Source organism: Variovorax sp. 54, from assembly GCF_002754375.1.
In the GTDB taxonomy this organism is placed as follows: domain Bacteria; phylum Pseudomonadota; class Gammaproteobacteria; order Burkholderiales; family Burkholderiaceae_C; genus Variovorax.
Genome location: NZ_PEFF01000001.1, coordinates 1472865 through 1586615 on the forward strand (window position 1 = coordinate 1472865; position 113751 = coordinate 1586615).

General features: G+C 68.6%; 92 protein-coding genes, 6 tRNA genes and 1 pseudogene (1 of these 99 cut by a window edge). 43 read left to right on the top strand and 56 right to left on the bottom strand.

Features of this window, described 5'->3' with window-relative positions; translation table 11 throughout:
* Positions 1 to 176: 176 nt before the first annotated feature.
* Positions 177 to 1571 carry a 3-deoxy-D-manno-octulosonic acid transferase gene (locus CLU95_RS06580; RefSeq protein WP_099791551.1) on the bottom strand — a complete coding sequence of 465 codons (1395 nt, stop codon included), beginning with the start codon at positions 1569 to 1571 and terminating at the stop codon, positions 177 to 179.
* Between the two features lie 7 nt (positions 1572 to 1578).
* Complete coding sequence (locus tag CLU95_RS06585) at positions 1579 to 2961, bottom strand: phosphomannomutase/phosphoglucomutase (RefSeq protein WP_099791553.1); 1383 nt, start codon at positions 2959 to 2961, stop codon at positions 1579 to 1581.
* Positions 2962 to 3071: 110 nt separating this feature from the next.
* Here CLU95_RS06585 and CLU95_RS06590 point away from each other — a divergent pair, with 110 nt between their 5' ends.
* From CLU95_RS06590 to CLU95_RS06600, 3 genes are all read left to right on the top strand, one after another.
* Complete coding sequence (locus tag CLU95_RS06590) at positions 3072 to 4682, top strand: DNA-3-methyladenine glycosylase 2 family protein (protein ID WP_099791555.1); 1611 nt, start codon at positions 3072 to 3074, stop codon at positions 4680 to 4682.
* Entirely contained in the window at positions 4679 to 5176 is a 498-nt protein-coding gene (locus CLU95_RS06595) for a methylated-DNA--[protein]-cysteine S-methyltransferase (protein ID WP_099791557.1), read from the top strand. The genes CLU95_RS06590 and CLU95_RS06595 overlap by 4 nt, the downstream gene beginning before the upstream one ends.
* Positions 5177 to 5251: 75 nt before the next feature.
* Positions 5252 to 6214, top strand: a complete 963-nt coding sequence (locus CLU95_RS06600) for a DMT family transporter (RefSeq protein WP_099791559.1) — start codon at positions 5252 to 5254, stop codon at positions 6212 to 6214.
* Between the two features lie 7 nt (positions 6215 to 6221).
* Here the strand turns inward: CLU95_RS06600 and CLU95_RS06605 are convergent, their stop codons facing one another.
* Positions 6222 to 6875, bottom strand: coding sequence for a DUF1345 domain-containing protein (locus CLU95_RS06605; protein WP_099797143.1), 654 nt, complete (start codon positions 6873 to 6875; stop codon positions 6222 to 6224).
* A 142-nt stretch (positions 6876 to 7017) separates the two neighbouring features.
* Here CLU95_RS06605 and CLU95_RS06610 point away from each other — a divergent pair, with 142 nt between their 5' ends.
* The gene (locus CLU95_RS06610; RefSeq protein WP_099791561.1) at positions 7018 to 8625 is read left to right on the top strand and encodes a class I adenylate-forming enzyme family protein; all 1608 of its coding nucleotides are present in this window, start codon (positions 7018 to 7020) and stop codon (positions 8623 to 8625) included.
* Position 8626: 1 nt separating this feature from the next.
* Here CLU95_RS06610 and CLU95_RS06615 read toward each other — a convergent pair whose 3' ends face one another.
* Genes CLU95_RS06615 through CLU95_RS06625 form a run of 3 tightly spaced genes read right to left on the bottom strand, consistent with a single transcriptional unit; the run spans position 8627 to position 12140 of the window.
* A complete protein-coding gene (locus tag CLU95_RS06615) occupies positions 8627 to 10171 on the bottom strand; it encodes an acyl-CoA synthetase (RefSeq protein WP_099791563.1) in 1545 nt (514 codons plus the stop codon).
* Between the two features lie 5 nt (positions 10172 to 10176).
* Positions 10177 to 11313 carry a DUF5938 domain-containing protein gene (locus CLU95_RS06620; protein WP_099791565.1) on the bottom strand — a complete coding sequence of 379 codons (1137 nt, stop codon included), beginning with the start codon at positions 11311 to 11313 and terminating at the stop codon, positions 10177 to 10179.
* Between the two features lie 23 nt (positions 11314 to 11336).
* A complete protein-coding gene (locus CLU95_RS06625) occupies positions 11337 to 12140 on the bottom strand; it encodes an SDR family NAD(P)-dependent oxidoreductase (protein ID WP_099791567.1) in 804 nt (267 codons plus the stop codon).
* 202 nt (positions 12141 to 12342) lie between these two features.
* Between CLU95_RS06625 and CLU95_RS06630 the strand changes: the two genes are divergently transcribed.
* The 3 genes from CLU95_RS06630 to CLU95_RS06640 are packed head-to-tail and all read left to right on the top strand — an operon-like array spanning position 12343 to position 14749.
* Positions 12343 to 13020: a TetR/AcrR family transcriptional regulator gene (locus CLU95_RS06630; RefSeq protein WP_099791569.1), complete on the top strand. Its 678-nt coding sequence runs from the start codon at positions 12343 to 12345 to the stop codon at positions 13018 to 13020.
* Positions 13021 to 13027: 7 nt separating this feature from the next.
* Complete coding sequence (locus CLU95_RS06635; protein WP_099791571.1) at positions 13028 to 13990, top strand: TIGR03571 family LLM class oxidoreductase; 963 nt, start codon at positions 13028 to 13030, stop codon at positions 13988 to 13990.
* Positions 13991 to 14044: 54 nt separating this feature from the next.
* Entirely contained in the window at positions 14045 to 14749 is a 705-nt protein-coding gene (locus tag CLU95_RS06640) for a glutathione S-transferase N-terminal domain-containing protein (RefSeq protein WP_099791573.1), read from the top strand.
* Between the two features lie 28 nt (positions 14750 to 14777).
* Here CLU95_RS06640 and CLU95_RS06645 read toward each other — a convergent pair whose 3' ends face one another.
* The 3 genes from CLU95_RS06645 to CLU95_RS06655 form a co-directional block, all read right to left on the bottom strand.
* Complete coding sequence (locus CLU95_RS06645) at positions 14778 to 16031, bottom strand: glutamate carboxypeptidase (protein ID WP_099791575.1); 1254 nt, start codon at positions 16029 to 16031, stop codon at positions 14778 to 14780.
* Positions 16032 to 16107: 76 nt separating this feature from the next.
* Entirely contained in the window at positions 16108 to 17787 is a 1680-nt protein-coding gene (locus CLU95_RS06650; protein WP_099791577.1) for a cyclic peptide export ABC transporter, read from the bottom strand.
* A 94-nt stretch (positions 17788 to 17881) separates the two neighbouring features.
* Positions 17882 to 18115: a hypothetical protein gene (locus CLU95_RS06655; RefSeq protein ID WP_070062443.1), complete on the bottom strand. Its 234-nt coding sequence runs from the start codon at positions 18113 to 18115 to the stop codon at positions 17882 to 17884.
* Between the two features lie 168 nt (positions 18116 to 18283).
* On the opposite strand from CLU95_RS06655, the gene fhuF reads away from it, so the two are divergent.
* From fhuF to CLU95_RS06685, 6 genes are all read left to right on the top strand, one after another.
* The gene (gene fhuF / locus CLU95_RS06660; RefSeq protein ID WP_099791579.1) at positions 18284 to 19069 is read left to right on the top strand and encodes a siderophore-iron reductase FhuF; all 786 of its coding nucleotides are present in this window, start codon (positions 18284 to 18286) and stop codon (positions 19067 to 19069) included.
* A 64-nt stretch (positions 19070 to 19133) separates the two neighbouring features.
* Positions 19134 to 20240: a GNAT family N-acetyltransferase gene (locus CLU95_RS06665; protein ID WP_257214549.1), complete on the top strand. Its 1107-nt coding sequence runs from the start codon at positions 19134 to 19136 to the stop codon at positions 20238 to 20240.
* Positions 20227 to 21546 (top strand): lysine N(6)-hydroxylase/L-ornithine N(5)-oxygenase family protein, encoded by a 1320-nt coding sequence (locus CLU95_RS06670; protein ID WP_099791581.1) that lies wholly within the window; start codon positions 20227 to 20229, stop codon positions 21544 to 21546. The genes CLU95_RS06665 and CLU95_RS06670 overlap by 14 nt, the downstream gene beginning before the upstream one ends.
* A gap of 160 nt (positions 21547 to 21706) precedes the next feature.
* Positions 21707 to 22285 (top strand): RNA polymerase sigma factor, encoded by a 579-nt coding sequence (locus CLU95_RS06675; protein ID WP_099791583.1) that lies wholly within the window; start codon positions 21707 to 21709, stop codon positions 22283 to 22285.
* A complete protein-coding gene (locus CLU95_RS06680) occupies positions 22282 to 23307 on the top strand; it encodes a FecR family protein (protein WP_099791585.1) in 1026 nt (341 codons plus the stop codon). The genes CLU95_RS06675 and CLU95_RS06680 overlap by 4 nt, the downstream gene beginning before the upstream one ends.
* A gap of 206 nt (positions 23308 to 23513) precedes the next feature.
* A complete protein-coding gene (locus CLU95_RS06685; protein WP_099791587.1) occupies positions 23514 to 25964 on the top strand; it encodes a TonB-dependent siderophore receptor in 2451 nt (816 codons plus the stop codon).
* 93 nt (positions 25965 to 26057) lie between these two features.
* Here CLU95_RS06685 and CLU95_RS06690 read toward each other — a convergent pair whose 3' ends face one another.
* From CLU95_RS06690 to CLU95_RS06735, 10 genes are all read right to left on the bottom strand, one after another.
* Positions 26058 to 33452 carry a non-ribosomal peptide synthetase gene (locus CLU95_RS06690; protein ID WP_257214550.1) on the bottom strand — a complete coding sequence of 2465 codons (7395 nt, stop codon included), beginning with the start codon at positions 33450 to 33452 and terminating at the stop codon, positions 26058 to 26060.
* Positions 33453 to 41216, bottom strand: coding sequence for a non-ribosomal peptide synthetase (locus CLU95_RS06695; protein WP_099791589.1), 7764 nt, complete (start codon positions 41214 to 41216; stop codon positions 33453 to 33455). It lies immediately after the preceding gene.
* The gene (locus tag CLU95_RS06700) at positions 41213 to 44314 is read right to left on the bottom strand and encodes a non-ribosomal peptide synthetase (RefSeq protein ID WP_099791592.1); all 3102 of its coding nucleotides are present in this window, start codon (positions 44312 to 44314) and stop codon (positions 41213 to 41215) included. Before CLU95_RS06700 ends, CLU95_RS06695 begins: the two co-directional genes overlap by 4 nt.
* Positions 44315 to 44328: 14 nt before the next feature.
* Positions 44329 to 51381, bottom strand: coding sequence for a type I polyketide synthase (locus CLU95_RS31280; RefSeq protein WP_099791594.1), 7053 nt, complete (start codon positions 51379 to 51381; stop codon positions 44329 to 44331).
* Positions 51381 to 56651: a non-ribosomal peptide synthetase gene (locus CLU95_RS06710; RefSeq protein ID WP_099797146.1), complete on the bottom strand. Its 5271-nt coding sequence runs from the start codon at positions 56649 to 56651 to the stop codon at positions 51381 to 51383. Before CLU95_RS06710 ends, CLU95_RS31280 begins: the two co-directional genes overlap by 1 nt.
* 5 nt (positions 56652 to 56656) lie before the next feature.
* Positions 56657 to 57358 carry a 4'-phosphopantetheinyl transferase family protein gene (locus CLU95_RS06715; protein WP_099791596.1) on the bottom strand — a complete coding sequence of 234 codons (702 nt, stop codon included), beginning with the start codon at positions 57356 to 57358 and terminating at the stop codon, positions 56657 to 56659.
* Entirely contained in the window at positions 57336 to 58079 is a 744-nt protein-coding gene (locus tag CLU95_RS06720) for a thioesterase II family protein (protein ID WP_099791598.1), read from the bottom strand. The genes CLU95_RS06715 and CLU95_RS06720 overlap by 23 nt, the downstream gene beginning before the upstream one ends.
* Positions 58080 to 58084: 5 nt before the next feature.
* On the bottom strand, positions 58085 to 58333 hold the full coding sequence (locus CLU95_RS06725; RefSeq protein ID WP_099791600.1) for an MbtH family protein: 249 nt from the start codon (positions 58331 to 58333) through the stop codon (positions 58085 to 58087).
* Between the two features lie 159 nt (positions 58334 to 58492).
* Positions 58493 to 58741 carry a FecR/PupR family sigma factor regulator gene (locus CLU95_RS06730; protein WP_099791602.1) on the bottom strand — a complete coding sequence of 83 codons (249 nt, stop codon included), beginning with the start codon at positions 58739 to 58741 and terminating at the stop codon, positions 58493 to 58495.
* 39 nt (positions 58742 to 58780) lie between these two features.
* A complete protein-coding gene (locus tag CLU95_RS06735; protein WP_099791604.1) occupies positions 58781 to 59314 on the bottom strand; it encodes a sigma-70 family RNA polymerase sigma factor in 534 nt (177 codons plus the stop codon).
* 175 nt (positions 59315 to 59489) lie between these two features.
* Between CLU95_RS06735 and CLU95_RS06740 the strand changes: the two genes are divergently transcribed.
* The 5 genes from CLU95_RS06740 to CLU95_RS06760 all read left to right on the top strand — a co-directional run bounded on the left by CLU95_RS06740 (position 59490) and on the right by CLU95_RS06760 (position 62826).
* Positions 59490 to 60329 (top strand): plasmid replication/partition related protein, encoded by an 840-nt coding sequence (locus tag CLU95_RS06740; RefSeq protein WP_099791606.1) that lies wholly within the window; start codon positions 59490 to 59492, stop codon positions 60327 to 60329.
* Positions 60330 to 60676: 347 nt separating this feature from the next.
* Complete coding sequence (locus CLU95_RS06745) at positions 60677 to 61405, top strand: hypothetical protein (RefSeq protein ID WP_099791608.1); 729 nt, start codon at positions 60677 to 60679, stop codon at positions 61403 to 61405.
* Positions 61402 to 61926 (top strand): GTP-binding protein, encoded by a 525-nt coding sequence (locus CLU95_RS06750; protein ID WP_056578935.1) that lies wholly within the window; start codon positions 61402 to 61404, stop codon positions 61924 to 61926. Before CLU95_RS06745 ends, CLU95_RS06750 begins: the two co-directional genes overlap by 4 nt.
* A gap of 46 nt (positions 61927 to 61972) precedes the next feature.
* Entirely contained in the window at positions 61973 to 62356 is a 384-nt protein-coding gene (locus tag CLU95_RS06755) for a roadblock/LC7 domain-containing protein (protein ID WP_099791610.1), read from the top strand.
* 110 nt (positions 62357 to 62466) lie between these two features.
* Positions 62467 to 62826 carry a hypothetical protein gene (locus tag CLU95_RS06760; RefSeq protein ID WP_099791612.1) on the top strand — a complete coding sequence of 120 codons (360 nt, stop codon included), beginning with the start codon at positions 62467 to 62469 and terminating at the stop codon, positions 62824 to 62826.
* A gap of 34 nt (positions 62827 to 62860) precedes the next feature.
* On the opposite strand, the gene CLU95_RS06765 is transcribed toward CLU95_RS06760, so the two are convergent.
* From CLU95_RS06765 to CLU95_RS06780, 4 genes are read right to left on the bottom strand one after another with little or no spacing between them, the layout of a single operon-like run.
* On the bottom strand, positions 62861 to 65212 hold the full coding sequence (locus CLU95_RS06765) for a penicillin acylase family protein (protein ID WP_099791614.1): 2352 nt from the start codon (positions 65210 to 65212) through the stop codon (positions 62861 to 62863).
* On the bottom strand, positions 65209 to 65601 hold the full coding sequence (locus tag CLU95_RS06770; RefSeq protein ID WP_099791616.1) for a Rid family hydrolase: 393 nt from the start codon (positions 65599 to 65601) through the stop codon (positions 65209 to 65211). The genes CLU95_RS06765 and CLU95_RS06770 overlap by 4 nt, the downstream gene beginning before the upstream one ends.
* 40 nt (positions 65602 to 65641) lie before the next feature.
* Positions 65642 to 66343, bottom strand: coding sequence for an aspartate/glutamate racemase family protein (locus CLU95_RS06775; RefSeq protein WP_099791618.1), 702 nt, complete (start codon positions 66341 to 66343; stop codon positions 65642 to 65644).
* Positions 66344 to 66356: 13 nt separating this feature from the next.
* Positions 66357 to 67343, bottom strand: a complete 987-nt coding sequence (locus CLU95_RS06780; protein WP_099791620.1) for a Bug family tripartite tricarboxylate transporter substrate binding protein — start codon at positions 67341 to 67343, stop codon at positions 66357 to 66359.
* A gap of 59 nt (positions 67344 to 67402) precedes the next feature.
* Between CLU95_RS06780 and CLU95_RS06785 the strand changes: the two genes are divergently transcribed.
* Positions 67403 to 68479 carry a helix-turn-helix transcriptional regulator gene (locus CLU95_RS06785; RefSeq protein ID WP_099791622.1) on the top strand — a complete coding sequence of 359 codons (1077 nt, stop codon included), beginning with the start codon at positions 67403 to 67405 and terminating at the stop codon, positions 68477 to 68479.
* A 19-nt stretch (positions 68480 to 68498) separates the two neighbouring features.
* On the opposite strand, the gene CLU95_RS06790 is transcribed toward CLU95_RS06785, so the two are convergent.
* From CLU95_RS06790 to CLU95_RS06805, 5 genes and pseudogenes are all read right to left on the bottom strand, one after another.
* Positions 68499 to 69746, bottom strand: a complete 1248-nt coding sequence (locus CLU95_RS06790) for a dienelactone hydrolase family protein (RefSeq protein ID WP_099791624.1) — start codon at positions 69744 to 69746, stop codon at positions 68499 to 68501.
* Between the two features lie 51 nt (positions 69747 to 69797).
* On the bottom strand, positions 69798 to 70298 hold the full coding sequence (locus tag CLU95_RS31095; protein ID WP_228122069.1) for a flavin reductase family protein: 501 nt from the start codon (positions 70296 to 70298) through the stop codon (positions 69798 to 69800).
* A pseudogene (locus CLU95_RS31285) lies at positions 70299 to 71531 on the bottom strand (styrene monooxygenase/indole monooxygenase family protein); the annotation flags it as partial.
* Positions 71532 to 71544: 13 nt separating this feature from the next.
* Positions 71545 to 72792: a styrene monooxygenase/indole monooxygenase family protein gene (locus CLU95_RS06800; protein WP_099791628.1), complete on the bottom strand. Its 1248-nt coding sequence runs from the start codon at positions 72790 to 72792 to the stop codon at positions 71545 to 71547.
* A 52-nt stretch (positions 72793 to 72844) separates the two neighbouring features.
* Entirely contained in the window at positions 72845 to 73639 is a 795-nt protein-coding gene (locus CLU95_RS06805) for an SDR family oxidoreductase (RefSeq protein ID WP_099791630.1), read from the bottom strand.
* A 183-nt stretch (positions 73640 to 73822) separates the two neighbouring features.
* Between CLU95_RS06805 and CLU95_RS06810 the strand changes: the two genes are divergently transcribed.
* From CLU95_RS06810 to CLU95_RS06825, 4 genes are all read left to right on the top strand, one after another.
* Positions 73823 to 74854, top strand: a complete 1032-nt coding sequence (locus CLU95_RS06810; RefSeq protein ID WP_099791632.1) for an AraC family transcriptional regulator — start codon at positions 73823 to 73825, stop codon at positions 74852 to 74854.
* 294 nt (positions 74855 to 75148) lie between these two features.
* Positions 75149 to 76102 carry a universal stress protein gene (locus tag CLU95_RS06815; protein WP_099791634.1) on the top strand — a complete coding sequence of 318 codons (954 nt, stop codon included), beginning with the start codon at positions 75149 to 75151 and terminating at the stop codon, positions 76100 to 76102.
* Complete coding sequence (locus CLU95_RS06820; protein WP_099791636.1) at positions 76092 to 76607, top strand: hypothetical protein; 516 nt, start codon at positions 76092 to 76094, stop codon at positions 76605 to 76607. Before CLU95_RS06815 ends, CLU95_RS06820 begins: the two co-directional genes overlap by 11 nt.
* A 68-nt stretch (positions 76608 to 76675) precedes the next feature.
* Complete coding sequence (locus tag CLU95_RS06825) at positions 76676 to 76939, top strand: hypothetical protein (RefSeq protein ID WP_099791638.1); 264 nt, start codon at positions 76676 to 76678, stop codon at positions 76937 to 76939.
* A 149-nt stretch (positions 76940 to 77088) separates the two neighbouring features.
* Here the strand turns inward: CLU95_RS06825 and CLU95_RS06830 are convergent.
* The 9 genes from CLU95_RS06830 to folC form a co-directional block, all read right to left on the bottom strand.
* Positions 77089 to 77165: transfer RNA gene (locus CLU95_RS06830), tRNA-Asp, on the bottom strand.
* A gap of 70 nt (positions 77166 to 77235) precedes the next feature.
* Positions 77236 to 77311: transfer RNA gene (locus CLU95_RS06835), tRNA-Glu, on the bottom strand.
* 51 nt (positions 77312 to 77362) lie between these two features.
* Positions 77363 to 77438: transfer RNA gene (locus CLU95_RS06840), tRNA-Ala, on the bottom strand.
* A 36-nt stretch (positions 77439 to 77474) separates the two neighbouring features.
* Positions 77475 to 78863 carry a glutamate--tRNA ligase gene (gene gltX / locus CLU95_RS06845; protein ID WP_099791640.1) on the bottom strand — a complete coding sequence of 463 codons (1389 nt, stop codon included), beginning with the start codon at positions 78861 to 78863 and terminating at the stop codon, positions 77475 to 77477.
* Between the two features lie 11 nt (positions 78864 to 78874).
* Positions 78875 to 80098 (bottom strand): O-succinylhomoserine sulfhydrylase, encoded by a 1224-nt coding sequence (locus tag CLU95_RS06850; protein ID WP_099791642.1) that lies wholly within the window; start codon positions 80096 to 80098, stop codon positions 78875 to 78877.
* 21 nt (positions 80099 to 80119) lie between these two features.
* Positions 80120 to 81625 carry an amidophosphoribosyltransferase gene (purF, locus tag CLU95_RS06855; protein WP_099791644.1) on the bottom strand — a complete coding sequence of 502 codons (1506 nt, stop codon included), beginning with the start codon at positions 81623 to 81625 and terminating at the stop codon, positions 80120 to 80122.
* Positions 81626 to 81637: 12 nt separating this feature from the next.
* Positions 81638 to 82123 carry a CvpA family protein gene (locus tag CLU95_RS06860; RefSeq protein ID WP_070062414.1) on the bottom strand — a complete coding sequence of 162 codons (486 nt, stop codon included), beginning with the start codon at positions 82121 to 82123 and terminating at the stop codon, positions 81638 to 81640.
* Between the two features lie 35 nt (positions 82124 to 82158).
* Positions 82159 to 83025 (bottom strand): SPOR domain-containing protein, encoded by an 867-nt coding sequence (locus CLU95_RS06865; protein ID WP_099791645.1) that lies wholly within the window; start codon positions 83023 to 83025, stop codon positions 82159 to 82161.
* 72 nt (positions 83026 to 83097) lie between these two features.
* Positions 83098 to 84405 carry a bifunctional tetrahydrofolate synthase/dihydrofolate synthase gene (folC, locus tag CLU95_RS06870; RefSeq protein ID WP_099791647.1) on the bottom strand — a complete coding sequence of 436 codons (1308 nt, stop codon included), beginning with the start codon at positions 84403 to 84405 and terminating at the stop codon, positions 83098 to 83100.
* Positions 84406 to 84441: 36 nt separating this feature from the next.
* Here folC and CLU95_RS06875 point away from each other — a divergent pair, with 36 nt between their 5' ends.
* From CLU95_RS06875 to argG, 4 genes are all read left to right on the top strand, one after another.
* On the top strand, positions 84442 to 84795 hold the full coding sequence (locus tag CLU95_RS06875; RefSeq protein WP_180288557.1) for an ArsC family reductase: 354 nt from the start codon (positions 84442 to 84444) through the stop codon (positions 84793 to 84795).
* Positions 84796 to 84853: 58 nt separating this feature from the next.
* Entirely contained in the window at positions 84854 to 85483 is a 630-nt protein-coding gene (locus CLU95_RS06880; RefSeq protein WP_099791651.1) for a hypothetical protein, read from the top strand.
* 126 nt (positions 85484 to 85609) lie between these two features.
* A complete protein-coding gene (gene ppnP, locus CLU95_RS06885; protein ID WP_099791653.1) occupies positions 85610 to 85936 on the top strand; it encodes a pyrimidine/purine nucleoside phosphorylase in 327 nt (108 codons plus the stop codon).
* 15 nt (positions 85937 to 85951) lie between these two features.
* Positions 85952 to 87292 (top strand): argininosuccinate synthase, encoded by a 1341-nt coding sequence (argG, locus tag CLU95_RS06890; protein WP_099791655.1) that lies wholly within the window; start codon positions 85952 to 85954, stop codon positions 87290 to 87292.
* A 93-nt stretch (positions 87293 to 87385) separates the two neighbouring features.
* Here the strand turns inward: argG and CLU95_RS06895 are convergent, their stop codons facing one another.
* Positions 87386 to 88219 carry a glycine-rich domain-containing protein gene (locus tag CLU95_RS06895; protein ID WP_099791657.1) on the bottom strand — a complete coding sequence of 278 codons (834 nt, stop codon included), beginning with the start codon at positions 88217 to 88219 and terminating at the stop codon, positions 87386 to 87388.
* Between the two features lie 4 nt (positions 88220 to 88223).
* A complete protein-coding gene (gene murB, locus CLU95_RS06900; protein WP_099791659.1) occupies positions 88224 to 89276 on the bottom strand; it encodes a UDP-N-acetylmuramate dehydrogenase in 1053 nt (350 codons plus the stop codon).
* Between the two features lie 43 nt (positions 89277 to 89319).
* Between murB and CLU95_RS06905 the strand changes: the two genes are divergently transcribed.
* Both CLU95_RS06905 and CLU95_RS06910 read left to right on the top strand, forming a co-directional pair.
* On the top strand, positions 89320 to 89805 hold the full coding sequence (locus CLU95_RS06905; protein WP_099791661.1) for a YajQ family cyclic di-GMP-binding protein: 486 nt from the start codon (positions 89320 to 89322) through the stop codon (positions 89803 to 89805).
* A 7-nt stretch (positions 89806 to 89812) separates the two neighbouring features.
* On the top strand, positions 89813 to 90454 hold the full coding sequence (locus CLU95_RS06910) for a retropepsin-like aspartic protease family protein (RefSeq protein WP_099791663.1): 642 nt from the start codon (positions 89813 to 89815) through the stop codon (positions 90452 to 90454).
* 19 nt (positions 90455 to 90473) lie between these two features.
* On the opposite strand, the gene CLU95_RS06915 is transcribed toward CLU95_RS06910, so the two are convergent.
* From CLU95_RS06915 to CLU95_RS06925, 3 genes are all read right to left on the bottom strand, one after another.
* Complete coding sequence (locus tag CLU95_RS06915) at positions 90474 to 90827, bottom strand: RidA family protein (protein ID WP_070062404.1); 354 nt, start codon at positions 90825 to 90827, stop codon at positions 90474 to 90476.
* A gap of 8 nt (positions 90828 to 90835) precedes the next feature.
* Positions 90836 to 91471 (bottom strand): glycerol-3-phosphate 1-O-acyltransferase PlsY, encoded by a 636-nt coding sequence (gene plsY, locus CLU95_RS06920; protein ID WP_099791665.1) that lies wholly within the window; start codon positions 91469 to 91471, stop codon positions 90836 to 90838.
* Positions 91472 to 91544: 73 nt separating this feature from the next.
* Positions 91545 to 92039 carry an aminoacyl-tRNA deacylase gene (locus tag CLU95_RS06925; RefSeq protein WP_099791667.1) on the bottom strand — a complete coding sequence of 165 codons (495 nt, stop codon included), beginning with the start codon at positions 92037 to 92039 and terminating at the stop codon, positions 91545 to 91547.
* A gap of 88 nt (positions 92040 to 92127) precedes the next feature.
* On the opposite strand from CLU95_RS06925, the gene CLU95_RS06930 reads away from it, so the two are divergent.
* Positions 92128 to 92313, top strand: a complete 186-nt coding sequence (locus CLU95_RS06930; RefSeq protein WP_099791669.1) for a hypothetical protein — start codon at positions 92128 to 92130, stop codon at positions 92311 to 92313.
* Entirely contained in the window at positions 92277 to 92885 is a 609-nt protein-coding gene (locus tag CLU95_RS30590) for a hypothetical protein (RefSeq protein ID WP_143605969.1), read from the top strand. Before CLU95_RS06930 ends, CLU95_RS30590 begins: the two co-directional genes overlap by 37 nt.
* Positions 92886 to 92892: 7 nt before the next feature.
* Here CLU95_RS30590 and CLU95_RS06940 read toward each other — a convergent pair whose 3' ends face one another.
* Positions 92893 to 93954 carry an aldo/keto reductase gene (locus tag CLU95_RS06940; RefSeq protein WP_099791673.1) on the bottom strand — a complete coding sequence of 354 codons (1062 nt, stop codon included), beginning with the start codon at positions 93952 to 93954 and terminating at the stop codon, positions 92893 to 92895.
* A 118-nt stretch (positions 93955 to 94072) separates the two neighbouring features.
* Here CLU95_RS06940 and CLU95_RS06945 point away from each other — a divergent pair, with 118 nt between their 5' ends.
* The gene (locus CLU95_RS06945) at positions 94073 to 94999 is read left to right on the top strand and encodes an alpha/beta fold hydrolase (RefSeq protein WP_099791675.1); all 927 of its coding nucleotides are present in this window, start codon (positions 94073 to 94075) and stop codon (positions 94997 to 94999) included.
* Here CLU95_RS06945 and CLU95_RS06950 read toward each other — a convergent pair.
* Entirely contained in the window at positions 94996 to 95697 is a 702-nt protein-coding gene (locus tag CLU95_RS06950) for an aspartate/glutamate racemase family protein (protein WP_099791677.1), read from the bottom strand. The two genes, CLU95_RS06945 and CLU95_RS06950, sit on opposite strands and share 4 nt — an antisense overlap.
* Positions 95698 to 95852: 155 nt before the next feature.
* On the opposite strand from CLU95_RS06950, the gene CLU95_RS06955 reads away from it, so the two are divergent.
* Positions 95853 to 97199 carry an LLM class flavin-dependent oxidoreductase gene (locus CLU95_RS06955; protein WP_099791679.1) on the top strand — a complete coding sequence of 449 codons (1347 nt, stop codon included), beginning with the start codon at positions 95853 to 95855 and terminating at the stop codon, positions 97197 to 97199.
* A gap of 179 nt (positions 97200 to 97378) precedes the next feature.
* On the opposite strand, the gene CLU95_RS06960 is transcribed toward CLU95_RS06955, so the two are convergent.
* Genes CLU95_RS06960 through CLU95_RS06975 form a run of 4 tightly spaced genes read right to left on the bottom strand, consistent with a single transcriptional unit; the run spans position 97379 to position 100148 of the window.
* Positions 97379 to 97729: a hypothetical protein gene (locus CLU95_RS06960; RefSeq protein ID WP_099791681.1), complete on the bottom strand. Its 351-nt coding sequence runs from the start codon at positions 97727 to 97729 to the stop codon at positions 97379 to 97381.
* Positions 97730 to 97758: 29 nt separating this feature from the next.
* Positions 97759 to 98583, bottom strand: a complete 825-nt coding sequence (locus CLU95_RS06965; protein ID WP_099791683.1) for a MetQ/NlpA family ABC transporter substrate-binding protein — start codon at positions 98581 to 98583, stop codon at positions 97759 to 97761.
* 40 nt (positions 98584 to 98623) lie between these two features.
* Entirely contained in the window at positions 98624 to 99286 is a 663-nt protein-coding gene (locus tag CLU95_RS06970; protein ID WP_099791685.1) for a methionine ABC transporter permease, read from the bottom strand.
* Complete coding sequence (locus tag CLU95_RS06975; RefSeq protein ID WP_099791687.1) at positions 99279 to 100148, bottom strand: methionine ABC transporter ATP-binding protein; 870 nt, start codon at positions 100146 to 100148, stop codon at positions 99279 to 99281. The genes CLU95_RS06970 and CLU95_RS06975 overlap by 8 nt, the downstream gene beginning before the upstream one ends.
* A gap of 236 nt (positions 100149 to 100384) precedes the next feature.
* Between CLU95_RS06975 and CLU95_RS06980 the strand changes: the two genes are divergently transcribed.
* The 6 genes from CLU95_RS06980 to CLU95_RS07010 all read left to right on the top strand — a co-directional run bounded on the left by CLU95_RS06980 (position 100385) and on the right by CLU95_RS07010 (position 107365).
* Complete coding sequence (locus CLU95_RS06980; protein WP_099791689.1) at positions 100385 to 101200, top strand: MetQ/NlpA family ABC transporter substrate-binding protein; 816 nt, start codon at positions 100385 to 100387, stop codon at positions 101198 to 101200.
* 425 nt (positions 101201 to 101625) lie between these two features.
* Positions 101626 to 102730, top strand: a protein-coding gene (prfB, locus tag CLU95_RS06985; protein WP_099791691.1) for a peptide chain release factor 2 whose coding sequence is annotated in 2 segments (ribosomal slippage) — positions 101626 to 101706 and positions 101708 to 102730 — 1104 coding nt in all. Because the reading frame shifts where the segments join, the coding sequence is not laid out codon by codon here.
* Between the two features lie 3 nt (positions 102731 to 102733).
* The gene (locus CLU95_RS06990; RefSeq protein WP_099791693.1) at positions 102734 to 103423 is read left to right on the top strand and encodes an HAD family hydrolase; all 690 of its coding nucleotides are present in this window, start codon (positions 102734 to 102736) and stop codon (positions 103421 to 103423) included.
* Positions 103407 to 106118, top strand: a complete 2712-nt coding sequence (gene pepN, locus CLU95_RS06995) for an aminopeptidase N (RefSeq protein WP_099791695.1) — start codon at positions 103407 to 103409, stop codon at positions 106116 to 106118. The genes CLU95_RS06990 and pepN overlap by 17 nt, the downstream gene beginning before the upstream one ends.
* Positions 106119 to 106250: 132 nt before the next feature.
* The gene (locus CLU95_RS07005; protein WP_056571748.1) at positions 106251 to 107264 is read left to right on the top strand and encodes a class 1 fructose-bisphosphatase; all 1014 of its coding nucleotides are present in this window, start codon (positions 106251 to 106253) and stop codon (positions 107262 to 107264) included.
* A 25-nt stretch (positions 107265 to 107289) separates the two neighbouring features.
* A tRNA-Thr gene (locus tag CLU95_RS07010) sits at positions 107290 to 107365 on the top strand.
* A 132-nt stretch (positions 107366 to 107497) separates the two neighbouring features.
* On the opposite strand, the gene CLU95_RS07015 is transcribed toward CLU95_RS07010, so the two are convergent.
* Both CLU95_RS07015 and CLU95_RS07020 read right to left on the bottom strand, forming a co-directional pair.
* On the bottom strand, positions 107498 to 107725 hold the full coding sequence (locus CLU95_RS07015; protein WP_099791697.1) for a hypothetical protein: 228 nt from the start codon (positions 107723 to 107725) through the stop codon (positions 107498 to 107500).
* A 203-nt stretch (positions 107726 to 107928) separates the two neighbouring features.
* Positions 107929 to 108195, bottom strand: coding sequence for a hypothetical protein (locus tag CLU95_RS07020; RefSeq protein ID WP_143605970.1), 267 nt, complete (start codon positions 108193 to 108195; stop codon positions 107929 to 107931).
* Positions 108196 to 108347: 152 nt separating this feature from the next.
* Here CLU95_RS07020 and CLU95_RS30595 point away from each other — a divergent pair, with 152 nt between their 5' ends.
* Complete coding sequence (locus CLU95_RS30595; RefSeq protein ID WP_143605971.1) at positions 108348 to 109916, top strand: Eco57I restriction-modification methylase domain-containing protein; 1569 nt, start codon at positions 108348 to 108350, stop codon at positions 109914 to 109916.
* 226 nt (positions 109917 to 110142) lie between these two features.
* Positions 110143 to 110886: a XamI family restriction endonuclease gene (locus CLU95_RS07025; protein ID WP_180288558.1), complete on the top strand. Its 744-nt coding sequence runs from the start codon at positions 110143 to 110145 to the stop codon at positions 110884 to 110886.
* Positions 110887 to 110902: 16 nt separating this feature from the next.
* Here CLU95_RS07025 and CLU95_RS07030 read toward each other — a convergent pair whose 3' ends face one another.
* Positions 110903 to 111193 carry a hypothetical protein gene (locus CLU95_RS07030; RefSeq protein ID WP_180288559.1) on the bottom strand — a complete coding sequence of 97 codons (291 nt, stop codon included), beginning with the start codon at positions 111191 to 111193 and terminating at the stop codon, positions 110903 to 110905.
* Between the two features lie 259 nt (positions 111194 to 111452).
* Positions 111453 to 111866 (bottom strand): hypothetical protein, encoded by a 414-nt coding sequence (locus CLU95_RS30855; RefSeq protein WP_180288560.1) that lies wholly within the window; start codon positions 111864 to 111866, stop codon positions 111453 to 111455.
* Between the two features lie 109 nt (positions 111867 to 111975).
* Between CLU95_RS30855 and CLU95_RS30860 the strand changes: the two genes are divergently transcribed.
* A complete protein-coding gene (locus tag CLU95_RS30860) occupies positions 111976 to 112152 on the top strand; it encodes a hypothetical protein (protein WP_180288561.1) in 177 nt (58 codons plus the stop codon).
* 140 nt (positions 112153 to 112292) lie between these two features.
* Here the strand turns inward: CLU95_RS30860 and CLU95_RS07040 are convergent, their stop codons facing one another.
* The 4 genes from CLU95_RS07040 to CLU95_RS07055 form a co-directional block, all read right to left on the bottom strand.
* A complete protein-coding gene (locus tag CLU95_RS07040; protein ID WP_099791705.1) occupies positions 112293 to 112856 on the bottom strand; it encodes an HNH endonuclease in 564 nt (187 codons plus the stop codon).
* Positions 112857 to 112899: 43 nt separating this feature from the next.
* Positions 112900 to 112973 (bottom strand) — tRNA-His (locus CLU95_RS07045).
* Between the two features lie 43 nt (positions 112974 to 113016).
* Entirely contained in the window at positions 113017 to 113229 is a 213-nt protein-coding gene (locus CLU95_RS07050) for a short-chain dehydrogenase (protein WP_099791707.1), read from the bottom strand.
* A gap of 149 nt (positions 113230 to 113378) precedes the next feature.
* Positions 113379 to 113455 (bottom strand) — tRNA-Pro (locus tag CLU95_RS07055).
* A gap of 284 nt (positions 113456 to 113739) precedes the next feature.
* Here CLU95_RS07055 and CLU95_RS30600 point away from each other — a divergent pair.
* Positions 113740 to 113751: the 5' end (the start) of a hypothetical protein gene (locus tag CLU95_RS30600; RefSeq protein WP_143605972.1), read on the top strand. The gene runs 318 nt beyond the window's last position; 12 of the gene's 330 nt are visible here — the first part of the coding sequence; the start codon lies at positions 113740 to 113742; the stop codon falls past the right edge of the window.

Consider the following 113751-nt stretch of genomic DNA (forward strand, 5'->3'; position numbering starts at 1 on the left):
GTGACTCGAGAGCGGCACGGCATCGACGGCTTCCATGACAAGGAAATAGGTCGAGGCAGTTTGCTGGGGCTGCTCTGCTCACACTGCGAACAATCGTCACCCGAAACTCAGGCAGGCGGGCCTGGCATCTAGCTACCAGCCCGACCCGTGAAAAAGTCGATACCGCCGGGGAATACTCAGTCCAGCGTCGGCTCGGCCCGCACCGCTTCAGGCGGTGGCACGCTGTTGTCACCGGCCACCGACGTCGTCACCGGCTCCGCCGCCTGCGCAATCGCCAGCACCGCCGCCGCCGTGCGTTCGGCTGCCCCGCGGTTCGACGATGAGAAGGCCAGCGCGGCCTGCGCCATCACGGCGCGGCGCTCGGGGTTCTCGACCAGCTTGAGCGCGGCCGTCACGGCCTGCTCCATGCCCTCGACGCGCAATGACGCGCCCGCAGCTAGCGACAGCTGCGCCGCCTCGGCAAAGTTGAAGGTCGACGGGCCCATCACCACCGGGCAGCCGCAGGCCGCCGGCTCGATGAGGTTCTGTCCGCCCAGCGGCTCGAAGCTGCCGCCGAGCAAGGCCACGTCGGCCAGGCCGTAGTACAGCGCCATCTCGCCCAGCGAATCGCCGAGCCAGATCTCGGCCTCGGCCGGCTGGCCGGCCGCGCTGCGGCGTGCCACGGCAAAGCCCTCGGCCTCGATGAGCGCCGCCACTTCGTCGAAACGCTGCGGATGGCGCGGCACGATCATCCACTGCACATCGTGCACGCGCTTGGAGATCGAGCGGATCGCGCCCTGCTCGGGCGGCACCGGCGAGGTGGCGCCGAAGCGCTTGAGCACCTCGAGCAGCAGGCGTTCTTCGCCGTCGCGCGAGCTGGCCAGCACGACCATCGGGCGCGGCAGGTGCTCGCGCAGCGAGACGGCCGTGGCCAGTTGCCGCGCGTCGGGCGTGGCGTCGAACTTGAGGTTGCCGTAGATGCCAGCCACCTTGGCGCCGAGCGACACCAGCCGGTGCGCATCGGCCTCGGTCTGCGCCCAGACGGCAGTGAGCGCCGAGTACGCCGGCCGTGCCAGCCCGCTGAGCCGTTCGGCCGCGGCACGCGATTTCTCGTTGAGCCGCGCATTGGCCAGCACCAGCGGAATGCGGCGCTCGGCGCAGGCGGCGGCCATCTCGGGCCAGACCTCGGTTTCCATCAGCACGCCGATGCGCGGCTGGAAGCGGTCGAGAAAGCGGGCGACGGCGCCCGGCGTGTCCCACGGCTGCCAGACCTGCGTGTCGCCGGGTTCGAGCAGCTTGGCGCCCTCTTCGCGGCCCGTGGCCGTGCCGTGCGTGAGCAGGATCGGAATGCCCGGGTACTGGCGCCGCAGCTCGGCGATCAGGATGGCGGCGGCGCGCGTCTCGCCGAGCGAGACGGCGTGCACCCAGCACTGGGCAAAGCCGGTGGTGGCGTCGTCGTAGTGGCCGAAGCGCTCTTCGACAGCCACGGCATAGCCGGGCTCGGCGATGGCGCGGCGCCGCAGCTTGCGGCGGACCAGCGGTTGGACGGCGGTGGTGAAAACGCCGTAAAGGCGAAGCAGCAGGGAACGCACAGGTTCTTCAGTGAGCAGCAGCGGCCAGCGTGGCGTCGGGCTTGACCGTTCGCAGCACCGCAAGCATCTGGGTCTCGATGCGTTGGAGCGCCGCCTCGGTCTGGCCTTCGAAGCGCAGCACCAGCACGGGGGTGGTATTGGAAGCGCGGATCAGCCCGAATCCATCGGGCCAGTCCACGCGCAGGCCGTCGATGGTCGAGACCTGGGCGGGAGCGTCGAAGCGCGCATTCTTCACGAGTTGGGCGACCAGCACGTGCGGCTCGCCTTCGGCGCAGGCGACGTTCAGTTCAGGTGTCGAGAAGCCGGTGGGCAGCGCATTCAGCACGGCGTTCGCGTCCGGGTGCTTGCTCAGGATTTCGAGCAGGCGGCAGCCGGCGTAAGTGCCGTCGTCGAAGCCGTACCAGCGCTCCTTGAAGAAGATGTGGCCGCTCATCTCGCCGCCCAGCGGCGAATCGATTTCCTTCATCTTCGCCTTGATGAGCGAGTGGCCGGTCTTGTAGATCATCGGCGTGCCGCCCGCGGCCACGATGGCCGGCGCCAGGCGCTGCGAGCACTTCACGTCGTAGACGATGGTGCCGCCCGGCACGCGCGAGAGCACGTCCTGCGCAAAGAGCTGCATCTGGCGATCGGGAAAGATGTTCTGGCCGTCCTTGGTGACGATGCCCAGGCGGTCGCCGTCGCCGTCGAAGGCCAGGCCCAGTTCGGCGTCGCCGCGGGCCAGTTCGGCCATCAGGTCCTTGAGGTTCGCGGGCTGGCTCGGATCGGGGTGGTGATTCGGAAAGTTGCCGTCGACTTCGCTGAACAGCTCGACCACTTCGCAGCCGATGGCGCGGAAGATGGCCGGTGCGGTCGCGCCCGCGATGCCGTTGCCCGAATCGACCACGATCTTCATGGGCCGTGCGAGCTTGATGTCGCCGACGATGCGCTGCACATAGGCCTCGGTCACATCGACCTTGCGCACGCTGCCGCCCGGTGCGAGCTTTGCAGTGCCCTCTTCCATGGTCTTGCGCAGGCCCTGGATCTCGTCGCCGTAGATCGCGCGGCCGGCCAGCACCATCTTGAAGCCGTTGTAGTCCTTCGGGTTGTGGCTGCCCGTGACCTGGATGCCGCTCGTGCACAGCGTGTGGGCCGCGAAGTACAGCATCGGGGTCGTGACCGCGCCCACGTCGATCACCTCGACGCCGGTGGCGACCAGGCCGTCGATCAGTGCGTCCACCAGCGCCGGACCCGACAGGCGGCCGTCGCGGCCCACGGCCACCGAGGTCTCGCCGGCCGCGCGTGCTGCGCTGCCAAAGGCACGACCCAACGCCTCGGCCACTTCGACATCGAGACTGAGGGGCACGACGCCGCGGATGTCATAGGCCTTGAAGATCGATGCGCTGAGCTGCATGAAGGGCGGGGTCACTGTTGGTTCGGAGTCGGGCATTGTAGGCAACGCGTTGTAGACATCGATGTCCGAAAACGGCCAGTTGAAACGAGTCGAAACCGTATCATTTCCCCATGTCTACCGCCCACGCCCCCTCCGAAGTGCTCGAGAGCGACGCCTGCTACCTGGCAATGAAGACGCACGACGCGCGCTTCGACGGCTCGTTCTTCACGGCCGTGACCTCCACCGGCATCTACTGCCGGCCGGTCTGCCGCGTCAAGCTGCCGCGGCGCGAGAACTGCCGCTTCTTTCGCCACGCGGCCCAGGCCGAGGCAGCTGGCTTTCGGCCCTGCCTGCGCTGCCGGCCCGAGCTGGCACCGCGCGCGGCCAGCTGGTCAACAGAAGATGCCTCGCGCATCCTCGCGCTGCAGGCCGCGCGGCTCATCGACGAGCCCGACGCCTGGTCCGAAGAAGGCCCCGGCGCGGCGCAGATCGCGGCCCGCCTGGGCGTGAGCGACCGCCACCTGCGGCGCATCTTCGAGGCGCAGTTCGGCGTGTCGCCGCTGCAGTACCTGCAGACGCGCCGCCTGCTGGCCGCCAAGCAGCTCATCGCCGACACGCGCCTGCCGATGACGCAGGTGGCACTGGCCAGTGGCTTCGCGAGCGTGCGGCGCTTCAACGCGGCCTTCGTGGAGCACTACGGGCTCAACCCAAGCGCGCTACGCCGCGCGGGCGGCACCGAGGGCGGCGAAGGCAAGGCCATCGAAGTGCGGCTGGGCTTTCGCCCACCCTACGACGCGAACGCCATGCTCGGCTTCTTCGCTCGGCGCGCGTTGCGCGGCGTCGAGACCGTGCACACCGCCGACGGCAAGGAACCCGCCAAGGGCAGCACGCCGACCTATGTGCGGCTGGCGCGCACGCTGCGCGTGCAGCAACAAGGCGGGCAGACACACGCCGGCTGGCTGCAGCTGCGCTTCGACCTCGAACGCGAGCAGGTGCTGCTGGCCGTGAGCGATTCGCTGGCCGCGGTGCTGCCGATCGTCATCAGCCGCGCACGCGCGCTGTTCGACCTCGACGCCGAACCGATGGCGATCAACGCCGCGCTGCATGCCGCCTTTCCGCATGGCGACGGGCTGCGCGTGCCGGGCACGGTCGATGGTTTCGAGCTCGCGGTGCGGGCGGTGCTGGGCCAGCAGATCACCGTGGCCGCGGCGCGCACGCTGGGCTCGCGGCTGGTCGAGGCTTTCGGCGACGCCATCGACACGCCCATCGACGGCCTGACCCGCCTGTTCCCCACGCCCGCCGCGCTGGCGGCAGCCAGCGGCGATGCGCTCGGACAACTGGGCATCGTGCGCCAGCGGCAGGCCGCGCTGCAGGCCATTGCGCGCGAAGTGGCCTCAGGCCGGCTGGCGCTGCATGCGGGCGCCGAAGTGCCCTCGACCCTCGCGGCGCTGCAGGAACTGCCCGGCATCGGCGCCTGGACCGCGCAGTACATCGCGATGCGCGCCCTGCGCTGGCCCGACGCCTTTCCCGCCGGCGACGTGGCCCTGCAGAAGGCGCTGGGCGTGACCACCGCGCGCGCCGCGGGCGAGGCCTCGCAAGCCTGGCGGCCCTGGCGCAGCTATGCGGTGCTGCGCGCGTGGCACACGCCACCCGCACCTTCCGAACCGGCATCGGCTGCCGCGACGCCGATCGCTTCTTCTTCCGACCTCGCAACGGCAGGCCCCGTGCCTGAAAAATCATGAAGTTCAAACGCACAGTCATTTACACCTCGCACATCGACACGCCGCTGGGCGGCGTCACGATGGCCGCCACCGACCAGGGCCTGGCCGGCGTCTGGTTCGACCAGCAGCGCCACTGGCCCGACACCACGGGCTGGCAGACGAAGGACGACCACCCCGCACTGGTCGAAGCCGCCGCGCAACTGCACGACTACTTCGCGGGCCGCCGCAGCCACTTCGACATGCAGCTCGACCTGTCGCACGGCACCACCTTCCAGCAAGGCGTGTGGCAGGCGCTGCTCGCCATTCCGGCCGGCGAGACCACGACCTACGGCGCACTGAGTCAGCGCGTGGGCAATCCGGCTGCGGTGCGCGCGGTCGGCGCGGCGGTCGGGCGCAACCCGATCAGCGTGATCGTGCCCTGCCACCGCGTGCTGGGTGCAGACGGCTCGCTGACCGGTTACGCTGGCGGGCTCGATCGCAAGACGGCCTTGCTCGAACTCGAGACCGGCAAGTAAGACAGAAGAAAACACCGCCCATGGCGCGGCGCCACATCCCTCGATGTGGCGCCGCGCCATTCCCCAAAGAGACGCATGACCACAACGAACAACAACACCACCGTCGCTTCCTCGCCTGCCCCCGCTGCCGCCGCGCTCGCGCCCAAAGCGTGGCTCATCGATCTCGTGCTGCTGGGCGCGCTGTGGGGCGCCTCTTTCCTGTTCATGCGCATCGGCGCGGCGGAGTTCGGCGCGCTGCCGACCGCCGCCGTGCGCGTGGCCATCGCGGCGGCGTTCCTGCTGCCGATCGCGCTGCTGCGCGGCCAGGGGCCGTCGATCGCGAAGCACTGGAAGGCCAGCCTCACGGTCGGCATCTTCAACTCGGGCATGCCCTTCGCGCTGTTCTGCTTTGCGCTGCTGACCATCAACACCGGCCTGGCGGCGGTGCTCAACGCCACCACGCCGATGTTCGGCGCGCTGGTGGCCTGGGCCTGGTTCCGCGAACGGCCCAACGGCTCGCGTCTCGTCGGCCTGGTGATCGGCTTCGCGGGCGTCGCGATGCTTGCGAGCCGCAGCGCCGGCCTGCATGCCGGTGCCAGCAACCACGCCGCGCTGTGGGCCGTGCTGGCCTGCCTTGCGGCCTGCCTCTGCTACGGCATCTCGGCCAGCGCCACGCGCCGCCACCTGGCCGGCGTGCCTGCGCTGACCACGGCCACGGGCAGCCAGATCGGTGCCAGCCTGTTCCTCGTGCTGCCCGCCATCTGGCTCTGGCCCGCGCAGATGCCCAGCCTGCGAGCGTGGCTGGCGCTGCTGGCGCTGGGCATCGCCTGCACGGGCGTGGCCTACATCCTGTTCTTCCGGCTCATCGAACGCGCCGGCCCGGCGCGTGCGCTCACCGTGACCTTCCTCGTGCCAGTGTTCGCGCTGTTCTACGGCGCCGTGTTCCTCGGCGAGCAGATCACGCAGTGGATGCTGATCTGCGCCTTCGTGATCGTGTGCGGCGTGGCGCTGTCGACCGGCATCGTCAAGCTGCCGTCGCTGCGCAAGGCCGCGAGCTGAGCTTTCTTCAGACCACGCCTGCGACCACGTTCACCGACAGCGCCAGCACGAGCATGTTGAAGGCGAAGGCGAGCACGCTGTGGACCAGCGTGATGCGCCGCATCTCGTGCGAGGTGGCCTGCACGTCCGACACCTGCGAGGTCATGCCGATCACGTAGGCGTAGTACATGAAGTCGAAGTAGTCGGGCTCTTCCTTGCCCGGAAAGTCGAGCCCGCCGTCGGAGGCGTGGTCCTTGCGATCGATGTAGTAGCGGTGCGCGTAGTGAAAGGCGTAGATCGTGTGCATCATGAGCCACGACCCCGCCAGCGCCACCAGCCCGAGCGCCACGTGGGCGCCGCGCGCCCAGCCGCTAAGCTGGCGCACCTGCTGCAGCAGCATCGCGATGGCGACCACGCTCACGCCCACCGCCACCAGCATCGACACCAGGATCACGACATTGGGCTGGTCCAGCTGCTGCGCGCGCTCGCGCGTGCGTTGGGCGTCGAAGGTCTCGGCCAGCCACCAGCTGAGCACCTGGTACACCGCCACGCCCGCGCACCAGCCGGCCAGCGCGCGCGCCGTGAAGCCCATCGGCCATGGCAGCAGCGCCACCGCGACAGCCGCGGCCGCTCCATAGAGAAGGCGTTGGGGACCGGTGGTGGTGGCAAGGTGTTGGCGCATGGGCGCACTGTAGCGCTGCTCGCCCTCGCGGCCGCACGGGCAGGGCAGCACCCGGCATAGCCACTCCCCGCAAGACCGGCAGGCGGTGCCGGTCTTAGTCTGCGCTCCGATCGACACCCCCAACGACCGGAGACACGACGCCATGCCCGCCGCCCGCCCTGAGCCCTCCCCTTCCTCCTTCCAGCGCATCGCCCGCATTGCGCTGGGCGACGTGATCCACCGCAGCGCGCGGCGCTTCGGCGCACGCACCGCGCTGATCGAGGGCGAGCACCGCATGAGCTACACCGAGCTCGATGCCGCATCGAACCGTTTCGCGCACCACCTGCTGGACCTCGGCCTCGCAAGCGGCGCGCGCGTGGGCATGCTGTGCAACAACTCGATCGAGATGGTGGTCGCGCTGCTCGGCATCCAGAAGGCGGGCCTCGTGTGGGTGCCGATCAACACGGCGCTCGCGGTCGATGCCATCGGCTACATCCTCGAACACGCCGAGGTGCGGCACCTTGTGATCGACACCGCGCTGCACGCCAAACCCGAGCTGCGCCAGCTGCTCGACTCAGCGGCCGTCTCGCCACTGCTGTGCGTGCTCGACGGCGACACGCCGCCGCCCGGCGTGCCCACCGTGGCGCAGGCCATCGCGCAGGGCCCGGCCACGCTGCCCGACGTGGCCATCGGCAGTGACCAGCTCGCGCTCATCATGTACACCAGCGGCACCACCGGCCGCCAGAAGGGCGTGATGCATTCGCACGCCTCGGTGCATTCGGTGCTGATGAGCAACATGCTCGAATGGGGTGGCAGCCCCACGCACCACGATGTGTGGAGCAACGTGCTGCCGCTCTTTCACTGCGGGCAGCACACGGTGCTGATGTCGGCGCTCGCGGTGGGCGGCACGAACGTCATCCTGCGCGGCTTCGACCCCGGCGCGATGCTCGCGGCCATCGAGCGCCACCAGATCACGGTGACGGTCGGGCTGCCGATGATGTACGGCGCGCTGCTGGCGCACCCGCAGCGCGCATCGCGCGACCTGTCGAGCCTGCGGCTGTGCGTGTATGCGATGGCGCCGATGTCGCGCACGCTGCTGCTGCGCCTGCTCGACAGCTTCTGCCCCAACTTCGCACTGGCCTCGGGGCAGACCGAGATGTACCCCGGCGCCACCATCTTCGAGACCCACCGGCAGCGCGAGCGCTTCGGCTCGTACTGGGGCGTGGGCACGATGGTGAACGAGGTCGCGGTGATGGGCGACGAGGGCGAGCTGCTCGCACCGAACCAGGTCGGCGAGATCGTCTTTCGCGGACCGAACGTGATGCTCGGCTACTACAAAGACCCGCAGGCCACGGCCAATGCGCAGCGCTTCGGCTGGCACCACTCGGGCGACCTGGGCAAGCTGGACGACGACGGGCAGCTGATCTTTCTCGACCGGCTCAAGGACATGGTCAAGTCGGGCGGCGAGAACGTGCCCTCGCTGAAGGTCGAAGAGGTGCTGCTGCGCCACCCCGCGGTGCTCAATGCGGCGGTGGTCGGCCTGCCGCACGAGCGCTGGGGCGAGGCCATCACGGCCTTCGTCACGCGCCGGCCCGATGCGCCGGCGGAGTTCTCGGAGGCCGCGCTCACAGCGCACTGCAAGGAGCACCTCGGCGGCTTCGAGGTGCCGAAGGACATCGTCTTCCTGCCCGCGCTGCCAATGACCTCGACGGGCAAGATCCAGAAGTTCGAGCTGCGCCAGGCCCACCAGGGGCACTACCAGCGCGACTGAATCAGGGCGACTGCAGTTTCTGCAGCAGCGACGCCCGCACTTCCTTCTTCAGCACCTTGCCGACCTTGGAGCGCGGCAGGTCGGCCCACACCTCGACCTGCTTGGGCGCCTTCACGCTGCCGATGCGCGACTTGACGAAGGTCTTGATCGCCTCGGCATCGACGCTGCGGCCCGCATGCAGCTGCAGCACGGCCACCACGCGCTCGCCCCACTTCTCGTCGGGCAGGCCGACCACCGCGCTGTCCTGCACGTCGGGGTGTTGCATGAGCACCTGCTCTACTTCGGCGGAGTAGACGTTGAAGCCGCCCGAAATGATCATGTCCTTCGCGCGGTCGACGATGTACAGGAAGCCCTCGGCATCGAGGTAGCCGATGTCGCCCGTGTGGTGCCAGCCGTGGCGCGAGGCCTCCTGCGTGGCCTTCGGGTCCTTGTAGTAGCCGCGCATCACGAGCGAGCCGCGCACCACGATCTCGCCGCTCTCGCCCGTGGGCAGTAGCGCGCCCTCGCCGTTCATGATGCCGACCTGCACCAGCGGCCCGGGCCGCCCCGCCGAGGCCAGGCGCTGGCGGGCCACCGAACCGTCGGCATTGAAGTGGTCGCGCGGCGGCATCATCGAGACCATCATCGGCGCCTCGGTCTGGCCGAAGAGCTGCGCCATGACGGGGCCGATCTTGTCGAGTGCTTCTTCGAGCCGCGCGGCCGACATGGGCGCGGCGCCGTACCAGAAGCATTGCAGCGAATCGCGCTTCGTCTGCGCCAGCTCCGGGTGCTGCAGCAGCATGTAGATCAGCGTCGGCGGCAGGAAGGTGTGGGTGACGCGCCGGCGCTCGATGAGCGCAAGGAACTCGCTCAGGTCGGGCTTGGGCATGATGACCACGCGCCCGCCCAGCGCCATCACGGGCAGGCACAGCACGCCGGCCGCGTGCGTGAGCGGCGCGAGCGCCAGGTACACGGGCCGGCCCTCGAACGGGTAGCCCATGAGCGTCAGCGCCGACATCGCTTCGAGGTTGCCGCCCGAGAGCATCACGCCCTTGGGCTGGCCGGTGGTGCCGCCGGTGCCGGCGATCATGGCCACGTCGTCGGGCGGTGCGATGTCGATCGGTGTGTCGTCCAGCCCGTCGAGCCATTCGTCCATCGAAGGCGCAAAGGCCTGTGGCTGGTCGAGGCACACCAGCGCCTTCAGTTGCGGCAGTTGGGCACGCATCTGCTCGACCATCGGCGCGTAGTTGCTGTGGAACACGAGGCACGCGCAATCGAAGGCGTCGAGCACGAAGGCGTTCTCGCTGGCTTCGTTGCGCGGGTTGACCGGGCACCACACGCAACCGGCGCGCGAGATGCCGAACACCGTGGCGAAGGCCATGGCGTCGTTGCTCGAGAGCACCGCCACCTTGCTTCCCGCCGCGATGCCGGCGCGCTGCAGGCCGCGCGCCACGCGCCAGCTGACGCGCTGCACCTGCGCATAGCTCAGGTCGGCGTCGCCCATGGTGAGGCACGGCGAATCGGCGCCCTGCTGGGCGCCTTTGTCGAGGTAGTCGACGAGGCGCATGAGGGTCAGCCCATCCGCGTGAGCACGGGTTCCTGCACCAGCCCGAAGCTGCGCAGCGCCCCCAGCAACTCGCGGTGCCCGAAGGCCTGGCAGCCCGACGCAAAGCCGGCGCGCCGCGGCGCCTGCTGCAGCAGCGAGGCCGCGGCGTAGGCCTGCAGCAGGCCAGTCTGCTTGTAGTTGCAGTTGCCGAAGATCACGCAGTGCGCGCGGCCCAGCGGACCCGAAGCGTGCACCGAATCGACAGACTTGTTGATGCGCGGGTTCTCGCGCGGCGGCATGGTGTTCATCACGCCCGCCGCCGTCTGGGCCAGCGCGGCATAGCGGTCTTCGTCGTTCATGCCTTCGGTGGCCTTGAGCGCGGCAGCCACGATCTGTGGCACGCCGAGCATCAGCGGCTTGTTGAAGACGCCGCCGAGCACCTTCACGTTGGCCACGCGCGGATCGCGCTTGAACCACACCGGGTGCGAGGTGCCGCCCCAGGGTAATGCCAAAGCGGCTTCGTGCTGGCCCGGAATCGACAGGTGGTACAGACCCGCGTCGGGTTGCCATTCGACGTACTGGTTCTGCTCCAGGAAGAAGGCCTTCGACGTGGCCGCGTTCACCAGGATGGTCTGCGTCGATGCGATGGTCGGGCTGCCGCCCCAGAACACGGCGATGTCGAGCGTGTCCAGGCCCGGTGTTTCCAGGCACAGCTGCGCGGCGATTTCGCCGGTGGTGTACATCTGCGCCAGGCCCGGCGAGAGCAGCAGGCCCGCGGCGGCGAACTTGGCGCCGTATTTTTGGTCGAGGGTGATGAGCCAGTCCTGCTCGCCGGTGGTGTCGGTGTAGTGGCAGCCCGCGGCCAGGCAGGCATCGACCACCTCAGGGCCGAACTTGGCGAACGGCCCCACCGTGTTGAGCACCACCGAGGCGCCGGTGAAGAGCTCGGTGAGCGCCTCGACCGTGTGCGCGACCTCGACCACTTCGTAGTCGGCCGTCTCGATGCCGGGCACGTTCGACTTCATCGCGGCTTCGAGCTTCTCTGCGCTGCGGCCCGCGGCAATGAAGGGGATGTGGTACTCGCGCAGGTACTCGCAGACCAGGCGCCCGGTGTAGCCGGAGGCGCCGTAGACGACGACGGGTTTCTTCTTGCTGCTGCTCATGTTCTTTGCTCCTTGTTGATCGCTCACATGCCCATGCCGCCATCCACCGCGAGGCCCGCGCCGGTGATGAACCGGGCGGCGTCGGAGCAGAGGAAGACCACCACGTCGGCCATGTCGCCGATCTCACCGAGGCGGCCCAGCGGCGTCTGGCCGATGACGTCGCCGACGGCGGCTTCGACGCTGGGCGCAAGCCCGGCGGCCACGATGTCGTTGGCGAGCTTCATGCCCATGTCGGTGGGCACCAGGCCGGGGTAGATGCAGTTGACGCGCACGCCGTAGCCCAGCTTGCCGGACTCCATGGCCGCCACGCGCGTGGCGCGGTCGACCGCCGACTTGGTGGCCGAGTAGCCTGCAATGGCGGGAAAGGCGATGGTGGCCGCGACCGACGCGATGTTGACCACCGCACCGCCGCCGCCCGCGCTGCCGCCGGGGCGCATGGCGCGAAAGGCGTGCTTCATGCCGAGCAATGTGCCGGCCACGTTCACGTCGAGCATGCGGCGCAGGTCGTCGCCCTCGACGTCGATCACCAGCGAGGTGATCTCGATGCCGGCGTTGTTGACCAGGATGTCGAAGCCGCCGAGCGCCTTCACCGTGGCTTCGGTGGCCGCGGCCCAATCGCCGTCCTTCGTGACGTCGAGCGGGACGAAGCCCACCTTCGCCCCTTCGGCCGAGAGCCGCTGCGCGGTTTCCCTCCCCAGATCGGCGAGCACGTCGCCGATCATCACCGACGCACCCGCTTTCGCCAGTGCTTCTGCAATGCCCGCGCCGATGCCGCGCGCACCACCCGTCACCAGGGCCTTGCGCCCCGTCAAGTCGAACTTGGCCATCACTTGTCTCCTGTGAATATGTTTATGAGATGGAGCGGCCATGCTAGGAATCGACTTGACGAGTGTCAAGATTTTTTTTGACAACTGCCCAAATTTCATAAAATGCCTCTGGAATGCACGTACGAGGGATTTCCCGCGCCGCGTGCTATGGTTTGCAATCACCAGGAAACACAGCGGCCGGCACTCTGCGGCCTGGCTAGAAATGACCACTCATTCACGGGTAAAGAAGCACACCGGGCGGGTGCAAAAGGCGCCGGCCGACAAGTTCGCGGAGCGCCGCGCCGAACTCGGCGAGGCCGCCCTCACCACGCTGGCCACGCTCGGCTACGCGCGCACCAGCCTGCGCGAGATTGCGCAGAACTCCGAGTTCTCGCATGGCGTGCTGCACTACTACTTCAGCGACAAGGTCGACCTCATCGTCTGCAGCGTCAAGCAGTACAAGGCGCGCTGCGTCACGCGCTACGACCACGCGGTCGACACCGCCACCACCTACGACGAGCTCATGGAAGGCTTCCTGCAGAGCCTGGGCGACACGCTGCAGGGCGAAGGCCACGTGCACCGGCTCTGGTACGACCTGCGTTCGCAGGCGCTGTTCGAAGCCGCGTTCCACGACGACGTGGTGCAGATCGACAAGAGCCTCGAAGACATGATCTGGCGCATCATGAGCCGCTTCGCCGAACTCTCGGGACAAGACCCCGGCCTGCCGCCCTCGGCCTGCTACGCGCTCTTCGACGGGCTGTTCCTGCAGGCGCTGCTCAAGCACCTCTCGGGCGACACGAAGGCCATTGCCGACATGCAGGCCGATGTGCGGCAGTCGATCGAACGGCTGTTTGCCGCGCCCGCCAAGGCGACGCCCGCCCCCCGCAAGCGCCGCGCCTGACGCCGCCATGGCGCCGTTCAACACCGCCTACCGGCAGACGCTGCTCGCCGGGCGCCTCACCCTGGGGCTGATGACGCCGCTGGCGCGCCCGCACGGCGCGATGGCCGACCCCGCGATCGAACTGCAGCTGGCCCGCCTGGCCGACACCCTCGGCTTTGCCGCGCTGTGGACGCGCGACGTGCCGGTGATGCTGCCGCAGGGCGAAGCCACCGCGGTGCTCGACGAGCCCTTTGTCTGGCTCACCGCGCTGGCGGCCGCCACACAGCGCATCGCGCTCGGCACCGCCGCCGCCGTGCTGCCGCTGCGCCATCCGCTGCACGTGGCCAAGGCGGCGCTCTCGCTCAATCGCCTCTCGAACGACCGCTTCATCCTCGGCCTGGGCTCGGGCGACCGCGAGGCCGAGTTCGCCATCTTCCAGCAGGACATCGCGCTGCGCGGCGACGTCTTTCGCGAACGCTGGAACCTCGTGCGCTCGGCGCTCTCGCCCGATGCAAGCGACCGCGCCGCACTGCACGAAGCCACCGGCGGCCACGACCTCATGGCGCCACCCGCCGCGCGCATCGGCATGCTGGTGGTGGGCTCGGCACGCCAGTCGTTGCAATGGACCGCCGCCCACGCCGACGGCTGGGCCACCTACCACCGCGACGAAGCGCGCCAGCAGGGCCGCATCGGCCTGTGGCAGACCGCGCTGCGCGAACGCGCGGGCGGCGAAGCCAAGCCCTTCGTTCAATCGTTGCAGCTCGACCTGCTGGACGATGCCGACGCGCCCGCCGAAGCCATCGAACTCGGCCTGCGCACAGGACGCCACGCGCTCGTCGACTACCTCGACCGCATGGAAGACGCCGGCGTCGCCCATGTGCTGCTGAACCTCGCGCGCAGCAGCCCGCGGCCCGCGCTGGACATCGTCGACGAGCTCGGCCGCGAGGTGCTGCCGCGCCTGCAAGGCCATGCGCGCACACCGCCAGCCTGAGCCGGGCAGAATCCGGCGCTCGCTGTTGTTGTTCCCCTCTCAAGGACCCGCCCCATGACCAATCTCTCGCACTTCCCCATCACGAAGAAATGGCCCGCACAGCACCCTGAGCGCCTGCAGCTGTATTCGCTGCCCACGCCCAACGGCGTGAAGGTGTCGATCCTGCTGGAAGAAACCGGCCTGCCCTACGAGCCGCACCTCGTGAGCTTCGAGACCAACGACCAGATGTCGCCGGAGTTCCTGTCGCTCAATCCGAACAACAAGATCCCCGCCATCCTCGACCCCAACGGCCCGGGCGGCCAGCCGCTGGCGCTGTTCGAATCGGGCGCGATCCTGCTGTATATCGCCGAGAAGACCGGCCAGTTCATCCCCAAGGACGCAGCGGCCCGCTACGAAACCCTCCAGTGGGTGATGTTCCAGATGGGCGGCATCGGCCCGATGTTCGGCCAGCTCGGCTTCTTCAACAAGTTCGCCGGCAAGGCCTACGAAGACAAGCGCCCGCGCGACCGCTACGTGACCGAATCGAAGCGCCTGCTCGGCGTGCTCGACAAGCACCTGGCCGACCGCGCATGGATCATGGGCGACAGCTACACCATCGCCGACATCGCGACCTTCCCGTGGATACGCAACCTGATCGGCTTCTACGAGGCCGGCGACCTCGTGGGCTTCAGCGATTTCAAGAACGTCGCGCGCGCGCTCGAAGCCTTCGTGGCGCGGCCTGCGGTGGTGAAGGGGTTGGGGATTCCGGCGCGGGGCTGAGGCCCCGACATCACGCCGGGCAGCGCGATCAATTCGCGCTCAGGTCCATGAGCATCCGCGACAGTAAATAAAGCCGCGGCACCACGCTCTCGACCTCGGCGTACTCCTCCGGCGTGTGGATGCCGCCGCCCACGATGCCGAAGCCGTCGAGCACCGGCACGCCGACACCGGCCACGAGGCTGGCGTCGGCGGCGCCGCCGCTGCTCTCGATGGTGAGCTTCTTGCCGATCTCGCCGTAGATGCCCTCGGCCATGCGCACGAGCTTGTCCGATGCGGGCGAGCGCGGCATCGGCGGCAGGCCGCGCACGAGGCGCACGCGCACCTCGGTCTCGGGGATGAGCTTGTTCTGCGCGATGCGCGTCAGGTCTTTCTCGACACGGTCGAGCTCTTCGGGCGTGGCGGCGCGCACGTCGCCCTTGGCACTGGCCGAGGCGGGAATCACGTTGGTCGGGCCGTTGGCAGTGAGCACCGTGAAGTTGACCGTGGTCTTCTTCGCCGCGTCGGCCACCTTCGACAGTTGCAGCACCTGGTGCGCCACTTCCATCGCCGCATTGCGGCCCGCTTCGGGTGCGACGCCCGCGTGCGACGCGAGCCCCTTCACCTCGATGAGCGCGGTGGCCGAGCCCTTGCGCTCGACCACGAGGCCGTCGGCCGGACGCCCCGGCTCGAGGTTCAGCGCCACGTCGTGCTGCTTGGCCACGCGCTCGATGAGCGCGCTGGTGCCGACCGAGCCCGTTTCTTCGTTGGTGTCGATCAGGAAGGTGATCTGGCCGTAGTCCTTGAAGCCGATCTTCTGCAGGATCTTCAGCGCCTGCAGGCCGGCCACGACGCCGCCCTTGTTGTCCATCACGCCAGGACCGTAGGCGCGGCCATCCTTGATGTAGAAGGGCTTGCCCGCGGCCGTGCCGTCCTTGAACACGGTGTCGATGTGGGCCAGGATGAGGATCTTCTTCTTGCCCTGGCCGGTCAGCGTCGCGACCAGGTTGGTGCCCGGATGCGGCTCGGCAGGAAAGCTCTCGATGCGCGCGTCGAGCTTGCGCAGTTCGTCGGCGACCATTTCGCGCACCTTGGCCAGCCCCTCGATGTTGGTCGAGCCGGAGTCGATGTTGACCATGCGCTCCAGCAGCTGCAGCGCTTCGTCCTTCTGCTGCGTGGCGGCGTCCAGCACGCCCTGGTGCGGCTTCTGGGCCGTGGCGTTGCCAACGACGAGCAAGGCACCGGCGAGTACAGCGCTTTGGCAGGCGGCGCGCGTCCATGAACGCGGGGTGGAGCGAATGTGCATGAGGAAGCCTGTTCTTTCTGTTGTAGAGGGGTTCGTTCGAAGCGGGCGGCAGGCTATCACCGGCTTCGCGAACGGGTCAAGCCGCGAGGCTCGGCGCCGGCGCCTCCGTGGCCTGCGCAATGCGCCCGGCCTTCATGTGGACGATGCGGTCGGCCACATGGAAATAACGGTCGTCGTGCGAGATGACCACCAGCGAGTGCCCCTTGGCGCGCAGCTCGGGCAGCAGCTCGGTGTAGAACAAGTGGCGAAAGGCCGGGTCCTGGTCGGCGGCCCATTCGTCGAACACCAGCACCGGCCGGCCTTCGAGGTAGGCATGCACCAGCGCCAGCCGCTTGCGCTGGCCGGTCGACAGGTCGGTGGTGCTGAAGGCGCCGTCTTTCACCGACACCTTGTGCGCGATCTCCAGGCGCTGCAGGTAGGGCAACGCCGTCTCGGGCAGTGCCTGGTGGCCGCCTTCTTCGCCGGCCACGAGGTCTTCGAACAGGTAGAAGTCCGAGAACACGGTGGTGAACAGCTGGCGGTAGTCGTCGCGCGTCTGCGGCGTCACGGCCTTGCCGTCGAGCAGCAGCTCGCCCGCTACCGGCGCATACAGGCCGAGCAGCAGCTTGATGAGCGTGGTCTTGCCCGAGCCGTTGTCGCCGACGATGAAGACGATCTCGCGACGGCCGATGCGCAAATCGACCGGACCGAGCACGAAGGGCTCCGCGCCCTCGACGGCCGGGAACGCATAGCGCGCACCGCGCAGCTCGATGGCGTCGTGCAGCACCGGCGTGGCGGGCGGCGCGTGCAGGTCGAGGTGCGGCTCCGGCGTAGCGAAGCGGGCCGACAGGTCGCCGATGCGCTCGAACGCGACCTTGGCACGCCCCAGGTGCGGCAGCGCGCCCACCACCTGGTCGAGCGGCCCCTTCAGAAACAGCAGCACCAGCACGAAGCCGCTGAGCACGACCGGCGCGGTGTCGCGGAATGCGGCCCAGCCGAGGATCAGCGCAATCAAGAGGAAGAACAGCGCCGAGCCGAAGGACGAGGCGAGCACGAAGATGTTGATGGCGCGGCGGTTGATGTCGTGGATGCGCTCGACCGTGTGCGCCACCTGCTGTTCGTACACCTTGGCGCGGCGCGCGCGGTGCATGCGCAGCTCCTTCGCGCCTTCGCTGATGCCGCGGTACGCCTTGTGCAGCGCCTCTTCCTGCTCGCGCGCCTTGAAGAAGCCCGAGATGCCGCGCGCATGCGCCAGGCTCTGCACGGTGATGCCCACGAGCAGCGCCGCCAGCAGCAAACCGAACAGCGGCGGCGAGAGCCACGCCAGGTAGCCCAGGCAACCGAAGGAAACCGCCAGCGCGATCATGGTCGAGGCCAGCATGAAGGCCACGTCGCTGATCATGTCGACGTCCTGCGTGAGCACGGGCATCAGGCGGTGCATGCGGTAGCGCTCGAGCGCATCGATGGGCGCCGCAAGAATCTTCAGTGCCAGGTTCTTGCGCACCTGCGCCACCAGCCGCTGGCCGACCACGTTGTTCGACATGTCGGAGGTGGCACGCCCGACCAGCGCCACCACGCACAGGCCGATGAAGGTCAGCAGCAGCCCGCCAGCCAGGCCGCCGGGCCGGTGCAGCACCTGGTTGATGGTCGCCAGCAGCGCGACGGTCGCCACGCCTGCGCCGATGCCGGTCACGGTCGACAGCGCGATCCACGAGAAGTAGGGCCGCAACAGCCGGACGAGTTCGGACGCGGGGGCGCTGGTGGGTGTGGTGTTCATGCGGCGGACAGTTCGTTGCAAAGGGAGACGGGCTCCTTGCAATGACGTTCGACGCGGCCGCTTGTTTAGGAAACCGAGACCGACGGACGGCCGCCTATTGCAGCAGCGGCTGCGCCCCCGCCTCGCGCGCGGCCTCCACCACCGAGGCGCCGGCCAGCGCCCACAGCGTGAGGGCCTCGTCGAGCGCGCGCACGTGGCTCGGGTCCTGGCCGAGCCAGGCCACGAGCTGCTCGGCGCGCTCGGGCGACGGCGCATCGTGCAGCTCGCGAAAAAGCCGCCAGGCCATGCTGAAGGCCGGATCGGAGGGACGGTGTCTCGGGAAGCTCATGGGGATTCGCACGCCTGCACTGCTGTCGATGAGTGAGTAGACGCTCCGTGGCGCACGCTGTTTAGGTGCGGCACCACGGCGGACTAAATTTCCGGGCCGCCGGCGCGTCTTCTGCTGCATGCCTTCGTGCCTTCTTGACGCTTCTCACGCCGCCTGCGGCCCCGCCCCGTGATCCCTTTGCTCGCGCCGATCTTCCAGGGCGAGTGGGGGCCCTACGGCGAAACGCTGGCCTGCGCCGCGCACCCGCCGCCGGACGCCGTGCGCGTGGCCGACCTGCTGGCCGACCCGCCGCGCCTGCTGGCGCTGCTGCGCCTCAAGGCGCGCACGCTGAACATGCCGGAGCGCGATCTGCGCGCGGTCGCGTCCGCCTGGAGCATGAACTACCTGCACGCGCTGCTGCCGCCCGTGGCCGCTGCGGCAAGCCTGCTCCAGCACGGCTTTCCGGTCACGCCCGAGCAGGTGTGGGTCAGCCTCGACGACGAAGACGGCGACCCGGAGTGCTTCCACATCACCGACCTGGGCACGCCGCGCCCCGGCACCGACACGGCGGCGCGCTACGACGTGCTCCTGTGGGCACACCTCGCGCCGCTGTTCGCGCTGCTGACGCGGCTCACGCGGCTGGCGCCCAAGATCCTCTGGGGCAACGCGGCGCGCTACCTCGAGCCGGTGCTCGAAGAAGGCCTGCGCATGAGCGGCCAGTCGCCCGCCGTGGCCGCCGACCTCGACCATCTGCTGCACCGCCCGACCTGGCCGCAGCCGTGCGGCACGCTGCGCGACAACCCGATGTTCACGCCGCCACGCCGCGGCGTGCGCGTGGCCGACCGCAGCGCGCCGCCCGTCACGCTGTATCGGCAGTGCTGCCTCTACTACCTCGTGCCGCGGCTGGGCTACTGCGGCGCGTGTCCGCTCTCGCCGGCGTTCGAGCGGGAGCGCTGTGCCAGCACCGCCGACTAAACATCCGGCCGCAGCCCGCGTCTTCCTTCTACATCCCACATCGATCACAGCACGGAGGTTTTCCTTGGCCGCCCACGACACTGCATGGCGCTTTCACGCGCATCCCGAAGGCCGGGTGCTGGACGTCCGGCTGGAAGGCACCGCGCTCAAGGTGACGCCGCACGACGGCGACCGCCACAGCAGCACCTGGGGCCTGCGCGAGCAGCCCGGCAAGCCGCGCCTCGAATGGCTGGGCGCGTGCGCGGGCGAGCCTGACGAAGCGCACCTGCTGGCGGCGATCGAAGCGGCCTTCCAGCGCCACCCGACCGCGCGGCACCTGGCGCTGCAATCGCCACTGCCGAGCGGCACGCGACTGGTGGACGCGGGCATCGTCACGCCGGCCGAGGGCGCGCTGCCCACGGTCGCGCGCGAGGCCTTCTGGCAGTGGCCGCGCGCCTGGCTGCCGCAGCCGCGCGAGCCCTTCGCGCAGCGCTTCGTCGTCACGCAGGGCAAGCGCCATCCGCTGCGCCCCGCCAAGCCGCAAGGCACGGTGTACCGCCGCCACATCCCGTGGCTGAACCAGACGCTCACGCTCGACACGGTCGACATCGAGCGCGACCTGTCCGCTTTCAACCGCTGGATGAACGACCCCGTGGTCGCGCATTTCTGGGAAGAGGAAGGCGACCTCGCGCGCCATCGCCAGTACCTCGAAGGCATTGCGGCCGACCCGCGCGTGACCGGCCTCGTCGGCCGCTTCGACGGCGAGCCCTTCGGCTACTTCGAGGCCTACTGGGCCAAGGAAGACCGCATCGCGCCGTTCTGCGACGCCGCCGATCACGACCGCGGCTGGCACGCGCTGGTGGGCGAGGCGCGCTTTCGCGGCAAGCCTTTTCTCACGGCCTGGATGCCGTCGGTGTCGCACTACCTCTTCCTGGACGACCCGCGCACGCAGCGCCTGGTGATCGAGCCGCGCGCCGACAACGAAAAAATGATCCGGAGCCTGGGCCGCTGCGGCTACGCCCACGTGAAGGAGTTCGACTTTCCGCACAAGCGCGCCCTGCTGGGCGTGCTGTGGCGCGAGCGTTTCTTCGGCGAGGCGCTGTGGATTCCGCGCGCCGAACCCACCGCCGCTTCGCCGGCCCCGGCTCGTCGACACGAGCCATCCCTGGAGGACATCCATGCAAATCCATGACCTGATCGGCGTCGGCTTCGGCCCGTCCAACATCGCACTGGCCATCGCGCTCGACGAGAAGCGCCAGAAGGGCCACTTCGTCGATGCGCTGTTCATCGAGAAGCAGCCCGGCTTCGTCTGGCACCGCAACATGCTGCTGGACAACGCGCACATGCAGATCTCGTTCCTGAAGGATCTGGCCACGCTGCGCAACCCGTCGAGCCGCTTCACCTTCCTGAACTACCTGCATGAGAAGGAGCGCCTGCAGGACTTCATCAACCTCAAGAGCTTCTTCCCGAGCCGCCACGAGTTCAACGACTACCTGGGCTGGGCCGCGGCGCAGTTCGAAGACCGCTGCGCCTACGGCGAGGCCGTGTTCGAGGTGGTGCCCGAGATGAAGGGCGACGAGGTCTCACTGCTGCGCGTGCGCTCGCGCGACGCCAACGGCGCGGTGCGCGAGCGCCTGGCGCGCAACCTGGTGGTGAGCGTGGGCGGCGTGGCCAACATTCCGGCGCGCTTCCAGCCGCTCAAGGACGACGGCCGGGTGTTCCATTCGAGCACCTACCTGGAGGCCATTGCCCGCCATCCCGGCGCCGACCGCATCGCCATCGTGGGCGCCGGCCAGAGCGCGGCCGAGATCTTCATGGACCTGCAGTCGCACCCCGCGAAGCCGCAGGTCGACCTGATCATGCGTGCCCGCTCCATCAAGCCCTCGGACGACAGCCCGTTCGTGAACGAGATCTTCAACACCGACTTCACCGACTTCGTGTTCAACCGCTCGGTGAACGAGCGCGCCGAACTGCTCGAGGAGTTCTGGCACACCAACTACGCCGCGCCCGACCTGGAGCTGATCCAGCAGATCTTCAACGTGTTCTATCGCCAGCGCGTGGCCGGCTCGACGCGCCACAGCTTCCTGCGCCGGCACGAGGTGTCGGCCGTGCGCGCCGCGCAGGACGGCATCCACCTGTCGCTGCACGACCTGAACACCGGCGCGCGCCTCGACAAAGCCTACGACGCCGTCGTGCTCGCCACCGGCTACGCGCGCGACGCGCACCGCACGCTGCTGGCACCGCTGGCGCCCTACCTGGGCGATTTTTCGGTCGACCGCGACTACCGCGTGCAGGGCACGCCGGCGCTACGTCCGGGCATCTTCCTGCAGGGCGCCTGCGAAACCAGCCACGGCCTGAGCGACACGCTGCTGTCGGTCACCGCCATCCGCTCCGACGAGATCGGGCAGGCGCTGCTGAACGCCACGCCGCGGCACACGGCGCAGGCGCCACAGGTGCCGGCCGCAGAGCGCCCCGCCCACGCCGCGCCCGTGGTTTAGCCCCCTGGATGCAATGCTTCGGTGATACACTCAATAAGAATAGTTCTTATTCACCCCATCCCCGGGGTCACCGAAGCCAGCGCCCTCGCCTCCTCTTCACCGGCGCGCTCCAGCCATCGGCCCAGGGGTCTTTTGTCGATGCTTGCGAGAAGGCGACCGGATGCGCGACCTCGTCCAGGAACTTGTGTCTCACTGCGCGGACTTGCGCCGGCAGCTCACGCGCGACCTGCGCGACCCGCACCATGCGGCCGACATTGCGCAGTCGAGCTTCGAGCGCGTGTACACGCACACCCTCGGCCTGCGTGACGGCGCCGCCATCGAGTCGCCGCGCGCCCTGCTGTTTCGCGTGGCGCGCAACCTGTGCATCGACGAAGCGCGCCATCGCAAGGTGGCGCAGGAGTGGGCCGTCTCGCATGCCGTCGTGGGCACGCACCTCACGGCCCCGTCGTCCGAATACGTCGTGGCCCAGCACCGCGTGCTGCGCCGCGTGGTCGAAACCATGGAACAGCTGCCGCCGCGCCGGCGCGAGGTGTTCCTGCTGTTCCGCGCCTACGGCCACTCGCGCGCCGAAATTGCGCAGCGCCTGAACATCACCGAGATGGCGGTCGCCAAGCACCTGCTGCGCGCCACCATCGACTGCTCGCGCGTGTTCGCCGAGCTGCGCCAGGAACTGATCGAGCCGCAGGCGGTGAACAGCCACGCGGGTTTCGACACGGCACTGGCTGAAGACTTTTCATGACCGCTGTGGCCCCTGCGGTCGTTCCGCGTGAACGGCTGATCGAACGCGCGCTCGCGCTCATCGTCGAGGACGAGATCGCACCGCCGAGCCCGGCCGCCAACAACGCCCGGCTCGCGCTCGACCAGTGGCGCACCCGCTCGCCCGAACACGCCGCCGCCGTGCGCGAGGCGCGCGAGCGCTGGAACGCCCTGGGCGGCATGGCCGACGACCTGCGCGCGCACTTCGACGAGCCCACGCCCGCCTCCGTGCCGCGCAACCCCTCGCGCCGCAAGCTGCTGCTGTCCGTCGCCGGGCTGCTCGGCGCCGGCGTGGTCGCCGGACGCGGCGTGCAGTGGTACTGGCAGCAGCCCGTGTTCCAGGCTGCGTATCGCACGCCCAACGCGCGGATGCTGAAGGTCACGCTGGCCGATGCGGCCGAGGGCGTCGGCAGCCGCCTCGACCTCGCCCCGCTCAGCGCCGTCGACGTCACGCTCTACCGCCGTCGCCGCAGGGTCGACATGGCACGCGGCGAGGTCCGCTTCGACGTGGCGCCCGACGCCGACCGGCCCTTCGTGGTGCGCACGCGCGAGGCCCTCATCGAAGTCGTCGGCACCGCCTTCACCGTGCGCGACCGCGGCGGCCCGATCACCGTGGGTGTCGAGCACGGCCATGTGCGCGTGCAGGTGCTGCGCCATGCCGGCACCGAGCGCAGCGGCGAGGTGGTCGACCTGCGCGCCGGCGACATGCTCGAGGTGCGCGACGGCCACGCCGACCCGGTGCGCCAGGCCGACACCGCCGCCCTCTCGGCCTGGCGCGACGGCTGGCTGGTGTTCGACAACACGCCGCTGGGCGATGCGCTGGCCGCAGTCAACAGCTACCGCAGCGCGCCCATCACAGGCGCCGACGCCCGCATCGACGCGATGCGGCTCTCGGGGCGCTTTCGCACCAACGACTCGGCCGGCCTGCTCGACGCACTGCCCGCGATCCTGCCGCTGGTGACGGTCGCCCGGCCCGACGGCAGCGTGAGCCTGCAGCCACGCTGACCCGGGCGTGCCCACGGGCGCGCTGCTCCTTTTTTCGCCCGTTTTTTCGACCCGCATCGACGCGGCGGCCGATGGCTTGTCACGGGCCTGTCTCTCTTTTTCGAGTTCAAACGTCTTACATCCAGAAGCACCCCGCATCCGATCGACGGATGCAGCGCGCCCCGGTTTTCATGCCGCACCGATTTATTTGTCTGGAGCCTTCACCCATGCGTTTCTCGCCTCGCCACCGACTCCTGAGCGCCGCGCTTGCCGCCGCCTTCGGAACCGCCTTTGCCAGCTGGAGCGGCCTTGCCGCCGCCCAGGGCGCCGACCAGGCCGCCGCCCAAGCGCGCGACATCCACGTGCCCGCCCAGCCGCTGGGCGCCGCACTCAACGAGCTGTCGCGCCAGACCGGCGTGCAGGTGCTCGCCGCGGGTGACGTGGTCTCGGGCCTGGCCGCACCGGCCGTGTCGGGCCGCCTGAGCTTCCAGCAGGCGCTCGACCGCCTGCTGGCCGGCAGCGGCCTCGTGGCGGTGCGCAACGGCCCCACGCGCGTCACCATCCAGCGCCAGAGCGCCGCCGCCAGTGCCTCGACGCTGCCCGCCGTGACCGTGGCTGCCCAAGCCTCCACCGACGGCACCACCGAAGGCACGGGCTCGTACACCACGCGCGCGGCCGCCGGTGCCACGCGCATGGACCTGTCGCTGCGCGAGACGCCGCAGTCGATCAGCGTCATCGGCCGCCAGCAGATCGAGGACCAGAACCTCGTCACGCTCGAAGACGTGCTGCGCCAGACGCCCGGCATCGTGGCCGACCGCAACGACGAGCGCGTGACCTTCTCGTCGCGCGGCTTCGCGCTGAGCACCATGATCGACGGCGTGCCCACGCTGGGCTTCAACAGCGTGGCCGGCGAGTCGAGCATGGTCAGCACCACCTTCTACGACCGCGTCGAAGTGATCCGTGGCGCGGCCGGCCTGCTCAACGGCGTGGGCTCGCCCGGCGGTGCCATCAACCTCGTGCGCAAGCGCCCGACCTCCGAGTTCGCGGGCCACATCTCGGGCGGCATCGGCAGCTGGAGCCGCTACAACGCCGAGATCGACGTGGGCGGGCCGCTCAACGCCGATGGCACCGTGCGCGGCCGCTTCATGGCTTCGCGCACCGACGGCAAGAGCTTCGTCGAGAACAAGGCACGCAGCGAAGACGCGCTGTACGGCATTCTCGAAGTCGACCTCGCGGCGGGCTCCCGCCTCTCGGTGGGCTTCGAGCACCAGAAGACCGCCATCGACGGCGCCAACTTCGGCCAAAGCCCGCTGTTCTACAGCAACGGCCATCGCACCAACCTGCCGCGCTCGTTCAACTCCAGCACGCCGTGGAGCTACTGGGACATGTACACCGACAAGCTGTTCGCCAACCTCGACCAGCGCCTGGGCGGCGGCTGGCAGCTGAAGGTCGATGCCAGCTACCTCAAGAGCAAGCGCGAGCGCGCCTCGGGCGACCTGAGCATCTACCGCGCCATCAACGAGCGCACCGGCGCCTCCACCATCGACATGCGAGAGAACCCCGCCGAAGGCGCCAACAAGGCCCTCGACGTGCACCTGAAGGGCCCGTTCGAAGCCTTCGGCCAGACGCACGAAGCCGTGGTCGGCATGAGCTACAACACCTACGACGCCACGGTCTACACGCGCGGCGCCGTGCCGCGCGTGGTCGACCGCCGCCCGCTGAACTTCTACCAGCTGCAGAGCTTCCCCGAGCCGACCTCGTTCTCGTACCCGCTGTACACGGCGCCGTCGAGCACCACCGAAAAGGCCATCTACGCCTCGACCCGCCTGCGGCTGGCCGACCCGCTGTCGGTGATCATCGGCGCGCGCGGCACCTGGTACAAATCCGATGCGTCCACGCTCGACTGGACCACCTGGCGCCGCACCGGCGTGAGCGCCATGCGCGAGAACGGCGTGGTCACGCCCTACCTGGGCGTGGTGTTCGACGTGAGCAAGGAACTCTCTCTGTACGGCAGCTACACCGACATCTTCCAGCCGAACACCCAGCGCGATCGCAACAACTCGCTCATCGCACCGCAGCGCGGCAAGAACATCGAACTGGGCCTGAAGGGCGAGCACTTCGGCGGCAAGCTCAACACCAGCGCCGCGATCTTCAAGACGCGCGAGACCAACCTCGCCGTGATTGACCGCGACGCCGGCTCGCTGCTGCCCGACGGCGGCATTCCGTACCGCGCGGTGCAGGGTGCGAAGAGCAAGGGCTTCGAGCTCACCGCCGCCGGCGAGGTGCTGCCGGGCCTGCAGATGCTCGCGGGCTACACGTACCATGCCAAGCGCGACGCCGACGGCGTGCTGTTGAACCCGCAGTACCCGCGCCGCCTGCTGCGCGTGAGCACCAGCTACCGCCTGCCGGGCGAGTGGAGCAAGCTCACCGTCGGCGGCAGCGTGAGCTACCAGAGCGACATCTACTACGACGAGTTCAACGAACTCGGCCGCGCCCGCCAAGGCGGCCTGACGCTGTTCGGCCTGATGGCGCGCTACGACATCAACAACCGCCTGAGCGCCTCGCTGCACATCGAGAACCTGAGCGACAAGCGCTACTACAACGGCCTGGGTGCGTACAACGGCTACACACAGGGCAACCCGCGCAACGCCTGGCTGAAGCTCAGCTACAAGCTCTGAGACCCAACGAATTGAAATAGGGCGGCACCGGCAGAAGGGTGCCCTTGACGCACGACCCGGCTTTCGGGTCGTGCGTTTTTTTATGGCCGGGCCTCAAGCCGCCATGGCCTCGGCCTCGCCCAGTCGCTCGCCCAACTGCGCCAACAACACCGCGCTGCGCAGGATCGCATGGTGGTCCTCGTCGAGCGCCGTGGCACCCGCAATGTCCGGCCGCCCCAGCTGCAGCGCGAGCGCGGCCCGGTCCGCTGCCGGACGCCGCGCGATCCACCAGCATTCGGCGCGGCAACGCAGCGGCACGAGCGCTTCGGTCTCGATCGCCTTCAGCTGCTGGCTCGTGAGGAAGATGCGGGCCAGCTCGTCGTCGGGCAGGTTCGCGTGCGACGGCATGTCGAGCGCGTCGCCGCGGGCCTGTGCCTTCGCACGCGCCTGTGCGATCAGCGCAGCCACCGTCGCTTCGTCGCTGACGAAGTCGTCGATGTCCAGCAGCCCGTCCAGGCGTGCCGCCGGCCAGGCCGAGGCGACGAAATCGGCGAAGTCGCGGCGGCCGTCGTCGTCCACCGTCTGCATCGCTGCGTCGGGCTCGGGCACATAGGGGTCGACCAGCCCGAGAAAGGCCACGGCCTGCCCTTCGGCTTCGAGCCGCGCCGCCACGGCCGCCGCGAGCGCGCCGCCGAGCGACCAGCCCAGCAGGTGGTACGGCCCCTGCGGCTGCACTTTGCGGACCATGCGGGCGTAGTCGTCGGCCATGCGCGCCAGCGACACGTCGCGGTGTGTGGGGTCGGCGAGCATGCGGCACGGCAGGCCGTACACGGTGCGCACGCCCTGCAGGCGGCGCGCCAGCAGCGCATAGTCGTACACCGTGCCCAGCGCCGCGTGCATGCAGAACAGCGGCGACGCATCGGGCACGACGGCATTCAGGGCCACCAGCGACGGCGCATCGACACGCCCGCCCAGCAGCCCCGCGATGGTCGGCGTGCGCAGGAAGTCGTGCAGCTTCAGGTCGAGCGCCGGCAGGCCCAGGCGCCGTGCCTGCGCCATCACCTTCAGGCTCAGCAGCGAGTCGCCGCCGAGTTCGAAGAAGTTGTCGTCGCGGCCCACGCGTTCCACGCCCAGCACTTCGGACCAGATGCGCGCGAGCGCCTGCTCGGTGGTGCCGCGTGGCGCATCGTAGCCGTCGCCACCAGCGAACACCGGCGCGGGCAGCGCATGGCGATCGACCTTGCCGCTCAGGTTGAGCGGCAGCGTGTCGAGCACCACCATCGCGGCCGGCACCATGTGCTCGGGCAGCAGCGCCGCAAGACTCACACGCACCCGCGAAGGTTCGATGCGCTCACCCGCCAGCGGCGAGACATACGCCACCAGCCGCGCGCCGCCCGCGCCCTGGCTGGCGACGACCACGGCTTCGCGCACCTGCGGCAGCGCCAGCAGCTGCGCCTCGATCTCGCCGAGCTCGATGCGAAAGCCGCGGATCTTCACCTGGTGGTCGATGCGCCCGAGGTACGCCATCTGCCCGTCGGCCTCCCAGCGCACGAGGTCGCCCGTGCGGTAGAGCCGGCCACCCGGCGCGCCGAAGGGGTCGGCCACGAAGCGTTCCGCGCTCAGGCCTGCACGTTGCAGATAGCCGCGCGCCAGGCCGTCGCCACCGAGGTAGAGCTCGCCGGCCACGCCGGGCGGCACCTGGTTCATGGCGCCGTCGAGCACATAGGCCGTGCGGTCGCCGACCAGGCGGCCGATGGGCATGTAGGCCGCGTCGAAACCCTCGCCCGGCGCGGCCTTGGCGATCATCGGTGTGATCACCGTCTCGGTCGGGCCGTAGCCGTTGACGACGCGCGGCGGCTTCAGCACCGACTGCACCAGCGCGAAGCTGGTGCGCGGCATCGCCTCGCCGCCCACGGTGTAGGAGCGAATCGGCAGCCGGCTCGCGGCCTCGCCCATCAGCTCGGCCATCTGGTGCAGGTAGCCGGGTGTGAAGCAGGCAATCGTGATGCCGTGGCGGGCAATCTCGGCGCAGGTGCGCTCCACCGGCCAGACCTCTTCGTCGCGCGGCATCAGCGCCGCGCCGAAAGCCAGCGGCACCCAGGTGCGCTCGTGCGCACCGTCGAAGTTGATCGACGCGAACTGCAGCTCGCGGTCGTCGGGCGTCATGCCGTAGGCCTCGCCGATGGACTGCACGTGCATGGCCAGCGGACCGTGCGCCACGGCCACGCCCTTGGGCTTTCCGGTCGAGCCCGAGGTGTAGATCACGTAAGCCAGGTGGTCGCGGTGCACTGCCACGCCGGGGTCGTGCGAGGGACCGCTCGACAGGTCGAGCGTGTCGAGCGTCAGCGCCTTCACAGCCGGCATGCCGATGCGGCCGAGCACCACGGCATCGTCGGCCAGCAGCAGCGCGACGCCGCTGTCTTCCACCATGTAAGCGAGCCGCTGCGGCGGATAGGCCGGGTCGAGCGGCACGTAGGCGCCACCCGTTTTCAGGATCGCGAGCAGCGCCACGACCATGTCGGCCGAGCGCCGCACCGCGAGGCCCACGCGCACTTCGGGGCGCACGCCCGCGCGCACGAGGTGATGCGCCAGCCGGTTGGCGCGCGCCTCCAGCGCGGCGTAGCTCAACGTGTGGTCGCCGAAGATCAGCGCCGTGGCCTCGGGCCGCAGCGCGGCCTGGCGTGCGACCAGCACATGCACCGGCGCGGTGTGCTGGTACGCGGGCGTGTTCACGCCCCAGGCCTGCAGGCGCTGTGCCTCGTCGGCGGTGTACAGGTCGAAGGCCGCGACCGGGTGCGTGGCCGCCTGCGCGAGATCGTCGGCCACGCGGCGCACCGCGTCGTGCATGTACTGGCACACGCGCGCGGCACCGACCGATGCATCGACCTGCGCGGTCAGCGCAAAGCCGTCGGCGCGTTCGTTCACCGACAGCGCGAAGGCGTAGTTCGAACGCTCCTGCGCGCCGAGCGTCTCGATGCCCTCCCAGCCGCCGGCATCGGCACCCGCATCGGGCGCCTGCGCCACATAGCGGTAGTTCAGCAGCGTCGAGAACAGCGGCGTGCCCTTGGGCACCGCGCTGCAGCGCTGCGCGAGCGACAGGCTCGCGTGCTCGTGGTGCAGCAGGCCGGCCAGCGCGGCGTGGGTCTGGCGCACGCAGGCCAGCGCATGGCTGCGACCCAGCGTCACGCGCAGCGGCAGCGTGTTGATCATCATGCCGAGCGCGCGCCCTGCGCCCTCGCCGCCTGCGAGCCGGCCGAACAGCACGGTGCCGAACACCACGTCGTCCTTGCCCGTGGTCTTGGCCAGCACCAACGCCCATGCCAGGTGGAACAGCGTGGCCGTGCTCACGCCGCTGCGCTGCGCCTGCGTGCGCACGGCCTGCGCCAGCGCCGCGTCGAGTTCGAGGTGCGCTTCTTCCACGGCCGTGCCGTCGCCGCGCGCATCGAACAGGTCGAAGGGGGCGGTCGGCTCGCGCACGTCGCCGAGCATGCGGCGAAAGAAGGTCTCCTGCTCGGCCACGTCGGCACCGAGCCGCGCCTGCGCGACAAAACTGCGGAACGGCACGGGCGCGGGCAGCGCATCGGCGCGGCCCTGCAGCAGCAGCGTGATCTCCTCGACCAGCAGGTCGCGCGAGACATGGTCGAGCGCCAAATGGTGGCTCGGCAGCTGCAACAGCCAGCCGCCGCCCGCCGCGTCGTGCGCGGCGATGGCGCGCAGCATGGGCGCGCGGCGCACGTCCAAACGGTAGTGCCCGGGGCGCACATGCGCTTCGAGCTGCGCGGCAACATCGCCCGCGGCGGCGTCGATCGGCAGCCATTCGATCTCGGCGGGTGCATGGCGGTGCACCACCTGCACCGGCTCCGCCAGCCCTTCCCACAGCACCGCGGTGCGCAGCATGTCGTGGCGCACGATGACGCGGTTCAGGCAGTCCATGAACGCATGCAGCCGCGTCTGGCTGTCGAAGCGCATCTGCAGCGACTGCACGTAGACGTCGCCCTCGGCCTGCATCAGGTGATGGAACAGCAGGCCTTCCTGCAGCGGCGCGAGCGGGTAGATGTCCTGGATGTTGGCCGCGCCGCGGGGCACGGCGGCTTCGATGCGGCGCAGCTGCACGTCGTCGAGCGTCACCAACGGCAGCATCTGCGGCGTGAGCCGTGTGCAGCCGTCGGGGATCGCGTTGTCGGGCACCACCGGCGCCGGGCGCGACGAGGCACCGGCTTCGAGCGTGGCGCGCGCGAAGTCGGAAAAACGCGGGTTCTGGAACAGCGTGCGCACCTGCGCACCGAAGCCCTGCCGGCGCAGCCGTTCGAGCAGCTGCATGGCCAGCAGCGAGTGGCCGCCGAGTTCGAAGAAGTTGTCGTTGCGGCCCACGCGCGGCGCGCCGAGCACCTCGGCCCACACGGCCGCCATCGCCTCCTCGGCCGCGCCCTGCGGTGCTTCCCAGGTGTCGGCCGCAGCAGCGAACACGGGCTCGGGCAGCGCGGCGCGGTCGACCTTGCCGTTGGCGTTCAGCGGCAGCGCCGCGAGCACGGTGATCGCCGACGGCACCATGTACTCGGGCAGCACCTGTGCCAGCCCGTCGCGCAGCGTGAAGGCCTCGACGGGCCGCTGCGCATCGAGGCTCGACACGTAGGCCAGCAGCAGCGCGCCGCCCGCACGCTGGCGCGCGACCACCACGGCCTCGCGCACGCCGGGCTGCGCGCGCAGCCGCGCCTCGACCTCGCCGAGTTCGATGCGGAAGCCGCGCACCTTCACCTGGTGATCGAGCCGCCCCAGGTATTCGAGCTGCCCGTCGGCACGCCAGCGCACGAGGTCGCCGGTGCGGTACAGGCGACCGCCCGCCGTGTCGAAGGGGTCGGCCACGAAGCGCTCGGCGCTCAGGCCGGCGCGGTTCAGGTAGCCGCGCGCCAGGCCCGAGCCTCCCAGGTACAGCTCGCCGGCCATGCCGGGCGGCACCAGGTTCATGTCGGTGTCGAGCACCACGGCGCGGCGGTCGCCCACGGGCGCGCCGATGGGAAGGTAGGCGGCGTCGAAGGCGGTGCCCGCGTAAGCCTTGGCGATGGTCGGCGTGATCACCGTCTCGGTCGGTCCGTAGCCGTTGATGAGGCGCGGCGGCTGCAGCGTCTGCATCACGCGCTCGCAGGCCACGCGGCCCATGGCCTCGCCGCCGACGGTGTACGAGCGCAGCGTGGGCACGCGCCCTTCCTCGCCGAGTTCATCGGCCATCTGCTGCAGGTAGCCCGGCGTGAAGCAGGCGACGGTGATGCCGTGGCGCCGCATTTCCTCGCGGCTGCGGTGCACGGTCCACAGCTCCTGGCTTCGCGGCATCAGCGTGGCGCCGAAGGCCAGCGGCGTCCAGATGCGCTCGTGCGCGCCGTCGAAGTTGATCGACGCGAACTGCAGCTCGCGGTCTTCGGGCGTCATGCCGTAGGCGCGGCCGATGGTCTGGATGTGCATGCTCAGCGGGCCATGCGCCACGGCCACACCCTTGGGCTGCCCGGTGGAGCCCGAGGTGTAGATCACATAGGCCAGATGCTCGGGATGCACCGCGACATCGGGTGCGCTGTCGGGGCCGCTGTCGAGCACGCCGCCGTCGAGCAGCAGCGCGGGCAGCGCCTGTATCGAGGCGCCCAGCCGCTCGCGCACCCGCGCCTGCGTGAGCAGCAGCCGCACGCCGCTGTCGGCCGCCATGAAATCGAGCCGGTCGGGCGGGTAGTCGGGGTCGAGCGGCACGTAGGCCGCGCCCGCTTTCAGCACGCCGAGCAGCGCCACCACCATCTCGGGCGAACGCTCCACCGCGAGGCCGATGCGGTCCTCGGGCTTCACGCCCTGCGCGATGAGGGCATGGGCGAGCCGGTTGGCGCGCACGTCGAAGTCGCGGAAGCGCATCGGCACGCCGTCGACGATCAGCGCCGTGGCCTCGGGCCGCAGCGCGGCCTGGCGCTCGACGAGCCGGTGCACGGGCACCTCGTCCCAGGCGGTGTCCCGGCCCTCGCCCCATTCGCGCAGCTGGGCGTGCTCCTGCGGACCGAGCAGCGCCACCTCGCGCAAGGTGCGCGTGGGGTCGTCGGCCAGCTGGCGCAGCACTGCGACGTAGTGCGCGGCCATGCGCTCGATGGTGGCGGGCTCGAAGATCGCGTGGGCATACGTGAAGCTCAGGCCGAGCGTGCCGTCGGCCTGCTCCAGCGTGTCGAGCGCGAGTTCGAAGGGCGCCGCCTGTTCGTCGAGTTCGCAGGGTTCGATGCGCAGGCCTTCGAGCCGGTCGAGCGCGCCCAGGTCCTGCTGCCGGTGGTTGAAGATCACCTGGAACAGCGGCGGGTGGCTCAGGCTGCGCTCGGGCTGCAGCGCCTCGACCAGCTGTTCGAACGGCAGGTCCTGGTGCGCCTGCGCGCCCAGTGCCGCGTCGCGCGCCTGCGCCAGCGCCTGGGCCAGCGTGGTGTGGCCAGCCAGCTCGGCGCGCAGCACCTGCGTGTTGACGAACAGGCCGAGGATGCCGGCCGTCTCGGGCCGGTCGCGGTTGGCCACAGGCACGCCGAGCCGGATGTCGCCCTGGCCCGTGTAGCGGTGCAGCAGCGCCTGAAAGCCGGCCAGCAGCACCATGAAGAGCGTCGCGCCCTCGGCGCTCGCGCGGCGGCGCAGTGCGTGTGCCAGCGCGCCCGGCAGGTCGAGCCGGTGGCGCGCGGCCAGGTACGGCCCCTGCGGCGGACGCGCGCGGTCGGCAGGCAATTGCAGCAGCGGCTGCTCGCCACCGAGCCGCTCGGTCCAGTAGGCGAGCTGGCGTTCGCCCTCTCCCGCTTCGAGCCAGTTGCGCTGCCAGGCCGCGTAGTCGGCGTATTGCAACGCCGGCGCAGCGAGCACGGCGGCATCGTTCCCTTGACGGTGTGCCTGGTACAGCGCGCCGAAGTCATCGACCAGCAACTGCATCGACCAGCCATCGGACACGATGTGGTGCATCACCAGCACCAGCAGGTGCGCGGTCTCGCCGGTGCGCAGCAGGCCCACGCGCAACAGCGCGCCGCGCGACAGATCGAAGGGCGTGCGCACGAGGCGTGCGGCCTCGTCGCGCACCTGCGCGGGGTGGGCGCGCAGATCAGCTTCACGCAGGTCGAGCACGGCCTCGGGCGACACGATCTGCTGCGGCACGCCGTCGTCGCTCACGCCGAAGCGCGTGCGCAGCGACGGATGCCGCACCACCAGCGCCTGCAGGCTCGCACGCAGCGCCGCAAGGTCGAGCGCGCCGTGCAGCGTGAGCGCGGCCGTGATGTGCTGCGCCGTGCTCCCGGGGTCCATCTGCCAGAGAAACCACTGGCGCGCCTGCGCGTACGACGCAGGCCGCGGCGCGCCGGGCACGGCGGCCGGGTCGGGCACGATCGGCAGGCGGCCGAAATCGATGCCCTGCGCACGAAGCGCGGCGATGAATTCCTTCTGCCGCGCCGGTGGCAAACCTGCCAGCCGTTGGGCGATGGCCCTGCCGCGTTCGCTGCTGCTGTTACTCGTTCTACTGCTCACTCAACCCCCCAGACTTTCCAACAATGCATCCATGCGATCGAGGTCGCTCTCGGCCTGCGCGGCCTGCTGCGCCTGCGCCGGCCCCTGCGCATCGAGCGCCTGCGCGCACGCCGCCAGGTCGGGCAGCTCGAAGTAGCGCTGCAGCGGCAGGTCGATGCCCATCTGCGCCTTGACCTGCTGCCGCAGCTTGAGCACCGCGAGCGAGTGCCCGCCGAGCTCGAAGAAGTTGTCGCCGCGCCCCACGCGCGACAGCCCCAGCACCTGCGCCCACAGACCCGCCAGCGCGGTTTCGGTGGCGCCCTGCGGCGGCACGTGGGCACGCTCTTCCGCGGCCTCGGGCGGCGGCAGCGCCTGCCGATCGACCTTGCCGTTGGCGTTCAGCGGCAGCCCCTGCGGCATCGCGACGATGACGCTCGGCACCATGTAGTCGGGCAGCGCCGTCGCCAGCCCCGCACGCAACGCCGCGGGGCGCAGCGGCTGGCCTTCGGCGCCGGCCGCATAGGCCACCAGCCGCGCACCGCCCGGCCCTTCCTGCGCCAGCACCAGCGCCTGGCGCACGCCGGGCTGCGCGAGCAGCTGCGACTCGACCTCGCCGAGTTCGATGCGAAAGCCCCGCACCTTCACCTGGTGGTCGAGCCGGCCGAGGTACTCGAGCTGGCCGTCATCGCGCCAGCGCACGAGGTCGCCGGTGCGGTAGAGCCGCCCGCCGTGCCCATCGAACGGATCGGCAACGAAGCGCTGCGCCGTCAGGCCGGCGCGATGCAGGTAGCCGCGCGCCAGCACCTCGGCGCCCACGCACAGCTCGCCGGCCACGCCCACGGGCACGGGTTGAAGATTGGCGTCGAGCACGCGCAAGCGCGCGCTCGACGCGGGCGTGCCGATGGGCGGCAGGTCTTCTCGGCCTGCACCGTCGAGCACGAACTCGCTCACCACGTGCGTTTCGGTCGGCCCGTACTGGTTGATGAGCCGGCACTGCGATTCGCGCGCCAGCCATTCGGTCAGCGCGGGCGTGCGCTTGAGTTGCTCGCCCGCAGTGACGATCTGCCGCAGCGCCGGCAGCCGACGGCCCGAGGCCAGCGACTGTTCGGCGAAATGCTGCAGCACCGAGAAAGTCAGGAACATGCGCTCGACGCCTTCGCGGTGCACCAGGTCTTCCAGCGCATCGAGGTCGAGCCGCTGCGCGTCGGCGGTCTGCACGAGGCAGCCGCCGCCGGCCAGCCCGCTGACCATTTCCTGGAACGCCACGTCGAAGCACGGCGACGCGAACAGCAGCGTGCGGCTCGCACCCGGCAGGCGTTGCAGCTGCCACGCGATGAGACGCGCCACCGCGTCGTGGCGCATCGCCACGCCCTTGGGGCGGCCGGTCGAGCCCGAGGTGTAGAGCACGTAGGCCAGCTGCTCGCCATGCACTGGCACCGCCGGGTCGTGGTCGGGCCATTCAGCCATGCCGTCGTCGGTGGCGTCGAGGTCGAAGGCCAACCGTTGCACGCTCGCTGCGTCGGGCAAACGCGGCATCAACGCGCGGCGCGTGAGCAGCAGCGAGGCGCCGCTGTCCTCGACCATGTAGGCCAGCCGCTCGGTCGGGAACGCCGGGTCGAGCGGCACATACGCACCTCCGGCCTTGAGCACGGCGAGCAGGCCGACGACGGTTTCGGCCGAGCGATCGACCGCGATCGCGACCGGCATGTCGGGCCGCACGCCTTGTGCGATCAGCCGGTGCGCCCAGCGGTTCGCGAGGCGGTTGAGCGCGGCGTAGGTGAGGCGATGCCCAGCCGTGACCAGCGCCAGTGCGTCGGGGTTCGCCTTCGCCTGTTGTTCGATGAGGTGGTGAACGGGCACGACCGTTTCCGGCGTGAACGCACCGCGCGACCACGACGACAACCGCTCGCGCTCGGCCGCATCGGCCAGCGTCAGCTGGCCTGTTGCCTGCGCCGCATCGCCAGCAAGCGCCAGCAACGCCGCACGCAGCTGGCCCACGAGCGCCGCCGCCTGCGCGTCGTCGCACACGTCGAGCGCATGCACGAGGTCGATGTGCAGTGCCGCATCGTCATGCACCATCAGCGTCAGCGGGTACGAGGTTTCTTCCTGCGTGCGCACCGCGCCGAAGCGAAGGCCCGCCGCTGCGTCGTCGCGCAAGGCCGCATCGACCGGGTAGTTCTCGAACACCACCAGGGTGTCGAACAGCCCCTGCCCGCCCAGCCCGGCCCAGGCCTGGATCTCGTGCAGCGGCGTGTGCTCGTGTTCGCGCGACGCGACCTGCGCTGCCTGCAGTTCGCGCAGCCAGTCGCCCACGGGCTGGCCGGGCTGCAGGCGCGCGACCACGGGCAGCGTGTTGATGAACAGGCCCAGCATGCGCTCGGCGCCCGGCATCTCAGCGCTGCGGCCGGCGACGGTGGCGCCGAACACGACAGTGCCGGTGCGCGTGCGCTGGCTCAGCAGCAGCGCCCAGGCGGCCTGAACGAAGGTGTTCAGCGTGACGTGCGCGGCGCGCGCGGCATCGCGCAGGCCGCGCGTGGTTTCGGTGTCGAAGGCCAGCCGCTGGCGGGCCTTGCCCGGGCGTGGCGCGACCAGAGGCACCAGCGCCGTCGCAAGACGCGTCGGTTCTTCCACACCGGCCAGCACGCTGCGCCAGTGCGCCTCGCCGGCCTGCGCGTCGCGTGTTGCGAGCCACGCGATGTGGTCGCGGAAGCGCCCGGGTGCGGCCTCGCCGGCCTGCCCCGCGTAGCTGCGCAGCACCTCGGCCAGCAGCTGCGCCACGCTCCAGCCGTCGAGCAGCAGGTGGTGGTAGGTCCAGACGAGGTGATGGCGCTGCGCCTGTGTGCGCGCCAGCGCGATGCGCATGAGCGGCGGGCGCGCGAGGTCGAAGCCGCTCGCGCGCTGCGACGCGGCCAGCCGCGCCAGCGCACCGGGCACGTCGGCGCTCTCGCGCAGGTCTTGCACGGCCCACGGCATCTCGGCGCTGCGCGCCACCCATTGCAGCGGCGTGACGCCGTCGGCCAGGAAGCCGCTGCGCAGGATCTCGTGGCGCGCCAGCACGCGCTGCCATGCCGCGCGGAAGCGCTCGGCATCGAGGCCGTCGATGTCCATGCACAGCTGGTTGATGTAAGCCTCGCCCTGCGCATCGACCAGGCTGTGGAACAGCATGCCGGACTGCATCGGCGACAGCGGATAGAGGTCTTCGAGTTGCGTGACGGGCAGCGGCAGCGCGTCGAGCTGCGCGGCGTCGAGCCCGGCCAGCGGGAAGTCCGACGGCGTGACACCGGAGGCGCCCGAGGTGCAGTGCGCGATCAGCGCCTCGAGTTCGTCGCCGAAGCGGTTCACCCAGCCCTGCACGTCGTCGGCGGCATAGCGTGCCGCGCTGAAGTCCACCGTCAGTTGCAGCGCGCCATCGCGCACCTGTGCGTTGACGCTGAATTCGTGCAGCAGCGGCGCGCTCGCCGCGACGGGTTCGCCCGCGTCTTCGGCCGCCAGCGACCACGCGGCCTCAACCACACCGTCGACCTGCCCGAGGTAGTTGAAGACCAGCTGCGGACGCGGCAGCGCGCGCAGCGCCTGCCGCTGTGCGTCCGTGCCCAGGTGCATCAGCACGCCATGGCCGAGCCCGCGTTGCGGCACGCGGCGCAGGTCTTCCTTCACGCGCTTGATCGCATCGCCCCACGCCCCCATCGGATCGAGCCGCACGGGGAACAGGCTCGTGAACCAGCCCGTGGTGCGCGACAGGTCGAGTGTTTTCTCCGCCGGCAGGATGTCTTCACGGCCGTGGCCTTCGAGCAGGATCGCCAGCTGCGCATGCCCGCTCCAGCCGCACAGCGCGCGGCCGAGTGCGGTGAGCAGCAGGTCGTTGACCTGCGTGCGGTAGGCGGCAGGAGCAACCTTGAGCAGCGCCTGCGTGCGCTCGCGGTCGAGCTGCCACGCGATGCTGGCACGGCGCGCCACGGTGTTCACGCCGTCGGGTCGCGCGCAGGGCAGCGCGACCGGCACGTCGACGAAGGCCAGCCAGTGCGGGAGTTCACCCTCCATCGTGGCAGCCTGCGCCTGCAGCGCGTGCGCCCAGGCTTGCAGGCTGGCGCTCTTCGGCGGCAGCGCGACCGACTGGCCATCGCGGCACTGCATGTACGCAGCAGCCAGGTCGTCGAGCAGGATGCGCCACGACACGCCATCGACCACGAGGTGGTGCGCGGCCAGCAACAGGCGCCAGTCGCCGCCCGGCAGGCGGATGACCAGCGGGCGCAGCAGCGGCCCGTGCGCGAGGTCGAGGCTGCGTTGCGCCTCATCGCACAGCGCGGCGATCTGCGCGGGGTTCGCCGCATCGCGCACCCAGAGCCATTCCTCGCGCCAACGCGCCGGCAGTGGCTCGTAGGCCTGTTGCCAGCGGCCATCGCTTGCCTGATGGAAGCGCAGGCGGAACGCGTCGTGGTGCTGCACCACGGCCGCCAGTGCGGCTTCGAGCGCGGGCAGCACCAGCGGCTCGCGGCTTTGCAGCAGCAGCGACTGGTTCCAGTGATGGCGCTCGGGCATGTCGGCTTCGAAGAATGCAGCCTGGAAAGGCAGCAGCGGCACCTCGCCTTCGGCCGCCGCCTGCTCGGCGTGCACCGCAGCGCCCACGGGTTCGGCCACCGCCGCCTGCCCTGCGACGGTCTGCCGCTCGAACATCTGGCGCGGCGTGAGCTTCCAGCCCGCCGTGCGAAGCCGCGACACGATCTGCAGGCTCAGGATCGAATCGCCGCCGAGTTCGAAGAAGTTGTCCTGCCGGCCCACGCGCGGCAGGCCGAGCACCTCGGCCCAGACGGTGGCGAGCGCCTGCTCGACCACACCCTCGGGCGCTTCGTAGGCCTGCACCCCGCTGCGCTCGGGTTTGGGCAGCGACTTGCGGTCGATCTTGCCGTTGGCGTTGAGCGGGAGGGCCGGCAGCACGCACAGCAGCGCCGGCACCATGTACTCGGGCAGCACCTCGGCCAGCCGCGCCTTGAGCACGGCCGCATCCACCGCCGCATCGGGCTGCGGCGACACGTAACCGACCAGCCGCGTGCCGCCCGGACCTTCGTCGGCCACCACGACGGCCTCGCGCACCTGCGGCTGCGCCAGCAGCTGCGCCTCGATCTCGCCGAGTTCGATGCGGAAGCCCCGCACCTTCACCTGGTGGTCGATGCGGCCCAGGTAGGCCAGCTGGCCGTCGTCGCGCCAGCGCACGAGGTCGCCCGTGCGGTACAGGCGCTCGCCGGTGTCGCTGAACGGGTCGGCGACAAAGCGCTCGGCCGTGAGGCCCAGCCGATGCAGGTAGCCGCGCGCCAGGCCGATGCCGCCCAGGTACAGCTCGCCGCCCACGCCCAGCGGCACCGGGTTCAGGCCCGCGTCGAGCACGTAGGTCTTGCAACCCGCGATGGGACGACCGATGGCGACATGGTTCAGGCCGTCGGCGCGGCAGGTCCAGTGCGTCACGTCGATGGCCGCCTCGGTCGGGCCGTAGAGGTTGTAGAGCCCCGCACCCGGCAGGCGCTCGAACACCTTCGCCTGCGCCTCGGCGGGCAGCGCCTCGCCGCTGCAGACGATGCGCCGCACGCTGGTGCAGGCCTCGATGCCGTCGTGCGCCAGGAAGGCCTGCAGCATCGAGGGCACGAAATGCAGCGTGGTCACGTCGTGTGCGCGGATCAGCTCGACCAGGCGTGCCGGCTCGCGGTGATCACCGGGCGCAGCGACGACAAGGCGCGCGCCCTGCATCAGCGGCCAGAAGAATTCCCACACCGACACGTCGAAGCCGAACGGCGTCTTCTGCAGCACGGTGTCGGCGTCGCCCAGCGCGTAGGCGTCCTGCATCCAGGCCAGGCGGTTGTAGAGGGCGTTGTGGCGGTTGGCCGCGCCCTTGGGGCGGCCCGTGGAGCCCGAGGTGAAGATCACGTAGGCGAGGTTCTCGCCATGCAGCGCGACCTGCGGGCAGGCGGTGGATTCGGCCGACAGGTCGAGCGCATCGAGCGCCAGCAACTGCACATGCGCCGCCACCGGCAGCGCCTCGCGCAGATGCGACTGCGTGAGCAGCAAGGTCACGCCGCTGTCTTCGAGCATGTAGGCGATGCGTTCGCGCGGCAACTCGGGGTCGATGGGCACATACGCGCCGCCGGCCTTCAGGATCGCCAGCAGCCCCACGACCATCTCGAGGCTGCGCTCGGCGGCGATGCCCACGGGCATGTCGGGCCGCACGCCCAGCCCGATCAGGTGATGGGCCAGCGCGTTGGCGCGCGCATCGAGTTCGCCATAGCGCAGCACCGTGTCGCCGAACACCAGCGCCACCGCCTCGGGCCGCTCGCGCGCCTGCACCTCGATGCGCTGGTGCACGGGCTGCGTGTACGGGCGGTGCGGCAGGTTCTCGCTCCAGCCGCGCAGCCGCGCTTCGTCGTCCGCATCGGTGAGCACGAGGTTCGCAAGCACGCGGTCGGGGTCGTCCGACATCGCCTGCAGCACGCGCTGGTAGGCGCGAACCAGGCGCTGCGCGGTCGTGGCGTCGAACAGGTCGGTGTTGTATTCGAGCCGCCCGCGCACGCCGCGCGGGTCGATGTAGAAGTCCAGCGACAGGTCGAACTTGGCGCCCGCGTCGTCGAACTCTTCGAGCTCGGCACGCACGCCCGCGAAATCGAGCGCGACGGCCTCACCGGCCATCTGCACACCGAACATGGCCTGGAACAGCGGGCTGCGCGCGGGGTCGCGGCGGTCCTTGCGGCTGGCCAGCAGCACTTCGAACGGCAGGTCGGCGTGGTCGAGCGCGGCCAGTGCGTCGGTGCGCACCTGCCGGCACACCTCGCGCAGCGTGCGCCGGGGCGCGAGCCGCGCGCGGAACACCTGCGTCGTGATGAAGAAGCCCAGCAGATCCTGTACCTCTTCGCGGTGGCGCCCGGCGTTGGGCACGCCGATGGCGAAATCGTCCTGCCCGCTGCAGCGCGACAGCAGCACCTGCCAGGCCGCGAGCAGCACGACAAAGGGCGTGCAGCGTTCGGCGCGGCAGAACTTCTGCAGCGCCACCGCCAGCGCCGGCGGCAGCTCGAAACCGAGCGCGGTGCCGGCGAAGGTCTGCTGCGCGGGGCGCGCGCGGTCGGTCGGCAAATCGAGCGACGGCACCTCGTCGCCGAGGTGGCGGTTCCAGTGCGCGAGCTGCGGTGCGAGCGCCCCGCCCTGCACGCGGGCGCGCTGCCACACGGCGAAGTCGGCGTACTGCACGGGCAGCGGCGGCAGCTGCACCGGGCCGTCGCTGCGCAGCGCCAGCGCGTAGGCCGCGCCGAGGTCGCGCGCCAGGATCGGGTTCGACCAGGCGTCGGACACGATGTGGTGCAGGCAGACGGTCAGCACGTGCCGGTCGTCGGCCAACTTCGCGAGTCGTGCGATCAATGCGGGCGCGCGGCCCAGGTCGAACACATGCGTCGCGGTGCGGCGCACGAGCGCGTCGACAGCGGCTTTCTGTGCGTCTGCGCCCTGGTCCGAGAGGTCGATGCGCTCCAGCGTGAACGGCACTTCGGCCTGCACCACCTGCATCGGCACGCCGTCGTGTTCGACGAAGTGCGTGCGCAGGATGGCGTGGCACGCAATGACCGCCTGGAACGCACGTGCCAGCGCCTCGGCGTCGAGCGCGCCGGTCAGCCGGAACACGCGCGGCAGGTTGTAGGCCGTGAGCCCGGGCTCGAGCTTCTGCAGGAAGCACAGCTGCTCCTGCGCGTACGACAGCGGCACCGCCTGGCCGTCGTGCACGGTGCGGGTGATCTCGTCCATGGCGATGCTCATGCGGCCTCGCCCACGGATTCGTCGGCCAGGTCGCGCTGCCGGTGCGTCTGCGCCATCTGTTCGAGCGCGACGGCGTCGGCACTGGCCTCGCGCAACACGGCGGCGAGCGCCGCGGGCGTCGGGTGGTCGAACACCACGCCGGCCGCCACCTCGACCTGCAGCAGCTTGCGGATGCGCGCCACCAGCTTGATGACCTGCAGCGAGTGGCCGCCGAGTTCGAAGAAGTCGTCTTCCACGCCGACCGGGCCGCTGCCCAGCAGCGTGGCCATGCCGTCGGCGAGCAGCGCTTCGAGCGCGTCGCGCGGCGCGGCGATGGTGCGCTGTGGCCCTTCGGCCGGGGCCGATGCCGACGCCGCCAGCGCGCGCCGGTCGATCTTGCCGTTCGGCAGGCGCGCAAACGCGCTCACCGCCGTGCAGCTCGCGGGCACCATGTGCGCGGGCAGCAGCGCGGCGAGTTCTTCGCGCAGCGCGCGGCCGTCGGCCGCCTCGCTGTCGGCGACGAAGAAGGCGGCGAGCGTGGCCGCACCGGCCGCATCGGGCACGGCCAGCACGACCGCCTGTCGCACGCCGGGCCGCGCCAGCAACGCCGCCTCGACCTCGGCCGGCTCGACGCGGTAGCCGTGGACCTTCACCTGGTGGTCGGCGCGCCCCGCGAGGCGCAGCCCGCCTTCGGGCAGCACCCACGCGAGGTCACCTGTGCGGTAGAGCCGCTCACCCGCGTGGAACGGATCGGCGACGAACGCGTCGGCGTTCGTGCGGTTCAGGTAGCCGCGGCACAGCTGCGCACCGCCGATGTAGACCTCGCCCAGCCCACCGGCCGGCACGAGGCCGCGCGACGCATCGAGCACGCGCACGCGGTTGTTCGCGAGCACGCGCGTCAGCGGCAGTTGCTCGGGCACGGGCGCGCCGGGTTCGACGGCATGCACCATGACGCCGACCGTGGCCTCGGTCGGCCCGTAGTGGTTGTAGACGGCACACTGCGGCGCCAGCCGCGCGATGCGCTCGACCAGCGCGCGCGGCGCGGCCTCGCCGCCCAGCACCAGCGTGCGCGGCAGGCAGGGCGCGGCGCTTTCGAGCAGCGCTTCGAGGTGCGAGGGCACGATCTTCAGCGCGTCGATGGCGTGTGCGCGCATGAAGCGCGCGAAGGCCTCGGCGTCTTTCGCCTCGTGCGGCGCCGCCACGACGAGGCAGGCGCCGTTGTAGAACGCGCCGACCAACGCGGTGTTGCCCAGGTCGGCCGCCACCGAGCTGGTGAGCGCCCAGCGGCGGCAGGTGTCGAGCTGCATCGCCGCCGAAGCGGCGGCCACGTAGTTCTGCAGCTGGCCCTGCTCGACGGCCACGCCCTTGGGTGTGCCGGTGGAGCCGGAGGTGTAGAGCACGTAGGCGAGGTCGCTCGGTGCGGCGATCTGCGATGCGCCTTGCGCTTCGGGCAACGTGACCGCATCGGGCAATGCCGCGTCGATGGTGAACACCGGCTGCGCATCGGCCAGCACCGCCGCGCGGCGCGCCTCGGGCCAGTCGGGGTCGAGCGGCAGGTAGGCGGCGCCCGCGCGCCAGACGGCGAGGATCGCCACCGGCAGGTCGAGCGCGCGCGGCAGGTTCACCGCGACGATGGCGCCGGGTGTCACGCCCTGCCCTTGCAGCCAGTGGGCGACGCGGCCGATGCGCTGGTCGAGTTCGCGGTAGTTCAGGCGCTGGTCGCCTGCTTCGAGTGCGGGCGCTTCGGGCGTCTCGATCGCCCAGTGGGCGATACGTTGCGTGACGGTCTGCGAGCCGACATCGGCCACGGCTTCCTGCGATTGCAGCAACAGCTCGCGCTCGCGCGCGCCGACCAGCGGCAGCGCGCCGAGCGCGGTGTCGGGGCGTTCGACGACGGCGTCCAGCAGGCAGAGGTACTGCATCAGCAGGCGCTGCGCCGCCCCCTCGCTGTGGCGCGTCGCATCGGCATGCACCGACAGCGCAGCACCATCGATGTCCCATGCAACCTGCAAGGCGAGTTCGAAAGCCGACAGCGGTCCGGGCAGCGCAGCCAGTTGCCATTGCAGATCGACGCCGTGGCGGCGCGGCCGTTCGTGGCAAGCGAAGCCAACCGCGAGATGCGCGGCGATAGGCGGTGCGTCGACGGTCCAGTACTCCTGCGCCTCGACATGCGCGGCCAGCGTGCCGTCGATGTTGTCGAACCAGTCGGCAAAGCGCGTCTCGGGCGCGGTCTCGACGATGAGCGGCAGCACCTTGTCGAACACGCCGACCGCGCCCTGCATCGGCGGGTAGTCGCGGCGGCAGTCGTGCTGCCAACCGGCGGCGAAGCGGCCGGTGCCGTCCAGGCGCGCGAGCAGCAGCCACCAGACGGCCTGCAGCAGCGTGTCGGGCTGCGCGCCCAGCGTGTCGGCGCAGGCGGCGATGCGACCTGCAAAACCGGCGTCGATGGATTCTTCGGCCTGCACCCGCGCAGCCTGTTGCGCGACAGCAGCTTGCCGCCCCACGAGGCGTGGCGGCGTGAGCGTGGTGGCCTGCGCGAGGTAGCGCTGCCAGTAGGCACGCCCCTCGGCGGCGTCTTCGCCATCGAGCAGGTCCTGGCGCCAGGTCACGAAGCGTGCGTAGGGGAACACCTCGGCGGCATCGAAGCTGTTCGCGTCCGCGAAGGCCGTGGCGATCTGGTCGAACAGGTGCTGCAGGCTGCCGCGGTCGCCGACCCAGGCATGGACGGACAGCGCCAAGGTGTGGCGCGTTTCGCCGGTGCGTGCGAGCCCGGCATGAACCATCTCGCCGCGTGCAATGTCCAGCGGCACGGCTTGCAGGTTCTCCAGCCATTCGGTCAACGCAAACCCGGGCGCATCACGCAGATCGGCGCTCGCCCAGGCCAGCGGCGCCATGCCGTCGGTGTACTGCTGGCGCAGGCCGCGGTAGCCCGGCACCGCGCGGATGGCGCTGCACAGGGCGCCGTGCGCACCCAGCACAAGCGCCACCACGTCGCGCAGACGCGCGAGGTCGGTTGCGCCCTCGATGTCGGCGCGCAGCAGCAGGCGCGGCGCATCGGCCGGCACCGCGCGTTGTTCGGGGCTCAGCGGAAAGGTCGTGTCGTCGAAGGGGTCGGTCATGGTCGTCATTTCGTTCAGGCGCCTTGTTCGTCGGCCAGGCGGGACTCGGTGCCGCGTGCGCCGTCGTCGAGCGCGGCGCGGTCGAACATCGCGCCCATCGCCACCACGATCTTTCGCGTGCCCTCGAAGGGGTCGCGCGCATGGGCGGCGAGCATGTTGTCGAGCATCACGACGTCGCCCTGGCGCCAGTCGAAGCGCACGGCGCAGGCCTCGTAGGCTTCGCCGACGATGGCCATGGTCTCGTCCGCGATGGGCGAGCCGTCGCCGTAGGTCACATGGCGCGGCAGGCGCTCGACGCCGCTCATGGCCAGCAGGTCTTCGCGCACCTGCGCTTCGAGGCAGGCGACGTGGTGCAGCTGCACCTGGTTGAAGAACACGCGCTCACCGGTCAGCGGATGGCGGATCACGGCGGGGCAGCGGGTGCGCGTCTGCAGCGTGTCGCCGTCGAACCAGCGCCATTCGATACCGGCGGCGGCCAGGCGCGCCTCGACGTCTTCGCGGCGCCCGGTCTTGTAGAAGTCCTGCCAGCTCACGTCCAGGCCGGGCGTGAAGGTGCGCACGTACTGCAGCCCCTTGCGCTCGAAGCCGGCCACCACGTCGGCCGGCAGGCGGCGCAGCATCTCGCGGCAGTCGACGATGGGCGTGGCGCCGCCCACGGGCGACGGCAGCTCGCAGAAGAACCACTGCTTGCGCGGCCAGCGGTCCAGGTGCGCGCTCTCGTTGTGGAACAGGATCATCTGGCGCTCGGGGTACGGCGTGGAGCGGTAGGTCTTCTTGCCGCCCTCCTTCTTCGGCAGGTCGCCGTAGCTGCCATACAGCTCGGGCTCGATGGCCTCGGCAAAGGCCTCGAAGTCCTGCGGGGTCTTCAGGCCGAAGTCGCGGAACAGGATGCCGCCGTGCTTGGCTACCAGCATCTCGATGTAGTCGGCCTGGCCCTTGGCCCAGGCGACGGTGTCGAGCTCGGGGCTGGTGGCCTGCAGCACGATGGGAAATTCGGCCCCGGGCTTCAGGAACGAAGTCTGCACGGCGGGCCGCGCGGCGGCGCGCACGGGGGCGCGGCCGGCGCCCAGGGCATCGAGCTTTCCAAGTTTGCCGAGCTTGTCCAGTTTCGAGGCCGGGCGGACGTTGGGAGCGTTTGTCATGGCGATGGATTCCTGCGAGGGCATGGGGGCCAGCGCGTCGACGGGCTGGCCGGGTGTGGCGACGATCCGCTCCAGCAGCGCGTGCCACGAAGCGGTGAAGGTTTCGACGGTCTCCCGCCGGTAGAGGTCGGTGGCGAACACCCACTCGGCGGTGAGCGCGCCGCCCTGTTCGCTGGCGAACACCGCCAGGTCGAACTTGGATTCGTTCATCTGCTGGGGCAGCACCTCGACCTCGGCGCCTTCGATGGCGAACCGGATCTCGGGTGTGTTCTGGAGCACGAAGAGCACCTGCACCAGCGGGTTGCGGTCGCGTGCGCGCGGCACGCCCGACAGCTCGACGATGCGGTCGAAGGGCACGTCCTGGTGGTCCATCGCGGCCAGGGTGTCGGCCTTGGTGGCAGCCAGCCAGTGCGGGAAATTGCTCCCGCCCTTCGCGCGGCGCGAGCGCAGCGGCACCACGTTGACGAAGAAGCCGAGCAGCCCTTCGAGGTCCGGATGACCGCGGCCCGCGACGTCGGTGCCGATGACGATGTCGTCCGCGCCCGAAGCCTGGTGGAAGAACAGGAAGAACGACGACAGCAACAGCGTGAACAGCGAGGTGTCCGACGCGCGCGCGAGCGCGGCCAGCGACTGCGACAGCGCGGGCGACAGCGTGAGCCGCACCGAATCGCCGGCGTGCGTGGGCACAGCCGGGCGCTGGTGGTCGGGCTGGATGCCCGAGGTCTGCGGTGCGCCCGCCAGCCGCTCGCGCCAGAACGCGGCCTTCGGCGCGAAGCCATCGGAGGCCAGCGCGCGCGCATACCAGGCGGCGTAGTCGGCGTACTGCACGGGCAGCGGTGCCAGTTCCAGCGGCTGGCTGCGCAGCGCGCGTTCGTAGAACGCAGCCAGCTCGCGTGCGAACACGGCGATCGACCAGCCGTCGAACACGATGTGGTGCACCACGAGCACCAGCACATGCTCGCGCGCGGCCATGCGCACGACGGTGGCCTTGATGAGCGGGCCCTCTGCCAGCGCGAGCGGTGCGCGCACCAGCTCGTCGAACAGGGGGCCGTAGCGCGCGCCGTCGTCGAGTGCGATCAAGGGAATGTCGAGCGGCGCACCGAGGCGCACGACGGCCATGGGCTCGCCGTCGTCGTCTTCGGTGAACACGGTGCGCAGCACCTCATGGCGCGCCACGATGGCGTCGATGGCGGCGCGCAGCGCGCCGATGTCGAGTTCACCGTGCAGCGCGAGGCCGGCTGACATGTTGTAGGCCGCACGGCCGCTGCGGTTGGCAGCGTCGGTGAGGCGGTCGACCAGCCAGAGGCGGCGCTGCATCGGCGACAGCGACAGCGCACCGCCGCGCGCGACGGGCGTGATCTCCATCGCGCTGCGCTGCGGCGCGGTGATGGTGGTCGAGCCAATGCCGAGCCGCGCGGCCAGGCCGGCGATCGTCGGCGCCTTGAAGAACTCGCTGGGGTGCAGCTCGGTCGCGTAGAGCTTGCGCACGCGCGACAGCAGCTGGATGGCCACGAGCGAATCGCCGCCGAGCTCGAACAGGTTGTCGTCCACACCGATGGGCGCGATGCCCAGGCGCTCGGTCCACAGCGCGGCGAGTGCGGTCTCGACTTCGCCTTGCGGCGCGACGAACGGGGTCTGCAGCGCGGGCCGGGGATGGGTCGAGCCTGCGGCGGCGGCCGGCGCCTCGTCGCCGAGCAGGTCGAGCATGCCGTTGTCGAGCGGGCCCAGGCGCGTGGCCAGGTCGGTGGTCGAGATGACGGTCTGCGCCCGCACCGGGCCGTTGACGATGCGCTCGAAGACGCGCGCGCCTTCGGGGCCGTCCATGCCGATGTCGTCGGGCACGTCCATGTGCGCGGCCATGCCCAGGCCGCGCCAGGCGTCCCAGTTGACCGAGAACACCGGGAACGCGCCGAGCCGTTCGTGCGCGACAGCCACGGCGTCGAGGTAGGCGTTGGCGGCGGCGTAGTCGCTCATGCCCAGGCCACCGGCCACGCTGGAGATGGACGAGCACAGCAGCACGAAGTCCAGCGGCTGACCGCGCAGCGCATCGAACAGCACGCGGGTGCCGCGCACCTTGGTCGCGAACACGGTGTCGACCTGCGCGCGGGTGCGCCCGGCCATCATGCCGCCGCCTGCATCGCCGGCCGCATGCACGACGCCGTGCAGCGGGCCGAACCGGGCATGGGCCTGTGCGAGGGCGGCGCGCATCTCGTCGCCGTCGGACACGTCGGCCGACACGGTGAGCACCTGCGCGCCGAGCGCTTCGAGTTCGAGCAGTTGCTGCAGCCGCAGCTTCAGAGCGGCGGGTGTGCTGTTCGTCGCCATCAGCACGGACCACTCGGTGCGCGCGGGCAGCGCCGTGCGGCCCAGCAGCACCAGCCGCGCCTGCCACTGCACGGCGAGGTGCTTCGCCAGCGCAAGGCCGACACCGCCGAGGCCGCCGGTGACTAGGTAGACGCCCTCGCGGCGCAGGCGCGGTTGCGCGGCGGCGGTCAGCGTCGCGGGCGCGTAGGTCTTGATCCAGCGGTGCGCGCCACGGCAGGCCACCAGCGGTTCGCCGGGCTCGGCCCGCAGCGCCGCGGCCTCGGCCACGATCTGCGCGACCAGCCGGCCCTCGGCATCGCTTTCGGGCGCCGGCAGCACCACGTCGATCACGCGGCAATGCACGCGCGGGTATTCCTGGCCGATCACCTTGCCGATGCCGCGCAGTGTGGCCTTCTCGGGGCACAGCGGTTCGGTGCCGGTGACGTCTTCGAGCTGGTTGGCGACGACGGCCAGCGGCAGCATGCGGTCGCCGGCTGCTAGCGATTGCACCAGCGCGAGCACGCTGAAGAAGCTGCGTTCGAGCAGCTCGGCCTGCGGCTGCTGTGCGGGCAGCGCCTCGTCGAGGCTCCAGAGGTGGTAGATGCCGGCGATGGCGCCGAAGTCGGCGGCGATCTCCGTCTGCAGGCGGGCGTGGTCGTCGCATGCGCCGGGGCGCAGCGTCCAGTGGCCGTGGCCGGTGCGTGCGAAGGCGCTGCCACGCTCGGCCAGCACCACCGTGCGGCCCTGCGCGCGCAGCTGCCGCACGAGGTGGCCCGTGAGGCTGCGGCTGTCGCCGAGCACGAGCAGGCAACCTTCTGTCGATGCCTGCGGCGTGAGCGCCAGCGGCTCCGTGCGCTGCCACGAGGGCACATAGAACGCGTCGCCGGCCGGACGTTGTGCCGCCTTCGCGACGCTGGACGCTTCGACCCAGTAGCGGCGGCGCTGAAACGGATACGCCGGCAACGGCACGCGCCGACGCGCGGCGCCCGCGCGGCAGGCGGTCCAGTCGATGTCCACGCCCGCGACCCACAGCTGGGCCAGCGTCTGCGCGATCTGCTGCGCATTGCGCGCCTGCTGCTGCGGGTGCGCCTGGCTGGCAAACACGCCGGCGGCGGTGTCGGCCAGCGGATGCTGGCGCGCCAGGCCCGCCAGCGTTTCGCCGGGGCCGACTTCGAGCAGCACGCGGCCCGGCACCTGCAGCAAGGTGCGCACGCCGTCGACGAACTGGACGGTGCCGCGCAGGTGCCGCGCCCAGTAGGCGGGGCTCATGGCCTCCTCGGCGGTGATGAGCTGGCCCGTGACGTTGGAAACGAAAGGAATCGTCGGCGGGCGGCGCGGCACCGACGCGATGAGCGCTTCGAGCGGCGCGAGCAGCGGCTCGGTCATCGCCGAGTGCGAGGCGATCGACACATGCAGCCGGCGGGGCAGGTGGCCCGCCGCGCGCAACCGCGCCTCGGCGGCCTCGATTGCTTCGCGCGGGCCCGAGATCACGCACAGCTGCTCCGCATTGGCGGCGGCCAGGTCGCAGCCCGGCGCCAGGAACGGTGCGAGCGCGGCCTGCGACAGCGGCACGGCGGTCATCGCGCCAGGCGGCATCGACTGCAGCAGGCGCCCGCGCAGGGCCGCGACGCGCAGCGCGTCTTCGAGGCGGAACACGCCCGCCAGGCAGGCCGCGACGTACTCGCCGAGGCTGTGGCCCATCATCACCGCGGGCCGCACACCGCGGCGCATCCACCACTGCGCCATCGCGTATTCGACGGCGAACAGCGCGGGTTGCGCGAGCGCGATATCGAACAGCTTCGCATCGGCTTCGGCCTCGCCGCCCAGTGCGGGGAACAGCACGGTGCGCAGGTCGAAGCCCAGCTCGGGCTCCAGCAGCGCGCAGCAGCGGTCGATGTCGTCGCGGAAGGCGGCATCGTCCTCGTAGAGCGCGCGGCCCATCTGGGCGTGTTGCGTGCCGCCGCCGGGAAAGAGGAAGACCACCTCGGGCGCCTGCGCGGGTGCGGCGCGCTGGGCCAGGCCTTCGCCCGCCGAGAGCATCTGCACGGCGCCTTCGACGTGATCGGCCACGACCGCGCTGCGGTGTTCGAAGGCGCGGCGGCCAGCCTGCAAGGTGTGGGCAATGTCGGCGAGCGGCAGCGCGGGGTGCGCGCGCAGATGCTCGGCCAGTTGCTGCGCGGCATGCCGCGTTGCAGATGCGCTGCGGGTCGACAGCGGCAGCACCTGCCAGCCGGCCGCTTCGGTTGCGATGACCACGGTCGGTGCCTCTTCGAGCACGACATGCACGTTGGTGCCGCCGATGCCGAAGGAGCTGACGCCCGCACGGCGTGGCGTATCCCCCTCTGGCCACGGCAATGCTTCGGTGTTGACACGGAACGGGCTGCTCGCGAAATCGATCTGCGGGTTCGGTTGCTCGAAGTGCAGGCTCGGCGGCAGCGTGCGGTGGCGCAGCGCCAGCGTCGCCTTGATGAGCCCGGCCACGCCGGCCGCCGCATCGAGGTGGCCGATGTTGGTCTTGACCGAGCCGATGGCGCAGTAGCCGCAGCGCCCGCCATCGCCGCCATCGGCACGAAACGCCTGCGTGAGCGCGGCCAGCTCGATCGGGTCGCCCAGCGTGGTGCCCGTGCCGTGCGCCTCGACATAGCTGACCGTGTGCGCGGGCACGTCGGCCATCAGCTGCGCCGCGCGGATCGCGCCGGCCTGGCCCTGCACGCTCGGTGCGGTGAAGCCGATCTTGTCGGCGCCGTCGTTGTTGGCGGCCGTGCCCTTGATGACGGCGTGGATGGTGTCGCCGTCGCGCAGCGCATCGGCCAGCCGGCGCAGCACGACGATGCCCGCGCCGCTGCCGATGACCGTGCCCGCAGCCTTGGCGTCGAAGGCGCGGCAGTGGCCGTCGGGCGAGAGGATGGCGCCGTTCTGGTAGCGGTAGCCGCCCTCCTGCAGCAGGTTGAGCCACACGCCGCCGGCCAGCGCCATGTCGCAGTCGTGGCTCAGCAGGCCCTGGCAGGCCATGTGCACGGCCACGAGCGAGGTCGAGCATTCGGTCTGCACGCTGACGGCCGGGCCGCGCAGGTCGAGCTTGTAGGCGACGCGCGTGCACAGCGAGCCGGCGGAGTTGCCGCTCATGAGGCCCAGCATGTCGGCGATGCCGGTGCTTGCGTCGATGCCGAAGGCGGGCAGCAGGTGCTTCATGAGGTAGAGGTTGGGCCCGTCTCCCGCGTAGACGCCGACCGGCGCCCCGCCCTTCTTCCCAGTCGGCCAGCCCGCGTGGTCCATCGCCTCCCAGGCGCATTCGAGAAAGATGCGCTGTTGCGGATCGAGGTGCTCGGCCTCGCGCGGCGAGTAGCCGAAGAAGCCGGCATCGAAGCGGTCGTAGCCGTCGAACAGCACGCCGGCCTTCACGTAGTCGGGGTCGGCCAGTGCGCGCTCGGGCACGCCGCGCGCGCGCAACTCGTCGTCGCTGAAGGCCGTGACCGACTCGACGCCGTCGCGGATGTTGCGCCAGAAGGCGTCCACGTCGGGCGCGCCGGGAAAGCGGCCGGCCATGCCGACGATGGCGATCTCGAGGCCCGTGGGGCCCGCGGTCTCGGGAAAAAGCGGGGTGTCGTCTTGCGCGTGCATCAGAGGGTTCTTTCCGTGGGTCGGCGGCGTTGCAGCAGGGCCGCGCGCTGTTGCAGCGCGCGCTGCTTCGCCTGTGCGGCGTCGTCGGTGGCAGCCGCGGGGCCACGCCCCAACTGCTCGATGTGCCGGGCCAGCGCGCCGACGGTCGGGTACTTGAAGAGGTCGACCACCGCGAGGCCCGGCTGCAGGCGGTCTTCCACCAGGCGGTGCATGCGGATCACGAGCAGCGAGTTGCCGCCGAGGTCGAAGAAGTTGTCGTGCAGGCCGACCTGTTCGACCTTGAGCAGCTCGGCCCAGATCGCGGCCAGCGTCTGCGCGACGTCGCCACGAGGCGCTTCGTAGCCTTGCGTGCCGGCAGCGGCCGGTGCGGGCAGTGCGCGGCGATCGACCTTGCCGTTGGCACCGAGCGGGAAGCTGTCGAGCACCATCAATGCAGACGGCACCATGTAGTCGGGCAACGCCTGCGCCAGCTGCGTCTTGAGCGTGGTCGCGTCGAGCGATACGCCCGCAGCGGGTGCGACGTAGGCCACGAGCAACGGGCCGGCCGCGCCCTCATGCAGGCACACCAGCGCCTCGCGCACGCCGGGTTGCTCGCGCAAACGCGCCTCAACCTCGCCAAGCTCGATGCGGAAGCCCCGCACTTTCACCTGGTGGTCGAGGCGTTCGAGGTAGTCGAGCTGGCCGTCGGCACGCCAGCGCACGAGGTCGCCGGTGCGGTACAGGCGACCGCCTGCGGCAAGAAGGGGGTGGGCGACGAAACGCTCGGCCGTCAGGGCCGCGCGCCCGAGGTAGCCACGCGCCAGGCCTTCGCCCCCGAGGTACAGCTCGCCGGGCACGCCCTGCGGCACGGGCTGCAGGTCGGCATCGAGCACATGGGCGGTGCGGCGGCCGACCGGGCGGCCGATGGGGGCGTAGCCCTGCACGGACGTCTCGGCATCGGCAGACCACAAGGTCGGCGTGATCACGGCCTCGGTCGGGCCGTAGGCATTCACAACCTTTGCGGGGCGCAGCACGCGGCGGATCAGCGCGAGGTCTTCGCCGGTCCAGGCTTCGCCACCGAAGAGCGCGAGGCGCACGGCGTGCTGGAACGGCGGCTGGTCTTGCAGCAGCTGGCGCGCGTAGGCCGGCGGCAGGTCGACCACGCTGACGCGGTGGCGCTGCAGCAAGGCGTCGAGTTCGCTGGCGAGCGAGCACCACTGCGGCTGCAGCACCAGCGCGGCGCCGGTGGTCAGCGGCAGCAGGCACTGTTCGATGGCCGCATCGACATGCGGCAATGCGAACTGCAGCGAGCGGTCGTCTGCCGTGAGGCCGCAGGTGTCGGCCATGGCCTGGAGGTGCATCGACAGCGCGCCGTGCGCCACCGCCACGCCCTTGGGGCGGCCGGTGGTTCCCGAGGTGTGGATCACGTAGGCCAGGTGGTGGTCATGCAGCGCGACCTGCGGCGCTTCGTCCGGCTCGTCGTCGAGCGATGCGTCATCGACTGCGAAGCGGGCGACCGTGCCGCCCTCGCCCACTGAACTTTGGCTGCCCGTCAGCAGCAGCACTGCGCCGCTGTCGGCCAGCAGTTCCGACAGCCGTTGCGGCGGGTGTGACGGGTCCATCGGCAGGTAGGCGCCGCCGGTCTTCAGCACGGCCAGCAGGCTGACGACGCGATCGATCGGTGCATCGACGGCCACGGCGACCAGCGTGTCGGGCCGCACACCGTGGCGCAGCAGGCGGTGCGCGAGGCGGTTGGCGCGGCGGTCGAGTGCGGCGTAGGACAGTTCGGTGTCGCCGGCGATCAGCGCGATGGCATCGGGTGCGCGGCGAACGTGCGCTTCGAAGAGGCGATGCGCGGGTGTCGCGGTGGATGCGAGCGACGTGCCCGTGCCCCAGGCGTGCAGTTGCGCCTGCTCTTCAGCAGCGAGCCACAGCGCATCGCCCACGGCGCGGGCCGGATCTGTTGTCAGCGTTTCGAGCAGCGCGCGGTAGTGCGCGGCCATGCGCGCGACGGTCGCGGCATCGAACAGCTCGGCGGCCGTGGTGAAGACCGCACGCACCTGGCCGTCGGTGCGCTCGCGGATGTCGAGCGCGAGTTCGCATTGCGCGGCGCTGTCGTCCATGCGGTACTCGTCGACCGCCAGGCCCGGCAGACCGCGCAGCACGGCCGTGTCTTCGCGCAGCAGGTTGAACATCACCTGGAACAGCGGGTTGTGGCTCAGGCTGCGCTGCGGCTGCAGGGCGTCCACGAGCTGTTCGAACGGCAGGTCCTGGTGGGCCTGCGCGCCGAGCGCGGCCTCGCGGGTCTGGGCGAGAAGTTGCGCGAACGGGGTGCGGCCGTGCAAGGTGGCGCGCAGCACCTGCGTGTTGACGAAGAAGCCGATGAGGCCCGTGGTCTCGGGGCGGTGGCGGTTGGCGACCGGCACGCCCACGCGCACGTCGGGCTGGCCCGTGTAGCGGTGCAGCAGTGCCTGGAAGCCCACGAGCAGCACCATGAACAGCGTGGCGCCGTGCGCCTGCGCGGTGGCGTGCAGGCGGGCGACGAGGGCCGCGTCGAGCTCGAAGGCATGCGAGGCCGCGCGGTAGTTCGCGACCGCGTGGCGGGGGCGGTCCGTGGGCAGGGCCAGCACGGGGTGCGCGTCGCCGAGCTGGGCGCGCCAGTATGTCAGTTGCCGCTCGGCCTCGCCCGCGGCGAGCCAGTCGCGCTGCCACGCGGCGTAATCGGCGTACTGGATCAGCGGCGCAGCGAGCGACGGCGTTTCGCCCTGTGCGTGCGCGCCATAGGCGGCACCGAACTCGTCGAGCAGCACCTGCAGCGACGCACCGTCTGACACGATGTGGTGCGTGACGATGGCAAGGATGTGGCGCTCGTCACCAAGCTGGAGCCACGCGGCGCGCAGCACGGGGCCGGCAGCGAGATCGAAAGGCTCGGCCTGGAGCTTGCGCGCCTGCGCTGCGGCGGCACCTTCACGGTCGCCCTCCGGCAACGCGCGCAGGTCGATGTGGGCGAGCGCCAGCGGTGCCGTCGGCAACACCAACTGCCCGACCGTGCCGTCCGCCGCCGTGCGGAACACGGTGCGCAGGCTCTCGTGGCGTGCGAGCAGGCCTTCGAGCGCTGCGGTCATTGCATCGGCATTCAACGCGCCCGACAGGCGCAGCGCCACGCCCACGTGGTACGCGCTGTTCTTCGGATCGAGCTGCCACAGGAACCACTGGCGCGCCTGCGCATGCGACAGCGTGAGCAGCCCCGTGCGGCGTTCGACCGGCAGGGCCGGAATCGGCTGATGCGCGCGACGCTGGCCGATTGCCAGCACGCGCCGCAGTTCGCGCGCGAGGTCGCCCAGGCGCGGCTGTTCGAACAGCGCGCGCAGCGGAAAGTCGATGTCCCAGCGCTCGCCGACGCGCGCGGCCACCTGCGTGGCGGCGAGCGAGTTGCCGCCCTGGGTGAAGAAATGCGCGTCGCGCGCCAGCGGCCTTTCGGCGGGGCGGCGCAGCACTTCGTGCCAGATCGCGGCGAGGGCCTGCTCGACGTCGTCGAGTGCGGCTTCGGACGTGTCGACTGCAGCCGGTGCGCTGCCGCCCAGCACAAACGCGCCGTGGGCGTAGATGGCATAGGCATCCGCCGTGCGATCGATCCAACTCTGGCGACAGGCACCGCGCTGCAGCTTGCCGCTCGTGGTCTTGGGCATGCCGCCGGGGTTGAGCAGCATCACGACCGACAGCGGCTCGCCGCACTGTTCGCTCACGGCCGCGCTCAGCGCCTCGACCAGCACCTCGGGGCGTACGAGCTTCTGGATGCTGCGCGACACCTCGGCCGCGAGGCCGATGCCCTCGCCTTCGGGCCCGTCGACCGCGAAGGCTGCGACGCGGCCCTTGCGCACGGCCTCGACCTCGCGCTCCACTTCGCGCTCGATGTCCTGCGGGTAGAGGTTGTGGCCGCGCACGATGACGAGGTCCTTGATGCGGCCGGCCACGTAGAGCTGGCCGCCGTGCACGAAGCCCAGGTCGCCCGTGCGCAGCCAGCGCGTGCCGTCCTGCACGACGAAGGTCTTCTGCGACACCTCGGGCTTGTTCCAGTAGCCGCTGCCCAGGCTCGGGCCCGAGGCCCAGATTTCGCCGACGCCGTCGTCCGCGCACACGGCGAGCGTGGCCGGATCGACGATGCGCACCGCATGGTGCGCAACGGATCGACCGCAGCCGACGAGCACGGTGCCCTCGTCATCGCGCACCACGGCGCCTTGTGCCAGCCGTGCCTTGTCGAAGGCATGCGCGACCATGCCGCTGCCGCGGTGCCCGCCCGTGACGAAGAGCGTCGATTCCGCGAGGCCGTAGCAGGGGTAGACCGCTTCGGACGGGAAGCCCGCAGGTGCGAAGCGTTGCTGGAACGACCGCAGCGTGTCGGCGCGCACCGGCTCGGCGCCGGAGAACGCGAGGCGCCACGACGACAGGTCGAGCCTGGCCAGCTGCGCGTCGGACACGCGGTCCAGGCACAGGCGGTAGGCGAAGTCGGGCCCGCCACTCACCGTGGCGCGCAGCCGCGACACGGCTTCGATCCAGCGCACGGGCCGCTCGAGAAAGTAACGCGGCGACATCAGCGCCACGACCGTGCCGCGGTGCATCGGCTGCAGCAGGCCGCCAATGAGGCCCATGTCGTGGTTCAGCGGCAGCCAGGTGACGAAGGTGTCGCTCGCGCGGACCGAGAGACCTTCCTCGATCGCGCGCATGTTGGCCATCAGGTTGGCATGCGTGACCATGACGCCCTTGGGCGCCGAGGTGGAGCCGGAGGTGTATTGCAGGAACGCGATGTCGGTGGCGGCCGGCGTGTGCGGGCGCCAGGTGTCGGCGCCGGTGGCGTCGATTTCGTCGACGGCGATGAGCACTGCCTGCGCAAAGGCAGCGTCCACGCCGGCCATCGCGTCGCGGATGGTGGCGTGGGTCAGCACGCAGCAGGCGCCCGCATCGGCGGCGATGCCTTCGAGCTTGCCCAGGTGGCGCTTGCGCGTGGACTCGGGCGGGAACACCGGCACGGCGACGAGGCCCGCGTAGAGGCAGGCGAAGAAGCTCACGACGTAGTCGTCGCTGTTGTCCAGCATGATCAGTGCGCGGCCGCCGGGCGCGAAGGCCTGCTGCAGATGCGCCGCCAGGCCGCGCACGCGCGCATCGAGCGTGCGGTAGCTGATGGGCGTGTCGAGTGCGCTGCCGTCACCGTCGGTGATGGCGATCAAGGCGATGTCGTCGGGTCGCTGCGCGGCGAGGCTGCGCAGATGGGTCACGAAGTCCACGGGATGCATCGGGTTCACAGGGGTTGTTCCTTGGTGTGCCAGGCCAGCGCGGCGGCGTAGCCCGGCGGCGCGGACAGCGCCATCGCTTCGATGCCGGCCCACGCGGGCACGGCGCAGTCGACGGCAAGTGCGCCGTGGGCGTCGGGGTGGATGCCGACGCTTTGCAGGTGTTCGGCCAAGCCGACACCGGCGGCTTTCAACACAGCTTCCTTGCCGACCCAGCGTCGGTAGAAGGCGCGCGGCAGGTCGGCGTCGCTGCGGATTTCGCGCTGCTCGCGTGCGGTGAAGGCCATGGCGAGCAATGCATCGGCGTCGGCCATGAGGTCGCGCGCGCAGGCTTCGATGTCGACGCCCACGCAGCGCACGCGCGCCGGATCGGCCAGCGCGATGAGTGCGTGATCGCCGGCGTGGGAGATGTTGAAGAGCAGCGCTGCTTTGTCGCCGCCAGCCTCGACGAAGGGCTTGCCGTGCGCGTCGGCGCGCAGCGGCACGTCCGCCGGACGGCAGGCGAGGCGCTGCGCGATCAGGCGGCGCACGGCGGCGCGGGTGTGGGCGAAGCGCACGCGATCGGCGCGGCGGGCGAAGCGGTGGGCGCGTGCATGTTCGTCGGGCGTGAGGTCGGCCCAGGCATCGCCGTCCTCCGCCGCCAGGTCGAGGTCCAGGCGGTGCAACGCGATGCCCGGCGGCAACGGGTCATGCCAGGGCACGAGCCGCATCGACGCCTCCCGCCACCACCGCCGGCGCGAGGTGCCGCGCCAGCGCGGCCAGCACGAGGGTCTCGTGCTGGCGGATGAAGAAATGGCCGCCCTCGAACCAATCGAGCGTGAAGCGCGCATGCGCGGTCTCGGCGGCCCAGGCCTGCATGCGCCACGGGGCGATGTCGTCCTGGCGGCCGGCCAGCACATGCAACGGCACAGGCAGCGGTGCAGGGTCGGTGTGCACGAAGCTGCGGCACAGGCGGTAGTCGGCGCCGAGGGTATCGAGCGTCATGCGCAGCAGCTCGGGGCTGTCGAACAGCTCGTCGGGCGTGCCGCCCTGCTTGCGCAGGTCGGCGATGAGGGCCGCGTCGTCGGTGATGTCGAGAAACCGGTCGGGGTCGCGTTGCGACGGTGCCGCGCTGCCCGAGACGATCAGCGCATCCGGCAGCGGCCTGTGCTGTTGCCGCTGGTGCTGCGCCATGCCCCAGGCGAGCAAGGCGCCCATGCTGTGGCCGAAGAGCGCGTAGCGGCCGCGCAGCACGCCTTCATGCTCGGCGCACAGCTGCGCGACCATGCGATCGAAGTCGTCGACGAAGTTTTCATCCAGGCGGCCGCCGCGGCCCGGCAGCTCGACCGGCACGACCTCGATCCAGCGCGGCAGCACGCGCCGCCAGCGCAGGTACATGGTGGCGCTGGCGCCTGCGCAAGGCAGGCACAGCAGGGGCAGCGATGCCTGCATGGGCGTCAGGCGGAGGCAGAAGCGTTGTCGGTCTGCTGCTGCGCGGCCATCCAGTCGCGCAACGACTTGGGGCGCATGTCGGTCCACTGGGCTTCGACGTAGTCGAGCACGGTCTTCTTGTCGCCCTTGACGCCGTCGACGGCGCTCCAGCCGCCGGGCACGGCCTTCCAGTGCGGCCAGATGGAATATTGCGCTTCGTGGTTGACGAGCACGATGAAGGTCTCGTCCTCGCGGTCGAAACAGCTGGTAGACATGGGCGGTCCTCTTGGTAAGTGCAATGACGGGCAGGGTTTGCCCTTGCGATACAAGACGCGCCGCGAGGCTGGGTGTTTAGTCCCGCCTGCATGAAAACCGCGCACGGCTGCGCGGCGGCGGGCCGCTGTGGGTACTGCGAAAAAAAGAAAGAGTGCTGGCTAGCGGGCCGCGTCTTCGACGTCCGGCGAAGGGACGTCGTGCGCGGGCGGCACCTGGCCGACGAGCAGCCAGAGGCGGGCCGCCTCGGCGTAGGTCTGGCGATGGGCGGGATCGACGGTGAGCCATTGCGCAAGCTCGGCGCTCGCGGCGGCGTCGAGGGCGCCCTCACCGGCGTGCTGGCGGCGAACCCACGCCCAGGCGGTCTGCCAGGTGGGGTCGCTTGGCGTGTCGTTGGGGCTGCTGCTCATCGGCGGCCATCGTAGCGCCGATGCGGTGGGTCGGAAAACTCAGGCGGCCTGCACGAGGTAGCGGCAGCTTTCGAGCGCGGCGTCGGCGTCCTTGATCATGAAGTTCACGAGGGTGGCGGAGCAGCCCAGGCGCGTGGCGATCTCGCGCTGGGTCAGGCCACTGAGGCGGTTGAGTTCGAACGCGAGGCGGGTGCGCGGCGCCAGTGCTTCGAGCACGCGGTCGATGGCGACCAATGCTTGACGGCCACCGAGCACGCGGTCGGGCGCGTCGTTGCTGCTGGGTGGGCTCACGAGTTCGACGTCGTCGCAGTAGGTGCGGTAGCTGGCTTCGACGGAATGGTGGCGGTGGTAGTCGACCGCCACGTTGCGCACCACCTGGCAGCAATAGCCGAGCGGCTTGCGGACATCGCGCACCGAAGCGCCGTCGGCGAGCTTCAGGTAGGCGTCCTGCAGGACTTCATCGGCCAGGTCGGCGGTCCGGACGATCTTTTGCGCGACGCGCTGGAGCTGGGCACGGTTCGCGATGAAGACCTCCCCCAGCGTGGGCGCGGACGGGGAAAGCGACAGATCCATGGGTACTCCTGAAGTGTTCAAGGGCGAAGATGCAAATAAGAACTATTACCATTTGATGACGGAAGAGGGCCTGATTTTTCACAGGTGCACCTTTCTGTCTCTCTCCCTGCCTAGACGTTCGAGCGGCCGAAACCGAGACACCTAAAATTCCGCCCCTTACATTGCTCCCGTACCCATGAACATCGTCGTCAACGAAGAACTCAAAGCCTATATCGATCCCTTGACGCCGGAGGAGTACGAAGCCCTCGAACGCAGCATCCTCACCGAAGGCTGCCGCGACGCGCTGGTGCTGTGGGGCGACGTGCTGGTGGACGGCCACAATCGCTACGGCATCTGCCAGAAGCACGGCCTGCCCTTCCAGACGGTGCAGAACACGCGCTTCAAGACGCTGCAGGACGTGCACCTGTGGATGATCGACCAGCACCTGGGCCGCCGCAGCATCTCGGACTACCTGCGCGGCGTGCTCGCCCTGCGCAAGAAAGACATCGTCGACGAGCGCCGCGCCCGCAGCACCGCCACCACCCCGACCACGGCGGACGATCCGCCGTTCGACGTCGACGATGCGCCTGCCTCCACCTCTTCTCCCGCGTCCGAAGAAGCCCTGCCGCCCCCCGTGCCGATGAACAGCCGCGAGGCCATCGCCCGCGCCGCGCGCCTGAGCAGCAGCCAGGTCACGATGATCGAGAAGATCCAGAAGCAGGCCGCGCCCGAGCTGGTGGCGGCCGTGAAGTCGGGCGTGATCTCGATCAACACGGCCGCGGCCGTCGCTTCCCTGCCCGCCGAAGAACAGGTGACGGCCGCCAACGCCGGCAAGGACGAGCTCAAGCAGGCCGCCAAGCGCGTGCGCGAAGCCAAGCGCAAGCCGCGCGAGGCCGCGCCCGAAACCGAAGACGGCGCCGAACCGGCGTCGCTCGACGCTGTCCAGCAACTGGAACAGCGCGTGGCCGAGCTCACGGCCGAGAACGCGGACCTGCGCCGGCAAGTGGCCGACCTGCAGGCGCAACTGGCGCACTGACGCCCCGGCGGGCGCCGTTCTGCGCGCCCGCCTCTTTCACCCTCGCTGAAGCCTCGCGCGCCGCCCTGCGGCACGCGAGGCTTTGTCGCGTCCGCGACCCACTGAAAACAGTTGTTCGTAATCTTGTGTTTTTATTTGCAACAAGTGTTATATTTTTGACGCCACATACAAACAAACACTTTAGTTCTCCAAGCCAGCGTTGCGAACGGCGTCACCGTCCAACTTCCTACAGTGAGTGCTCAAGTTGCAAAAAGAACGGCGATGCCGCCCCCAATCGGTGTTTTCGATGCGGTTGAACGCAATGCCCCGCAGCGGTCGGCTGACGGGCTTCGCTTTGCGGAGGCTGCATGACGGCCGTTAACACCGTTCCCAAAAGTCAACGCGCCCTGCTGAGCTACAGCGTCGAGGGGCTGCCGCATCGCGAAGAAGTGCTGCTCAAGTCGCTGATCCGACTGCTCGACCACCGGACGCACCAGAACTGGTCGTGGAAGGCCGAACAGGCCGACCTGCGGGTCGTTGGCGAGCAGGTCGCCATCGCGGCCGCCTCGCCCCAGCCGGCCGTGCCCACGCTGACCGTCGCCCATGCCGACCCGCAGCGCGGCCCTTTCCTGGCCCTGCCGCTGCACACCGATGCACTGGAAGTGGCGCTCAACCGCCTCGGCGCGATGGTGGTCCACGCCCGCGGCCTCGGCCTGGCGGTGACCGAGGTGCCGATCGGCGAGCACGAAGAATTCCGCATGCTGCGCTGGCCGCCCGCAGCCGTGCTCGAAGCGCCGATCCGCCTGCGGCTGGCCACGCTGATGTCCAACCGGCCGGCGTCGGTGCTGTCGCTCCAGCAGCGCTCGCCCGCCACGCGCCAGGAGTGCGCCGATTTCCTGGCCGACCTGCGGCGCGCGGGCTTGCTCGAACGCCCCGGTGGCGCGCCGGCCAGCCCGGGCGCCCTGGTGGCCGCCTCGGCCCCCGACAGCGTCTTTCCCGACAGCCGCTTCCCGGCACCCACCCGCGACACCGTGCAGCCCGGCCTGCTCGCACGCATCAGGCACCGACTCGGCTTGCAGCCGCCAGGCCCTCAATGACCGTAGAACACAAGATCCTCTTCACCGGCACCATGGGCGCCGGCAAAACCACGGCCATCGCCGGCGTGAGCGAGATCCCGCCCGTGAGCACCGACGTGCGCAACAGCGATACCTCGGTCGCCAAGGCCACCACCACGGTCGGGCTGGACTACGGCGAACTCACGCTCGACAACGGCGAAAAACTGCGCCTGTACGGCACGCCCGGGCAGATGCGCTTCGATTTCATGTGGCGCATCCTGGGACGCGGCGCGCTCGGCGTGGTGATCCTCGTGGACAACAGCCGCCCCGATCCGCTGGCCGACCTCGACATCTACCTCGATGGCTTTGCCGAGCTGATCGCGCAGACCGCCTGCGTGGTCGCCGTCGGCCGCATGGAAAACCACCCGAGCCCCGGCCTCGATGCCTACGCCCGGCGCATGGAGGCCAAGGGCGTCGTGTGCCCGGTGCTGCCGGCCAACGTGACCGATCCGCAGCAGGTCGTGCAGCTGCTGGAGCTGCTCCTGCTCCAGCTCGAGGTCTGACACGACGACGCGTTCCCCTTCTTCTCTTTCTTCCATTCAAGCAGCAATGAACATCACTCCAAGAATCAGGCTTGCAGCGGAATCGGCCATCGACACCCTGATGCGGGAAATCAAGGGCGTGAAGGCCGTGGTGATCTCCACCGAAGACGGCCTCGAGCTGGCCGCGCGCGTCGAGAACACCGCGCAGGTCGCGCGCCTGTCGGCCATTGCCAGTTCGCTGGCCGCACTGGGCGCCGTGGCCGGCGAAGAAAGCCAGCTGGGCCACTGCGACAACGTCACGATCGAAGCCACCCATGGCCACATCCTGATGCTGCAGGCGCGGCACCCCGAGATGACGCTGATCGTGAGCGTGGTCACGGGCCGCGAAGCCATCATCGGCCAGGTCCTCTACTTCGCGAAACAGGCGACGCAGCTGCTGCAGCACGCCTGACGCCGCACGCCGGAAATCGGCGCAGCACACCCATTCGACACCGGTGGCCGCCCATCCCCTTCGCCCGGGTGGCCGCCGACTTTCAGGGGCGAGGACTAGGAAAGATTTCGATGGCAAATATCAAGCAATCCATGGACGACCTGATGACCTGCGACGGCGCCCTGTGCGCGGCGCTGGTCGACTCGAGCAGCGGCATGATCCTCGGCCAGATCGGCTCGGGCGTCGACCTCGAAGTGGCCGCTGCGGGCAACACCGAAGTGGTCCGCGCCAAGCTGCGCACGATGCGCGACCTGGGCCTGAACGACGTGATCGAAGACATGCTGATCACGCTCGGCAAGCAGTACCACATCATCCGCCCGATGCTGAAGAAGGAAGGCCTGTTCGTCTACCTGGTGCTGGACAAGGCCAAGTCGAACCTGGCGATGGCGCGCCGCAAGACGCTAGACGTTGAACAGAACATGACGGTGTGAGCGGCGTTGCCAGGCCCGGCGCCTGGCAACATTTCTACTCCCGCAATGTGCGCCGCTCCAGTTTCGGGTCGGCTGCAATCTCTTCCTCGGTGAACGGCGGCGTCACCAGCTGCTTGCGCGAAAAAAGTTCGAGCTGATCGTCGTGGTGCAGCGACGCCGGATCGCTCGACTGCCCGCCCGCCATCATCACGCGCGCCACGGGCTTGCCCTGCGCCCACGTGACCACATGCACGTACGAGGTGCCGGCCATGACGTCGCCGTAGCCCTCTTTCGTGAGCGGCGCGCCCTCCAGCGCATTGAGCACGCCCTGCCCGCCCGGGCCGCCATGCAGCGGCACGCGGCCGCGCGGCGTGGGCCGCGCCAGCATGTCGCCCCATCGCTCGTCGCCACGCAGCCCCAGCGCCGCGAGCGCATCCGCCGTGTCGCGCACGGCCGCGACGATGCCCGCCGTCACGCCCGGCGCTGACGACACCGGCCGCACGCGGAACGGGTGCGCCGGGTCGTAGGGTTGCGCATACAGACCCGGCACGTTGTCGAGTCGCGAACCTAATTCGACAAACAGCAAGGTGCCGCGGCTGTCGACGTTGTGGCGCCGGTCCCACGTGGCCAGGATGCCGCAGGCGCGCTGCACCGTGGCATCGCCTTTTGCGCTGGTGCAGGCAGCCAGCACGGCATCGAGCGTGGTCTCGGCCAGGTAGTTGCGATTGCCGAACACCATGTCGGTGGCTTCGGCCACGTCGATGCGACCGTCGGCCAGGCTGTCTTCGATCTGCCGTTGCGACATCAGCGTGCGCGCACCGGGCGCAGCCTTCGGACTGCCGAGCAGCAATGAATAGCCGTCGAGCTGGCGGCCCACCAGCGAGAGGCTGTAGCTGTCGTTGGCGTTCTGCACGATGCCGCGTGTGGCGAGCGCCGGCAGGCGGCTCGCCGGTGCCAGGCGCGGCCGGCCGTCGGCATCGCGCACGGCGCAGGCGCTGCGGCGGCCATCGAGTGCGCCCGGCACGGTGGCGTCGTCGGGCGGCGGCACGACGGCGCAGTCGCGCAACGCGGCATCGCCGATGTCGAGCAGCGGCCCCGACTCGATGTACATCGCCTGCCCCTGGCTGTCGCCCGCGATCAGGTGGGCGGTGATGCCGCGGTTGCGCGCCACCGCCTGCTCGAAGCCGCCGATGTCGCGCGCTTTTGCCACCGCGAGGATCTGGTCGAGCGCGCGTGCATTCGCCACGTTGGGATCGGTCACGGCATGCCAGCCGGCCGGGCGACCCGCTGCCGCAGGCAACCGGTACAGCGGCCCGAGGTGCGAGTACGGCAGGTCGTGGCTTTGCATGCGCACGCTGCCATCGGGCTGCTTCACGCGCAGCGCGACGGTCTTCATCGTCAGCTCGCGTGGTGCGCCATCGACCGTGTACGAAGGCGTCGCACCGGGCTTCACGTCCAGCGCCACCAGCAGCGGATAGGTCACGGTCGAAGGCGCCTCGATGCTCCAGGCCAGGTGCCGCGTGAAGCCCGACAGCGGCAGCGGCAAGCCCAGGAAGTCGGCGCCCATCACGTCGATCTCCCCGGGGATGGTGAGGTGCATCTGGTGCATCAGCAGCCAGTGGTCCTGCCACAGCGTGTGCGGGTTGGCGACCATGATCGAGGTGTTCGTGCCCGTGGCCTCGGCGCCGTAGGCCCAGGCGTTGCTGGCCATGCGCTGCGTCGGCGGGCGGTCGCCCTTGGCTTTTGCCACGGGCGGCGCACCCAGCTGGTCCCAGGTCGATGCCGAGGCGTACGCGGCAACGCTCAGCGCTTTCCACAGCGAGCCCACCTGCATCGTCGCGCGCACCACGTCGCTGGCTGTCATCTGCGGCAGCGCGAGGCCCTTGCACGCGGCGGGGCGCGCCTCGGGCGGCAAGTCGCGCACCCAGCGGTTGAAGCCGGCGGCGTAGCCTTCGGCGAGCTGGCGCGCGTCGGTGGACAGGCCCTTCCAGGCGGTCTCGACCTCGTCGTCCGACAGCTGCACGCGGTAGAACAGGTCGCTGTCCAGGTTGGGAATCTGCAGAAACGCCACGGTCGCCAGGCCGTCGGGGCCGAAGCGTTCCGAGCGCTCGCCGCGCAGCGTGAGCACGCGGTCGGCGAGCAGGCACAGGTGGTCGCGCGCGACGGCATAGCCATGGCCGTAGCCCAGGCCCGCGTAGTTGCTGGCCTTGATGTGCGGCAGGCCGTATTGCGTCCAGCGCACCTCGGCGCTGTAGGTGTCGCTCGACGCGGGCGGTGTGGGGGGTGGCGTCACGACCGGCCCACCGAAGAAGCCGCCCCCGCCTCCGTTGTCGCCACCGCAGCCGGCGACGACACAGGCCAGCGCACAGAAGCCCGCGCGCAGCAACCCGCTGGCACGCGGTGTCATGACCTGGCCTCGCCCACCGGCTGGCTCTTGCGCGCAATTACCTGCATCTCCACCCAGGCCTTCGGCACGGCGATGCCGGCCAGCATGGCGGTGCCGGTCGGTTTGCAGGGCAGCACCTCGGACAGCGTCTGCACCACCGCGCCCAGGTGCTCGGCGCCGGCCACGATCAGCGTGTAGTTGATGACCTGCTCGAGCCGCCCGCCGCAGGCCGCCAGGTACTTCTCGATGTTGCGCACCATCAGCCGGGTCTGGTCTTCGGCGCTGACGGCGAGCGTCTGCGTGTCGTAGTCCATGCCGATGGTGCCGGAGACGAAGATCCATTCGTCGTCGAACATCGCGCGGCTGTAGGGCGCATTGACGAAGGGCAAGGGGAAGTCGGCGGTCTGCATGCGAAGGTCTCTCTTTCGTTCTCTGTGTGTGGAAATGGATTCAGGCCCGGGTCATCTCGCGCACGATGGCTCGGGCGTGGATGTCGGTGGAATCGAACAGCGGCGCGGTGCAGGCGATCCACGGCTTCACGGCGCTCAGCTCGGTGCAGCCGAGCACGATGCCTTGCGCGCCGCGCGCCACGAGCGCGTTGCACAGCGTCGAGATGACGGCCGCGTCGGCTTGGCTGGCCTCGCCGCGCGCGAGCGGCCCGAAGATGGCCGCGTCGAGCGTGCGGCGTTGCGCGGCATCGGGCAGCACCAGCTCGAAGCCGGCGCCCTCCCCCAGCATCTGGCCGAAGAACGGTGCGTCGAGCGCGAAGCTCGTGGCCAGCAGGCCGAGGCGGCGCATCGACGGGAAGCGCGACGTGATCTCGTCGCCGGTTTCTCGCGCCACATGCACCAGCGGCACGCCCGCCGCCGCCTGCACCGCGTCGGCCGCGAAGTGCCCGGTGTTCGCGAGGATCGCGATGAGCTCCGCACCGGCCGCACGGGCCTGGCGTGCGGCGGTTTCCATCTGGGCGCGTGCATCGTCGCGGCGCCCTTCGGTCATGGCGGCGACGACGCCGGCGAAGTCCAGGCTCACGATCACGCAGCGGGCCGAGTGCAGGCCGCCGAGTTCGCGCTGGATGTGCTCGTTCAACAAGCGGTAGTAGCTGAGCGTGGAAGGCCACGCGACGCCTCCGATCAGGCCCGCGGTTTTCATGACGCGCACCCTTTCAGTCGAGTTTGAAGCCGAGCTTGCGGATCACCGGGCTGTAGCGCACCAGGTCGCTGTCGATGCGGCCCTTGAGTGCAGCTGCGCTGGTCTGCGCGGCCGGCTCGAAGCCGAACACCAGCAGCTTCTCGACCACGTCGGGTTGGTGGATCGCCCAGTCGACGCCGTCGCTCACGCGCTTGGCGATCTCGGGCGGCAGGCCGGCCGGACCGACCACGCCGAACCACACGGAGAAGTCGACGCCCTTGTAGCCCAACTCGTCGAGCGTGGGCACGTCGGGCAGGCCCGAGAAGCGCTTGGCCGAGGTGACGGCCAGGATCTTCGCGCGCCCCGCCTTCACGAACTGCACGTAGGGCGCCATGCCGTCGAAGGCGGCGTCGATGTCGCCCGCGATGGTGGCCTGCGCCACTTCGGCGCTGCCCTTGTAGGGCACGCGCGTGGTCTCGATGCCGGCGCTGCGGTTGAACTCTTCGAGTGCCATCTGCGACAGGATCGCGGCCGCGCCGATGTTGATCTTTCCGGGGTCGGCCTTGGCACGCTTCACCAGCTCATGCACGTCGCCCACGCTGCCCGCCTGCGTGCGCGCAATGACGGCCGTGGGCGAGGTGATGGCCAGTGCCACCGGTGTGAAGTCTTTCCTCGGGTCGTAGGGCAGCCGGTTGTAGAGCGAGGGGTTGAGCACGAAGGTCTGGTCGATGGACCACAGCAGCGTGTAGCCGTCGGGCGCGGCCTTCATGATCTCTTGCGCGCCGATCAGCGTGTTGCCGCCCGGCTTGTTGTCGACCACCACCTGCTGGCCCAGCTGCACCTGCAGCTTGGCCGCGATGAGCCGCGCGGCCACGTCGGCACCGCCGCCCGCCACGAAGGGCACGACGAGGCGAATCGGCCGCGAAGGCCAGGCACTCTGCGCACCGGCAAGCGCCGGCAGACACCCCGCGGCGAGGGCCGCCAGGAGCCCCAGAAACCGGCAGACACGTCGAGCATTCATCCATAAACTCCGTTCAAACCAAAGTGTTGCAACGCTAACGCCGCCTGTCAGGGTTTTCTATGCCGATCCCATCGCAGACTGTGCCGATCCAGCCCTCGCCCTTCACGGCCGCCGCGCTGCGCGAGGACGATTTCAACGCCGCGCTGATCCGCCTGCCCGCCGACCGCCCGCTCGCGCTGCCGGCCCTGCACGACGGCGCCAGCCGCGAGGTGCGCTGGCCCGACGACGGCGGCCGCATCCTGCGGCTGCGCACCCTGCCGTGGGAAGGCGCGAGCGCGCTGTACTTCGATTTCAGGTTGAACGACGACCTGCATGTGCAGCTGGCGCCCGGCAACGAGCTGCTGCTGACCTTCTTTCTCGCGGGCCACGTCACGGGCGAGATCGGCAGCGCGCAAGGCCGGCCGCTCGACTTCCGCGTCGACCGCGCACTGCTGCGCACGCCGAACCGCGACGGCGGCTACCTGATCCACATTCCCGGCGCGTGCCGCAACAACTTCGTGCAGTTCCGCCTGCGGCGCGACCTGCTGCCGCGCTGGCTGCATGCGCTGGGCGTGCGGCTGCCCGCGCGGCAGATGAGCGAGCTGGTCGAGCGCGACGACGGCCGGGTGCTGTGCAACGCGGCGCTCACGCCGCGCGTGCGCGACTGCCTGGCGCGCATCGGCGACGAGCCCTCCGATCGGCCCGCCTTCGTGCCGCTGTTCCATGCGCGCGCGACCGAGCTGCTGACCTGCGTGCTGCTCGACCTGGAACAACTGCTGCGTCCTGCGCGTTCAGAAGACACCCACGGTGGTGCGGCGGCGCAGACGGTGCGCAGGCTGCGCGCACTGCTCGGAGAGGCGCCGGCGCAGGCCTGGACGGTCGACGCGCTCGCGCAGCGGCTCGACCTGCGCGCCACGCGGCTGCAGGCCCATGTGAAGGAGGCCGAGGGCACGACGGTCTACGGCCTGCTCGTGGCCGAGCGGTTGGCACTGGCCGCACGGCTGCTGCGCGACACGCAGCTCAGTGTGCAGGCCATCGCGGCCGAAGCGGGATGGGAATGCCACGGCCGCTTCACCGCGGCGTTCCGCAAGCAGCACGGCGTGGCGCCGCGCGACTACCGCTTGCAGCAGGCGCCGCCGGCCAACAGCGGCGCCTGAAGAATCACCGCAAAGCGACTCAGCCGCGGGGGCGTGCCAGCAGCGTGTTCGACGGCAGCGTCTCGTCGAGCAGCTTGCGCGCCGTTTCCACGCCCGCCACCGGCAGCAGCGCAGCATCGAGCAGGCCCACCTGCACCAGCACGCTCGCCTGGTCCCAGTAGATGTGCTCGTGGTAGAGCTTGTCGCCACGGAACTTGATGACCGCGAGCAGCGGGATCTCCACGCGCTTTCCGGTCGGCGCCACGCCGGGCAGCATCCACGGAATTTCGGTAGTGTGGGTGAAGCAGAACAGCATTTCGTCGACCACCTGCGTCGCGCCCACGGTGCGCGAGATCGGCACCAGCGAGGTGTCGGGCGGGTTGCTGTTGACGAAGTGGTTCGTATAGAACGCGTGCAGGTTCTTGTAGCCCACGCCGCCGGTCATGGTCGGGATGTGGTTCACGTAGGGCTCGGCCACCATCGTGCCCATGGTGTCGTCGACGTTGCGGGTGCCGAACTCGTACTCGCAGTGCTTGTCCCACAGCGCGGCCAGGTCGTAGTTCGGGCCGATGGCCGACTTCAGCGCGGCCACGCTGCGCTCGTGCGCCATGAGCGCCGAGGCGCGGTGGAAGTGCTCGCCACCCACACGCGCGAAGGCATGGTCGACGCCGGGGTACACATGCACCTCGACATTCGGCCGGCCGCGCAGGGTCTGCACGATGCGGTCGCGCGCCTCGGGCGGGCAGAAGCCGTCGAGTTCGGCCACATGCAGCGCCAGCTTGCAGCGGATGCGGTCGGCCTCGTCGAGCGCGGCGTCGATGCCCACGCCGTAGTAGCCCACGGCCACGTCGGCGTCGGTGCGGCAGGCCGCGAGGTAGGCGAGCTTGCCGCCCAAGCAGAAGCCGAGCACGCCGACCTTGCCGCCGGGCACCTCGGGGCGCTGGCGCAGCGCGGTGATGGCGGCCTGCATGTCCTGCATGCCGAGCGCTTCGTCGAAGCCCTGGTAGAGCGCAAAGGCGCGCTGCCAGTCGTCGGGTGCGTAGCCCAGCTGCACGTCGGGCTCCTGGCGCCAGAACAGGTCGGGCACGAGCACCACATAGCCTTCCTCGGCGTAGTAGTCGGCCACGTCGCGCATGGTCTTGTTGACGCCGAAGATTTCCTGCGCGAGCACCAGGCCCGGGCCGGTGCCGCCGCGCGGCAGGGCGAGGTAGGCGCCGAAGCTGCCGCTGCCGTCAGTGGTCTGGATGCGGATGTCTTGCGACGACGATGGGGATGCCTTGTTCTGCATGGGTGTGTGACTCCGTTCAATGCTGAAAGGTGGACGTGGGGAACCAGGGGCTCACTGTACGCATTCCGGATGGCGCGTCGTGACCTGGTAGTAGCCCGAGTGAAAAACCAGCGGCTCGCCGTCGAAGCGTTCGTAGCCTTCGACCTCGCCGATGAAGATCAGGTGGTCGCCACCGTCGTACTGCCGCACGTTGCGACACACGAAGCGCGCGAGCACGCCATTGAGCAGCGGCACGCCGGCCGTGCCTTCGCAGCAATCGACGCCACCGAACTTGTCGGCCTGCGGTGTCGAGAACTGGCGCGACAGATGGTGCTGCGGCGCAGCCAGCACGTTGATCGCGAAGTGGCTCGCGCCGGTGAAGTCGGCCACGCTGGGCGCCTGTCGTGCGAGGCTCCACAGCACCAGCGGCGGATCGAGCGACACCGACGAGAACGAGTTGGCCGTCATGCCCACGCGGCGCCCGTCGAGCGCGCGCGTGGTGATGACCGTGACGCCGGTGCTGAACTGGCCGAGCGCCTTGCGAAAGTCGCGCCGGTCGAAGCGATCGACCACCGCCTCGCGCGCCTTCGTTTCGAGAAAGCGGTCGGCCTCGGCCGCGTCGAACCACCAGGGCGCGAAGTTGCGCGGATCGTCGAAACCGTTGACCACGGCACTCGCCACCGCGGGCATGTGCGTGGCGCTCTGCAGCAGCTTCTGCAGGTGCGGCGCGGGCGGGGCGAGCAGGCTGTGCGTCCAGTCGGTGGCCCAGCGGGCGTAGCCCTCCCAGTAGCGGTCGAAGGTCTGCTGCATCCACGCAGCATCGAAGGGTGCATCGCCGTGTTCGAGGATGCGCTTGAGGTAGATGTCGGCCGCCTTCGCCGCGTTGTTCGAACCCTGCCCCGTGATCGGGTCGTTGAGCACCACGGCATCGGCAAGCCCGAGCACCTGGCGGCCCGAAGGCAGCGTGGCGACCGGGTGACGCACCACGGGCGTGACGCGGCCACGCAGCATGCCGTGGTCGTCGGTCAGCTCGATGTGCGCGCAGCGCTCGGCCTCCCAGGGCAGGAAGGTGGCAAGGATCTGTTTGCTGCGCGCCAGGTGCTCCTGCGGCGTCTTCACGCCGTCCCAACAGTCCATGGGACCACCGGGCACGCCTTCGAACACCATGATCTCGCACGGGCCGCTGGTGGTGAGCGCGGGGAACACGAAGTATTCGCCGACACCCGGAATGAGGTTGAAGCTCACGGCCGAGAAGGACTCGCGCGGGCGCATGCCCTTCACGTAGGTAAGCGCCAGCGCGCGCTGCGGCTGGTCGAACGGCGAGCGCGCCGCGTCGCGCGGGAACAGCGCCGAGATCTCGCCCTTGCCGCTCGCGATGACCACGAGGTCGTGCGTGCGCGCGCAATCTTCCAGCGTGTCGAGGTCTGCGTCCTGGTGCACGAGGCGGCCGCCGCGCGCTTCGAACAGCTGCATCCACGCAGCAATCTTCAGGCGCTGGTCGACCGACTGCGCGGGACCGTCGAGCTTCGCCTCCCACGCGACGGCGCGGTGGCCCTCGGGGCTGCGCACCGACATGCCGATGCCCTCGACCACCGGGCAGGTGTCAGCCCAGCTGTCGAGCCCGAGCTCGCGCTCGGTCTGCAGCGCGGTCTCGAACATGCACTGGCTGGACATCACCGGCCCGTCGAAGATCTCCTGCGCGGTGCGGTTCGCATACACCGTCACCGCGTACCCCTTGGCCAACAGGCCCAAGGCGAGCTGCATGCCGGACTGGCCGGCGCCGACGATGGCCACGCGTCGTGTCATGCGCTGGCTCCGCCTACGCTGCTGCCGCTACAGCAGCGCAGGTGTCGAGGTAGCGGTCGGCCTCTTGCGGGTCGGCGAACCACGGGAAGAAGGTGCGCGGATCGTCGAAGCCGTTGGCGATGGCGCTGGCCATCGGCGGCACGGCGCCGGCGCTGCCGAGCAGCTTGAGCACATGCGGCGGCGGCGGTGCGAGCAGCATGTTGGTCCAGCGCGTGACCCACTGCGCGTAGCCGAACCAGTAGCGGTCGAAGGTCTGCTGCATCCACGGCGCATCGGCTGCGCCGTCGCCGCGCGCCAGGATGCTCTTCAGGTAGGTGTCGGCGCACTTGGCCGCGTTGTTCGAGCCCTGCCCCGTGATCGGGTCGTTGAGCACCACCACGTCGGCCAAGCCCAGCACCTTGCGGCCCGAAGGCAGCGTGGCGATCGGCTTGCGCACGGTGGGCGCAAAGCGGCCGGCGAGGATGCCGTTGTCGTCGGTGAGTTCGATGTCGGCGCAGCGCTCGGCCTCCCAGGGCGTGAAGGTGTCGAGAATCCACTTGCTGCGCGCCAGGTGCTCCTGCGGCGTCTTCACATCGGCCCAGCAGTCCATCGGGCCGCCGGGCACGCCTTCGAACACCATGATCTCGCACGGGCCCGTGGTGGTGAGCGCTGGGAACACGAAGTACTCGCCCACGCCCGGGATCAGGTTGAAGCACACGGCCGAGAACGGCGTGCGCGGGCGCATGCCTTTCACGTAGGTGAGCGCCAGTGCGCGCTGCGGCTGGTCGTAGGTCGACTTGGCGGCGTCGCGCTCGAAGAGCTTCGAGATCTCGCCCTTGCCGCTGGCCACCAGCGTGAGGTCGTGGCTGCGGGTGCAGGCTTCGAGGTCGTCGATGCCGGCGTCCTTGAAGACCAGCTCGCCGCCCTTTTTCTGGAACTGCGCCATCCACGCCGGCACCTTCACGCGCTGGTCGACCGACTGCGCGCTCGAGTTCAGCCGCGCCGCCCATTCGATGGCCTTGGCGCCCTTCTGCTCGGGGTGCGGCACGGCGAAACCGATGCCGTCGACCGTGGGGCAGTCGTTGGCCCACTGGTCGAGCCCGAGGTCGCGCTCGACCTGCAGCGCGGTGTGGAACATGCACTGGCTCGACATGACCTTGCCGTGGCGGATGTCGTCCGCCGAGCGGTTGCTGTACATGGTGACCTCGTAGCCTGCGTCCAGCAGGCCGAGTCCCAGTTGCAGGCCCGACTGGCCCGCGCCGACGATGGCGATTCGCTTCATGGCTTGTTCCTTCTTTGGTTGTCTCGTGGTGTTGTGGTTGTGTGCGGAGGGATCAGGGTTCCATCAGGCGGGGAATGGCTGGCGCGGCCTGCTCGGGGCCCATGGCGGAGTAGCCGCCATCCACCGCGTAGTCGGCGCCGGTGACGAAGCTCGCGTGCTCGGAGCACAGGAACAGCACCACCTGCGCCACCTCGTCGGGGTCGCCGACGCGCCCGAGCAGGTGGTAGGGCGCGGCCACGCGGTCGGTGCGCGCGCGGTCGCCGCCGGTCAGCTGGTCCATCACGGCCGACCAGGTCCAGCCCGGCGAGACGCTGTTCACGCGGATGCGGTCGGGTGCGAGGTCCATCGCCATGTTGCGCGTGAGCTGCGCCATCGCGGCCTTGCTCACGGGGTAGAGCCAGCGCCCGGTCTGGGCCACGCGCGACGAGATGCTGGTGAAGTTGACCACCGCCCCGCCGCCGGCCGCCACCATGTGCGGATGCACCGCCTGCAGCATCGCGACGGCGCTGGCCACGTTCACGTTGAACGAGGTGAGCCAGTCGGCGCGCGGCGACTTGAAGCCGTCGTCCACGTACGAGCACGCCAGGTTGACGAGAAAGTCCACGCCGCCGTGGCGGACCGCCGCCTCGTCGACGCAGGCCTTCACCTGCGCGTCGTCGGTGATGTCGGTGCGCACGAAGCGCACCCCGGCACCGAGCGCGTCGGCCAACGGCTGGCCCTTGTCGGCGTCGATGTCGGCGATGACCACCTTCACGCCCGCCGCGTGGAAGGCGCGCACCACGCCGGCGCCAATCAATGTCGAACCACCCGTGACGATGGCGCTTTTGCCTTCGAGACCCTTGAACATGACGCTTGCTCTCCTCGGTTGAATCGCCGGTTCGGCGAATGGGCCAAAGGTAGAGCGCCAGGCCTCACTGGCCGATCCCGAAAACGCAGGCGCTGTCCCTGCCGCGCAGGTTTTTTCGGGGGTGCCAAGGGACGGCCCGAATTGTGGGCTGGAAGGCTTTTTGCTACGGTCACTGCGCTTCCCATGGAAACCGCCACCGCCCCACGGCTGCCGCTGCAGCGTTACCGTTTGTTCGAGAGCCACGACATGGACGAGGCGCGCGAAAGCGTGGCCCGCGTGTTCTGCCCGCACGGCCTCACGATGCTGCGCCCGCGCACCGAACTGGACGCCTGCCACCACAGCGCGCGCCTGCATCGCGACGTGAGCCTCAATTACGTACAGTACGGCCCCGGCGTGCAGATCGATCCGGGCTACCTGCAAGACTTCTTCCTGTTGCAGATTCCGTTGCGCGGCGGCGCCGACATCCGCTGCGGCGGCCAGCAGGTCGAAGCCACGCCGCGCATCGCCTCGCTGCCCTCGCCCACTGAACTGCTGTCGATGCGCTGGGCCGACGACAGCCCGCACCTGATCGTGCGCATCGCGCGCGCGGCGCTGCTGTCACGGCTCGAGGCGCTGCTGCAGGCGCCCGTGCGCCAGCACCTGGTGTTCGACCTCGGCGTGCCACTGGACAACCCCGCGCTCGCGCCGCTGGTGCACTTCATCGACTACCTGCGGCTCACGCTCGACGCCGGCAATGCGTTGCAGGGTGGCGGGCGCCTGGCCGAGCATGCCGAGGAATACCTGATGTCGAGCCTGCTGATGTCGGCGGGCCACAACCACTCGCGCGCGCTCGCCGGCGACGCGCAGCGCCACCTGCTGCCGCGCGCGGTGCGCAAGGCACAGGAGTTCATGGCCGCGCACGCCGAGCAGCCGCTGTCGCTGGCCGATGTGTGCCGCGAGGCCGGCTGCAGCGCGCGCGCCCTGCAGCTCGCGTTCCGCCAGCATGCGGGCCAGGGGCCGATGGAGTTCCTGCGCGAGCTTCGGCTGGACCGCGTGCGCGCCGAGCTGCAGGCCGCATCCACACGCACCGGAGTGCGCGACGTGGCGGAGAAGTACGGTTTTCTGCATCTGGGCCATTTCGCGGCCCAGTACCGCGCGCGCTTCGGCGAGCGGCCCTCGGAAACGCGCGCCCGCTGCGCACCGAAAGAAGACACCTGTCAACAAAGCCGGGCGTGATCGGCCCGCAATCTGGCAAGGATCGTGCGGGTACTGACCGGATCTGCACGCATCCGGCCTAGACTCCCCGGCATGAACGCCCAGCCTTCCCTCCACACCTTGACGTCCCGCCCCGGCGGCTACACGCCGGTGTTTGCGTGGATGACAGCGGCGGCTCAGCAGACGCCCGCACATTCCTGAGCCCGGCGGTCCGCCTCTTTCCCTTCTCTTTCAGCGCAAACCATCGACCGCCGGGCACCCGCCCCGCGCGGCTGCGCCCCCGTCATCCGGGGTCGCGTTCGACTGGAGTGCGTCATGCATCACCATCAGGTTCAGCGGGAGCACATGCTTCCCGGCGGCGGCGCCGCGTCCAACACGCCTTCTTTTCAATCCATCCTGGCCGTCACCGATCTCACGGCACGCGGGAACCGCGCGGTCGAGCGGGCGGCCCTGCTCGCCGCCGAACATGGCGCACTGCTGAAGCTCATGTACGCGCCCGCGGACTTCGCGCCGTTCGCGCACGCCGAAGCGGCAACCGCGCTCGCAGGGCTGACCCGGTCGATGGCTTCGCGCTTCGACGTGCTGGTCAAGCAGGTCGCCGGACCCAGCGGTGGTCTCGTGCAGATCGTCGACGAGGCTCGCTACGTCGACCTCGTGGTGCTGAGCCACGAACGCGACCGCTCGCCCGGCGCGTTCTTCACCGGCCAGCCCGTGGAGCGGTTGCTGCGGCAGCTGCGCTGCCCGGTGCTCGTGACCCGGCTCGACACGCGCCTGCGCTACGGCCGCATCCTGGTGGCCGTCGACTTCACGCCCGCATCGCGCGAGCTCGTGAGCCTGGCCCACGGCCTCGACCCCACCGCGGCGCTGGAGCTGTTTCACGCGCTCAACACGATGCACGAAAGCAAGCTGCGCTATGCAGAGGTGTCGGACCACGCCATCAAGACCTACCGCCACGACAGCATGCGGCAGGCGCGCGAGCGCTTGTTCTCGCTGACCGACTCGTCGAGCGCGCGGCGCAACCGCGTGCTGTCGGCCATCGGCCGCGGCGACCCGGCGCGGCAGGCCACGGTGCAGCAACAGCACGCACGCGCTGAGCTGCTCGTGGTCGGCAAGCGCCGCGCCCATCCGCTGTCCGACTTCCTGTTCGGCAGCGTCGCGCAGCGCGTGCTGTGCTGGGCCACAGGCGACGTGCTCGTGATGCCCACCGACCGGCGCGCCGACAGCCCGTCCTCCGTCGTCATTTCGAGGAAGCTGCAAGATGTTCGCTGAAGACCCGCTCATCAAGTACCCGCTGCGCCAGTCGCTGCTGCCCGGCGCAGAAGGCCTGGCCGTCTTCGCCCAGCGCGGGCCGGTCGACTGGCTCTCGCGGCCCGACCAGTACGTCTTCATCTGCGAAGGACGCGGCGGCCGGATCTACGCAGCGAACGAGGCCTCGCTCGAGGAAGCCCAACAGCTCATCAGGGACGCGCACGGCGACCAGGTCGTCTCGCGCGATCCCGAGATCCACACCTTCGTCGATCCGGAATTCGATGCCGTGGTCGAGCCGATCATGTTCCTGCGCCTGAAGAGTCCGCGGGCCTACGCGACGGTGCTGCGTGACGAACTCGATCGACGCCGCGCCGACGTTCGCGAAGAAGACCTGCAGCGGCACGACGTCGTGATCCGCGCCGAAGTGCGGCTGGCCGATCTCATGGGCTATGCGAAGGCTGCACTCGAGATGTCGAACGGGTCGGCGGTGATCTGGAACTGGCTGCTGCGGTACGGGATGGCCTAAGGGCTTCGACCCGTCTCTTCCCACAAACCCGGTAGCCGGCTGGCAGGCAGCGCCGCTAGATTCGCGGCATGGCCGACAACCCGTTGTTCCTCTTCCTCACGATGACCGAGAAATTCTCGGATCACCTGCGTGCGACCGGCGCCTACCCGGAGAAGTTCGTGCTGAACCTGGCGCAGCATGACACCTACCTGCGCGATGTAGCGCTCTTCAACCAAAGCCGTCAGCGACCGCTCGACCCGGCGTTGCACATGGGCATACGCATCGAGATCGATGCGACGTCACCGGGTGTGATGGTGGCGTCGAACGGCACGAAGGTCTTGCTGTTGGGGTAGCCCTGCGCGCTGTTCGAACTTCAGCGGCAAGAAGAAAGAAAACGACACCGAGGGCGTCGCCTGCTCCGAAGTCTTGGATTCGAGTGCCAGAAATTCGGATGCCAGAAAGACGAAAGGGTTAGCAGACGAATCTGCTAACCCTTGCAATCTGGCGGAGTGGACGGGACTCGAACCCGCGACCCCCGGCGTGACAGGCCGGTATTCTAACCAACTGAACTACCACTCCTGGTAGATCAACGTTCGCTCCTTGCGGAACCGAGTGTTGACAACTCGTGCCTGCTTCACCGAAGTGAAACTGGCGACCCTACGGGGATTCGAACCCCGGTAGCCACCGTGAAAGGGTGGTGTCCTAGGCCTCTAGACGATAGGGTCAAAACCTTGGACGTGCTGCGATCAGCATCTCTAACCTTCTCGACACTTTGATGGTGGAGGTAAACGGGATCGAACCGATGACCTCTTGCATGCCATGCAAGCGCTCTCCCAGCTGAGCTATACCCCCGTGTGGGTGTCGAGCCTCGAATTATAGCCCGATTTTTCAGGCCTTTTTCAATCGCTCGATAACTTTTTCGCGGGAAAAAATTTCGAGGACTGAATCGAGGGACGGTGTCTGCGATGTTCCCATCACAAGCACTCGTACTGGCATCGCTAACACGGGCATTTTCAGCGCGTGTGTCGCGAGGACTTCCTTGATCATAACTGCGATTTCGGCCCTCTCCCAGGCGACCGTCATCAATTTTTCAACGAGTGTTGCGATCGCAGGCTTCACTGCATCGGTGATGTGCTGCGCGCGGTCTGCATCGGTCACTTCGATGTCTGCATAAAACGCCGCAGCCCAACCAGCGAGCGCCACAGTCGTATCGCAACGGTCTTTGAACAGCGCGCAGATTGCAGGCAAACGCGCGTCGACAACGATGCCTCGCTTTTGCAACTGCGCTGCAACAAGCGGTGCGAGCTCGTCGCCGCTCCTGGCCTTGATGTACTGCGCATTCACCCACGCGAGCTTGGCTGCGTCCCACTGTGCGGGGCTCTTCGAGAGGTGCGTGCCGTCGAACCAGCTCACCATCTGCTCGCGCGTGAACAACTCGTCATCGCCGTGGCTCCAGCCGAGGCGCGCGAGGTAATTCAGCATCGCTTCGGGCAGGTAGCCGTTCTCTTCATAGGCGGTGACGCTCACGGCGCCGCGGCGCTTCGAGAGCTTCTGTCCGTCGTCGCCGAGGATCACGGGCACGTGGCCGAACTGCGGCAGCGGTGCGCCGAGCGCGCGGAAGATGTTGATCTGCCACGGCGTGTTGTTGATGTGTTCGTCGCCGCGGAACACGTGCGTGATGTTCATGTCCCAGTCGTCGACCACCACCGCGAAGTTGTAGGTGGGCACACCATCAGGACGCAGGATGATGAGGTCGTCGATCTCGCGGTTGTTGATGGTGATCTCGCCCTTGACGAGGTCGTTCCACGTCACGTCGCCTTCGGGCGGATTGCAGAAGCGCACCACGGGTGGCACACCTTCCGGCACGGGCGGCAGCACCTTGCCGGGCTCCGGACGCCAACGGCGGTCGTACAGCGTTTTTTCGTTGCGAGCACGTTGCGCTTCGCGCATCTCGTCGAGCTCGGCCGGCGTGCAGTAGCAGTGGTAGGCCGTGCCGGCCGCGAGCATCTGCGCGATGACTTCGCGGTAACGCTCGAGACGCTGCATCTGGTAGATCGGGCCTTCGTCGTAGTCAAGGCCGAGCCAGTGCATCGACGCGAGGATCTGGTCGGTCGAGTCCTGCGTGGAACGGGCCACGTCGGTGTCCTCGATGCGCAGCACGAACTCGCCGCCGTGGTGCCGCGCATAGGCCCACGAATAGAGTGCGGTGCGCGCCGTGCCCAGGTGAAGAAAGCCGGTGGGAGACGGTGCGATGCGGGTGCGAACTTTGCCGGTCATGAAATGAAAAATCAGGAAGTCAGGGTGCTCAGCCCGCGCGAAATGTCGGCCGTGATGTCGTCGATGTATTCGAGGCCGACCGCAAGGCGAATCAGCCCCTGGCTGATGCCGGCGGCCTGGCGCTGCACTTCGGTGAGGCGTCCATGCGAGGTCGTGCCGGGGTGCGTGATGATGGTCTTGGTGTCGCCCAGGTTGGTGGCGATGCTCACGACGCGCGTGCTGTTGATCACGTGGAAGGCGTTGGCGCGCGCAGCGTCGGGCGTGTCGCCGACCACGTCGAACGACACCACCGCTCCGCCCAACCCCGATTGCTGGCGCATCGCGAGCGCGTGCTGCCCATGCGAGGCAAGACCGGGGTAGTACACGCGCGCAATGCCGGGCTGCTGCTCAAGCCACTGCGCCACGGCCAGCGCATTCGCGCACTGCGCCTTCATGCGAATGCCCAGCGTTTCCATGCCCTTGAGCACGACCCATGCATTGAACGGCGACAGCGCCATGCCGGCGGTGCGCACCACGGGACCGAAGACGTCGACGATGAGCTTCGACGGCCCGCAGATCGCGCCGGCCATCACACGGCCCTGGCCGTCGAGGTACTTGGTGCCCGAATGGATGATCAGATCGGCACCCAGTTCAGCCGGACGCTGCAGGATCGGCGTACAGAAGCAGTTGTCGACCGCGAGCAGCGCACCAGCGCCATGGGCCAGGTCGGCCAACGCGCGGATGTCGCAGACATCGGTGAGCGGATTGGTCGGCGTCTCTGCAAACAGCAGCTTGGTGTTGGGCTTGATCGCCGCGCGCCATTCGGCCACGTCGGTCTGCGAGACGAAGGTGGTCTCGACACCGAACTTGGCGAACTCCTTGCCGAACAGGTTCAGCGTGGAGCCGAACACCGAGCGCGAGCAGATCACGTGGTCACCGGCCTTGAGCAGGCCCATGCACATCATGAGGATCGCGCCCATGCCGGTCGAGGCGCCGATGGCGGCCTCGGTGCCCTCGAGCGCGGCCAGGCGCTGCTCGAAGCTGGCGACCGTCGGGTTCGACGTGCGCGAGTAGGTGAAGCCGGCCTCGGTGCCGGCGAAGCGGCGGGCCGAGGTTTCGGCGTCGGGCTGCACGAAGCCGCTCGTGAGGAACAGGGCCTCCGAGTGCTCGCCGTGCTGGCTGGGTGCCAGGCCGGTGCGCAGCGCGAGGGTGTCGCGGTGCAGGCCGGGCGGCAGGGTGCGTTCGTTGTCGCTCACGTCGGCCCTCTCTTCTTTCTCTTACTCGCTGGGGTTCGGCAGGGCGAGGCGCGAAGCGTCTTCTTCGTTTTCCTCGATGCGCGGACGGTTGCCGTTCATGCGCGAGATGGCTTCGGTGTCGATGTCACCGGTCACGTACACGCCGTCGAAGCACGAGGCATCGAAACCGGCGAGCTTCGGGTTGAGCGAGCCGATGGCGCGCTTCATGGCGTCGACGTCCTGGTAGATCAGCGCATCGCAGCCGATGAGTTCGCGGATTTCCTCGACGGTGCGGTCGTGCGCCACGAGTTCGTCCTTGGTCGGCATGTCGATGCCGTAGACGTTGGGGTAGCGCACCGGCGGCGCGGCGCTGGCCAGGTAGACCTTGCGCGCGCCGGCGTCGCGCGCCATCTGCACGATCTCGCGGCTGGTGGTGCCGCGCACGATCGAGTCGTCGACCAGCAGCACGTTGCGGCCCTTGAATTCGCTGGCGATCACGTTGAGCTTCTGGCGCACCGACTTCTTGCGAACGCCCTGCCCCGGCATGATGAACGTGCGGCCGACGTAGCGGTTCTTCACGAAGCCTTCGCGGTACGGAATGCCCAAGAGGTGCGCGAGTTGCGTGGCGCTCGGGCGGCTCGATTCGGGAATCGGAATGATCACGTCGATCTGGTTCGGCGGCACGGTCGAGACCACGCGCTTGGCCAGCGTTTCGCCGAGGTTCAGGCGCGCCTGGTAGACCGAGATGCCGTCGAGCACCGAGTCGGGACGTGCGAGGTACACGAACTCGAAGATGCACGGGTTGAGCGACGCGCCCTCGGCGCACTGCATCGAGTGCACATTGCCTTCGAGGTCGATGAACACGGCTTCGCCCGGCTCGATGTTGCGTTCGAACACATGGCCCGAGCCTTCGAGCGCGACCGATTCGCTGGCCACCATGACGGTGCCGTCCTTCGCATTGCGGCCCATGCACAGCGGGCGGATGCCGTAGGGGTCGCGGAAGGCCAGCAGGCCGTGGCCGGCGATCAGCGAAACCACGGCGTACGAACCGCGCAGGCGCTTGTAGACGTTCTTGACGGCAGCGAACACCTCGGCCGGGTGCAACGGCACGCCGCGCGAGGAACGCTCGATCTCGTGGGCCAGCACGTTGAGCAGCACTTCGGAGTCGCTCTCGGTGTTGGTGTGGCGGTGGTCGGTGGAGAACAGCTCCGCACGCAGGGCGTGCGCGTTGGTCAGGTTGCCGTTGTGCACGAGCACGATGCCGAAGGGCGCGTTCACGTAGAAGGGCTGCGCCTCTTCTTCGCTGTAGGCGTTGCCGGCGGTCGGGTAGCGCACCTGGCCCAGGCCCACGTTGCCCGGCAGCGCGCGCATGTTGCGGGTGCGGAACACGTCGCGCACCATGCCCTTGGCCTTGTGCATGAAGAACTTGCGTTCCAGCAAGGTCACGATGCCGGCCGCGTCCTGGCCACGGTGCTGCAGCAGCAGCAGCGCGTCATAGAGCAGCTGGTTGACGGGTGCGTTGCTGACAACGCCGACGATTCCACACATGAACGATTCCTCTCAGGGCAGGTAGCTTGCCAACTTTTCAGGCAGCGAGGGTTTGAGGCCCTGCAATGCCGCATCGAGAACAATGGCGCTGCGCGATTCGTGCCACCAGGCACTGTCGCTCAACGCCAGCAAATGAACAACGACCGCCAGCACGAGCAGGGCCACTGCCCCCCGTGCCGCGCCGAACGCTGCTCCCAAAATCCGGTCCACCGGCCGCAGGCCGACCGCGGCGATCAGCTTGCGCGTGAGGGCTGCCGCCAGCCCCACGCCGAACGCCACTGCCACGAACACCAGCACAAAGGCCAGCGGGTAGCGCCAGGTGGCCTGTGGGTCGCCGAACGGCAGCCAGGCCGCCACGTCGGAGGCCACCCACTGGGCCACGATGAAGGCGGCCACCCAGCCGATCAGCGAAATCACTTCGAACACGAGGCCGCGCACCAGCCCGAACAGCATCGACAGCACGATGAGCGCGATGGCGATCCAGTCGAGCAGGGCCACGGCAATGAACTACAGGCAGCGGGCGATGACGGTGCTTACAACGTGAGGATGGCCGCGGCCAAAGACAAGCCCTTGACCCGGTCCGCGGCCTTCTCGGCCTCGGCGCGCGAGGCGAACGGCCCGACACGCACACGCGTGCGCTCGCCGTCGGCCGTCTTGGCGACGTGCACATAGGTCTTAAGGCCGGCGCGCTCGAGCTTCTGGCGCACTTCGCGCGCCTTGTCGGCATCGGCGAAGGCGCCGACCTGCACGACGAAGTGGCCGTTGTCGTCGGCGGCCGGCTTGGGCGCGGCGGCGGGCGGCTTGCCCTCGAGCAGCGCGCGGGCGCGGGCGCCGTCGTCGGCGTTCGCAGCGGGCTTGGCGGGTTCCGGCTTCGGCTTGGCCTCGGGCTTCGGCTCAGGTTTTTTCGGCTCGGGCTTGGGTTCCGGTTTGGGCTCGGGCTTCGGCTCGGGTTTCGGTTCCGGCTTGGGTTCGGGCTTCTTCGGCTCGACGGCGGGCTTGGGGGCGGCGGGGACGGTCGCGCCGGGCTCGATCACGGTGCCGTCGGCGGTCTCGGTGATCATGCCGCCGGCCGACGAGGCCGCGGCCACGCGGGAGCTGCCATCGGATGACGAGGAAGGTGCGCTGCTCGTCGCGGGTGCCGGCGTGGCGGGCACGGGCAGCGGCTTGGCCTTGTTGCGGTCAGGAATCTCGATCGGGATGTCGACCGGCACGGGGCGCGGCTGGGTGTCGAACAGCAGCGGGAAGCCGATCACGCCGACCAGTACCAGCACCGCCGCGCCGAGCAGCCGGTGTCGCGCACGTCGGCGCATGGTTTCGACACTTTCCGCCGGCACCGCCGCGGGGGCGCTGCGTCCTTCGTTGCCTTGTGGGCCGCGCGCGCGGAACTTGAAAAACGCCATGAAGTTCGATCCCTGGAGGAGTGCAGCGAGGTGGTGCCCGATGGTGCCGGATGGGTGTGGACAGCCCGACGATCAGCCGCCTGGCAGCAGGTGTTTGGCTTGCAGCCGGGGGGTGCCGTTTTCGAGGACGCCACCCACGGTGAAGAACGATCCGAAGACCACGATTCTATCAGTGGCACCTGCCTGCTCGATGGCCGCGCGCAGGGCGTCCATCGGGCTTGCGTGCACGCTGCCCGAGGCGTCGGCGCGCGTGTTCTGGGCCTGCCACGCGGCCAGCAGATCGGCCGCCTTGGCGGCCCGCGGCGTGGGCAGGTCGGTGAAGTACCAGCGGTCGATCAGCGGCCCGATGCGCGCGAGGATGGGCGCGAGGTCCTTGTCGGCCATGACGCCGAACACGCCGTGCGTGGTGGGCGAAAAACCCATGGCGTCGAGGTTCTCGGCCAGCGCCGCGACGGCGTGCGCGTTGTGCGCCACGTCGAGCACCAGCGTGGGCTCGCCGGGCACGATCTGGAAGCGGCCCGGCAGCTCGACCATGGCGAGCCCGTTGCGCACCGCCTGCGCCGTGATCGGCAGCTGGGGCCGCAGCGCTTCGAGCGCCGCGAGCACGCCCGCCGCATTGATCAACTGGTTGGCGCCGCGCAGCGCCGGATAGGCCAGCCCGCTGTAGCGCCGTCCGCGGCCCGACCAGCCCCACTGCTGCTTGTCGCCCGAGACGTTGAAGTCGTGCCCGAAGCGCCACAGGTCGGCGCCGATGGCGTTCGCGTGGTCGATCACGCTTTGCGGCGGCATCGGGTCGCTCACGATGGCCGGCTTGCCGGCGCGCAGGATGCCGGCCTTCTCGAAGCCGATGCTTTCGCGGTCGGGGCCGAGGTACTCCATGTGATCGAGGTCGATGCTGGTGATGACCGCGCAGTCGGCGTCGATGATGTTCACCGCGTCGAGGCGGCCGCCAAGGCCGACCTCGAGGATCGCCACGTCGGGCTTCTCCTGGATCATGCAATGCAGGATGCCGAGCGTGGTGAACTCGAAGTAGGTCAGGGCCATGTCGCCACGGGCCTTCTCCACCACGTCGAAGCTTGCTATCAGTTTGGAAGCATCGACTGCTTCGCCCTTGAGCCGCAGCCGCTCTTCGAAGCGCACCAGGTGCGGCGACGTGAACACGGCGGTGCGGTAGCCGGCGTGCGTGAGGATCGACTCGAGCATGGCGCAGGTCGAGCCCTTGCCATTGGTGCCCGCCACCGTGATGACGGGGCAGTCGAAACGCAGGCCCAGACGCTGCGCCATTTCTTTGGCGCGATCGAGCCCGAGCTCGATCTTGTCGGGATGAAGGTGCTCGGCGCGCGCGAGCCAGTCGTTCAGGGTTTCCATGGAGGCCGGCATTGTCGCCGACCCGCCACTCGCGGCATCATGGCGGCCATGACAACCCTATACGGCATCCCGAACTGCGACACCGTCAAGCGCGCCCGCGCCTGGCTCGACGACCATGGCGTGGCCTACGCCTTCCACGATTTCAAGAAACAGGGCGTGCCCGAAGCCGAACTCGACCGCTGGCTCAAGGCGCCCGGCTGGGAGGCGCTGGTGAACCGCAGGGGCACCACCTGGCGCAAGCTCGACGAGGCCACCCGCGACGCCGTGGTCGACGCCGCTTCGGCCCGCCCCGTGCTGCTGGCCAACCCGAGCCTGATCAAGCGGCCGGTGGTCGACTGGGGCCCGAAGACGGGCGTAACGACCGGTTTCGATGCCGATAGCTGGGCTGTGAACGCCGTGTAAACCCCGGAACCCCGTCCCGCCGGCGGGCCTCCAACCCCGATCTGCAGGAGAGAACACCATGAACAGACACGTTTTTCGCATCCTCACGGGGCTGTCGGCGGCCGGCCTGCTGGCCACGGGCGCCAGCGTCGCGCAGGCCCAGCAAGTGGTCCAGGCCCGCGTGATTTCCGCCACGCCGATCCGCGAAACGACCGGCAGCGACGTCAACTACAACGTCACCTACGAATACCAGGGCCGCCAGTACACGACCCGCACCACCAGCCGGCCGGGCGCCACCCTTCCGATCCAGGCCAGCGCCTACGGCGTGACCACCGCGCCGGTCCAGCCCCAATCGCAGTTGCAGCCGTACCCGGTCGAGGCCAACAACGGCCCGCAGTACCAGGAGCAGTACCAGCAATACCCACAGGGGCAGTATCAACAGGGAGCCAACTCCCCGTGGGACAGCGTCGTGCCGGAACCCGGCGTGGTGGTGTCCAACGCGCCGGCGCCGGTCTACGCGCAGCCGGCCCCGGTGTACGCCCCGCCCGTCTACGTGCAGCCCGCCTACCCCTACCCGTATGCGCAGCCCTACGTCTACCCGCCGGTCGGCATCTCGCTGAACCTGGGCTACTCGCGCGGCTGGGGCGGTGGCGGCTACTACCGTGGCTATCGCGGATGGGGCGGCTATCGCCACGGCTGGCGCTACTGAGTTCCCCCACGGCGGGCCGGCTCTGCCGAGCCCCTAAAATCGAGGGCTTCTCCAACCCCGGGGGTGCTGCTGCCGCGGCGCGTCCCTCGATCCGCCGAACGCGCAGGCGCCGGCGCCATCCATCCAATGACGACGACTACCGACACCATCAACAGCGCCGCAGTGGCCACCAAGGCCAATGTGTATTTCGACGGCAAGTGCGTGAGCCACAACCTCACGCTGGCGGACGGCACCAAGAAATCGGTCGGCGTGATCCTGCCGTCCACCCTCACCTTCAACACCGGCGCGCCTGAAATCATGGAAGGCGCCGGCGGCAGCTGCGAATACCAGCTCGCAGGCACCAGCGAATGGATCGCCTCGGGTCCCGGCCAGAAGTTCAGCATCCCCGGCAACTCCAGCTTCCAGATCCGCGTAAGCGGCGAGCCCTACAGCTACATCTGCCACTTCGGTTGAAACGGAACCCCTGACATGTCGACCATTCTCCAAAACGTTCCCGCCGGCCAGAAGGTCGGCATCGCCTTCTCGGGCGGCCTGGACACCAGCGCGGCGCTGCACTGGATGAAGCTCAAGGGCGCGGTCCCCTACGCCTACACCGCCAACCTCGGCCAGCCCGACGAGCCCGACTACGACGAGATTCCGCGCAAGGCGATGCTCTACGGCGCCGAGAACGCCCGCCTCATCGACTGCCGCGTGCAGCTGGCCAACGAAGGCATCGCCGCCCTGCAGGCCGGCGCCTTCCATGTGACCACCGCCGGTGTCACCTACTTCAACACCACGCCGCTGGGCCGCGCCGTGACGGGCACCATGCTGGTGTCGGCCATGAAGGAAGACGACGTCCATATCTGGGGCGACGGCAGCACCTACAAGGGCAACGACATCGAGCGCTTCTACCGCTACGGCCTGCTCACCAACCCCGCGCTGAAGATCTACAAGCCCTGGCTCGACCAGGTCTTCATCGACGAGCTGGGCGGCCGCGCCGAAATGTCGGCGTTCATGCAGAAGGCCGGCTTCGCCTACAAGATGTCGTCCGAGAAGGCCTACTCGACCGACTCGAACATGCTGGGCGCCACCCACGAAGCCAAGGACCTCGAGCACCTGAACAGCGGCATGCAGATCGTGCAGCCCATCATGGGCGTGGCCTTCTGGAAGGACGAAGTCGAAGTCAAGCGCGAAACCGTCTCGGTGCGCTTCGAAGAAGGCGTGCCCGTTGCGCTGAACGGTGTGCGCTACGCGAACCTGGTCGACCTGATCCTCGAAGCCAACCGCATCGGCGGACGCCACGGCCTGGGCATGAGCGACCAGATCGAGAACCGCATCATCGAAGCCAAGAGCCGCGGCATCTACGAGGCCCCCGGCCTCGCGCTGCTGTTCATCGCCTACGAGCGCCTGGTCACCGGCATCCACAACGAAGACACCATCGAGCAGTACCGCGACAACGGCCGCCGCCTGGGTCGCCTGCTGTACCAGGGCCGCTGGTTCGACCCGCAAGCCATCATGCTGCGCGAAACGGCACAGCGCTGGGTCGCGCGCGCCATCACCGGCGAAGTGACGGTCGAGCTGCGCCGCGGCAACGACTACTCGATCCTGAACACCGAGTCGGCCAACCTCACGTACAAGCCCGAGCGCCTGAGCATGGAAAAGGTCGAGGGCGCGTTCACGCCGCTGGACCGCATCGGCCAGCTCACGATGCGCAACCTGGACATCGTCGACACGCGCGAGAAGCTCGCGATCTACACCCGTGTGGGCCTGCTCTCGTCGGGCGAAGGTGCCTCGCTGCCGAAGCTGGCGAACGACGGCGACGCGAGCTGATCGATCGATCCCCCGGCCTTTGCCACGCGCAAGGGCGACCATGAAAAACGGGCCCTCGCGGCCCGTTTTTCTTTGGAAGGTGCACCGGCAGCGTCAGTCGCCGCCTCCTCCGCAACCGCCACCGCATCCACCACCGCCATCGGACGCACCACCGCCGTCGCTGGAGCCGCCGTCGCCGCTCCCGCTCGACTCGCTGCCGCCGAAGCCCCCGGCATCGCCCGAGCTTCCGCCGTCGGACGACGAATCGCCGAAGCTCGAGCCGCAGTGCGCGTCGGAACCAATCTCGCGCTCGACGGCGCGGCAATCGGGGGTGTAGTGAAAGCCGCCTGCAATCGCGAACTTGATGTCCAGCGCAAACAGCAGAGGCAGCCGCGCCGGCTTGCGCGGGTCGATGCTCTCTTCCTTGCAAGCCCAGTACCAAGTGCGGCGCAGGCCGTCGTTGCGCCGCGCGTCCTTGCCCAGCACCTCGGCCGGGCTGTGGTGCAGCATGCGTCCGAAGGCGGCCTGGCACCAGGTCTGGTAGCCCTGCGTGTGCAGGATGAACTCGTGCCAGGCCGTGTCGACCACCCGCGAAGGCATCGCCACAAACTTGCGGTCGCTGCGCAGGTGCGCCATGAAGAACTGCCGCAGCCCGCGCAACACCAGCTCGGCGTCGCGTCGGCTCAGTTGCGGGTGCGCCGCGCGGAGCTTGCCGATGAGGAACGGCGGCAGCCGGGCCTCGCGGATGAACTGGCGGCGCAGGCTGAGTTCGATCTGGCTCAGGAGCACCGCGAAGCAGAGGGCCGCGAGGATCAGCAGCACCGATCCCCACCAGCCCGCCCGCACCAGAAACACCGAGGCGATGCCCGCCACGATGACGACAAGCTGCGCCCAGCCCAGCGCGGCGACGCGCCGGCGATAGTTCAGGTGCAGGAAGTCGAGATCCACGGCGTCAGACCACCACGGGTTCCGGCTCCAGCCGGATGCCGAAGCGCTCGTATACGCTGGTCTGGATCGCCTTGGCCAGCGTCATCACCTCGCCGCCCGTCACCGGGTTGGCCGAGCCGCCCCGGTTGACCAGCACCAGCGCCTGCCTTTCGTAGACGCCGGCGTTGCCGACCGATTTGCCCTTCCAGCCGCAGGCGTCGATGAGCCAGCCGGCCGCGAGCTTGATGCTGCCGTCGTCCATCGGGTAATGCACGATCTTGGGGTCGCGCGCGATGATGTCGGCGCACTGCTCGGGCGTCACCGTCGGGTTCTTGAAAAAGCTGCCGGCGTTGCCCAGCACGCGCCAGTCGGGCAGCTTGGCGCGGCGGATCGCGCAGATCCACTCGAAGATGTCGACCGCGCTGGGCGTGAAGTTGGCGGTTTCTTCCATCTTGCGTTCGAGGTCGAGGTAGCCGACCACCGGCTTCCACGGCTTCGGCAGCCGAAAGCGCACCCGCGTGATGACCGCGCGGCCCGCCAGGCCGAAGTCGTTCGGGCCGCTGCGCACGTGCTTGAAGACCGAATCGCGGTAGCCGAAGGCGCACTGCGCCGCATCGAGCGTGAAGGCGCGGCCGGTTTCGAGGTCGAAGGCGTCGAGCGAGTCGAAGCGGTCCTGCAGCTCGACGCCGTAGGCGCCGATGTTCTGCACGGGCGCGCCGCCCACGGTGCCTGGGATGAGCGCCAGGTTTTCGAGCCCCGGGTAGCCGCTGCGCACCATCCATTCGACGGTGTCGTGCCAGGTTTCGCCGGCGCCGGCCTCCACGATCCAGGCGCGCGGCGTCTCTTCGACCAGCCGCCGGCCTTTGATCTCGACCTTCAGCACCAGCGGCTTGACATCGCCCGTGAGCACGATGTTGCTGCCGCCGCCGAGCACGAAACGGGGTTCGTTGCGCCAGGCGGGGTCGGCGTGCAGCGCGACCAGGTCGGCCTCGCTGGCGATGCGCGCCAGGTGCTGCGCACGCGCGACGATGCCGAAGCTGTTGTAGGGCTGCAGCGGGACATTGGACTCCACGATCATGGGAGAATTGTCGCATTCAGTCCCCGTGCGTCCAGGAGTGCCCATGCCGTCTTTCGATACCGTCTGCGAGCCCAATCTGCCCGAAGTGAAGAATGCGGTGGAAAACACCGCCAAGGAAATCGGCACACGCTTCGATTTCAAGGGCACCGCCGCTGCCGTCGAGCTCAAGGACAAAGAGATCACGATGATCGGCGACGCCGAGTTCCAGCTCGTGCAGGTCGAAGACATTCTTCGCAGCAAGCTCACCAAGCGCAGCGTCGACGTGCGCTTTCTCGACAAGGGCGACGTCCAGAAAATGGGCGGCGACAAGGTCAAGCAGGTCATCAAGATCAAGAACGGCATCGAGACCGAGCAGGCCAAGAAGATCACCCGCATCATCAAGGACAGCAAGCTCAAGGTGCAGGCCGCGATCCAGGGCGACGCCGTGCGCATCACCGGCGCCAAGCGCGACGACCTGCAGGCCGCCATGGCCCTCATCAAGAAGGACGTGCCCGACATGCCGGTGTCCTTCAACAACTTCCGCGACTGACCCGCGCATGAAGGCGCTCCTCGCCGCGGTGCTGTGCTCGGCCGCGGCCATGGGAGCGCACGCCGCCGACTCGGTCACGCTGACCGGCTCCATCGGCAGCCGCGCCATCCTCATCGTGAACGGCGCGCCGCCCAAGACGGTGGCCGTCGGGGAAACCTTCCAGGGCGTCAAGCTGGTGTCGCTGCAGGCCGACCAGGCGGTGGTCGAATCGGCGGGCAAGCGTTTTTCGCTGCGCATGGATTCGCCCGTGAGCATCGGTCGCGGCGGGGTCGCCGGCAGTGGCAACCGCATCGTGCTGCCGGCCGACAGCCGGGGCCACTACATGACGCAGGGCCAGATCAACGGCCGCGCCGTCACCTTCATGCTCGACACGGGTGCGACCACCATCGCGCTGTCGGCAGTCGACGCCCAGCGCATCGGGCTCGACTACAGCAAGGGACAGCTGGTGCAGATGCGCACGGCCAACGGCAACGCCCCGGGCTACAGGCTGCGGCTGCAGAGCGTGCGCGTGGGCGACGTCGAGGTCTACGACATCGACGCCATCGTCTCGCAACAGCCCATGCCGTACGTGCTGCTGGGCAACAGCTTTCTCAATCGCTTCTCGATGCGGCGCGACGCCGACGAGATGATTCTCGAGAAGCGGTACTGAGACCGCTCCCGATCAAGCCTCAGGCCTGTGCGGCCGTGACGACGATCTCGATCTTGTAAGCCGCGTTGGCCATCTTGGCCTCCACAGTCGCACGCGGCGGCGTGTTGCCGGCCGGAATCCACGCGTCCCACACCTCGTTCATGGCGCCGATGTCGCCGATGTCGGCCAAAAAGATCTGCGTCATGAGGATGCGCGACTTGTCGCTGCCGGCCTCGGCCAGCAGGCGGTCGACCATGCCGAGCACCTGGGCGGTCTGGCCACGGATGTCCTGCGTGGTGTCGTCGGGCACCTGGCCCGCGAGGTAGATGGTGCCGTTGTGCACCGCGGTCTCGGACAGACGCGGGCCAACGTGGAAGCGGGTAATGGATGCCATGGTGAGGTTCAAGCCTTTTTCTTCGAGCCGAGTTTCGACTCCGTGCCGGCCGCGAGCCGGCGGATGTTTTCGCGGTGCCGCCAGATCAGCAGCAGACTCATGACGATGATCGCAACGAGCACCGTGCGGTCGAGCGGCCACGCGATGTTGCCGCCGATCAGATAGTAGGCCGGCGCAAAGAACGCCGCCACCAGCGACGACAGCGACGAGTAACGAAAGAAGACCGCGATGATCAGCCAGGTCGCGCCCGTGGCGAGCCCCAGCCAGGGCGCGATGCCCACCAGCACGCCGGCCGCCGTTGCCACGCCCTTGCCGCCCTGGAAACCGAAGAACACCGGGTACAGGTGGCCCAGGAAGGCCGCCAGGCCCGCCAATGCGGCCACGCCCTCGCCCAGCCCCCACTGCGCGCCGAACTGGCGGATCAGGAACACCGGCAACCAGCCCTTTGCGGCATCGAGCAGCAAGGTGGCTAAGGCCGCGCCCTTGTTGCCCGAGCGCAGCACGTTGGTGGCGCCGGGGTTGCCGCTGCCGTAGCTGCGCGGGTCGGCCATGCCGAGCGATTTGCTCACGATGACCGCGAACGACAGCGAGCCGATCAGGTACGACACCACGATGGCAATGATTGAGGGCAGATCGAAACTCAAGGCGGGTCTCCGGGAAACGGATTGTTGTTGTGCGCCGCCGGCAGCATGCCCGGCGGGAAAAAGCAAACGCCGGCTATTCTGCCAGCGCGCATTGCACGGGCTGGGCGCCCAGCAGCGTCACGCACACCTGCGGATCGATGCCGATGAGGTAGCCGCGCCGACCGCCGTTGATCGCGATCTTCGGCATCTCGAGGATGGTCGATTCGATGTAGACCGGCATCTCGCGCCGCGTGCCGAACGGCGAAGTGCCGCCCACCATGTAGCCGCTGTGGCGCTGCGCCACCTCGGGCTTGCAGGGCTCGACCGACTTGGCGCCGATCTGCCGCGCGAGGTTCTTGGTCGACACCGTGCGGTTGCCGTGCATCAGCACGATCAACGGCTTGGCGTCCTGGTCCTGCATCACCAGCGTCTTGACCACGGTGAACGGGTCGAAGCCCAGCACCTGCGCGCTGTGCTGCGCGCCGCCGTGTTCCAGGTACTCGTACGGGTGCTCGGTGAAGGCCATCTTGTGCGCGCGCAGCAGCTGCGTCGCGGGCGTCTCGGAGGTGTGGGCGCTTTTCTTAGCCATTCCTGAAGAGAAGGTCGATGCTCGGCTGAATTCTGGTGTTTCTCGATAAGCTTTGGCCGTCTTACATTGATTGAATGCAGGCCCGGACATGCAGCATACGCCAGCCACTCCCTCGCTTCGCCTGCCACGGCACGCCCGTGCCGTCCACGCACGGGTCCTCGCGGGCGCCGCGCTGCTCCTGCTGCAGCCGGTGCTGCTGTTCCCGGGCTTCGACCGTTCCTGGCTCGACCTGTTCGAATGGCGGCCAGACGCCTCGTTGCCGCCGTCGCCCTGATGATGCCGCGCCCCGCCCTGCCGACCGTGGTGCTTGCGGTGGCGGCGCTGCATGTCGCCGTGCTGTGGCTGCTGGCCACCGCCAGCCGGCCGCACCCGACGACGCCAGCACGCCCCGCGCAGCCGATCACCGTGACGTTTCTGGAAAGCATCGCACCGACGCGGCCTGCGACGCCGCAGGTGGCGCCTCGCGTCGCGACAACTACCGCCTCACGCCCTGCGCCACGCCAGACAAGGGCACCCGCACCCGCGCGTGACACCCCCATCGAGGCACCGGCCGTCCCAGCCGAAGCGATCGCCCCTTCACCCGTCAGCCCACCACCACTGCGATTGAATTCCGAAGCCATCCGCCGCGCCCTGCGCGACGAGACGCGCCAGCGTTCTTTCGCCGATCAGGCCACGCAGGATTTGCGCGGCTCCGTGCCTTCCGCCTTCGACACGCCACTGGCCGCCCGCGTCGCCGGCGCGGCGCACGGCGACTGCCTGCGGGGCCAGTTCAAAGGCAGCCAGATGGGCTTGCTGAGCCTGCCCGCGCTGGCGCTGGCCGCCGCGAAGGGCGAATGCGGCCGTTGAGCCGGCCTCAGGCCGCGGGGTCGCGGATGTCCAGGCGGATCTTGTCGATCTCGGCCAGCACCTCGGCCGACAGCGTGGTGCCGTAGGCGTCCAGGTCTTCGTCGAGCTGCGCCACCGAGGTCACGCCAATGATGGTGCTCGCCACCTGCCACTTGGTGTAGCAGAAGGCCAGCGCGAGCTGCGTGGGGCTCAGGCCGTGGTCGCGTGCAAGCTGGTTGTAGCGCTTGGCTGCGCGCAGCGCGTCGGGCTTGCCCCAGCGCTGCTTGCGCACCGACTCGTAGCTCGAGATGCGCGCGCCCTTGGGCGCGTCGGGGCCCTCGATGCCGCTCTGGTCGTACTTGCCCGTCAGCAGGCCGAAGGCCAGCGGCGAGTACGCCAGCAGCGACACGCCGAGCCGGTGCATGGTTTCGTCGAGCGCGTTCTCGTGCGCACGGCTCACCAGGTTGTAGACGTTCTGCACCGCCACCACGCGCGGCAGCCCGTGCTGCTCGGCCAGCCGCACGAACTCGTGCACGCCGTAGGGCGTCTCGTTCGACAAACCGATGGTGCGCACCTTGCCTGCCTTCACCAGCTTGCCCAGCGCTTCGAGCTGCTCGTGGATCGGCGTCTGCGAGGTTTCCTTCTCGGGGTTGTAGTGGATGTTGCCGAACACCGGCACGTGGCGCTCGGGCCAGTGGATCTGGTACAGGTCGATCACGTCGGTCTGCAGGCGGCGCAGGCTGCCGTGGCACGAGGCCTCGATGTCGGCGGCCGTCATGCCCGTGCCTTCGCGCACCCACGGCATGCCGCGCGAGGGGCCGGCCACCTTGGTCGCCAGCGTGATCTTCTGGCGCGTGCCGGGGTTGGCGGCAAACCAGTTGCCGATGATGGTTTCGGTCGCGCCGCAGGTTTCCTTGCTGGCCGGCACCGCGTACATCTCGGCGGTGTCGATGAAATCGACGCCGCGTTCGAGCGAACGGCGTAGGACGGCGTGGGCGGTGGGCTCATCGACCTGCTCGCCGAAAGTCATGGTGCCGAGGCAGATCGGGGTGACGAGGAGGTCGCTCTGACCGAGTGGAATCTTTTTCATGCGCGGAATGCTAGCGCGCCCGCGCGGCACGCGCTGACCCGCCCCCGAGAAACCGAGCGTCGCCCTGTCCTGTGGCGGACTGCGCACGGCGTGGCCTCTCCGTATCATCGACCGCCATATGTACCAAGCCCTCCGCCCCTCGCGCAGCGAATTCGTGCCCGTGCGCAACCTGAACTACCACGTCCGCCTCTGGGGCCAACCGTCGAGCGAGCGCCCGCCGCTGGTGCTGGTGCATGGCTGGATGGACGTGGCGGCCTCCTGGCAGTTCGTGGTCGATGCGCTGAAGGACGACCGCTTCATCATCGCCCCCGACTGGCGCGGCTTCGGCCTCACCGATGGCGGCGGCGTCGACAACTACTGGCTGCCCGACTACCTGGCCGACCTCGAATGGCTGCTCGACCACTACGCCGGCGAAGGCGACGATGCGCGCCCCGTCGACCTCGTCGGCCACAGCATGGGCGGCAACGTCGCAATGCACTATGCGGGCGTGCGCCCCGCGCGCATCCGCCGCCTCGTCAACCTCGAAGGCTTCGGCATGCCCGCGCGCCAGCCCGACGAGGCACCCGCGCGCTACGGCCAGTGGATCGACGAGCTCAAGGGCCTGCACCGCGGCGAGAAGGCGCTGGCGGGCTATTCGGCGGTGGACGGCGTGGCACGTCGCCTCATGAAGACCAACCCGCGCCTCACGCAAGACAAGGCCGACTGGCTGGCCAGCCACTGGTCGGCGCCGCAGGCCCAGGCCGACGGCAGCGCGCGCTGGCAGATCCTCGGCGAGGCGGCGCACAAGATCATCAACGCCAACATCTTCCGCGTCGACGAGACGCTGGCGCTCTATGCCCGCATCACCGCGCCGACGCTGATGGTCGAAGCCTCGGACGACAGCCTGCACGGCTGGTGGAAGGCGCGCTACACGCTCGCCGAATTCCACGAGCGGCTGAAGTCCGTGCCCTCGGTGCGCATCGAGCAACTCGACGACGCGGGCCACATGCTGCACCACGACCAGCCGCAGCGCGTGGCGCAGCTGATCGAAGACTTCCTGGCCTAGTTTGACTTCTGCGTGGCGCGGCGCAGTGCCGCGCGCGCCAGCAGCCGCGTCGAATCGAGCGTCGGCAGCGGCGAATTCGCATCGCTCATGATCAGCGGAATCTCGGTGCAGCCGAGCACGACCGCGTCGCAGCCCTCCTCGTCCCTCAGGCGCTGCATCACGCGCTGGAAGGTCGCCACGGCCTCGGGCTTGAAGATGCCGCAGACCAGCTCGTCCATGATGATCCGGCCGATCTCGGCGCGCTCGTCGATGGTGGGGCGGACGTATTCAAGGCCCCGCGCCGAGAGCTTCTCAGGATACACCTCGCTGTCGGTCAGCCAGTGCGTGCCCGTGATGCCGATGCGACGAAAGCCCCGCCGCACGGCCTCGTCGGCCACCACTTCGGCGATGTGCAGCCAGGGCCTCGGCGAACGCGGTGCCATGTGGTCGAAGGCCTGGTGGATGGTGTTGTCGGGGCAGATCAGAAAGTCCGCGCCCGCCGCGGCGAGCTTGTGCGCGGAGCCGAGCATCAGCGCGCCCACGCCCGCCAGGTCGCCCGCGTCCAGACAGTGCGTGTACTCCGCGAGCGAGGGCGTGTGCATCGACACCTCGGGGTGCGCGTGGGGGCCGAGCAGCGCCGCGCCCTCGATGCAGATGGTCTTGTAGCAAAGGGCCGCGCCTTCGGCGGAGCAGCCGACGATTCCGATGTGCAGGGTCATGCGCCGCATCCTACAAAAGCCGGCGCGGGTTATCCGGCGTGCGGATATGCAAGCGCGCAAATCTTCGTTCGCGCGGCGCGGCGTGCGTCCTAGAGTGCCCGACTCCTCGCCGTTCTCCGGAGTCGTCTCATGCGTCTTTTCTCTCGCGCGCCCTCATGAGCAGCAGCGCACCGCGCAGGCAGCTGCACCTCAACGTCAACATCCTGCATTCGGGCTTCGTGCCTTCGGCCTGGCGGCTGCCGGAGAGCGACCCGTGGGCGTTCGCCGACATCCAGCACTACATCCGTACCGCGCAGATCGCCGAGGCCGCCAAGCTCGACGCCGTGTTCCTGGCCGACAACGCCGCCATCGTCGACCAGATCCATTTCCGTCCGATCACCGCGCTGGAGCCCACCATCCTGCTGGCCTGCGTGGCCGCCGCGACCACGCACATCGGCCTGATCGCCACGGCCTCCACCAGCTACAACGAGCCCTACAACCTCGCGCGCCGCTTCGCCACGCTCGACCACGTGAGCGCCGGCCGCGCCGGCTGGAACATGGTGACCACGGCCGACCTGCCCTCGGCACGCAACTTCGGCCTCGACACCACGCCCGACCATGCCAAGCGCTACGCCCGCGCCTCGGAGTTTGCCGACCTCGTCAAGGCGCTGTGGGACAGCTGGGAAGACGACGCCTTCATCGGCGACAAGGCGGCCGGCCGCTTCATCGACCCCGCCAAGGTGCACGCCCTCGCGCACCGCGGCGAGCACTTCGCCGTGCAAGGCCCGCTGAATCTGCCACGCCCGCCGCAGGGCCACCCGGTGCTGGTACAGGCCGGCGCTTCGGCGGATGGGCGCGAGCTCGCATCGCGCCACGCCGAAGCCGTGTTCTCGGCCTCGCAATCCTTTGAAGAATCGCAGGCCTACGCACGTGCGCTGAAGACCCGCGCGGCCGAACTGGGCCGCGGCCCCGATGCGGTGAAGGTGCTCGCCGGCCTCACCACCATCGTCGGCGCCACGGAAGCGCAAGCGCGCCGCCGCCGCGATGCGCTGGTCGATCTGATCCCGTGGGACTACAGCCTCACGCGCCTGGCCGGCACGCTGGGCATCACGCCCGACCGCCTCAAGCTCGACGAGCGCCTGCCCGACGACCTGCCGTTGCCCGGCAATGGGAACGGCAACCACACTTTTTTCAACGCCGTGGTCGCGGCCGGTCGCACGCACGGCTACACGGTGCGCCAGCTGATCCGCGAACTCGCGGGCGGCGGCGGACACCGCGTGATCGTGGGCACGCCCGAACAGATCGCCGATGACATCGAGCGCTGGTTCAAGGGCGGTGCAGCGGATGGGTTCAACCTGATGCCGGATGCGCTGCCGCATGGGCTGCAGGATTTTGTGGAGGGCGTGGTGCCGATCCTGCAGAAGCGGGGGATCTTTCGCACTGAATATGAGGGACGCACGTTGCGCGACCACCTGGGGCTGGCGCGGCCTGCAGGACGGGCGGCGCAGCGGCTCGCGGCCTGAAGGCGTTGCGGTATTTCTCCCTCCCCTTCCGGGGGAGGGGCGGGGTGGGAGCACGCGGCCTTCGCGCATGCACGGCTTTTGCAGGCGCCGGGAGCCCCCATCCCAGCCTTCCCCCGGAAGGGGAAGGAGCAACACGGCGCATGCCGCGCCGTGTCGAACTTGCAGCGACTGATCCCGCTCTACGCGTCGTCGGCGTCGTTGCCCGTCAGGGACAGCACTTCTTCGACGAAGGCCTCGAACAGCGGCAATGCGGCAGGCAATCCGTCCAGCGACTCCGCCTCGCCAGCATCGAAGAAATGTGGCGTGTCGGAGGGAATGGAAACCCACTCGCCCCCTTCGACCAACAACCCAAGATACCCCTCCGCCGTCGGCAGATAGAACAGCCCCGCACTGTCGAGCGCGCGTTGGCCTTCGGCATCGCCGCGCCCCCAGCGCACGCCATGGCGCGCCAGATGCTCGGTGATCCATCCATCGCACACATGCGTGTCGCGCCAATTTGCTTGCGCATCGAATACGGCCAGCACGGGCATGAGTGCGTCCTTCGCTGAAGCGTGATGGGTTACTGCAGGAAGCTGGGCTTGGCGTAGCCCTGGAACTTGCTGTCGACCACCGCCTTGAATTCCTTCGAGCGGTAGGCGTCGGCGATGTCCTTGGCCCAGGCGGCGTTCTTGTCGGCGCTCTTCACGGCGACCACATTCAGGTAGTAGTCGGGCGTCTTCTCGAGCACCACGGCCTCGGTGAGCTTCAGGCCCGACGAGATCGCGAAGTTGCCGTTGACGATGGCGTACTCGGTGTCCCCCAGCGAACGCGGCAGCTGTGCGGCCTCGAGCGGAATGAACTTCAGCTTCTTCGGGTTCTCGGCCACGTCCTTCTCCGACGCGCGCAGCGGGTCGATGCCAGCCTTGATCGTGACCAGCTTGTTCTGCTCCAACAGCACCAGCGCGCGCGCCAGGTTGCTCGGGTCGTTCGGCAGCGTCACGCGGTCGCCCTCTTTCACGTCGGCCAGCGTCTTGCGCTTGGTCGAGTACACGCCCATGGGTGCGATCGGACCCTGCACCAGTTCGGCGAGGTCCAGCTTCTGGTCGGCCGAGAACTTCTGCAGGTAGACCCGATGCTGGAAGAAGTTGGCGTCGAGCGAGCCCTGGGCCAGCGCGAGGTTGGGCTGCACGTAGTCGTTGAACTCGACCAGCTTCACCTTGTAGCCCTTCTTCTCGAGGATCGGAATGATGCCGGCCTTGAGCTGGTCGGCGTTCGAGCCAGCGGTGCCGCCGATCACGAGGTTCTTCTTGGCGTCTTGCGCCTGCGCCGACAGCGAGAGGCCCCCGAGCGACAGCGCGACGAGGGAAACGGCGAGGACGGAACGGCGCAGCAGTGCGGTTTTCATGGAGTGAACAGAGAGAAAGAGAACAAAAAGGAAAGGGAAATCAACGCTTGTCGAGCCGGCGCGCCGTGGTGTTGCCCACGAACTGCAGGATCTGCACCAGCACCACGAGCAGCGCCACGGTGAGCACCATCACGTCGGTCTGGAAGCGGTAGTAGCCGTAGCGGATCGCCAGGTCGCCGATGCCGCCGCCGCCCACCACACCGGCAATCGCCGAATACGACAGAAAGCTCACGGCCAGCACGGTGAGCGCGAGCACCAGGCCCGAGCGCGCCTCGACCACCAGCACGCGCCAGACGATCTGCAGCTCCGAGGCGCCCATGGCGTGGGCCGCCTCGATCACGCCGCGCGGCACCTCGCGCAGGCACTGGTCGACCAGCCGCGCAAAGTACGGAATGGCCGCGAACGACAGCGGCACCGCGGCCGCCAGCGGCCCGATGGAGGTACCGGCGATCACCCGCGTGAACGGCACCAGCGCCACCAGCAGGATGATGAACGGGAAGGAACGCACCGTGTTCACGATCCAGTTGAGGATCAGGAACGCCGGCTTGTTTTCGAGCGACTGCCCCGGCCCCAGCAGGAACAGCAGGATGCCCAGCGGCCCGCCGATGAGCACCGCCGCCGACAGGCCGATGGCCAGCATCAAAAAGGTCTGGCCCGTGGCCGTCCACAGCTCGGGAAGGATGGGGGTGATGTTCTCAAACATAGGCCAGCTCCTGCGCGTTGCGCTGTGCGGTCGCCACGCGCGGCGCCACGGGTTCGCGCGCTTCGCGTTCGCGGCGACGCACCAGTTCGTCGATCTCGCGGCCCAGCGCGGTCTTGCGCTCTTCGCTCGGTGCATCGACGGCGAACTGCTCGATGAGGCGGCCCTTTTCGAGGATGGCCACGTTGCGGCACAGCACCTCGACCACCGAAAGCTCGTGCGTGACGATCACGATGGTCACGCCGATCTTCTGGTTGATGTCGCGCAGCGTTTCGAGCAGCGCGCGGGTGGTTTCGGTGTCGAGCGCCGAGGTGGGCTCGTCGCACAGCAGCACCTGCGGACGCGACGCCAGCGCGCGCGCAATGGCCACGCGCTGCTTCTGGCCGCCCGAGAGCTGCGCCGGGTAGGTGTCGATCTTTTCGGCCAGGCCGACGAGGTCGAGGCACTCGCGCACCCGCTCGTTGATCTCGGCCTTGGAGTGGCGGCCGTGGATCTTCAGCGGAAAGGCCACGTTGTCGAACACCGTGGCGTTCTGCAGCAGGTTGAACTGCTGAAAGATCATGCCGATGTTCTGGCGCGTGTCGCGCAGCTCGCGGCGCGAGAGCGTCGTGAGGTCGCGCCCGCCGACGAACACCTGGCCCGCATCGGGCCGCTCGAGCAGGTTGATGAGGCGCAGCAGCGTCGACTTGCCGGCACCGCTCTTGCCGATCAAGCCGAACACGTCGCCCTGCTGGATGCCGAGCGACAGCGATTGCACGGCATCGAACACCTCGCCGCTGGGCAAGGCAAACGACTTCTGCACCGATTGAAGACGGATGACCGGCGCCGCGTTGCCGCGTGCCGCATCAGGCGAAGGGAAGGTCATGAAAGAAGGCGCGGGCCGCAAGGGCGCGATCGCGCAGGTTCGCAAAAAGGTGCCGAGTATGTAAAGAAAGAGAGCGAAAGGGAACGAACAAATCGGCTGGTGCTTATATGGAAAATCAGATAAGAAAGACCACATAAGCCGAGTGGATGCCATATCGATATGAGGATTGGTTCGTTCCCGATCCGCGGTGGCAATGCCACATTCGGCGCCTTCATTTCTTTCGATTTCGCGCCACCATGCATTCCACTTTCCGCCGCCGCAGCCTCGTGCTCGCCACCCTGGCCACCGCACTTTTCGCGGGCAACGCCGCCTTCGCACAGGACAACAAGAACACCGTCAAGGTCGGCATTTCCGTCGGCAGCGCCGAGCAGGTGTTCGAGGTGGTCAAGAAGGTCGCCGCCAAGGACGGCCTGACCGTCCAGGTCGTGGTGTTCAACGACTACCAATTGCCCAACGCGGCGCTGGCCGCCGGCGACCTCGACGCCAACGCCTTCCAGCACCAGCCCTTCCTGGACAACCAGATCAAGGCGCGCGGCTTCGACCTCGTGCCCGTGGGCCTGACCATCACCGCGCCGCTGGGCTTCTACTCGCGCAAGCTCAAGTCGATCGACCAGCTGGCCGACGGCGCCTCGGTCGGCATCCAGAACGACCCGTCGAACGGCAACCGCGCCCTGCTGCTGCTGCAACAGGCCAAGCTCATCACCCTCAAGCCCGAAGCCGTGAAGAACAACAACGCCACGCCGCTGGACGTGGTGACCAACCCCAAGAAGCTCAAGCTGGTGTCGCTGGACGCCGCCCAGCTGCCGCGCTCGCTCGACGACCTGGCCATTTCGGCCATCAACAACGACTACGCCGAGAAGGCCGGCCTGTCGTTCGGCAAAGACGCCGTCATCAAGGAATCGGCCCAGAGCCCCTACGCCAATCTGATCGCCGTGCGCCGCGCCGACAAGGACAAGCCCTGGGCCAAGCGCCTCGTGGCGGCCTACCAGTCGCCGGAGGTGCGCAGCTTCATCGAGACGCAGTTCAAGGGGTCGCTGATTCCGGCGTTTTGATCGACAGGTAGATTGCCCCTCTGGCCCCCGGTGTGCGTCGCGCACCTGGGGCCTTTTTGCTGCTGACCGACTCACAAATAACCGGAACTGAAACCGGAAACTCATCGTGCAAGCCATCCCGGCAACTCATTGATTCAGAAAGCCTTTCAATCCAGTGCAGGCGGAATCTCAACCGGCATTCATACCGGCACACAGTAGGCGGGACCAGCCTCGCAGCAGCTCTGGCTCTGCCTTCCCCCCTCCCCTCCCGGGGGAGGGCCGGGGTGGGGGCAAGCGGCGCTCGCAAGGGGCGCCCTGCCCGCCCCCATCCCAACCTTCCCCCAGAGGGGGAAGGAGCAATCCAGGGACTCTGCGGGGCGGGTGGTCCGAGCGTGAGAAAATGACGGGTTCCCCCGAACACCAACCTCACACAGTCAGGACACCCCATGGACGCAGAACAGATCAACCAAATCGACGCAATGCTCGCGGACCTGAGCGTCCGTACGGTCGATTTACGGAGGTATCTTTGACTACGATGCCAAAGCTGAACGACTGAGGACAGTCAACGCATCGCTCGAAGACCCGAACGTCTGGAACGACCCGAAGAAGGCCCAGGAACTGGGCAAAGAGAAGAAGTCGCTCGACGACGTGGTCGTCACGCTCGACCGGCTCACCAACGGGCTGTCGGACAACACCGAGCTCTTCGAAATGTCGAAGGCCGACGGCGACATGGATGGCCTGCAGGCCATTGCCGATGACGCCGCCACGCTTGAAGCCGACATCAAACAGCTCGAATTCCGCCGGATGTTCAACAACCCGGCCGACCCGCTGAACGCCTTTGTCGACATCCAGGCCGGCGCCGGTGGCACCGAGGCCTGCGACTGGGCCAGCATGCTGCTGCGCCAGTACCTGAAGTACGCCGAGCGCAAGGGCTTCAAGACGCAGATCGAAGACGAAACGCCCGGCGACACCGCCGGCATCAAGGGCGCGACCATCAAGGTCGAGGGCGACTACGCCTTCGGCCTGCTGCGCACCGAGACCGGCGTGCACCGCCTGGTACGCAAGTCGCCGTTCGACTCGTCGGGCGGTCGCCACACCAGCTTCGCCTCGATCTTCGTGTACCCCGAAATCGACGATTCGATCGAAATCGACATCAACCCTTCGGACGTGCGCACCGACACCTTCCGCGCCTCGGGCGCCGGCGGCCAGCACATCAACAAGACCGACTCGGCCGTGCGCCTCACGCACATTCCGACCGGCATCGTGGTGCAGTGCCAGGACGGCCGCAGCCAGCACAGCAACCGCGACGTGGCGTGGAAGCGCCTGCGTTCGCGCCTGTACGACCACGAGATGCGCAAGCGCCAGGAAGAGCAGCAAAAGCTCGAGGACAGCAAGACCGACGTGGGCTGGGGCCACCAGATCCGCAGCTACGTGCTGGACAACAGCCGCATCAAGGACCTGCGCACCAACGTCGAAGTCTCGGCCACGCAGAAGGTGCTCGACGGCGACCTCGACGTGTTCATTGAAGCGTCGCTCAAGCAAGGCGTCTGATCGATGAGCCTGAACACCGGCAGGGTCGAAGCCCTGATCTTCGACATGGACGGCACCATGATCGACTCCATGCCCTGGCATGCGCGGTCGTGGGTGACGTTCGCGGAGCGCCACGGCGTGAAGCTCGACGTGAGCGAGATCCTCGCGCGCACCACGGGCCGCACCGGCACCGAGAGCATGCGCGAGCTGTTCGAGCGCGCGCTCTCCGATGCCGAGTGCCAGGCCATGGTGCACGAGAAGGAAGAGATCTACCGCGAGCTCTTTCACGACAACTTCACCGAAGTGGCGGGCTTCACCGCCTTCGCACAGGCCGCGGTTGCACGCGGCCTGAAGGTGGCGGTGGGCACGGCCGGCGACAGGCACAACATCGCGTTCGCCATGTCGCGCCTGAAGATGGACCCGCTGCCGCTGGCCATCGTCGGTGGCGACGAAGGCTTTTCGGGCAAGCCCACGCCCGCGATCTTTCTGGAAGCCGCGCGCCGCATCGGCGTGGCGCCCGAGCGCTGCATCGTCTTTGAAGACGCGCCCTTCGGCATCGAAGCGGCCCGCCGCGGCGGCATGCGCGCCGTGGCCGTGTGCAGCACCCATACGGCCGCCGAGCTGGCCGGCCCCCATGTGATCGCCGCCGTTCGCGACTACAACGAACTGGCCCATTCGAATTTTCTGGAGACCCTCGATGCTGCTTCAGCGTGACGCCCAAGGGCAACCCATTGCCATCCGACGCGAAGACTATGCCGCGCCGGCGTTCTGGATCGACACCGTCGACCTGACCTTCGACCTCGACCCCGCCAAGACCCGCGTGCTCAACCGCATGCAGCTGCGCCGCAACCCCGAGGTGCCGGCCCAGCCGCTGCGCCTGGATGGCGACGAGCTCAACCTGGCGCGCGTGCTCGTGAACGGCCAGGGCGCCTCGTTCCGCATGGAAGGCGACCAGCTCGTCCTGGACGGCCTGCCGTCCGCGGAAGAAGGGGCCTTCGAGCTCGAAATCTTCACCACCTGCTGCCCCATCAAGAACACCAAGCTGATGGGCCTGTTCGTGAGCGAAGACACCTTCTTCACTCAGTGCGAGGCCGAGGGCTTCCGCCGCATCACCTATTTTCTCGACCGTCCCGACGTGATGGCGATGTACACCGTCACGCTGCGCGCCAGCAAGGCCGCCTACCCGGTGCTGCTGTCGAACGGCAACCTCGTCGACCAGGGCGAGCTGCCCGAGGGCCGCCACTTCGCCAAGTGGGTCGACCCCTTCAAGAAACCCAGCTACCTGTTTGCCCTGGTGGCGGGCAAGCTCGTGGCGCGCGAGCAGCGCATCAAGGCACGCAACGGCAAGGAACATCTGCTGCAGGTGTACGTGCGCGCCGGCGACCTCGACAAGACCGAGCACGCCATGAACTCGCTCGTCAACTCCGTGCTCTGGGACGAAGCCCGCTTCGGCCTGCCGCTGGACCTCGACCGCTTCATGATCGTGGCCACCAGCGACTTCAACATGGGCGCCATGGAGAACAAGGGCCTGAACATCTTCAACACGAAGTACGTTCTGGCCAACCAGGCCACCGCCACCGACGCCGACTACAGCAACATCGAAAGCGTGGTCGGCCATGAGTACTTCCACAACTGGAGCGGCGACCGCGTGACCTGCCGCGACTGGTTCCAGCTCTCGCTGAAAGAAGGCCTCACCGTCTTCCGCGACCAGGAGTTCAGCCAGGACCTGTGCGCCGACGCTTCGGCCCGCGCCGTGAAGCGCATCGAAGACGTGCGCGTGCTGCGCACCGCCCAATTCCCCGAAGACGCCGGCCCCATGGCCCACCCGGTGCGGCCCGACAGCTACATCGAGATCAGCAACTTCTACACCGTCACCATTTATGAAAAGGGTGCCGAGGTCGTTCGCATGATGCAGACGCTGGTCGGCCGCCAGGGCTTCGAAAAGGGCATCACCCTGTACTTCGAGCGCCACGACGGCCAGGCCGTGACCTGCGACGACTTCGCCCAGGCCATTGCCGACGCCAACCCCGATTCGGAACTGGCCCGCCTGCTGCCCCAGTTCAAGCGCTGGTACAGCCAGGCCGGCACACCCCGCCTGGCCGCGCACGGCGTGTACGACGCGCAGAACCGCAGCTACACCCTGAGCGTGGTGCAAAGCTGCCCGCCCACGCCGGGCCAGCAGACCAAGGAACCCTTCGTCATTCCGCTGAACATCGGCCTGCTCGACGCCGCCACCGGCCGCGAGCTGCCCATGCAGCTCGAGGGCGAAAGCGACGTGGCACGCGGCACCCGCACCATCGTGCTGTCGCGCGCCGGCGAGCAGATCACCTTCGTGGGCCTGGACGCCGAGCCCGTGCCGTCGATCTTGCGCGGCTTCAGCGCGCCCGTGATCCTCGACTTTGCGTACACCGACGCCCAGCTGCTCACCCTGCTGGCCAACGACCCCGACCCGTTCAACCGCTGGGAGGCCGGCCAGCGCCTGGGCCTGCGCGCCGCGCTGCAAGCCATTGCGGCCAACGCCACCGACACCACGCCGGTGCTGAACGACGCCTACCTCGACGCCATGCGCAGCGTGCTGCGCCACCCGCAGCTCGACGCCGCCTTCAAGGAACTGGTGCTCACGCTGCCGTCGGAAACCTACATCGCCGAACAGCTCGACGTGGTCGATCCGCAGCGCGTGCACCTCGTGCGCGAAGCCATGCGCGCCCAGCTCGCCACCGCCCTCTTTGCCGACTGGGAGCAGGTGTACGAAGCCAACCACGACACCGGCGCCTACACGCCCGACCCGACCTCGTCGGGCCGCCGCGCGCTGGCCGGCATGGCGCTCAACTTTCTGTGCCTGGCGGCGCGCGCCTCCGGCGACACCGTGTGGCCGGGCAAGACCCTGCAGCGCTTCAAAGATGCGGGCAACATGACCGACCGCTTCAACGCGCTCAACGCCCTCGTGTCGTCGGGCCACACCCTGGCGGCGCAGGCGCTCGCGCGCTTCCACGCCATGTTCAAGGACGAGGCGCTGGTCATCGACAAGTGGTTCTCGCTGCAGGCCGGCGCCAGCGACCGCGGCGGCGACATCCTGCCGCTGGTGAAGCAGCTCATGAAGCACCCCGACTTCTCGTTGAAGAACCCCAACCGCGCGCGCAGCGTGATCTTCAGCTACTGCAGCGGCAACCCCGGCGCCTTCCACCGCGCCGACGCGGCCGGCTACGTGTTCTGGAGCGAGCGCGTGATCGAGCTCGACGCCATCAACCCCCAGGTGGCCGCCCGCCTCGCACGCGCGCTCGACCGCTGGAGCAAGCTGGCCGAGCCGTACCGCAGCGCCGCACGCGAAGCCATTGCCCGCGTGGCCGCCAAGCCCGACCTGAGCAAGGACACCCACGAAGTCGTCACCCGCGCCCTTGCCGGTAATTGAGCTCTCCCCCAGGCTTCGCGCACTTCGTGTCGCTTCTCCAACCCCCTCACCGGGGGCAACACCAGCGGCCCGGCAAAGCCGGTTCCGCGGTGCTCCACGAACAGACCCTCTCATTTGGATAGGACAGATCCCATGGCACAGCAAAAAATCTCCTTCACCCGCTACCTCGTCGAGCAGCAACGCGCCGACGGCCTCATTCCCGGCCAGCTGCGCCTGTTGCTCGAAGTGGTCGCCCGCGCCTGCAAGAGCATCAGCCAGGCCGTCAACAAGGGCGCGCTGGGTGGCGTGCTCGGCACCGCCGAGAGCGAGAACGTGCAGGGCGAAATTCAGAAGAAGCTGGACATCATCGCCAACGAAGTGCTCATTGAAGCCAACGAATGGGGCGGCCACCTCGCGGCCATGGCCAGCGAAGAGATGGAAACCATCCACGTGGTGCCCAACCGCTACCCACAGGGCGAATACCTGTTGATGTTCGATCCGCTCGACGGCAGCAGCAACATCGACGTCAACGTGAGCATCGGCACCATCTTCAGCGTGCTGAAGAAGCCCGACGACACCCCCGGCGTGCAGGAAGCCGACTTTCTGCAGCCCGGCACCCAGCAAGTGGCTGCCGGCTACTGCATCTACGGCCCGCAGACCACCCTGGTGCTCACCGTGGGCAACGGCGTGGCCATGTTCACGCTCGACCGCGAGCAAGGCAGCTTCGTGCTCACGCAGGAAGACATCCAGATTCCGGCCGACACGAAAGAATTTGCCATCAACATGAGCAACATGCGCCACTGGGACGAGCCCGTGAAGCGCTACATCGACGAATGCCTGGCCGGCAAGGAAGGCCCGCGCGGCAAAGACTTCAACATGCGCTGGATTGCCAGCATGGTGGCCGACGTGCACCGCATCCTGATGCGCGGCGGCGTGTTCATGTACCCGTGGGACAAGCGCGAGCCCGAAAAGGCCGGCAAGCTGCGCCTGATGTACGAGGCCAACCCCATGAGCTGGCTCGTCGAGCAGGCCGGCGGCGCAGCCACCAACGGCAAGCAGCGCATCCTCGACCTGAAGCCCACCAAACTGCACGAGCGCGTGAGCGTGATGTTGGGTTCGCGTCACGAAGTGGAGCGTTTGACGCAGTACCACGCCGAGAAGCCTTGATTTCTTGGCTATAATCTGAGGCTTCGCCGGTGTAGCTCAGTCGGTAGAGCAGCTCATTCGTAATGAGAAGGTCGGGTGTTCGATTCATCTCTCCGGCACCAAAAAAAGAAAAAGCCCGTCATCGAAAGGTGACGGGCTTTTTTACTTTTTTCGGCGTTTCCGTGGCTGGCGGGCTGCTCAACAACGGGCTTCGATACCGCCTCTTCCCGCGGCAACGCGCGTTTGCGGAAGAGTCAGGCCAGTTTTGCTGCGAAGTTCTTTCGGACGCTGCGACTAATGAAACTATTTAGCCCGCTTCCGGCGACTGCGAGCGCTTTCATTTTCTCGACCGTAGCAAGGCCCGGGCGTAAGTGGTTGTAGAGGTACAGGGAACCGTCGCGGAATCCAACCTTTATTTCAGTCGCCCCAACCTCATAGCGCGTCACGCCGGAATCACCGCCGAGGTTCTTATAAATTTCCATTTGTCTCTCCAAATTGATTTCAGGATCGATCGGGCATCGCAAGATGCACAGCCTCAATATGACTTACTTCTCTCGCAACCGATTGAAGTATTAACCCTGTCCTCACTCATTCATGGGAGTTCGGCTCCTCTACCGATTCGGACTTCGCGACGCTAAAAAGCATCGAACGAGAGACGTGCAACTCGAAAGCACGCTCGACCCTTTCAAACATCGAGTGACTGCTGGGCCCACTGCTCAAGCTCGACTTCGAAGCCCCTTGCTCCGAGCCCCTTTAGATAAGACGCCACAGCCTCGAGCCGCCGAAACCTTCGCGCATGGCCGCGTTGCGCCTCGAGCAGTTGCTCGTCTAACCCCTCCCGCATCACCAGCACAAAGCCGCCCGGCACGCCCCGAGCGATCAACCCAGGCGCCTTGCCTGTGTGAAGCAGTTGCCGAAGCAGGCGTGTATCAAACATGGAAGAATGGTTCATCAAAAACTCATATTTGATTTATCAAATTTCCACAAATGATACCAAATCGTGTCCAACACCTAGGCTCGCATAAACTCCTGCAGCTACTTCTACCGATGAATCAAATCCTCATATCCGATACCGCCGAAGTACTAGTGGCAAGACTAGTTGACATGCCAACACTCCTCGGAGTGGCCAAGGCACTGGTCGGCTCAGCTCGCCTGAGTGATGTCGAGAGTTCTGCCCTATCAGATGTGACAACTAGTCGGGACAGTGACCTGATTGACGATGTTCGAGCGGCGATCAACGAAGGGCGAGACCCGCTGGGTGATGCGTACTGCGCGATCAATAGCCCCGCACAACGGCGTGATCGTGGCCAAACATTCACCCCCGACCACGTCGTCGCAGGCATGCTTGCCTGGGTCAAACGGCAGCGCAAAACTATTGCGCGCCTAGTTGATCCTGGAGCTGGGTCGGGCCGCTATACGCTGGCGGGCCTGCGTGCATTTCCTGACGCGAAGGCAATCGCCGTTGAAATGGATCCCCTGGTCGCGTTTATTCTTAGAGCTAATCTAGCTGCCGCCGGTTTCACTAAACGCGCCAAGGTGGTAGTTGCCGATTTTCGCTCGCTGACTCTGCCTCAAATTGATGGCGTGACACTATGGATCGGCAATCCTCCTTATGTTCGCCACCACGGCATTGGGGCCGAGTGGAAAGACTGGTATTCCAAAACGCTAAAGCGCTTCGGCCATGAAGGTAGTCAGCTTGCAGGCCTGCACCTGCACTTCTTCTTGAAGACATTGGAGTTGTCATCCAAAGGTGATTTAGGGTGCTATGTGACAGCCGCTGAATGGCTTGACGTCAAGTATGGGCAGGCCCTACGTCAACTGCTAACGAATGGCCTTGGTGGTCGGGACGTGTTTGTCGTCGACCCCACTGTCCAGGTCTTTGGCGACGCGATGGTCTCGGCGGCGATCACTTGTTTCGCACCGGGCTCTGCACGATCGAGTCTGCACTTTGCCGAGGTATCTACTGAAGCTCAGTTGCGCAAACTCTCTAGTGGGAATGCGATCGAAATCGCAGCAGCCAAGGTCGAGCCAAAGTGGTCTTTCCTAGTGAAGGGCGGCCGAGCCGAGAAGCCCGCGGGTTTCATGGAACTAGGTGAGATGTTTCGAGTGTCGCGGGGGCAGGTCACGGGCTTGAACCGCGTTTGGGTTGAAGGCGCTGACACGCCGAAGCTGCCGTCTCGCTTTCTCATACCGGCCATTACCGACTCAACCGACATCACGAAGACCAGCAAGCATGTCATCAACGACGCTCAGTCACTTCGACGTTTGATCTGCCTCCCTCGGGATCTAAGCTCTCTCGCCTCGCTTGAAAAAGCTTCAGTCGAACGCTTTTTGGATTGGGCACGCAGACTAGGGGCACACGAAACCTACACTGCCAAGCACCGCAATCCATGGTGGTCAGTTAGCACAAAGGAGCCAGCACCGGTCGTGATGACTTACATGGGACGACGTCCACCCGTGTTCGCAATGAACAAGGCGGGTGCGCAGCTCATCAACGTCGCGCACGGGCTATATCCTTTGCAGCAGTTCTCCGAAAGACAGTTGCAAAAACTGGTTGCTTGGCTGAATGAGAACGTTACTCAGGAGGACGGCCGCGTGTACGCGGGTGGCCTCACCAAATTCGAGCCCTCGGAAGCAATGCGCATTCTTGTGCCCGTGGAGCTCGCTTCATAACTACGATCCGATGGCAACTACAAGCATTCAACCAGCACTCCCAACGGAATGGACCGCGGCACAGATCGCCGTTGATACAACTACGGCGCGTGCCGAGTTCCGGCGTCGGCGGTTGGAAGAGCCTCTAGCAGATTACGAAGGAAAGTTTCCTACGGCCAAAGCTGCGGCGGACGTCATCGTGAGTGCCCTGAGCACCCTCGTGACAGTTCCGGCTGACTGCGAACTCATGGCCGGCATCGTCGCGAACAAGGAGCAATACGCTGCGTTGCGGAGCCTCGCTGCTGTGCCTATTTCGGTGGACGACCTTGAGACACTTCTCGATGCATCCCTCAACAAGACTGCCATCCGACAAAACCAAGAGTTGGCGAACAAATTGTCCGAGCTAATTCGGGCTTGCCTAGACCCCAAACGCTTTCCCTGGGTCATCGAAGCACGGGAAGCCACAGACGAAGAAATCGCTGCAGCCAAGCTGGCAACCACAGTAGTCACAGCAATCAGTGCCGTCCAAGCCGGACGTCGTGGCGACGAGAGCAAGGCACTCGAAGGCAAGGTGAAGGAAATCTTGATTGCCGCTGACTATGTTGAGGTCAAAAGACGTCCAGGTGGAATCAAGCAGATCGCGCACTTCCCAGACCCTGGCTCATTCATGCGCCAGTGCCCCTTTGGTGGCCATAACGCCGACTTTGTTATTCGACTGAAAGATGGTCGCGTCCTCGCTTTGGAATGCAAAGCCTCAAACTCCGAAGTCAACGGATTTAAGCGCCTCAACAAAGAAGTCGTAGTGGATGCTCGCGACTGGCACCAAGAGTTTGGAAAATCCAGTGTCGTGGCATCCGCCGCACTTCGCGGAGTGTTTAAGCCAGCAAACGTCGCCTCAGCACAAGAACAGGACGTTTTCATTTTCTGGTGGCACAGCATGGAGTCGCTCGCCGACTTTCTGACGACGGCGACTCCGAACAGCCGCAGATAGTGACTGCGCCGGCAGATCAGCGAAAGTTCAAAGAATCTTCTTTGATACATGGATCGACTGATGCGTCCACCACCACTTGCTGAAGTAGCCGCGCCGCATCGCTGGCTAAGTCCGCAGCAATCCACATGATGTTGTCTCGATGCCTCGCCCCGACCGCTTCGAACCACTCACCCTCTTCCCCGTAGCAGCAGCTCAGCAGAGATCGCAATTGGGTCAGCTTGTTCTCAAGGATGTCTGACGCGTCCGGCTGGTGGTTCGCGTCGTGGGATGTGGGCGTTGTTTGCCCGGCGATAATTTGATCAGCCACTTGATGTGCTCCTTGCAAGGTAATGCACGTTGTTTGGTTAGACGGTCAGGGTGTTAGCGCACCCTGGCCGTCGCCTTTTGTGCCTCACATCGACATCGTTGCGGTGTGCATCGATGACCCGCCGTGAGGCGCGGCGGTCGTTCAAATGTAGGGAGAGAAGCGCGTCAGCGGAAGCCTCGCACGGTGAACAAATGAGGACTCGCGTCGACTTTGTGGTGGCGCAAGCAAGGGCGATCGTCCCACGGCCCGCGCACCGGCCTCAACCCGCCCCCGCCTCCCACGCCTCCACCCGCCGCACCAACGCATCCCGCCGCGCCGCCACCTCCGCCAGCAGGTACTGCCGCGCCTGCTCTTGCGCCACGTCGCTCGACAGAAACCACTGCTCGCGCTCGGCGCTGCCTTGCGGTGGCGGGGTGCCCCACCCTGCTTCGCCGGCGGTGCCTCTGAACGCTTCGGTCATGGGCAGGCGGCCGTCGGTCTTGCCGATGCTCGACAGCGCATCGGGCGGGCCGTCGAGGGCGATGCGCACGTGCACGACGCTCTCGCCTTCGGTGCGGATCGATGCGCCCAGGCCGCCCTCGCGGTGCACGCGCCACAGCTCGGCCGCGGAGGCGTTGCGGACCCAGCTCTCCAGGGCGCGGACCAGGCTCTCGAGAATGATCTGTTGGTTCATGGGGAATATTTCACACGTTTCTGCCGGGTGTCGGCAAGCAGCCACGGTGCGAATGGGCCAAAAAGCCGTTGTAACTTCTTGCCTTGGCGCCTGCGCTATATTTCTTGGCATGGAAAAGGCATCCGACATAGGCAAACCCACGGTTCCGATCGATCTGATCGGGCCGGAGCATTGGGTCCGTTCACGGCGCGGCCCTCGCCGTACGACGAAGGTGCTCTTCATCTTGATCGGTGGGCTCGCAGCAGCCACCGCAGTGGCCTACAGCTTCTTCGGCGCGGGGCGCTGAACACAAGCAAACAAGCAAGCCGCTCCCGTCTTCATTCTTTACCCACACACGCATCACTCGCGCACCGCGAGCCGCACAAGGCAAAGCCCGCTGTCCGTTGATCCAACGGGCAGCGGGCTTTTCTCTTTGTGCGCATGACGCTACTGCAGCCGCGAGCCACGCGGCAGGCGCTTGGCCAGCCATTCGTGAACGTCCGCGCGGATGTTGCGGCCTTCGAGCAGGAAGTTCTCGAAGCGGCTCGGCACGTACGGCAGGTAGACCAGCGGCATGCCCGCTTCTTCGGGCGTGCGCGCGGCCTTGCGGTTGTTGCAGACGGCGCAGGCGCTGACGAGGTTGGTCCAGCTCCACGGGCCGCCGCGCGACTCGGGCATGACGTGTTCGCACTGCAGGTCGCGGTCGGCGAACACCTGTGCGCAGTAGGCGCAGGTGTGGCGGTCGCGGCGCAGCAGCTTGGCCTTGGTCACGCCGGGCACGACGTCGAAGAGGTTGATCTTCGACGCGCCGCGCAGCGCGATGATGGGCGCGACTTCGATGCGCGACTGCACACCGCGCGCCACGTTGAAACCGCCGCGCAGCGTGGCCAGCGGCAGCGCGCCGTCTTCCCAGGCGACGTTGCCGGTGGCGTAGTGCAACACCGCCTGCTCCAGCGAGATCCAGGCTTGCGGCGTGCCCTGAATGTCGAGTTGCAGGACGTGAGAGTGCATGATGAATCGCCTCCCTTCGCGGCGATGGTTGGTGGTGAACGGATGGGGTGCACGAACGGAATCGAACCGTTGTCAGCGGGACCACAACCCGCGGCTCTGCCATTGAGCTACACGCACCATTGAAAAGAAAAAGAAAACTAGAACGAAAGACGCCGGCCTGCTACCACTCGCCCGACGCGCGCACGCGCTGGTCGAGGTCGAGGCTGTCGGGTTGCGCCTCGGTGCCGTCTGGCAATGCCGACGCGCGGTACGCGATGGCACGCGGCCCGAGCCCCACGCCGAAGCGCTGGGCCAGCGACCACACCATGTGCCTGCGCGGCAGCGGTGACGGGTGCACGGCGATCATCCGGATCGGTGTGTTGCGCTTGCGCATGAGGGCCTCCTTGGTCAGTGACAGAAAAGTAAAAACAACGACTTGAAAAAATGTCCGGTGACGGGTTCCGGCGCCGCCCAATCTTTGCGGCCGGTTTCCGCGGGAGGGCCACGCGTTGGCATGGCCCGGTCCCGCTCGGGTGTGGTCCGTGGTCCGTGCGGCAGGAGTTGAACCTGCGACCCTCTGGTCCCAAACCAGATGCGCTACCAGGCTGCGCCACACACGGAAGAAAAACAAAAGAAGCCTGCCCGCGCTTCCATTTCGGTTGTGTCCTCACGCGACGGGCCGCGCGCTGGGCGCGGCCCCGTCAAACGTCGCTGCACAGGAGTGATCAACTCATGCACATCCCGCCAGACCGTCGACGCGGCAATTTCTGGCGGTGGGGTGAAGGCACACCCGAAATGGAAAGCGGCAAAACAAAAAGGCCCGGAACCTTGCGGTGTCCGGGCCTCTTTGCGAGAGAGCTTGAGAGATGCGCGCCTACGCGCGACCTCCACCCGGGGGCACCTGATGAGCCTCGAA

Excerpts from the sequence above, each read along its gene's own strand:
- folC (WP_099791647.1), bottom strand. The coding sequence starts at position 84,405 with ATGCCGGCCTCCATGGAAACCCTGAACGACTGGCTCGCGCGCGCCGAG.
- CLU95_RS30855 (WP_180288560.1), bottom strand. The coding sequence starts at position 111,866 with ATGAACCAACAGATCATTCTCGAGAGCCTGGTCCGCGCCCTGGAGAGC.
- CLU95_RS06765 (WP_099791614.1), bottom strand. The coding sequence starts at position 65,212 with ATGACACCGCGTGCCAGCGGGTTGCTGCGCGCGGGCTTCTGTGCGCTG.
- CLU95_RS06940 (WP_099791673.1), bottom strand. The coding sequence starts at position 93,954 with ATGAAAAAGATTCCACTCGGTCAGAGCGACCTCCTCGTCACCCCGATC.
- CLU95_RS06700 (WP_099791592.1), bottom strand. The coding sequence starts at position 44,314 with ATGACCGACCCCTTCGACGACACGACCTTTCCGCTGAGCCCCGAACAA.
- CLU95_RS06725 (WP_099791600.1), bottom strand. The coding sequence starts at position 58,333 with ATGTCTACCAGCTGTTTCGACCGCGAGGACGAGACCTTCATCGTGCTC.
- CLU95_RS06800 (WP_099791628.1), bottom strand. The coding sequence starts at position 72,792 with ATGAAGCGAATCGCCATCGTCGGCGCGGGCCAGTCGGGCCTGCAACTG.
- CLU95_RS06735 (WP_099791604.1), bottom strand. The coding sequence starts at position 59,314 with ATGGATCTGTCGCTTTCCCCGTCCGCGCCCACGCTGGGGGAGGTCTTC.
- CLU95_RS06945 (WP_099791675.1), top strand. The coding sequence starts at position 94,073 with ATGTACCAAGCCCTCCGCCCCTCGCGCAGCGAATTCGTGCCCGTGCGC.
- CLU95_RS07005 (WP_056571748.1), top strand. The coding sequence starts at position 106,251 with ATGGCACAGCAAAAAATCTCCTTCACCCGCTACCTCGTCGAGCAGCAA.
- CLU95_RS06930 (WP_099791669.1), top strand. The coding sequence starts at position 92,128 with ATGCAGCATACGCCAGCCACTCCCTCGCTTCGCCTGCCACGGCACGCC.
- CLU95_RS06710 (WP_099797146.1), bottom strand. The coding sequence starts at position 56,651 with ATGCATCCCGTGGACTTCGTGACCCATCTGCGCAGCCTCGCCGCGCAG.
- CLU95_RS06740 (WP_099791606.1), top strand. The coding sequence starts at position 59,490 with ATGAACATCGTCGTCAACGAAGAACTCAAAGCCTATATCGATCCCTTG.
- CLU95_RS06590 (WP_099791555.1), top strand. The coding sequence starts at position 3,072 with ATGTCTACCGCCCACGCCCCCTCCGAAGTGCTCGAGAGCGACGCCTGC.
- CLU95_RS07020 (WP_143605970.1), bottom strand. The coding sequence starts at position 108,195 with ATGAACCATTCTTCCATGTTTGATACACGCCTGCTTCGGCAACTGCTT.
- CLU95_RS06810 (WP_099791632.1), top strand. The coding sequence starts at position 73,823 with ATGGAAACCGCCACCGCCCCACGGCTGCCGCTGCAGCGTTACCGTTTG.
- CLU95_RS07040 (WP_099791705.1), bottom strand. The coding sequence starts at position 112,856 with ATGCACTCTCACGTCCTGCAACTCGACATTCAGGGCACGCCGCAAGCC.
- CLU95_RS06950 (WP_099791677.1), bottom strand. The coding sequence starts at position 95,697 with ATGACCCTGCACATCGGAATCGTCGGCTGCTCCGCCGAAGGCGCGGCC.
- CLU95_RS06905 (WP_099791661.1), top strand. The coding sequence starts at position 89,320 with ATGCCGTCTTTCGATACCGTCTGCGAGCCCAATCTGCCCGAAGTGAAG.
- CLU95_RS06585 (WP_099791553.1), bottom strand. The coding sequence starts at position 2,961 with ATGCAGCTCAGCGCATCGATCTTCAAGGCCTATGACATCCGCGGCGTC.
- pepN (WP_099791695.1), top strand. The coding sequence starts at position 103,407 with ATGCTGCTTCAGCGTGACGCCCAAGGGCAACCCATTGCCATCCGACGC.
- CLU95_RS06685 (WP_099791587.1), top strand. The coding sequence starts at position 23,514 with ATGCGTTTCTCGCCTCGCCACCGACTCCTGAGCGCCGCGCTTGCCGCC.
- CLU95_RS06780 (WP_099791620.1), bottom strand. The coding sequence starts at position 67,343 with ATGAATGCTCGACGTGTCTGCCGGTTTCTGGGGCTCCTGGCGGCCCTC.
- CLU95_RS06825 (WP_099791638.1), top strand. The coding sequence starts at position 76,676 with ATGGCCGACAACCCGTTGTTCCTCTTCCTCACGATGACCGAGAAATTC.
- murB (WP_099791659.1), bottom strand. The coding sequence starts at position 89,276 with ATGATCGTGGAGTCCAATGTCCCGCTGCAGCCCTACAACAGCTTCGGC.
- CLU95_RS06790 (WP_099791624.1), bottom strand. The coding sequence starts at position 69,746 with ATGCAGAACAAGGCATCCCCATCGTCGTCGCAAGACATCCGCATCCAG.
- CLU95_RS06775 (WP_099791618.1), bottom strand. The coding sequence starts at position 66,343 with ATGAAAACCGCGGGCCTGATCGGAGGCGTCGCGTGGCCTTCCACGCTC.
- CLU95_RS06785 (WP_099791622.1), top strand. The coding sequence starts at position 67,403 with ATGCCGATCCCATCGCAGACTGTGCCGATCCAGCCCTCGCCCTTCACG.
- CLU95_RS06760 (WP_099791612.1), top strand. The coding sequence starts at position 62,467 with ATGGCAAATATCAAGCAATCCATGGACGACCTGATGACCTGCGACGGC.
- CLU95_RS07050 (WP_099791707.1), bottom strand. The coding sequence starts at position 113,229 with ATGCGCAAGCGCAACACACCGATCCGGATGATCGCCGTGCACCCGTCA.
- CLU95_RS06630 (WP_099791569.1), top strand. The coding sequence starts at position 12,343 with ATGACCACTCATTCACGGGTAAAGAAGCACACCGGGCGGGTGCAAAAG.
- CLU95_RS06990 (WP_099791693.1), top strand. The coding sequence starts at position 102,734 with ATGAGCCTGAACACCGGCAGGGTCGAAGCCCTGATCTTCGACATGGAC.
- CLU95_RS06610 (WP_099791561.1), top strand. The coding sequence starts at position 7,018 with ATGCCCGCCGCCCGCCCTGAGCCCTCCCCTTCCTCCTTCCAGCGCATC.
- CLU95_RS06960 (WP_099791681.1), bottom strand. The coding sequence starts at position 97,729 with ATGCCCGTGCTGGCCGTATTCGATGCGCAAGCAAATTGGCGCGACACG.
- CLU95_RS06605 (WP_099797143.1), bottom strand. The coding sequence starts at position 6,875 with ATGCGCCAACACCTTGCCACCACCACCGGTCCCCAACGCCTTCTCTAT.
- CLU95_RS06755 (WP_099791610.1), top strand. The coding sequence starts at position 61,973 with ATGAACATCACTCCAAGAATCAGGCTTGCAGCGGAATCGGCCATCGAC.
- CLU95_RS06600 (WP_099791559.1), top strand. The coding sequence starts at position 5,252 with ATGACCACAACGAACAACAACACCACCGTCGCTTCCTCGCCTGCCCCC.
- CLU95_RS06820 (WP_099791636.1), top strand. The coding sequence starts at position 76,092 with ATGTTCGCTGAAGACCCGCTCATCAAGTACCCGCTGCGCCAGTCGCTG.
- CLU95_RS06720 (WP_099791598.1), bottom strand. The coding sequence starts at position 58,079 with ATGCAGGCATCGCTGCCCCTGCTGTGCCTGCCTTGCGCAGGCGCCAGC.
- CLU95_RS06770 (WP_099791616.1), bottom strand. The coding sequence starts at position 65,601 with ATGCAGACCGCCGACTTCCCCTTGCCCTTCGTCAATGCGCCCTACAGC.
- CLU95_RS06915 (WP_070062404.1), bottom strand. The coding sequence starts at position 90,827 with ATGGCATCCATTACCCGCTTCCACGTTGGCCCGCGTCTGTCCGAGACC.
- CLU95_RS06715 (WP_099791596.1), bottom strand. The coding sequence starts at position 57,358 with ATGCGGCTCGTGCCCTGGCATGACCCGTTGCCGCCGGGCATCGCGTTG.
- CLU95_RS06615 (WP_099791563.1), bottom strand. The coding sequence starts at position 10,171 with ATGCGCCTCGTCGACTACCTCGACAAAGGCGCCCAGCAGGGCGCCGAT.
- CLU95_RS06670 (WP_099791581.1), top strand. The coding sequence starts at position 20,227 with ATGCAAATCCATGACCTGATCGGCGTCGGCTTCGGCCCGTCCAACATC.
- CLU95_RS06750 (WP_056578935.1), top strand. The coding sequence starts at position 61,402 with ATGACCGTAGAACACAAGATCCTCTTCACCGGCACCATGGGCGCCGGC.
- ppnP (WP_099791653.1), top strand. The coding sequence starts at position 85,610 with ATGACGACGACTACCGACACCATCAACAGCGCCGCAGTGGCCACCAAG.
- CLU95_RS06625 (WP_099791567.1), bottom strand. The coding sequence starts at position 12,140 with ATGGCCAAGTTCGACTTGACGGGGCGCAAGGCCCTGGTGACGGGTGGT.
- gltX (WP_099791640.1), bottom strand. The coding sequence starts at position 78,863 with ATGACCGGCAAAGTTCGCACCCGCATCGCACCGTCTCCCACCGGCTTT.
- CLU95_RS06865 (WP_099791645.1), bottom strand. The coding sequence starts at position 83,025 with ATGGCGTTTTTCAAGTTCCGCGCGCGCGGCCCACAAGGCAACGAAGGA.
- CLU95_RS06875 (WP_180288557.1), top strand. The coding sequence starts at position 84,442 with ATGACAACCCTATACGGCATCCCGAACTGCGACACCGTCAAGCGCGCC.
- CLU95_RS31280 (WP_099791594.1), bottom strand. The coding sequence starts at position 51,381 with ATGCACGCGCAAGACGACACCCCGCTTTTTCCCGAGACCGCGGGCCCC.
- CLU95_RS06880 (WP_099791651.1), top strand. The coding sequence starts at position 84,854 with ATGAACAGACACGTTTTTCGCATCCTCACGGGGCTGTCGGCGGCCGGC.
- CLU95_RS30860 (WP_180288561.1), top strand. The coding sequence starts at position 111,976 with ATGGAAAAGGCATCCGACATAGGCAAACCCACGGTTCCGATCGATCTG.
- CLU95_RS06745 (WP_099791608.1), top strand. The coding sequence starts at position 60,677 with ATGACGGCCGTTAACACCGTTCCCAAAAGTCAACGCGCCCTGCTGAGC.
- CLU95_RS06680 (WP_099791585.1), top strand. The coding sequence starts at position 22,282 with ATGACCGCTGTGGCCCCTGCGGTCGTTCCGCGTGAACGGCTGATCGAA.
- CLU95_RS06695 (WP_099791589.1), bottom strand. The coding sequence starts at position 41,216 with ATGAGCATCGCCATGGACGAGATCACCCGCACCGTGCACGACGGCCAG.
- CLU95_RS30590 (WP_143605969.1), top strand. The coding sequence starts at position 92,277 with ATGGCGGCCAGACGCCTCGTTGCCGCCGTCGCCCTGATGATGCCGCGC.
- CLU95_RS06975 (WP_099791687.1), bottom strand. The coding sequence starts at position 100,148 with ATGACCTTCCCTTCGCCTGATGCGGCACGCGGCAACGCGGCGCCGGTC.
- CLU95_RS06970 (WP_099791685.1), bottom strand. The coding sequence starts at position 99,286 with ATGTTTGAGAACATCACCCCCATCCTTCCCGAGCTGTGGACGGCCACG.
- CLU95_RS06620 (WP_099791565.1), bottom strand. The coding sequence starts at position 11,313 with ATGAGCAGCAGCAAGAAGAAACCCGTCGTCGTCTACGGCGCCTCCGGC.
- CLU95_RS06645 (WP_099791575.1), bottom strand. The coding sequence starts at position 16,031 with ATGCACATTCGCTCCACCCCGCGTTCATGGACGCGCGCCGCCTGCCAA.
- CLU95_RS06675 (WP_099791583.1), top strand. The coding sequence starts at position 21,707 with ATGCGCGACCTCGTCCAGGAACTTGTGTCTCACTGCGCGGACTTGCGC.
- CLU95_RS06595 (WP_099791557.1), top strand. The coding sequence starts at position 4,679 with ATGAAGTTCAAACGCACAGTCATTTACACCTCGCACATCGACACGCCG.
- CLU95_RS30595 (WP_143605971.1), top strand. The coding sequence starts at position 108,348 with ATGCCAACACTCCTCGGAGTGGCCAAGGCACTGGTCGGCTCAGCTCGC.
- CLU95_RS06635 (WP_099791571.1), top strand. The coding sequence starts at position 13,028 with ATGGCGCCGTTCAACACCGCCTACCGGCAGACGCTGCTCGCCGGGCGC.
- CLU95_RS06925 (WP_099791667.1), bottom strand. The coding sequence starts at position 92,039 with ATGGCTAAGAAAAGCGCCCACACCTCCGAGACGCCCGCGACGCAGCTG.
- CLU95_RS06640 (WP_099791573.1), top strand. The coding sequence starts at position 14,045 with ATGACCAATCTCTCGCACTTCCCCATCACGAAGAAATGGCCCGCACAG.
- CLU95_RS06805 (WP_099791630.1), bottom strand. The coding sequence starts at position 73,639 with ATGTTCAAGGGTCTCGAAGGCAAAAGCGCCATCGTCACGGGTGGTTCG.
- CLU95_RS06730 (WP_099791602.1), bottom strand. The coding sequence starts at position 58,741 with ATGAGCAGCAGCCCCAACGACACGCCAAGCGACCCCACCTGGCAGACC.
- CLU95_RS06655 (WP_070062443.1), bottom strand. The coding sequence starts at position 18,115 with ATGAGCTTCCCGAGACACCGTCCCTCCGATCCGGCCTTCAGCATGGCC.
- CLU95_RS07025 (WP_180288558.1), top strand. The coding sequence starts at position 110,143 with ATGGCCGGCATCGTCGCGAACAAGGAGCAATACGCTGCGTTGCGGAGC.
- CLU95_RS06815 (WP_099791634.1), top strand. The coding sequence starts at position 75,149 with ATGCATCACCATCAGGTTCAGCGGGAGCACATGCTTCCCGGCGGCGGC.
- CLU95_RS06955 (WP_099791679.1), top strand. The coding sequence starts at position 95,853 with ATGAGCAGCAGCGCACCGCGCAGGCAGCTGCACCTCAACGTCAACATC.
- CLU95_RS07015 (WP_099791697.1), bottom strand. The coding sequence starts at position 107,725 with ATGGAAATTTATAAGAACCTCGGCGGTGATTCCGGCGTGACGCGCTAT.
- CLU95_RS06650 (WP_099791577.1), bottom strand. The coding sequence starts at position 17,787 with ATGAACACCACACCCACCAGCGCCCCCGCGTCCGAACTCGTCCGGCTG.
- argG (WP_099791655.1), top strand. The coding sequence starts at position 85,952 with ATGTCGACCATTCTCCAAAACGTTCCCGCCGGCCAGAAGGTCGGCATC.
- CLU95_RS06965 (WP_099791683.1), bottom strand. The coding sequence starts at position 98,583 with ATGAAAACCGCACTGCTGCGCCGTTCCGTCCTCGCCGTTTCCCTCGTC.
- CLU95_RS06980 (WP_099791689.1), top strand. The coding sequence starts at position 100,385 with ATGCATTCCACTTTCCGCCGCCGCAGCCTCGTGCTCGCCACCCTGGCC.
- CLU95_RS06910 (WP_099791663.1), top strand. The coding sequence starts at position 89,813 with ATGAAGGCGCTCCTCGCCGCGGTGCTGTGCTCGGCCGCGGCCATGGGA.
- purF (WP_099791644.1), bottom strand. The coding sequence starts at position 81,625 with ATGTGTGGAATCGTCGGCGTTGTCAGCAACGCACCCGTCAACCAGCTG.